The sequence below is a fragment of the Streptomyces sp. NPDC043996 genome, from assembly GCF_056435225.1.
This window is the reverse complement of record NZ_JBWKEY010000004.1, coordinates 457,356-571,113: the sequence shown is the minus strand read 5'-3', so window position 1 is coordinate 571,113 and position 113,758 is coordinate 457,356. Positions and strand designations below refer to the sequence as shown.

The following is a 113,758-nucleotide window of genomic DNA, read 5'->3' as shown; positions in this document are numbered from 1 at the left end:
GGTGGAACCACATCGCGTGGTCCAGGCTGCGCGGCCAGGCCGAGCCGCTCGACCACGACAGGCCGTGGCGCAGCGCCACCGTGTCGAGCAGCACGTCCGAGATGTACGTCAGCAGACAGGCGTGCAGCAGCGGCGGCGCGTCGTCGCCCACCGCGCCGTCCGTGCGCAGCCACAGCTCGTTGCGCGCGCTGCGCAGCGCCGGATCCCGCTCGGCCTCCACGCTCAGCGGCCCGGTGTAGCGCAGGTCGAACGGCATCCGCAGCGGCATCACCCGCTGCCCGAGGACCTTCGTCAGGCGTTCCTCGTACGTGGGCAGCGACTCGGGCGGCGGCGCCGACGGGGTGGCGTCCTGGTGCGTGAGCCCCTCCTCGTCCTGGTGGAAGGAGGCCGCCACGGTGAAGATCGGCTCCCCGCGCTGGAACGCGGTGACCCGGCGCACGCTCAGCGACCGCCCGTCGCGCACCCGCTCCACCTCATGGGTCACGGGCACGTCAGGGCCTGGCGCGCCGGGCCGCAGGAAGTACGCGTGCAGGGAGTGCGCCGCCCGCCCGCCGGGGACGGTGCGTCCGGCCGCGATCAGGGCCTGCGCGGCCACCTGGCCGCCGTACAGGTGCCGGACCCCGCCGGAGGGGCCCTGCGCCCGGAAGACGTCGGTGCCGACGCGGTCGGGCGTCAGCACGTCGATGAGCTCTTCAAGGGCGGTGCCGTCGTGGGTACTCACCGAACTCCTCGTCGTCCGTCGTCACTCCGGTTCCCTCCGGCCCGGCGGGCCCGGAGGGTTCAGCGCGGCTCGGCGAGCCGGTCCATCGTGCGGGCCCGCACCTCCCGTTCGGCGGCCGCCGCGACGAACGCCGCCGCCTGGCGCTCGCCCACCAGGTCGCGCACGGACCTGAGGGTCCCCGAGGGCATGCGCACCGCCTCCGTGGCCGCGCTGGTGCCGGAGCCGCGCCCGGTCCGCTGGTGGGCGCGCAGCCGCCGCGTCGACAACAGCCGCATGGCGCGGGCCAGTTCGGCGTCGACGATGCGCTGGGCCTGCGGGCGCAGCCTGCGCACCAGGCCGGCGGCCTCGGCGACCTCGGGTTCCGTGGGCCGGTGGGTGAGGTAGCGGTCGAAGACGTGCTCGCCGGTGAAGTCGAGGAACCGCGCGGCGATGTGCTCGACCTGGGCGCGCAGCTCCCGCAGGTGCTCGGTGATGGCGGCCAGCGGCACGCCCGCCCGGTGCAGCTCGGCCGCCACGTGCAGGCCCTGCGGGCTGGGCACGAGGAACTCGCCGGGGCGCCCGGGGCGGGGCACGAGCACCCCGAGGGCCACCGCCTCGGACACGGCCTCGTCGTCGCGCGCCCCGCCGAACAGGGCGGTGAGCTCCGCTCGGGTCAGCAGCCCCGGCTCCTCGTCGGTCCACGGCCGGTCCACCTCGGCCACCAGGCCGAGGACGGCGCCAAGGCCCCGCCCGTCGTCCCAGGCCTGCAGGAGTTCCTTGATCGACGCCAGGGTGTAGCCCCGGTCGAGCAGCTCGGCGATCTGCCGCAGCCGCGTCAGATGCCGGTCGTCGTACACGTTGGCGCGGCCCCGCCGCTCCGGCCTGGGCAGCAGCCCCCGGTCCTGGTACGCGCGGATCGCCCGCACCGTGACGCCGCCGTGCCGCGCGAGGTCCTCGATGCGGTACTCGGTCTCGGCCATGGGGCACGGCTCCTCGCGGTCACTGCCGCCCGCGGCCCCTCGCACCGCCGGCCGTCCGTCCCTGCGCGCGGGCGCTCCCGCCGTCCGGCACGCGTCCGGCACGGGCGAACTCGCCGCCTGACACTGACGAATGTGACCATTCCCGGTGGCGCCGTCAAGGCCGCGACCGGCCCCGCCGACCGCCCCCGGCCCCGCTGTCCGAACCCCGACCACCCGCCGTCCAAGGTCGGTTGACACCCCCTCACCCTCCTCCTACGCTCCGCCGCGACCGCCCGTCCCGCCCGTCCCGCGAACCGACGCAACAGGGAGGCCGCATGGCGCGCAGCGTGCTGGTGACCGGCGCGACCAGCGGGGTGGGCCTGGAGACCGCCCTGCGGCTCGCGCAGCGGGGCTACGACGTCCACGGCACCGCCTACACCCAGGACGAGGCCGAGAAGCTGCACGCCCTGACCGCCGAGCGCGGCGTGCGGGTGCGCACGGTGCTCCTGGACGTGGCGGACCCGCGCTCCTGCCAGGAGGCGTTCGACGACGTCGCCGCGCGGACCGACGGCGGGCCGTGGGCGCTGGTCAACAACGCGGGCATCCTGCGCATGGGGGCCGTGGAGGACCTCGACGACGCGACCGTCGACCATCTGCTCCAGGTCAACCTCGCGGGCCCGGCGCGCCTGGCCCGCCTCGCGCTGCCCGCCATGCGCCGCCGCGGCGAGGGCCGCGTCGTCAACAACTCCTCCCTCGCCGGGCGGGTGACCGCGCCGCTCATGGGCTGGTACTGCGCCAGCAAGGCCGCGATGGGCGCCTGGAACGACGCCCTGCGGATCGAGGCCGCACCGGCGGGCGTCGACGTCGTCCTGGTCGAGGCCACCGCGTACGGCGGCCCCATCTGGAGCCACGCCGCCGACGCCCTGAACGAACTGTCCACGGGCGCGGGGAACTCCCCGCACACCGCCACCTACCGCTCCATGGTCGCCTCGCTGCGCGAGGCCGCCCGCATGCCGGGCCCCGAGCCGCTGGTGCGCGCCCTGCTGCACGCCATCAGCGCCGCGCACCCCCGGCCCCACTACCTGGTCGGCGCCAAGGCCCACCTGTCCGCCGTCGCCGACCCCCTCGGCCCGCGCCGTCTCGCCGACCACCTCAAGCGGGTGGCGATCGATCTCGGCCACCCCCGCGCGAACTCCTTGGTCCGCAGGGCCGCACGGCGCTGGTGCGCTCCCTGGTGACCCGCCCCGCGCACGGGTCCGGCACCATGGGGCCATGCGCATCCGAACCGCCCGTGCCGCCGAACTGCCCCTGCTCCAGGACATCGAGAGGGCCGCGGGCCGCTGCTTCCACGACGTGGGCATGGCGGAGATCGCCGACGACGAGCCGCCCGCCCTGGAAGACCTCGCCCGCTACGAGCGGGCCGGGCGCGCGTGGGTGGCCGCCGACACCGCCGACCGGCCCGTGGCCTACCTCCTCGCCGACCCCGTCGACGACGCCCTGCACGTCGAGCAGGTGTCCGTGCACCCCGACCACGCGCGGCGGGGCATCGGCCGCGCCCTCATCGAGCACCTCGCCGCCGAGGCCCAGGCGCGGGCCCTGTCCGCGCTGACCCTCACCACCTTCGCGGACGTCCCCTGGAACGCGCCGTACTACGCGCGCTGCGGCTTCGAGGTCCTCGACGACGCCGCGCTCGGTCCCGGCCTGCGGGCCGTGCGCGCGAAGGAGGCCGCCCACGGCCTGGACCGGTGGCCACGGGTCTGCATGCGGCGACCGGTGTGACCCTCGGGGCATGAGGCCGGTTGTGGGCTAGGGCGCCGACGTGGTCCGGACCTAGCATCGGGGAGCATGAGGGGACGTGAGGTCCACAGCGCGCGCCGGGTGCCACGGGGCGCCGTGCTCGCGTGGATCCCCGGCCTGCTCGCTCTGCTCCTCGGCGTGATCGGCGTGTTCGCCGTCGGTACGGCCGCGGCCGCCGACCCCCCGGCGCGGGAGCGGGCCGTGTACGGACCCGCCGTCCACGGCCCGTCCGCCGCGACCCCGGGCCCCGCCGACACCGACTGCCAGGGCGGGGACGGCCGCGAGGCACCCCGCGAGGCGACGCTCGCCGGACCCGAGCAGCCCGCCGCCCCCGCTCCCCGCGCCGCCTCCGCGGAGCCGCGACCGGCCGCGCCTCCCGGGGCGCTGTGCGCCACCGCGGCCGCGGACGCCGCCGCCGTCGACCTGTACCGCACCCGGGTCATCAGAACGTAAAGGGCCTCTCCTCCCTCACGTCGACGCACCTCACGTCGGCTCCCCACGCGCCCGGCCCCGGCCGCGGCGCGGCGGGTCACCCGCGTGTGCGCGTGGCCCGTACCACCCCCACTCACCAGGAGAGTTCCCCCATGTCGTCATCCCCGTCCCCCTCGTATCCGCCCGTTCCCCCTGTTCCCCCTGTTCCCTCCGCCCCCTCCAGCGCGCCGAGCGCGCCCGTGCGGCACCGGCCGCACGCGAGCGGCCCCGCCGCCGCCCACCCCGGCACCGACATCGGCCTGCTCGCGCTGCGTCTCGCCGTGGGCCTGACCATGGCCGCCCACGGCGCGCAGAAGCTCTTCGGCTGGTTCGACGGCAACGGCCTCGACGGCACCGCCGCGAACTTCGCCGAAGACGGCTACCGGGCCGCCAAGGCGATGGCCTGGGTCGCCGCGCTCACCGAGACCCTGTGCGGCCTGGGGCTCGCCGTCGGGCTGCTCACCCCGCTCGCGGGCGCGGGCGTCCTCGGCATCATGCTCAACGCGATGGCGGTGAAATGGAACGGGGGCTTCTTCAGCCCCGAGGGCATCGAGTACGACCTGGTCCTGCTGTCCGCCGCGGCGTGCCTGGCCCTGACGGGCCCCGGCCGCCTCGCCGCCGACCACCTGCTGCCCGTCCTGCGCGACCACCGCTTCGCGCGCGGCGTCGCGGCGGTGGCCCTGGGGGCGCTGTCGGCGGCGTTCGTCCTGGTCGTGCTGCGCGACTGAGCCCGCCGCGGCGCGGTTGACGGGCGGCGGCACAGCGCCTTGGCTGGGGGCTTGCCACCGCCCGCGTCGCGAACAGGAGCCGCCATGTCCGGAGAGCCGCGCGAGGAGGAGGGGCGGGGCAGCGCCCCGATGTCGGCGGAGGAGATCGAGGCCGCCACCGTCGGCACGGCGCCGCGGCTCGACGGACCGGTCACGCTGCGCCCGTACGACCCGCGCTGGCCCGGGGCCTTCGACGCGCTGGCCGCCCGCGTGCGGGCCGGACTCGTGGGCCTGCGGCACGAGGTGGAGCACGTGGGCTCCACCTCGGTGCCCGGACTCGCGGCCAAGCCGGTCGTCGACATGGTCCTCACCGTCCCCGACTCGGGCGACGAGGACGCCTACGTCCCCGCGCTGCGACGGCTCGGCTTCCACCTCGCCATCCGGGAGCCCGCGTGGTACGAGCACCGGGTGCTCCGCACCGGCGACGTCGGCCCCGGCGCCGATTCGGCGAACCTGCACGTGTTCTCCGCCGGGTGCCCCGAGACCGGGCGCATGCTCCTGTTCCGCGACTGGCTGCGCGCCCACCCCGAGGACCGCGACCTCTACGCCCGCACCAAGGCGGAACTCGCCGCGCGGACCTGGCGGTACACGCAGAACTACGCGGACGCGAAGTCGGACGTGGTCGCGGAGATCTTCCAGCGGGCCGCGCGGGGCGCCTGACCGAGGCCGCCCCGCGCGGCCGAAGAGCCCGTCAGGGCGGGCCTCAGGCCGCCGGTGCCAGAGCCAGGGGCGCGGGCGCGGCGAGGCCGGGGGCGCCGTCCGGGACCGGCACGGCGGCGAAGATGGCGTCCTGCTGCGCCTGGAGCTCCTTCTTGCGCTCGGGGCTCGTCGTGGGCAGCCGCTGCTCCTCGTACAGCTTGTGCGTCTCCTCCTGCGCGTACTTGCTCGCCGGGGTGTGGAACTGCACCTCGAACCGCTGCTGCGAACCGGGGGCGCGCCAGCCCGAGTTCAGGCCCTTGTAGCCCTGGGCGCGGCCCCAGGTGTTGCTCCACTTGGTGGTGTCGTTGCCCCAGGCGGACAGCACTTCGGAGGCGACGGTGACACCGGTGACGTACTGGTCGTCGGGCCACTGGAGGGTGTAGCGCACCGCGTCGCTGAGCCGGGCGAGCGCCTGGTCGACAGTGTTCTCGGGGTGCTCCTTGAGGTCGGTGGCGACCTTCCGCTTGAGCGAGTCCGGCGACTTCAGCCGGTGGTCGAAGCCGATCAGCTCCGCCTGGCTCAGCCGGACGGCGGCCCGCACGTCACGGCTGATCGCCGGCTCGGCCGCGCGGGCGCGGGCGATGTAGGCGTCGACCTTGCGGTTGTCCTCGGCGTTCAGCCGCAGCCCGTCGCCCTCCCAGCCGTCGTCCCGGCCGTCCTGGGAGGACCCCGCACCGGCACGCGGCACGGAAGCGGCGGTCGCGGCGGTGTACTTGCCGGTCTTGTGGGCGGTGTCGGCGGCGTACGCGGTGAGACCGGTCGTCCCCGTGGTGAGGGCGAGGACGGCGGTCAGTACGGCGGCGCTCCGGCCGAGGTGGTGCCGTGTGGTCATGCGCTGGTGGTGTCCCTTCTGGGCGCGGGGCACCGCCCGCCTCACGCGGGTGAGGCGGGCGGTGATCGTCGTCGGGGACAACGGGGCGGACGCCGAGGAGTTATCGGGAATCTGTCCGGTCGGCGGATCTTGGCGCGAACACGCCGCTCGACGGCGGAATCACCGCGGGGAGCGGGGGCGTGCGGCGGTGGGGGAGCGTTGCGCCGGACACGTCTGCGCCCGTTCCTCCGGTGGCGCCACTCCATCGGCGCAGCGTGGAGAGCGCTATCAGTGGCCGGTGCGGTGGCCCTGGACGCCCCATCCCGCCCGGGAGGGCCACTTCCCATAGACACGCAGGTCATAGGCGTGGGAGGTGCCCCGGGCGAGGGCTTGGCGAATCGTTGACATAATGCGCAGCCGTGCACAAAGTCTTCGGAGAACGTTTTCCCGAGGTGCCGCCTCACGGTGGCACCTCAGCCGAACAAAGAGGTTCCGCTGTGGCCAGAAAGATCATCCTCGACTGCGACCCGGGGCACGACGACGCGATCGCCATGCTCCTGGCGCACGGCAACCCGGACGTCGAGCTGGTCGCGGTCACCACCGTCGTCGGCAACCAGACGCTGGCGAAGGTCACCCGCAACGCCCTGGCCGTGGCGCGCGTCGCGGGCATCACCGGCGTCCCCTTCGCCGCGGGCTGCCCCCGGCCCCTGGTGCGCGACGTCGAGGTCGCCGAGGAGATCCACGGCGAGAGCGGTCTCGACGGCCCCGAGCTGCCCGAGCCCACCCTGGAGCTCGACCGCCGCCACGCCGTCGACCTCATCATCGACACGGTCATGGCGCACGATCCCGGCGAGATCACGATCGTGCCCACGGCGGGCCTGACCAACATCGCCCTGGCCGTGCGCAAGGAGCCGCGCATCGCCGAACGCGTCCGCGAGGTCGTCCTCATGGGCGGCGGCTACCACACGGGCAACTGGAGCGCCGTCGCCGAGTTCAACATCAAGATCGACCCCGAGGCCGCGCACATCGTCTTCAACGAGCGCTGGCCCGTCACCATGGTCGGCCTCGACCTGACCCACCAGGCCCTGGCGACGCCCGAGGTGGTGGAGCGGATCGCCGCCGTCGGCACCAGGCCCGCCGCCTTCGTGGGCGAGCTCCTGGACTTCTTCGGCGCCACCTACCGCGAGGCCCAGGGCTTCGCGCACCCGCCGGTGCACGACCCGTGCGCGGTCGCGTACGTCATCGACCCGAACGTCATGACCGTGCGCAAGGCCCCCGTGGACATCGAGCTGACCGGCACCCTCACGCTCGGCATGACCGTGGCCGACTTCCGCGCGCCCGCCCCCGCCGACTGCCACACGCAGGTCGCCGTCGACCTCGACCACGGCCGGTTCTGGGACCTGGTCGTCGACGCCCTGGAGCGCATCGGCGAGGTGCCCGCGTGAACGCCTCCGTCACCGGTCCCGCCCCCGCCGCGGCGACGCCGGGCCGCCGCCCGGTCCGCGTCTGGGTGCTCGTCGTCGCCCTCCTCGCCGCGTGCTTCGCCTTCCAGCTGAACGCGAGCATGCTCAGCCCGGCCCTGCAGAACGTCGAGGACTCCCTCGACGCCACCGCCGCCGAGGTCGGTCTGACCCAGACGGCCTTCTTCACCTCCGCCGCGCTGTTCTCGCTGTTCCTGCCGCGCCTCGGCGACCTCATCGGCCGCCGCCGCGTCCTCGCCGCGATGATGGTCATGATGGCCGTGGGCTGCGTCGTGGCCGCGCTCGCGCAGAGCGTGCCGATGCTGTTCGCGGGCCGCGTCATCCAGGGCGTGTCCGGACCCACGGTCCCGCTGTGCCTGATCATGCTGCGCAACGAGGTCCACGAGCCGAAGCGGTACGGCACCCTGCTCGGCGTCATCACCGCCGTCAACGGCGGCATCGCGGGCGTCGACTCCATCGCGGGCGGCTCCCTCGCCGACCACTACGGCTTCCACGCGGTGTTCTGGGTGATGGCCGTCGTCGCCGCCCTCGCCGCCGTCCTGGTCGCCACGCTCACCCCCGAGTCGTCCGCCGCGAACGCCGCCGAGACCCGCATGGACTGGCCCGGCGTGGCCATCCTGGTGGTCTCCGTGGGCGCCGCCCTGATCGCCCTGAACGAGGCGGGCAAGCTCGGCGACGCCAACTGGCCGCTCGTGGCCGTACTCGCCGTCGTCGCCGCGGCCGCGTTCGCCCTGTTCTGGCGCGCCGAGAACGCGAGCGACCACCCCCTGATCGCGACCCGGCACCTCAGGCAGCGCTCCACCTGGGCGCTGCTCCTGACGACCGTGCTCACCATGACCGGCGTCTTCGCCGTGATGAACGGCATGATCCCCGCCTTCGCGCAGAACGCGGACGCCGGCTTCGGCATGAGCGCCGAGGAATCCGCCTGGTGGACGCTGACGCCGTACGCCCTCGCGGGCCTGGCCATGGGCCCGCTCTCCGGCCGCCTCGCCGCCACCTACGGCTACGGCAAGGTGCTGCGCTTCGGCCTCGTCGGCTCGGCCGCGATGGTCGCCCTGATGCTCGGCACGCTCCAGGCCGACTCGCGCGCGCTGCTCCTCGTGTCGTCGATCCTCATCGGCGTCACCTACGCGGGCATCGCCAACATCGTCCTGAACGGCCTCGGCATCGTCCTGTCCCCGAAGGGCAACCCCGGCGTCCTGCCCGGCCTGAACGCGGGCGCCTTCAACCTCGGCGCGGGCCTCAGCTTCGCCGTCCTGTACGCGGTGCAGACCGCCGCCGAGCCCGCGGACAAGACCTCGGTGGCGGGCTACTCGGCGGGCATGATCGCGGGAGTCGTCCTCATCGCGGCGGCGTTCGTGACCTCCTTCCTGATCCCGAAGCCGGTCGAGGCCGAGGAACACGCCTGACCCACCGCGGGCCGGGAAGGCGGCGCCTAGGCGGCCGCCTTCCCGGCACCCACCAGGCGGTCGGCCAGATAGCGCTGGAACTGCCACAGCGGGCGCTCCAGATGCGAGAACCGCCCGCCCGACGGGCCCGGCTCGGTGGCGAGGCCGCGCTGGACGCCCCGTACCGCCACCAGGTCCTCGTTCTGGATCACCTCGAACTGCGCGCGGGCGGCCTCGACGTACGCCTCGTACCCCGGTCGGCTCCGCGCCTCGGCCGGGACGAGCACGGTGATGAGCGCGTCGTGCGTGACGGGTCCGGTGGGGACCCAGCGCGCGAAGGAGACGCTGTCGGGCAGGAGCGCCATCGCCAGGTTCGGGAAGATGCCCGCGACCGTCATCCCCGACAGCTGCCGCGTGCCGAGCCCCGGGATGAGGGTGCCCAGCGCGGCTTCGGCGTCCTCGCCGAGGCCCGCGAGCGCCTCGGCCGAGAAGGGGGTGTACATGCTGAACCAGCGCCCCTCGCAGTTGTCCACGACGGTGTCCTTGCCCGGGAGGACCTGGTCCAGCGTGCCCGCGTGGGTGCCCATGTGGTGGTAGTTCTCCGAGCCGTTCTCGAACGCCACCTTCCAGTTCGCCGCGACGCCGTCCCACCGGGCCGTGTAGGCCACCACGAGCTCCGCGGTCCGGTACGGCGCGAGGACGGCGGCAAGGCCTTCGAGCTGCGGGGCGAGCGGCGCCACATCGGGGTCGGCGCTCACCATGAGCAGCCCGTTCCACTCCTCGATGCGGTACTGAGGCAGCCGGCACGCCGCGCGGTCGAAGTCGACCTTGCCCATCATCGGCGCGCCCGCCAACTGCCCGGCGTACTCGCCGTTCAGCCGGTACGTCCAGGTGTGGTACGGGCAGGTGAGGCGCTCCAGGGAGCCCTGCTCGGGGGCCGTCTCCGGCGGGAGTACGTCCATGAAGCGGTGCCTGCACACCCGGGAGAGCGCGTGCAGCGCGCCGTCCTCGTCGCGCGTGACGACCAGGGGCAGGCCGAGCGCGTCGGTCCGCAGATAGTCGCCGGGCCGGGAGACCTGGGCGACGTGCCCGACGCACGTCCAGTCGCTCCGGAACACGCGCTCCATCTCCCAGCGGTGGAAGTCCTCGTCGGTGTAGGCACCCGCGGGCAGCGTCTCACCGCGTTCGAGCGGCAGCGCGGCGATCCGGCTCAGCTCGCCGAGCAGGTGGGGGAGGTGGCTGGGCGGCGAGGGGCGGGGGGCCTCAGCGGGATCGGAAGGGCGGGAGATGGGGGAGGTGGGGGAGGTGCGGGTGGGGGTGTGGGGTCCGTCGTGGCGCATCGTCGCACCGCCTTCGTCCGGGGCTTTTACTCCATGCTCGGGGGCGCCCGGCGGCCCCACATCGTGCGGTGAGGCGAGTCGTCCGGTACATCGATGGATCTACCCGGCGCGGTGTTCCCTCCTCCCGGAGGGCCCCCGCGCGACGGCCGCAGGACCGTGCTCGCGGTAGGCCGCCGTCCTCCGCGAGGCACCCGGGCTTGACTTCAACCGCACTTGAGGTCGCAGGATCACGAGACGTCCCGCGAAACCCGCGAAGGGAGCCCCGCACATGACCGCGCACCCCGCACGGCACCGCCCGCACGGCCCGCTGCCGGAAGCCGACCCCGGCGCCGCGCCCGCCGCGCCCGAGGCGCCCGCGGGCCGCGAGGCCACGCGCAGGGGGCTCGCGCTCGTGCGCGCGTACGCCAGCGGGGACTCCGTGGCGATCGCCACCGCCCTCGACAGCGCGGACCCCGAGGTCAGGGCGCAGCTGCCGGCCGTGACCGGCGACCTGCTGCGCCTGGTCGTCGGCGTCGTCCTGTCCGGGCCGCGCACCTTCACTCCGGACGACGTGGTCCGCACCGCCGACCGGATCGCCGCCGCGGCCCCGCTCCACCACGAGCTCGCCGCCACCCAGGCCGTGCGAGCCTGGGCGCACCGCGGCGACGCACAGCCGCCCACGGCCCGGCGTGGCGCGGACGCGCACGGCACCGCGGTGCTCGCCGCGGCCCTCGCGGTGACGGCCTGGGGCGAGGGCCCGCTCCTTGGCCTGCTCGCGGCGTTCGACGACCTGGCGGGGACGCGCGGCTGAGCGGACGCCCGGCGCGCGGGGCGCGCGGGCAAACCGGCGGTCGTCCTCGTGCATGGATTCTGGGGCGGCGCCGCCCACTGGAGCAACGTCATCGTGGAGCTCGACCGGCGCGGCTCCGGCTCGTTGCACGCGGTGGAGAACCCGCTCACCTCGCTGGCCTGGCGGCCCAAGCCGTCCTGGTACCAGGTCTCCACCGAGGACCGCATGATCCACCCGGACAACGAGCGCCGCATGGCCCAGCGCGTGAACCCGCGCAAGACCGTCGAACTCGACGCCAGCCACGCGTCCCTGCCAGGGGGGGGCGGCCCGCTCCTCAGCCGGCGGGCTTGCCCAGCATCAGCAGGTGGTACTGGAAGTGGTTGCGGGAGAAGGAGCGGAAGGGGCCCATCAGGGGATCGGTGTGCAGGAGCGCCTCCTTGCCGAACCGCTCGCCGATCTCCTCCCTCCGGTCCTGGTACAGCACGCTCATCAGCTCGCCGCACAGCACCGCGTTGGCGGTCATGTCCTGCACGCGCAGGACGTGGAAGCCGCTCTCCTCGACCTCGCCGAGCAGCGTGGAGAACGTCGTGAGCGGCGGACACGCCCACAGTGCCTCGTACGCGGCGGTCTCCTCCGCGGTGGGCGTGCCGCGCAGCGTGAACTCGGTCAGCAGCAGGCGCCCGCCCGGCCTCAGGACCCGCAGCGCCTCCCGCAGGCCGCGCGGGCGGTCGGACAGGTGGGGGAAGCAGTCGATCGACCAGGCGGCGTCGAACGAGGCGTCCGCGTGGTCCAGGTCCATGGCGTTGCCGTACGCGAAGTCGACGCGCTCCGCGGCCGGGTGGTCCGCGCGCCGTCGCTGGCAGCGGTCGAGCTGGCCGCGGCTGACCGTGATGCCGGTGACGTGGCTTCCGGTGCGGTCGGCGAGCCGCAGCGCGGGCCCTCCGGTGCCGCAGCCGATGTCGAGCACCCGGGAGCCGGGCGCCGGGTCGAGCGTGTCGATGAGGAACTCGGTCTGGCGGTCCTGCGCCTGGTCGGCGAGGTCGATGAGGCCGGTGGCGGGGATGGGGGTGCCGTGGGGCACGTACAGGCCGATGTGGACGGCGCTGGCCCCGAGCGTCATGGCGATGAGATCGCCGAACTGGTCGTACATCGTCCCGACGTCGTCGGGGGTGGGAGCCGTTCCGCCGCGGGTATCCGCTGCCATGGTGCGTCTCCTTGGGTTCCTCGTGGATTGCCTGGCGTCCTCGAAGGGCGTTCCCGTGTTCCGCTCGTGCGCGCGGCGGCGACCTCCGTACGGACAAGGCCATTCCACCCGCCGCACACGCTTCCCGTGAGGGCGCAGTCGAGCCAGGAATCCCGCCCGTGCCATGGCCGGAAGTTGACGGTGCGGGCGTTCGCGGCGCCCTCTACGCCGTCCCCGCGCCCGGCCCGGGACGTTCCACGCGCACCGTCAGGTCGCCGTCCTGGACGACGTTGGCCTGGCCGTGCCCGTCGACGCGCACGTTCTGCCGGTACGTCGTCCCACCGCGCTCGGGCGGTGGCGGGAACGCGGCGATGGCCGCCTCCAACTCGGCCGCGGCGTCGGGGTGTTCCTCGAGGAGGTCCTCGAGCCGGACGTGCCAGGTGTGCCGGGCGCGCGCGAGGGCGCGCCCGCTGTCGGCGCCGGACGCCGCCGCGCGCAGCGCGTCGAGCCGCCGGGCCGCGGCGTCGCTCCGGGCGGGGTCGCCCCGGCCGAGCAGCTGGACGAAGCGGTCGCGGGTGGCCTGCCAGGCGTCGGTGGTGGCCGCGCTGACGAGGCCCGCGGCTCCGGCGGCGGACAGGGCCACCAGCCAGTCGGGAGTCACTGTCGCATCCTCCGGTGGTCGTACGGACCGTGCGGGATCACGGCGGCGGGGCGGGGCATGGACTAGGAGTCCCGCCGCGCCGTCCAGCGCCCTGAGACGTCCTGGCAGTCCGTGGTGAACGTGCCGCTCATGGTGGAGCCGTCGAGGGTGCCGGTGAAGGAGATGGGCACGGCGCTGTCGACGGTGCCGAAGGTGATGCGGTTGCCCTTCAGGGTGCCCGTGAGGTCGCCGTTCAGGTCGCAGCCGGTCTCGGAGACGGTGAGGCTGCCCGTGATGCGGTCGCTGTCGATGGCGAGGTCCGCGCTGAAGTCGCCGCTGATGAACGCGGCGCTCCACGTTCCGGCCCAGACGCCGTCGACCTGCCGAGCCGGGTCCTTCTCGCCGGACTCGCCGGGGCGCGGCGTGGCGCTTGGCGCGGACGGCACGACGCGCTGGCCGAAGGCGGAGTACCGCGCGGAGACCGCGGCGTCGCCAGGGCCCTGCCCCGCGTCGACCGCGAGCCGCACCAGGCGTCCGCGGTCGTCGATGCGGGCCCGGAAGCGGACGGGCGCCCGCCCTGTCGGCGCCGACGCGGACGGCGTGGCCGTCGCCCGGGGGACGCGCGCCGCCGTGGTCGTCGTGCGGGCCGTGTCGTCCTGAGGCCGTGCGAGGGTGCCGGTGAAGGCGCAGCCGTCGCGCTTGGCCCGGGTCACCTCGTCCAGGAGGCGGGCGGCGGCCGTGGGGTCGACGGCGTCGGTGAAGGCGCCGTCGGACCGCACCAGGCTCTTGTCCGCCCCGGCGGGCACGGCCGTGCCGGGCGGCAGGGTGACCTTGCCCCGCTTGATCGTGCCGGTCACCGTGGGCCCGTCGCCCACCCGCTGGCGGAACCACGCGTCGCGGGTGCGGGGGTCGGCCGCTCCTGTGACGTGGTGCGTGCCCCGGGTGACGGAGTACTGGAAGCTCGTCAGGCCCGTGCGCCGGGCCGCCTCCGCGAGGACGGCGGGCGGGCGACGGCCGTCGACGGCGGCGTCGCACGAGGCCTTCTCGTCCGAACGGGTCAGTACGTACGTCACCGAGGTGACGGCGACGATCACCACCGTCACCACGGTGACGATCACGGGGCCGCCGATGCTGCCGCCCCCGATGCCCACGGCGGTGGCGATCTTGGCGCCCATGGTGGCCGTGGACTTCACCGCGGCGGCGGACCCGACCCCGCCCTGCGCGGTGGTGGCCACGGTCCCGCCCTGTGCGGTGGTGGCCGCGGCCTCGGGCGGCCCGGGCGGCATCGGCGGCACGGCGTCGGCCAGCGGTCCGGGGAGCTGGCCCGCCCCGGCCTGCTCGGCGGCCTGAGAGGCGGCGTGCCGGGCCGCGGCGACTCCGGCCGCGGCCGCTCCCGTCGCGGCCGTGCCGGTGAGCGCCGCCGTCGCCACGGGGCTCATGCGCCGGGGGCGCGGGGTGTGGCCGAGGACGACCTGGTAGTAGATGTTGCCGTTCTGGACGGCGTTCACGGTGCCGTGTCCGGTGGCGGTGACCACTTGCTGGGACGCCGTGTCCGGCTCTTCGGCCGCGCCCGGGGCGAGCAGCAGCGACCGCACCTCCTCGGTGAACCTGCGGGCCCGCGCGGCGGGTTCGGGGTCGTCGTGCAGTGCCGCGGCGATGTGTTCCTGCCAGCGCGGTACGGCGCCCAGCAGATAGTCGTCGCGCTCCTCGCCGTCGCGGCGCAGGGCATCGGCCGCCCACGCCTGCACCCGCGCTGTCGCCACCTCGCGGTCACCGCCGAGCAGGTCGGCGGCCTCGGCGCTGGCCGTGGGCCACACCTCGGTGCCGATGGCCGCGGCCAGGTGCTCGGTCGCGTCGACGAGCGGATCCGCCGCCCGGCCCCCGGTGCCCCGCGTGTCTTCCGGGCCCCATGGCTCTGCTGTCTCTTCAGTCATGAACGGCGCCTCCCCCGATGTGTCACGCCGCTGACCTCGCGAAGCTAGCAGCGCGGTGGTGCGGCGCGCGGGCCTTCCGGCGAGACCGGGGCACGCACTGGCAGCACAGGCGCGCGCAACGGAGCGCACGACAACCGGAGTGCCCCGGACGAAAACATTCCGCAGTCGACGCGCTCCGGCGCACTCCACCCGACGCGCTCCGGCGCGCACGGTTGCCACGAGCTGACGCGTGCATGATCATACGGTCATGGTGAATCCGATGGGCACCCCTCGGCGTACCGTACTGACAGGCGCCGCCGCGACCGCCGCCGTCGCCGTCGCCGCGCAGGCCGACCCGGCCCTCGCGCGCGAGGGGCGCCTCGCGCCCCAGCGGCCGTCGCGCGAACTGCGCGCCCTGCTGCGCGAGATCGACCACCGCCGCATCGAGGCGACCGTGCGCCGCCTGGTCGCCTTCGGCACCCGGCACACGCTCTCGGCGCAGGACGACCCCGAGCGGGGCATCGGCGCGGCCCGCGACTGGATCCTCGCGCGGATGCGGGAGTACGCGAAGGCGTCGGGCGGCCGCATGACGGTGGAGCTGCAGTCGTACGTCCAGGAGCCGGGCCCGCGCATCCCCGCGCCCACGCGGATCTCCAACGTCGTCGCCACCCTGCGCGGCACGTCGTCCCCCGACCGCCTGTACGTGGTCTCCGGGCACTACGACTCCCGCGTCAGCGACCCCATGGACCACACCAGCGACGCGCCGGGCGCGGACGACGACGCCTCCGGCGTCGCCGTCGTCATGGAGCTGGCCCGGGTGTTCGCCGCGCGCCGCACCGGCGCGACCCTCGTGTTCGCCGCCGTCGCGGGCGAGGAGCAGGGCCTGTACGGCGCGGCCCACCTCGCGCAGGGTTACAAGGACCGCGGGGCCGATGTCCAGGGCATGTTCACCAACGACATCGTCGGCAGCTCCACCGCCGACGACGGCAGCCGCGACCCGCACACCATCCGGCTCTTCGCCGAGGGCGTGCCCACCGCCGAGACGCCCCAGGAGGCCGACGTCCGGCGCTCGGTGGGCGGCGAGAACGACTCGCCGTCCCGGCAGCTCGCCCGCTTCGTGCGGGACGTCGCCGACCCCGAAGCGACCGGCATGAAGGTCCGCGTCATCTACCGCCGCGACCGCTATCTGCGCGGCGGCGACCACATCCCGTTCCTCGAACGCGCCTATCCGGCCGCCCGGTTCACCGAACCCGCCGAGGACTACGCCCACCAGCACCAGGACGTGCGCGTGGAGGACGGCAAGCAGTACGGGGACCTGCCCGAGTTCTGCGATTTTCCCTTCACCGCGCGCGTCGCCCGCGTCAACGCCGCCGCCCTGTGGAGCCTGGCCCAGGCCCCCGGCACACCGCGCGGCGCGAAGATCCTGACCACGGCCCTGACCAACGCCACGGAACTGGTCTGGGAGCGGGGCACCGAACCGGACCTGGCGGGCTATGAGGTGGTGTGGCGTGAGACGACATCGCCGGAGTGGACCCACGCCGTCGCCGTGGGCGACGCCACCCGCCACACCGTCGACCTCTCCAAGGACAACGTCTTCTTCGGCGTCCGCGCGGTCAACCGCGCGGGCCTGCGCGGCCCGGTCGCGTTCCCGGCGCCGCGGCGCTAGCGGGCCCGGGCCGGGGCCTGCCCGGAAGCCGTCCGCTGGCACGCTGTTGAGCTGCGAGTTTCACCCCGCCGCAGATTGACTTTGCGTGCGCTTTACTGTTTTCTTCGGGCATGAACAGAAGGATCCGTACTGCCGTGTGCGCCCTCGCCGCCACCGGTCTCGCCCTGACCCTCGGCGCCTGCTCCGAGGCTGAGAAGAAGGCGGTCGACGCGGTCGACAAGGCCGTCAACGAGACGTACGAGGTGACCTACGAGGTCTCCGGCAAGAGCGTCGAGGAGATCCAGTTCGCCGCCGGTGAGGGCTCCGCGGCCAACCCGAAGCTCCAGAAGGAGTCCAAGCCCCAGCTGCCGTGGAAGAAGACGGTGACGCTGCGCGGGATCATGCCGCCCACCGTCGTCCCGGTCTCCTCCGACCCGGTGAACTCCGACCTCACCTGCAAGGTGATCTACAAGGGCGACGTCCTCAAGGAGGCCTCCGGGGACAGCGTCGTGACGGGCTGCATCGCGGTCTCGCCGATGGGCAAGTAGCCCGCTGCCGCGCCGTCGAAGGCGCGACGGAGGCGCGGGGGCGGGCGAGCGGAGCCCGCCCCCGCACCGGTGCCGGATCACGCACGGGCGTCGGACGTCCCCCGCAGCTTCACCGACGCCGTGCTCGCGTTCTTGACGGCCGTCTCGATCTGGGCCATCGACGAACCCGAGGTCAGACCGGGCACCTTCGCGGTGTCGAGGGCGTACAGCGTGAAGGTGTATGGGTGGGAGGAGCCGCCCGGGCAGGGGCCGAAGTACTTCCGCGCGTCGGCGCCGCCGCCCATCGCCTTCTGCTGGGCGCCGCCCTGGCCGGGCACGTCGAAGCCCGATCCGAGGCCCTCGGGGAGCGAGGTGCCGGTCGCGGGGACGTTCCAGATGGCCCAGTGGAGCTTGTTGCCGCCGCCCGCGACGTCGGCGAAGACGACCGCGTAGCCCTTGGCGCCGGTCGTGCCCGCGCCCCACGCCAGGGGCGGCGAGGTGTCCTGGCCCGCCGAACCGTCCCCGGCACAGGTGTACTTGGCCGGGATCTTGGCGTTGTCGGCGAAGGCGCCGCTGGTCAGCTCGAACGCGCCGGGCTGCGGGCCGCCCGCGTACACGATGTCGATGAGCAGGACCCGGTCGTTGCCCGCCGTGCCGTCCTTGTCGGTGGACGTGGTCAGCCAGATGTCGCCCTCGGCGTCGGTCTCCACGGTGCGCAGCCGGTCGTACGTCCCCTGGAAGTACGTCTTCTGCTCGACGAGGCTGGAGCCGGAGTCGATGCGGAGGCGGTACACCCGCTCGCCCTTGGTCGTGGCCACGAACACGTGGTCGTTGGCGATCGTCAGGCCGCTGGGTGAGCCGGAGGCCACCGGCCAGGTCTTCTTCGGGGCGGTGTAACCGGAACAACTGCCGCTGGTGCCCTCGCAGTTGGGCCAGCCGTAGTTGCCGCCCTTCTGGATCAGATTGACCTCGTCCATGCTGCTGTTGCCGAATTCGGCTTGCCACAGGCGGCCCTTGGAGTCGAAGTCCAGGCCCTGGGGGTTGCGGTGGCCCAGCGACCAGACGGCGTTGCCGAAGGGGTTGTCCGCGGGGATGGTGCCGTCGGGGTTGATGCGCAGGATCTTGCCGTTGAGGGAGTTCTTGTCCTGTGCCTTGGAGCCGTTCTGGGCGTCGCCCATGCCCGCGTACAGCTTGCCGTCGGGGCCGAAGCGCAGTCGGCCGCCGTTGTGGAAGCGGCTCTTGGACATGCCGTCGAGCAGCACCTTGTAGCCGCTGAGGGTGTTGTTCTCCAGGGTCATGCGGGCGATGCGGTTGCCGTCGCTGGAGGTGTGCAGGACGTACACGTAGTGGTCGCTCGCGAAGGCCGGTGAGACCTCCACGCCCATGAGGCCGCCTTCGCCGCCGGTGGTCTGGGAGTGGGGGACCTTGCCCAGGAGCGTCTTCTGGCCCGTCTTGGTCAGCCGGTAGACGTTGAAGGTGTTGCGCTCGGTGAAGACGGCGGCGCCGTCCGGCAGGAACGCCAGGCCCCAGCCCACGTCCACGCCGCTGGCGAGCGTCTTGACGGTGCCGGGGTCGGGCGTGCCGCCCGGCTGGGTGCCCGCGGTGGTGACGCTGATCTCCGTGCCGTACGCGGACTTGTTGCCCTTGGCGTCGAACGCGCGGACCTTGAACGTGTACGTGGTGTTCGCCGTCAGGCCCGCGATGGTCGTGGCGGCGCCCTCGGCGGTGCCGGCCGCGGCGCCGTCCCGCTGGATCTCGTACCCGGTGACCCCCACGTTGTCCGTCGACGGCGCCCAGGCCAGGTCGACGCTGGTCGCGGTCTTGCCCGTGGAGCGCAGGTCCTGCGGGACGCTGGGCGCCTCGTCGTCCGGCGGCGCGGGCAGCGTCGCGATGGTGACGGCGTTGCTGGCCTCGGACACGTTGGACGCCGCGTCCCGGGCGAAGACGGTCCAGTCGTAGGCGGTTCCGGGCGTCAGGCCGGTGACCGTCGTGGCCAGGGTCGCGCCGTCGACCTGCTTGACGAGCTGGCCGTGCTGGTAGACGTCGTAGCCGGTGACCTTGACGTTGTCGGTGGCGGCGGTCCAGGCGAGGGGCACGGTGGTGGCGGTCGGCGCGCCGTCGCCGCGCAGGTTCGCGGGCGGGGTGGGCCGCTCGGTGTCGGCGGGGCCGTCGGAGGTGACGGTGAGGTGGTCCAGGTTGGGCCCTTCGGGGCCGGACGTCGTGACGCGGATCTTGTTGCTGCCGGAGGCCAGCGTGGCGGTGACGGTGGCCGTCTTCCAGGTGGTCCAGGCGCCGGTGCCGGGGAAGGCGACGTCGTCCGCGGCCGCGGCGCCATTGACGGTGACGTCAAGGGGACGGTTCGCGGACGTGCCGTTGGCGTAGCGGAAGGCGAGCTTGGCGGGGCCGGGCCGCTCGGCATCGGCGGTGAACTCGACGTACGCGCCCACGACCGCGTCGAAGTTGACGAAGCCGGTGCCGGTGTGGCCCGCGTGGTTGGAGTCGACCTTGCCCCGCGCGATCGTGGCCGTCTCCGCCTCGTAGGTGGCGGCCCGGGGAAGGGCGGCGGCGTCGGCCGCGGGCAGCGCCACGCAGAGCGCCGCGACGGTGGCCGATGCGACCAGCGCGCCGAACGCCCGTGAGGGGCGCGGTCGGTGGGATGACACGGTGTCCTCCAGGGGGGTGGGGGGAGCCTGGGCGATGGGGGGTGCGCACCGGATCTGACGACTCGACAGTTAGGAAGCCTTCCTGTCGAGTGGGGGAGGACGCTAGGCGGGCACTGTGTACCTGTCAATCCATCGCGGAGTTTTCACTACTGACCCAGGGTCAGAGCAGCGGATCGATGCACCGGGCATTGCGGCGAATACCGGACCGCTCTACGCTCGCGAAGCCCTTGTTCCTGAATGGTGTTCAGGTGAATGAACTCGCACACGGCGTTCGCGATCCACGCCCACGAGGCGCCCACGCGTCGCACCCCGGGTGCCCGCGCTCCCACCGAACTGATCCATCGACTGTGCCGGACCCGTTCTGACCTGCAAAAAAGAGTGAGCGGCGCCGCCGCGCCGCTCACTCTTTTTTGCAGGACTCATTCGCGCCCGGCGCCGCCCCCGTACACGACGTCGATCAGCACGATCCGGTCGTTGCCCGGCGCGCCGTCCCGGTCGATCGACGTGGTGAGCCAGATGTCGCCGTCGGCGTCGACCTCGACGGTGCGCAGCCGGTTGTACGTGCCCTGGAAGTACGTCCTGTCCTCGACCAGGCCGGAGTTGGCGTCGATGCGCATCCGGTACACCCGCTGCCCGCGGGTGGTGGCCACGAACACGTGGTCGTTGATGATGGTCAGGCCGCTGGGTGAGCCGGAGGCCACCGGCCAGGTCTTCTTCGGGGCGGTGTAGCCGGAACAACTGCCGCTGGTGCCTTCGCAGTTGGGCCAGCCGTAGTTGCCGCCCTTCTGCACGAGGTTGACCTCGTCCATCACGTTGTTGCCGAATTCGGCTTGCCACAGGCGGCCTTTGGAGTCGAAGTCCAGGCCCTGGGGGTTGCGGTGGCCCAGTGACCAGACGGCATTGCCGAAGGGGTTGTCCGCGGGGATGGAGCCGTCGGGGTTGATGCGCAGGATCTTGCCGTTGAGGGAGTTCCTGTTCTGCGCCAGCGCGCCGTTCTGGGCGTCGCCCATGCCCGCGTACAGCTTGCCGTCGGGGCCGAAGCGCAGACGGCCGCCGTTGTGGGCGCGGTTCTTGGACATGCCCCGCAGGAGCACGGTGTAGCCGCTGAGGGTGTTGTTCTCCAGCGTCATGCGGGCGATGCGGTTGCCGTCGGTGGAGGTGTGCAGGAAGTACAGGTAGTGGTCGCTCGCGAAGGTCGGCGAGATCTCCAGGCCCATCAGGCCGCCTTCGAGCCCCGTGGTCTGGGAGAAGGGCACCTTGCCCAGGAGCGTCTTCTGGCCCGTCTTGGTCAGCCGGTAGACGTTGAAGGTGTTGCGCTCGGTGAAGACGGCGGCGCCGTCCGGCAGGAACGCCAGGCCCCAGGGGACGTCAAGGCCGCTGGCGAGGGTCGTGGTGGTGCCGGGGTCGGGGGTGCCCGGCGGGGGTTCCGCGGCCGCGTCGGCGGCGGGCAGCGCCGCGCAGAGCGCGGCGGCGGTGGCCGCGGCCACCAGCGCGCCGGACGTCCGGGACGGGACACGTCGGATGGGTAACACGGGGTCCTCCAGGGAGAGTGGGGGGAGGAGAGCGGGGGAAACGATGACCCTGGCGGTCAGGAAGGTTTCCTGTTGGGTGGGGCACGCTAGAAGTCTGTGATGTACCTGTCAACGTATGAGGTCGGCCGTTCGCGTCGCCGTGGCGGCGGCCGTGCGCGTGTGCGCGTCCTGTGTGCCGCGCCGATATGGACGATCTTGTTCCGCCCCAGAAGCCCCTCCCGTTCCTTATGATCACCGCAGGCCTCCAGGGGAGGGGCCGTTTCATTCAGGAGGGGAAACATGTCCGGAGTTTCCAGACGGTCGGTCCTTGGCTACTCGGGTTCGGCCGCGGCGGGCGCGGTGCTCGCCTCGGCCGGTTCGGCGCAGGCGGCGGACGACAAGGGGGCGAAGGCGGCGGAGTCCGCCGAGAGGACGGCGGCCGCGGTGGCGTTCACGCCGGGGACCGAGTTCAGCGGGCGTGCGCAGCACAGCAACGGCTATTCCGAGCTTTCGATGACCTTCAGCGTCCGGACGGATGAGAGCCCCGCCCAGTACGACGTCTCTCCCGCGGAGATCGCGGAGGCCCTCAACGAGGTCGCCGCCAAGCGCGGTTGGCCGCGCATCACCTTCTACGGTACGCCGCCGAAGGCACCGCTGAACTGACGCGGGCACCCGGCCGCGGGCGCCCGGCCGCGGGCGCCCGACCGCGGGCGGCCGCCGCACCGGACGCGACTCCGGTGCGGCGGCCGCCTCGTGGTGACCCCTCTAGTAGGCGCCTCCTGGCGGTGACCTCCTAGTGGTGGCCGCGCTTCTTCAGCTTGCAGACGGCGGTCGCGGCCTTGGCCGGATCGCTCTCGGAGCGGGCGCTGAGCACCACCCGGCCGTGCCGGTCGGCGTCCCGCGCCGCGCTCACCGCGACGTCGATCTCCACCGAACCGCCGGAGCGCGCGGTGGCGAGGCGGTTGGGCAGCCAGGCGGACCAGCCGCGGCCCGACGCCTTGGCGGAAAGCCGGTACACGTCGGACTTCAGATAGCGGCTCACGTCCTCCGGATGCCCGGAGTCCGCCTTCGGCGCGCGCCCGGTGTTGGCGAGGTCGAAGGAGCACACCGCCCGCCGCTCGGGGCTGCCCTTGGCGTACCCGCGGTCGAGCGCGACGCCCCGGCGCTGCGGGCCCGCGCCGTCGAGCGACTTGACGGCGATGGTGTACGACAGCACGCCGTCCGGGCCGCGTTGCAGGTCAAGGACGTAGAAGTGCAGCCTGTTGGCCTCGTCCACGTACTCGTAACTGCTGCCGGAGTCGGCGCCCGCGTGCAGCAGCGCGTCGCTGAGCTGCCGGTAGTCGCCCATGGTGATCTTCTGGAGGGTGCCGTCGGGGCGCTTGAAGTCGACCATGTCGATGTCCTCGGGGTGGGAGTCGATCACCCACGCGAACGGGGCCCGGTCCTCGTTCTTCGTCTTGGACAGCAGTACGCCGTTGTCCGGTGTGAAGGAGTCCATGCCCATGCGGTCGACGACCTCGACGGTGTAGTTGTGGTAACCGCCGCCGTCGCACAGCGGGTTGGTGTTCGTGTCGCAGGACGGCGACAGGTCGCGGCTCATGGAGATGTTCACGCCGCTGAGTCCCTTGTCCCCGGGCGGCGCGGAGCGCGCGGTCACGCGGGCCACCACCGTGCCGGAACCCTTGAGCGCGTCGCGGTCAAGGCGCAGCACGTTCTTCTCGTCGACGATGCCGAGCTTGAGCTTGTCGCGCAGGATGTGCTGGGAGCCCATCGAGCCGCCGTTGGTGGCCGGGATCTGCCAGCGGGTGTGCGGACCGCCGGGACCGTTGAAGGAGCCGCGCGAGAGCATGCTCCAGATGCCCGTGTAGGCGCGGCGCAACGGCTTGCCGTACGGGTTGTTGTAGTTGTCGCCGATGCCGAGGATGTGGCTGAGCTCGTGCGCGTACACGCCCATCCCGGAGCTCTCGGCCTGCGTGGACGAACCCGACGTCGCGTTGGGCCAGATGCGGGCCGCGGCCGCCCAGGACGTCCACGGCACATAGCGGGTGCTCGCGGAGTTGTCGCCGGTGGCGATGGGCGCGGGCGGGCCCCACGCCCCGGGCACGGCCCCGGGCGAGGCGAACTTCATCTGCCCGAACTCCTGCCACACGGACGACTCGTCCTGCCCGGCGGTGAGGAAGAAGACGAAGTCGTACTTGGCGGTCTCGCCGCCGCCCACGTCGGCGGTCCACGCGGCCTTGCCGTCGGCGCGGATGTCCTTGCCGCAGGAGCTGCCGCGCGGACAGGCCCCCGGGTTCATCTGGGGCTCGATGCCGTACTGGAAGGACTTGTACGGCATGCGGTACACGCCGAAGGAGGTCAGGTCGACGCCGATGCGGCCGCCGGAGTCCTCCATCCAGTACTCGTTGATGGTGTGGCCGCGGTTCAGTGCGCCCGGTTTGTTCAGCAAGTCGCGGTAGAACGCGGGCACGTGCGCACGCGGGATGCCGCTGGCGCTCGGCTGCGGGTTCCCGAAGAGGCTGGAACCCGCCGGTTTACTGACCGTGAACTCCTCGTCGGGGTAGTCGAGGAGCACCAGGGCGCCCTTGAAGGTGCGCTTGGTGGGCTTCAGGTCCGGGTTGGCCCAGTCGGTGCCGGGGACGGACCGGTGGTCGGCCCAGGTCATGTCGTCGGGGTTCTGCCAGCGCTGCGGGTCGATGGGCTGGGAGAGGGGAGGACGGGCCGCGGGTTCGGGGTCGGCCTGTGCGGGGCTGGTGGCGAGGGCGGGGACGAACAGGCCCAGGAGCGCCGCGGCGAGGCCGAGGCGGCGGGCTCGGGCGCCGCGCGCTCTGGCGCGGCCGGTGCGTGGACGACGGAGGAACAAGGCTCACCTCTTGCCGGAAAGGGTGGACAAGAACATGACAAGCCGGTCAGCGGTACCCTCCGCCGGATACCTTTGGGGAGTCAACAGGCTTTTGGGACGGATTCGCCTGGTGGGGCGCGAGTTGACCGGACGGGGCCGCACGCGGGCCGCTGGGCCGGGTGTGCGCCGGAGCGCGGCCGCGCCGTCTGGAACGCGGCCGCGCTGCCGGGAAGGGATCTGGGCGGCCCGGAAGGGAGCCGGGTGGCTCGGAAGGGAGCCAGGTGGCCCGGAAGGGAGCGGGGTGGCCCCGACGTCAGCCGCGCGCCCCGAAGTTCTGTGTCCACCAGGGGCCGCCGTCGCCGTCCTGGATGCCCACGCCGAGTTCGCGGAACGAGCAGTTGAGGATGTTGGCGCGGTGGCCCTCGCTGTTCATCCAGGAGTCCATCACCGAGGCGGCGGTCTGCTGGCCCCGGGCTATGTTCTCGCCGTAGGTGCTCCACTTGTAACCCGCCGCGGTGATGCGCTGGCCGGGGTCGGTGCCGTCCGGCGAGGTGTGGTCGAAGTAGTCGCGCGAGCGCATGTCCGCCGAGTGCCGCTGGGCGGCCGTGGCGAGCGCGCTGCTGTTCGTCAGCGGGCGGCAACCGGCCTTGGCGCGCTCGGTGTTCACCAGGCTGAGGACCTGCTGGGCCCGCGAACCCGACGCCGGGCGCGGCACGGACGCGGCGGTCGTGCGCGGCGGCGTGGGGGTCTTGGGCGCGGTGGGCCGCGCGGGCTTGACCGGCTTCTTGTCGCGGCCGGCGCGCGTGGGGCTCGCGGACGGCGAGGGCTTCGCGGACTTCTTCGGGGTCTTCGCGGTCTTCTTCGGGGACGGGGAGCGGGACGCCGAGGGGCTCGGGCCGTGCGTCCGCGTCGGCGCCGCGGTGGTCTCCTCCGCGCCCAGCGCCACCGACGTGCCCTTGTCGGAGGAGTCCGGGGAGTCGTCGACGAGTTGCATGACCCCGGCCAGCGTGGCGATCGCCGCGATGCCGGCGCCCGCGCCGATCACCTGACGCCGCCGCCGTACGCCGCGCCGGTCCTGCCGCAGCCGCGCCCTGGAGCCCGGGGCGCCGCTCGGGGAGATGGCCGTCACCGCATCGGCGCCCACGGCCGCCGGGTCGTGGCCCTGGGGTGCCTTGAGGGGGAGCCCGGGCTGCGCCGCGTGTGCCGTCGGGGACAGGGACGCTCCGCCGCCGGACAGCCGCCCCGACCCCGCGACCAGCAGCGGCGGCACCAGCGCCAGACCGGCGAGGAGCCCCTCGGCGGGCGTGAGGCGCGCACCGAGCCCCGCGCACACGGCGCAGTCACGCGTGTGCCGGACCAGGCGCTTGCGCCACAGCGGGGACGGATGGCCGTCCCAGGGCGCCACGGCGTCCGCGAGCAGGGGGCAGCGCGGCTCGGCCGCGAGGGCCCGTACCACCAGGCGCGCCGCCTCCAGCTGTGCCTTCATGCGCTGCACGCGGACGGCGGTGTGCTCCTGGGTGAGTTCCAGGGCCGCGGCGACCTCGCCGCGCGACAGCTCCCCCGCGGCCTCCAGCCACCACAGCGCGAGCACCTCGCGGTAGTCGTCGTCCATCCAGCGGGTGGCCTGCGCGACCTCCCTGCGCTCGCCGGACAGGCCGAGCCTGAGGATGGTCACGTCCGTGAAGTCGCCGCCGGGGTCAGGGACGTCGTACGCCTCCTGGAGTCCGCTGTCGACGGGCGAGGGCCGCTGGTGGCGGCGGGTCTCGTTCATGGTGATGGCGACCAGCCAGGACCGGAAGGAGGCCGGTTCGCGCAGCCCCGGGAGGCCCCTGAGCATGCGCATCATGACGTCCTGGACCAGGTCGTCGACGTCGGCGTGCCCGCGCAGGGCGCGGCCCGCGATGTTGTAGACGAGGGGCAGGAAGGCCGCGACCAGCTGGTCCTGCGCCCGTGGGTCACCGGCGCGCCCCGCGACGACGAGAGAGGTCAGCCCGGCGCCGTCACCCTGCTGCGGCTCCCACTGATCGTGCTGCACGACACATCTCCTGTCCTGGTTGCTGCGTGGTGCTGTGTACGCCCACTGCCTCGGAGATCCTGCGGGGCGCGAGGGGATAACAGAAACCGCGCAGAGGAGTTTGAGACCTGGCTCACGTCGGGCGGGAGCGCCCGGCTCGTGTCCGTCCGGGCGCCCCTCCGCGATCTCCCCGGTCGCCGGGAGCGGGCCCGACTCCGCTGGTCGGGCCGCGTTGCGGGGGTTGTCCCCCGCCCGCCCCACCGGCCAGCCGGATGGTGCGGGACCCCGCGCCGCCACGACCGTGGTGAGGTACGGATCACATCACTGACCGGGAGGCACCTACCGTGCGTATCGCCACCGCAACCGCCGTCGCTCTGGCCCTCGCCGCGGGGGCCGCGCCGGGCGCCGTCGCCCAGCAGCAGCCGGACGGCGGGCCGCCCGTGGACGGCCTGTGGCGCATGGACGGCTACGGCACCGTCCTCTCCTTGCGGGGCGGAACGCTCCAGGAGTACCAGACCACGGCCGTGAGCTGCCTCAAGGGCGACACCGCGCGCAGGACAGGGCCCGGGCGCTACACCACGCCGGACGGCACCGTCCTGACCGTACGGACCCGGCGGGACGGCGACGGGGCGACCCGCGCGACCCTGAGCGCCGACAGCTCCGTCGGCCACCGGGGCCTGCGGCGCGTGGCGAAGCTGCCGCGCGACTGCGCCCGCCCGGTGCCCAAGGGTCCCCGGGCCGCCTTCGATGTCTTCTGGCGGTCCTTCGAGGAGAACTACCCCTTCTTCGCCGCCAAGGGCATCGACTGGCACGCCGTACGGGACCGGTACCGCCCCCGGGTCGACGCGCACACCACGCGCGAGGAGTTGTTCGGCATCTTCGGCAAGATGGTCAGGCCGCTGTACGACGCCCATGTCGCGGTCTTCGACGGTGACCGCGTCCAGACCCAGGTGCGGCCGGGCACCGTGGCGCCCTCGAAGGCGCTGGACGCCAAGGTGAAGAAGTTCGTCGAACGGCGCGACCTGAAGGACGCCACCTACCGCGAGGACTTCGCCCAGGGCCGGATCACCTACGCCGACCTGCCCGGCGGCCAGGGCTATCTGCGGATCTCCGGGTTCGCCGGGTACGCGCCGGGCGACGCCCCGTTCGCGGCTCACCGGGCCGCACTCGACCGGGCGCTGGACGCCGTCTTCACCAAGGACCGCACCCGGCGTCTGAAGGGCCTGGTCATCGACCTGCGGATCAACGGCGGCGGCTCCGACGCCCTCGGGATCCGCCTCGCGGGCCGCCTCACCGACCGCCCCTACGTCGCCTACGCCAAGCGCGCCCGCAACGACCCGGCCGACCCGACCCGGCACACCCGCCCCGAACCGATCCGCGTCCGCCCCGCCGACGCGCCCCGCTACACCGGCCCGATCGCCGTGCTCACTGGCGGCTCCACCGTGAGCGCCGGGGAGACCTTCACCCAGGCCCTGATCGACCGGCCCGCGAAGACGGTGCGGATCGGCCAGGCCACGCAGGGCGTCTTCTCGGACGTCCTGGACCGCGCGCTGCCGGGCGGCATGCGCGTCTGGCTCCCGAACGAGGAGTTCCTCACCCGTACGGGACACACTTTCGACGGCCCCGGCATCCCGCCCCACCTGAGCGAACCGGTCTTCACCAAGGAGGAGTTCGCCAAGAACAGGGACTCGGCCTTCGACCGGGCCGTCCGCGTCCTGCGGGGGCAAGGGGCCTGAGGCGGCGGACTGTGGGCGGGCGGGCCGTGGGTCGTGGGTCGCTGGCTGTGGGGCGCGGCCCACAGCCAGCGGAGACACCTGCCGGGTCATGCGCGCCCGGAGCCAACAGCTGATCGCCTCCCACATCTTGATGGTTCGTCAGCCATCCTCTTGGATGGCGGGCACGCGCCGGTCGTGTCCAAGGCGCCCCGTCGAAGCTTGGAGGTCCCCGATGGCCCCGCGCCGCCTGGCCCTTGCCGTGCTCACCGCCGCGGCGCTGCTGGCCGGGGCGCTGACCGCCACGGCCGATGACCGGCCCGGCGACCGGCCCGGCGGCCCGGCCCGCGGCACCGGCGCGAGCGCCGCCGACTCCACGGCCCCGCGCCGGGCCGACTCCGGCGTGCCCCGCCTCACCGACCATCGCGGCCGCGTGCTCACCCTGCGCGGCTGGAACGTGGAGGACAAGACCCACCACGGCCCCGACGCGCTCAGCGCGATCACGGAACGCCACTTCAGGGACCTGCGCGCGCACGGCTTCAACTCCGCCCGCCTGCTGGTCTTCTGGGACGACCTGGAGCCCCGGCGCGGCCACTACAGCGGGCGCTACCTGCGCCGAATCGAGCGCGTCCTCGACTGGGCGCACCGCCACCGGATCCAGGTCGTCCTCGACGCCCACCAGGACGTGTTCGGCCCCGCCTTCGGCCATCGGGGCATCCCCGCCTGGGCGACGCGGACCGACGGCCTGCCGTTCACCCCGCACCCCGACGACTGGTTCGCCGAGTACTTCGAACCCGCCGTCCAGCGCGCCTTCACCCACCTCTACGAAGACCCCGATCTGCGCACCGCCCAGGCCCGCGCCTGGCGCCTGCTCGCCGACCGCTTCGGCACCCACCCCGCCCTGCTCGGCTACGACCTGATCAACGAGCCGATGGGGGAGCTGCGCGCGGGCGAGGACCTGGCGGCCGCCGCCCGGCGCATCGAGGCCACCCAGATCACCCCCATGTACCGGCGCCTGGCCAAGGCGATCCGCGCGGAGGACCGAAGGAGCTGGCTGTTCGTCGAGCCGACCCCGATCGTCGGCGAGGGCGTGCCCACCGGACTCGGCCGGATCGACGACGAACGGATCGTGTACGCCCCGCACTTCTACAACACCGCCATGGAGGCGGGCGCCGACTACGACCCGGCGGCGGGCTGGATCGAACGCTACGAGCGCGCCGTCACCGCCTATCCGCGCGCACACCAGGTGCCCGTCGTGGTGGGGGAGTGGGGCCCCCTCAACAGCCAACTGCCGCACATGCGCCGCTTCTACGACGACGCGCTCGCCTCGCTGAACCGCTACTCCTCTGGGTGGGCGGGCTACGTGTGGTGCTACGGCGGCGGCTACTGCGCGCTCGACGGCGACGGAGGGTTCCGCCCGAACAAGGAGCGCACCGCCACCCCGTACGCCCCCGCGGTCGCCGGGACCGTCCGCGAGGACGCCTTCGACGCGGCCGACGGCACCTACCGCCTGCGCTACCGGGCCGACCGGCGCTCCGGCACCAGTGAGCTGTCCCTGCCGCCGAGCACCACGGGCTGGCGCGTGGAGGTCTCCGGGCGCGGGGCCGGGGCCAGCGCGGAACACGTGCCCCCGGGGCGGGCCAAGCGCGTACGGGTGTGGGCGGCACACCGAGCCGAGGTCGTCGTACGCGTGATGCCGTCACCCGCACGCGCCGGGGACCGCTGAATCAGGGGCTCCGTCACTCCTCCCCTCGCTGTGACGCACGTCACCAACGCGACTGTCACGCCGTGCGGTTCCGCCTGGTCTACAGGGTGAGCCGACGCCACACGGACGGCCAGGAGGAAGGACCGGACATGGAAACCCTGACGGTACGACGGGTCATCGCGGCGCCGATCGAGGACGTCTTCGACTGGTGCGCGACCACCACCCACTACACACGCTCCGCGTTCGTCCTCAAGGCGCGCCTGGCCAAGCCGGGCGAGGGCGCGCCGTACGGCGTGGGGGCCGTGCGGCTGCACACCTGGCTGATCGGCTGGTTCCGCGAGCGGATCACCTCCTACAACGCGCCGTACGACTTCGAGTACGACGTCGAGCGCAGCTTCCCCCCGGCCCGGCACGAGCTCGGCCGCATGGTCTTCACCGAGGTCGAGGGGGGCACCGAGGTCGCCTGGACGACGAGCTTCCAGGTCCGGCTCCCCTTCGGGGGCGCCGTGACCCGCCGGTTCGGCAAGCCCGTCGTCGCCCATGTCTTCGGCGCCATCCTCGACGCCGCCGCGGCCGAGCTCACGGCAGAGCCCGCCCGCCGCGCTCCGCGCGCGGGCTGAGCGACGCACCCGGACGGCTCCGGCGCGGCCCGCCGCGCCGGTCGCCCCCGCGTCCGGATGTGACAGAACACCGTCATTGCGGTCGTGGGCGGCGGGCACCACGATGGACCCATGCCCAGCAGCCGCCGCGTCGTGATCGCGGTCTTCCCCGACGTCGACCTCCTCGACGTGACCGGCCCCGCCGAGGTGTTCGCGCTGGCCAACCGGGAGACCGGCGGCCGCGCGGGCTATGACGTGCGGCTCGCGGCGCCGCGAGCGGGCACCGTCACCACCTCGGCGGGCGTGCGCCTCGTCGCCGACGTGACGTTCGACGAGGTCGACGGCGTCCTGGACACGCTCCTCGTGCCCGGCGCGGTGGACCTGCGCCCCGGCGGGCCGGTCGCCCGGATCGACGAGGACGTGGTGGCCTGGCTGAAGCGCACCGCACCGCTGGCCCGGCGCGTCGCGTCGGTGTGCGTGGGCGCGCACCTGCTGGCCGCGGCCGGTCTCCTCGACGGCAAGACGGCCACCACGCACTGGTCGACGGCCGCCCAACTGGCCGCGGACCACCCGGCGGTGACGGTGGACCCCGACCCGATCTTCGTGCGCTGCGGCACGGTGTGGACCGGGGCGGGGATCAGCGCCTGCATGGACCTCGCCCTTGCCCTCGTGGCCGAGGACCTGGGCGAGGAGATCGCCCTGACGGTGGCCAGGCAACTGGTCATGTACCTCAAGCGCCAGGGCGGCCAGAGCCAGTTCTCCGTCCCGCTGAGCAGGCCCCCGGCCTCCCGCAGGGACATCGACGAGCTGCGGATGTTCATCGCCGACCACCTGGACGGCGACCTGTCCGCCGCGGCCCTCGCCGGGCGCATGTGCCTGAGCGCCCGCCATTTCGCCCGGGTCTTCCGGCAGGAGACCGGCACCACCCCGGCCGCCTACGTTGAGGCGGCCCGGGTCGAGGCGGCCCGCCGCCTCCTGGAGAGCACGGACCAGCCGCTGGAGGACATCGCGGCGGCCTGCGGCCTCGGCTCGGTGGAGACCCTCCACCGGGCGCTGCGCAAACAGATCGGCACCAGCCCGGCGGCCTACCGCCGCCGCTTCCGCACCACCCGCTGAACCTCACTCTCCGCGACCCGGGCCCGGCCACCGCCGCGCCCGCCGTCCACCCTGCCCACTACCGCCCCACTGTGCCCATAAGGAGCTGCGCCATGACCTCTTCCACCACCCTGCGTGACGTGATCGGCCTCGACAACGAGCTGCCCCGGCTCGCCGACGCCACCCTCATCCTGATCGACTACCAGCAGACCTACCGCACCGGCGTCATGGCCCTCGAAGGCGCCGAACCCGCCCTCGCGGCCGGGGCCCGGCTCCTGGCCGCCGCCCGCGCCGCGGGCACCCCGGTCATCCACGTCGTCAACGACGGAGGCGAGAACACCCCCTACGACATCCGGGCCGAGATCGGCGCCATCAGCCCCGAAGTCGCCCCCGCGGACGGCGAACCCGTGGTCGTCAAGCAGGTCCCCAACTCCTTCCACGGCACCGACCTCGAGGAGAGGCTGCGCGCCCTGGGCGCGGGCAAGGACCTGGTGCTCGCCGGTTTCATGACCCACATGTGCGTCACCTTCACCGCCCAGGGCGCCTTCAACCTCGGCTACCGCCCCACCGTCGTCGCCGAGGCCACCGCCACCCGCTCCCTGACCGCCCCCGACGGCACGTTGCTGCCCGCCGCAGCCCTGCACACGGCTGCCCTCACCACTATCGGCGACCTGTTCGGCACGATCGCCCCCACGGTCACCGCCCTCACCGCGTAACCACCCGGCCCGGCCCGGCGAAGGCACCTCTTCGCCGGGCCGGGCCACTTCACGTCCCCGCCGCGCGGCCCTATCCGGCCAGTTCGCGCAGCAGCCCCGGCAGTGCCGTCCCGATCGGCTCGCGCACCACCTCGTCGGCCCGCTCGTCGTACGGGGTGGGCTCCGCGTTGACGATGACGAGCCGCGCGCCGTAGTCGGCGGCCAGGCCCGCGAGCCCCGCCGCGGGCTGCACCTGCAGGCTCGTACCGACCGCGAGGAACACGTCGCAGGCCTTCGTGATCGCCATCGCCTCGGCGAGCACCTCCGGGTCGAGGCGTTCGCCGAACATCACCGTCGCCGACTTCAGGACGCCGCCGCACGCCCGGCACGCCGGATCCGCCTCGCCCGCCTCGACCCGGGCGAGGGCCTCCGCCATCGGCCCGCGCGCCCGGCACTCCGTGCACACCACCGTCCGTGCCGAGCCGTGCAGTTCGAGCACCTTGCGCTCCGGCATCCCGGCCAGCTGGTGCAGCCCGTCCACGTTCTGCGTGATCACCCGCACCGGCACCCCGGAGCGCTCCAGGCCCACCACCGCGTGATGCGCCGCGTTGGGGCGCGCGTGCAGCGCCCGGTTCTCGCGCCGCATCCGCCACGAGCGGCGCCTGATCTCCGGGTCGTTCATGTAGTAGTCGTACGTGACGAGCTTCTCCGCCTCCGGGTCGCGCCGCCACAGCCCGTTCGGGCCGCGGTAGTCCGGGATGCCGGAGTCCGTGGAGATTCCGGCTCCGCTCAGCAGGGCGACGAGAGGCTTGGTCATGCCGCCGAGCGTAGGACGCCCGGGCGCGCCCCGGCGAGCGGGTTTCCGCCGGACGCGGCGGCCCGCTTCCCCACCCCGCTCCGGGCCCCCACGGCGGCCGGTTCCCGCTCATCCGATGGGGTGAGCTGCGCCGATCTCCGCGCGGACACGTCCTCGGGAGGCGATCCTGAAGCGGCGGGGCCGCTCGGACGAGGGGTGGCAGAACGGCCGAAAGTGACAGAGACGGTACCCCTCGCCGTGCGATAGAACCATGGATCACGTATCCCAGGGCGCATCACTGTTCGCATTCGTGCCGGCGTCGTCGTCACGCCGCGCACCCTCACGACACCACAGGCTCGTCGGCGCGCACGCCGACGCCCTGACACACGTCTCGTCACTGTCGCGACACACCATGCCGCCCTAACGGGGTCTTCGGACCCGGCAACGGGGGAACCTCATGTCCGTGCCACCCTCACCTCAGCCCTACCGGCTGCTCCGAGCGACCGACCTGCTCGACCTCCACTTCCGCTTCCTGGGCCTGCGGCTCGACAAGCCGCTGGGCAGACCCCGGCAGCTGGTCCGCCAAGACCCCGCCAAGCCCGCCTACCTCGTGGTCACCTTCGGCCCTCAGCACGTCGCCGAACAGGCCTTCTTCGAGCTGAGCCCCGGGCTGCCCGACCTGACGCCCGACGCCGCACCACAAGGCGCGGCACCCCAAGGCAGTGAGCCGCGCAAGCCACCGCCGGTGGCCTCCCGCGTCGGCGGCCGCAGCGTCCTGGTGTTCACCGTGCCCGCCGGGGTGGGGATCGACTACACCGACACCGCGCTGCTCCTCGCCATGCGCACGCTGCCGCTGCGCGTCGTGGACGCCGCCCAGCAAGCGGCCCCGCCCGGCGCACCGCGCCTGGCCGCCGCGGCCGACGAGCCCCTCGACGTGTTCCAGGCACTGCGCCTGGCCCGCTCGGCCGCGGAACTCACCGCCCGGCACGGCCCGGACGCCCCCGTCGAGGCCGGACTCCTCGCCGCCCCCGACCAGGCCGCCGCGGCCGGAGCCCGCCCCGAGAACCCCCTGGCGGACCCCGACAACCCGAAGACCGGCATCGAACTGCCGTACCGACTGCTCCTGTCGCCGCCACACACCGCGCGCTGGACGCACACCACCGAACTGAGTGCCCCGGGCGGTCGCGTCGAGCTCTGGCACACCCGCATTCCGGCCACCGGCGCCCGCGCCATCTGGACCCGCGACGCGGGCTTCGCCCCCACCGACACGAAACCGCTGACAGCCGGGGGCAACGAGTTCCGGATGGCGATGGACCGCAACGACCGCTCGTCGGTGGTCCATCTGACGTCCAACACCCAGCTCCCGGGCGGCTTCCAGCCCGCCCCGCTGACCGGCGACAACCTCATGCTGTCCACCCTGGGCGGCTGGCTCGACTCCCAGGGCCGCTGGGACCGGATTCCCCCCGGCTTCGATGTCACCCAGTGGCGTCACCGCGCCTCGCTGGGCCGCGACCACTACGTTCGCGTGATGTACCAGGGGCGGCTCTTCCCCTTCGGGCACCGCGCCGACCTCGTCAAGGTCACCGAGCGCAAGTTCGACCGCGATCGCCCCGACCACGCGGCCTACCTGCACCAGAGGTACTTCATCATGGTGCGCGAGCCGGTACGCCGCTACGGCGCCCCCGAGGACAACGCGGACCAGAAGCGCCTGCGCCGCCTGTTCCCCTTCACCAGCGTGCGCCTGCTCACCCTCGTCACCCCCGATCTGCAAGAGCCCGTGCCGATCCTGACCGGCACCGACCCCGGCACCGAACCCAACGAAAAGCTCGTCTTCTTCCCGGCGACCGCCGAGGAGAAGCCCTGCTTCCAGTTCCGGGTCAGCATGATCGACCTCGACGGCCGCATCGTGGAGTTCCGTACGCCGATGGCCTTCGTCGGCAAGAAGGTGCACGACGTCAGAGCCGACGTGGAGCGGCTCATCACGACCTACATGGCCCAGGAGGCCGCGCCGAGCAAGGCGCCCCCCGACCTCGGCAAGCCCAACGTCCTGCGCGTCGTGGCGGACGTGCGCGGCCAGGGCGTCGCCTACGCGCCGAGCAGCAAGCCCGACGACACCACCCTCAGCACCGGGCAGCTGATCTGGGGCGCCGTGACCACCGACAGCATCCTGGACCTGAACTCCGACGACCAGCCCCGCTTCCTGCCCACCGTGCGCTGGGCGCGCACCGTCGTGCCCGCGCTCAGCCGCTTCGGCACCGGCTTCGGCGGCGGCCTGGCGCGGTCGGTGTTCTACCCCGAGCCGTATGTGCGGGACGCGTTCGCCGCGGCCAACAAGGGCGAGCTGTTCATCGAGCTCGCCGAGCCGTTCGCGCTGACCTTCAGCGACGGCGCCCAGAACGCCGGAGCCCTCGCCCAGCCGAACTTCTCCGTCGCGGGCCTGTCCCGGCTGACCGGCCCGGTCGCCGCGATCCCGCCCACCCCACCCGGCCCGACCGCCGACCCGATCGACAAATGGGCCAACCTCGTCCAGGGCCGGTTCAACCCGTCCGACTACTTCAAGCAGATCACCGACGCGCAGCTGTTCGGGATGTTCCCGCTCGCGGAGATCCTCAAAGAGGTCGGCCTGGACAACCTCAAGGCGCCGAACTTCCTCACCGCGACCGTCGACGCCGTCACCGGATTCCTCGGCGACCTGCGCGGCCTGCGCGCCCTCCTCGCCGGAGTCGAGGAACAGTTCCCCGAGATCGCCGACCGCGTCATCCGCGTCACCGACGCGGCCACGATCTTCGCGCAGACCCTCGTCGCCTACCTCACCAGCCAGCTGGAACAGGTCCCCGACCCCACCCCCATCGAGGACGTCGACAACGCCTTCCGGGACTTCTCCGACGCCCTCAGCGAGCTGCGGATCAACCTGCCCGCCGCGGTCGAGACCGGAGTGCGCCAGCTCCTCACCCGCGTCGCCGAACAGGCCGCCACCTGGGAGCAGGGCGTGGGCACGGTCCTCGCCCTGAAGGAGGCCGTCAAGCTGGCCGCGCTCGGCGCCAAACTCCCCGACGTCGTCAACTCCCGGCTCCAGTGGCAGCCCGACATCAAGGCGTGGACACCGGGCAAGGAGGAGCCCCCGCCCAAGGACGACGCCCTCTTCTACCCCGAGGGCAAGCTGACCCTGGTCGCCGACCTGCGCGGCTCGCTGCGCCCGGACGTGCCGCAGGCCGCCGACGTCACCTGCACCCTCGACAAGTTCACGCTCCGCCTGGTGCCCGGCTTCCCCGCGCTCGCCCTGAACTTCGACCGCATCCGCTTCACCATGCGCGCCGGGAAGAAACCCGACATCGAGGTGAAGTTCGGCGGCGTCGACTTCATCGGGCACCTGGAGTTCATCCAGACCCTGCGGCGCCTGATCCCCCTCGACGGGTTCAGCGACCCGCCCGCGCTCACCGTGGACAGCTCCGGCATCCGCGCCACCTACTCGATGCAGCTGCCCAACGCGGCCGTCGGCGTCTTCAGCCTGGAGAACCTCTCCCTGAACGCGTCGCTGTCCGTGCCGTTCATCGGGAACACCCCGCTCCAGGCCGGCTTCTCCTTCTGCCGCCGCGAAGCGCCCTTCCGGCTCACGGTGTCGATGCTCGGCGGTGGCGGCTACCTCGGCATCGTCCTCACCCCCCGGCACATCGCCGTCCTGGACGCCGCCCTGGAGTTCGGCGCCGCCGTATCCATGAACTTCGGCGTGGCCAGCGGCAGCCTGTCCGTGATGGCGGGCGTCTACTTCCGGCTCGAACTGGTCACGGTGACCCCCGGCCCGAACAAGCCCGAGGAGACCTACCCGAGCATCAAACTCGTCGGCTATCTGCGCGCCCGCGGCGAGGTCGACGTCCTCGGCATCGTCTCCGCCTCCATCGAGCTGTATCTGGAACTCGGCTACGAGGGCGGCTACGCCGTCGGCCGCGCCAGCCTCACCATCAGCATCGAGATCGGCTTCTTCGAGACGTCGGTGACGATCCGCTGCGAGAAGAAGTTCGCGGGCAGCGGCAAGCTCGCCGGGTTCGCGGGCGCCGCCGCACCCCCCGAACTCACCCCGCCGTCGTTCACCGACCTCATGTCGCCGTACACCGACCCGGTCACGGGCGCCCGCGTCGACCCCGTCCTCGACTACTGCACGGCCTTCGCGGAGGTGAGCTGACCATGGTGGACAGCATCCGATGGACCGTCCTGCCCGACGGCGTCGTCGAGGGCGACACCGTGCGCGTGTCCGTCCTCGTCAGCCCGACCCTCACCGGCGTCACCGAGCTCAGCCAGTCCGCGTACTTCACCGCGTGGCCCCAGCACCTCGCCACGCTGCTGTCCGGCCTCTGGCTGGAGTTCAGCACACCGGCCAGCACCTACGTCAAGCAGCACGCGCCGACCGGCCGCTACCCCGCCGCCGACCTCGGCCTCTGGCAGGCCCTGTTCACCGGCGACACGCTCGTCAAAGAGCCGCCCCCGGCGACCGCGCTCGCCGCGCAGGCGCCGCGCACCCTGCGCTCCTTCCCCGGCAAGATGGTCCACGACGAGATCACCGGCGTGTACCAGGCCGTCGCCGTGGCCACCACGCGCAGCCGCCTCGGCGGCGAGTGGGCCCGCCAGGAGCGCGGACTGTGCGAGCCGCCGCCCACCGACCACCGCGGCTGGGAGCTCCCCGCCCTGTACGAGCTGCCCGACATCGTCTCCCCGCAGGTCCTCGGCATGGGCAGGGACATCAGCACGGGGTACAAGGCGGTGTCGGACGCCTTCGACCCGCCCGCCAACGGCGGCCCGCGCACCGCGGCCGAGGACCTCGCCCCCCGCTCCGTGGACCGCAACGGCCCCCAGTACACGCGCGAGGACCGCAGACGCATGCTGCCGCTGGCCGAAGCGGCGCTGTTCTACGACCGGCGCCGCCCCACGCCCGCCGAACTCGCCGCGGCCGAGGAGGAGCACCGCGTCGACTTCCACGAGGCCTGCGGCCTCATCGGCGACTACCCCGAGCTCCAGCGCAGGTTCGGCCTCGTCGTCGACCTGAAGTTCACCCTGCCCGCGGCGGTGCCCGACCAGGCGTGCGTCCGGGTGCGCTTCGACAACGGCGTCCCCGGCTCGACCACCCTCAACACCGATAACCGGCGGCCCTGGACGAAGCTGCGCATCGTACGCGGCAGCGTCTTCGAGGCGGCCACCGGCACCTCGGGCCTGTTCACCGGCCGGCTCCTGAACCTGGGCGCCCCCGGCACCTGGCACCTGACCGAACTCGACGTCGACGGCGCGGCGCTCAAGCACCTCGACTACGCCCGCACCATCGAGCACCTGTATCCGTCGAGCCCGCACTCAATGCCCTACCAGACCGTCGGCACCGGCACCCCGGCCGCCCGCGGCGGCGGCATCACCCTGATGCACACCGACCGCGACCGGCACCTGGCCGGGCGCATCGGCGACGACCTGCTGCGCCGCACCAACGGCGAGGTGGCCACCTTCACCGCCGAGGACCTGGTGCGCGGCTACCGCGTGGACGTCGGCACCGCCGACCCCGCCACCGGCGCCGTACGGCAGTGGCGGTCCCTGCTGCGCCGCCGCGGCCGCTACACGATCCGCAGGCCCGGACAGCAGCCCGTCCCGATCCAGGTCCGCCCGGACGAAGGCCTGGTGCGCGCCAGCGCGGTGACGGCCGTGGCCAAGGGAGCCCCGGAGCTCTACGGCCACCAGGCCGTCCTCGGCTGGCACGGCTGGAGCCTCGCCGCGCCACGCCCGGGCCGCACCATCGGCCTGGACAACGAGGTGGAGGCGCCCGCCCCGCCGGTCTCCCCGGACGTGCCCCTGGAGACCCGGTTCACCGCGGAGCCGGGCTCCCTGCCCGCCCTGCGCTACGGCAGCACGTACCGCATGCGCGCCCGGGTCGTCGACCTCGCGGGCAACAGCCTCGAGCACACGGCGAGCACACCCGACGCCGTCCGCTCCGAGGCGATCACCTACGGCCGCTGGGAGCCCGTGCCGCAGCCCGTGGTCATCCCGCTGCTGCCGTTCAACGAGGGCGAGTCCACCGAACGCCTCGTCATCCGCAGCACCGTCACCGACGAGGACCGGCAGATCTCCCCGGACGAGTACGCGCTGCTGCGCTCGGACGTCCCCGACCACGGCGAGCGCTCCGGCGCCGACCGCCTTGACCGGCGCTACAAGCCGATCGCGGAACGCCACGTGGTGCCGCCGAAGACGGCGCTGCAGATGGCCGAGGAGCACGGCACGCTCGACGCCGCCTTCGGCGCGACCAAGCCCGACCGGCTGCGCGAGGAGTACGTCGCCATCGCGTCGCGCGAGTCCGGGTCCTTCCTCGACACCAAGGTCCGCGAGGCCGAGTGGCCCCACCTGGAGCACGACCTGCTCCTCGAAGGCAGCATCCACGTCGCCAAGCACGACGTGCACGACACCTCGCCGGTGACGCCGCTGCCGCTGCCCCGGCGCGGCGCCGGGCTGAAACAGGGCGAGTTCGTGGTGCACAGCGGCCACCAGCTGCTCCTGCCCTATCTGCCGGACGCGCTCGCCGATGGCGTCATGCTGCGCGGCCTGCCCGGCGACACCGAGAACCGCAAGATCCCCTTCCCGGGGCCGTGGCCGCAGGCCAAGCCGTTCAAGATCCGCATCAAGGAGGGCACGCGCGAGCCGCAGTGGGACGGCTTCATCGAGCGTGTCCTGGAGGTGTACCTGCCCAAGGGCGAGATCGCCACGGTCCGCCTGAGCTGCTATCTGGACCCGGACAAGCTGCCCCTGCTCAAGCAGTGGGGCCTGCTCACCGCGTCCACGTTCTGGCGTGACCTGCCCCAGCGGGACCGGGAGTTCCTCACCCGGGCCAGCGCGGACGGCGAGAACTGGATGCTCACGCCGTGGACGGAGATCACCCTGGTGCACGCGGTGGAGAAGCCCGTGCGGCGTCCGGCCCTGAGCGAACTCACCGCCGAACGCACGGCCGAGCAGACCGCCGCCGAGATCGGCCTGCACGTCACCGGGCACTCCGAGAGCACCGGGCACGTCGAGGTGGACGCCCGCTGGAGCGAATGGCTCGACGACGTCACCCAGCCCGCACCCACCCGCGTCGACGGCCACACCCACCTGGAGGACATCCCCCTGGAATACGCCGACGACGATGAACGGGCCCACCGCACCCACGAGTTCGGCGACACCCGGCACCGCAACGTCCGCTACACACCGACCGCCGTCACCCGCTTCCGCGAGTACTTCCACCCGACCCTCACCGAGGACCGCGCCAAGGTCACCCGCCTCGGCCCGGCGACCACGCCGCTGCCCGTGCCCAGCTCCCGCAGGCCCGAACCACCGGCCGTGGCGTACGCGGTGCCGACCCTGCGCCACGAACGCACCGTCGACCGCGCCCGGGGCGCGGTCACACGCCGCCGCCGCGCCGCCGGGCAGCGCGTCTATCTGAACCGCCCGTGGTTCTCCTCCGGCGACGACGAGATGCTCGCCGTGATCCTCGACCCCGGCGCGAGCCTGCCCGAGAACCTCGCCACCCGCTGGGGCGTCGACCCCGTCTGGTCCGACACCACCGCGCTGCCGAGCCCGGCGGCCGCCCACTTCCCGAACGCGGACAAGCGCCTCACCGGCCTGCCCCTCGCCGAGTCGACCGACGCACGGCCGCTGCTGGCCGACGGGGTGGCCTACACGCCGTCCTACGACCAGGAACGCCGCCTGTGGTACGTCGACATCGACGTGGACCTCGGCACCGGCGCGGCCACGGCCTACTTCCCCTATGTGCGCCTGGCCCTCGCCCGCTACCAGCCGTTCGCCATCGACCCGCTGCACCTGTCGAAGGTGGAGCGCGCGGAGTTCGCACAGCTCCTGCCGCCGCGCGAGATCACCGGCCGCCGCGAGGGCGAGCAGCTCACCGTCCGCCTCAGCGGCCCGGCCACGTACAACGAACTGGGCGAGATCAGCGGCACCGGGGCGGTCGCGGTGGCCGCGAGCCGCCGTGTCGTCGTCACCCTGCAGAGCCGCGCGAGCCTGGGGGAGGACGACATGGACTGGAAGCAACTCGGTGGCCCCGCCGAGCTGGTGTGCCGCGCGGAGGGCACCGCCTTCGCCTGGACCGGGGGCCTCACGCCCCCGGCCGGACAGCACCTGACCCTGTACCGGCTCCTCGTGCAGGAGTACGAGCTGTACCGCACCGACCAGGACACGGCCACGGAGACGGTCACCGTCAACGGCGCGCCCGTACCGGCGGCCCGCCGCCTGGTGCACGCCGACTACTTCGCACTGACCATGGGCCTGCTGGGCCGCATCGAATTCGAGCTGGAGGGGTGAACACCATGCTGAGCCGACGCATGCTCTCCAGCGCTCTGGCGGCCCTGCTCGTGACGCTGGTCCCGACGCCGGCCCAGGCCGCCCCGGCGAGCAGGGCCAATGACCCCCAGCCGCACCGGGGCGGCGCCGAGATCGTCACCACGGTCAGCGGCTCGGAGTTCTCCTGCACGTCCGGCTTCGCCGTACGCCGCGTGGAGGACGGCAAACGCGCGATGGTCACCGCCGGGCACTGCTCGGACGCCCGGATCGACGTGCGGGCACAGTCCGGCGAGCAGCGGTACGGCACGTTCCTCAGGTCGTTCTTCGACGACGGCGCGGACACCGGCCTGATCGGCACCACGCGCGCGAACCCGCAGACGTACGCCCCGACCATCTGGACGGACGGCGGCACACCGAGCCTGCCCGCCGCCCGCCGCGTCCTCGGCAAGGCCGATGCCCCGGTGGTCGGCCAGAAGGTGTGCGTCAGCGGCGCGGTCACCAAGCTCGTCTGCGACATCGACGTGGGCTCGCTGACGGAGGGCGTGGAGTGCGAGCCGAAACCCGCGCCGCGGCGGTGCACCCGCGGCCTGGCCCGCGCGGTCAGGGAAGGCGTGCAACTCGCCCGTGGCGGTGACTCGGGCGCCCCGGTGTTCGTACCGATCGACACGGTCATCGACGGACACCAGGTGCACGGCGCCATGCTCGTGGGCATGCTGGTCGGCAGCCAGCAGCGCATCAGCGGTCCCACCCGCCCGAACGACGTGATCGTGTTCCACACCGTCAAACAGATCGAGTGCGCCCTCAACGTCAGGGTCCTCACCACCGCCGAAGCGGACTCCGGCGACACGACACCACCGCCACCGCGAGGGGACTGCGGCACGCCCTGACCCCGCCCGGAGCAGCACGACCGGCCCGCCGCGCCCCGCGCGGCGGGCCGGTCCGCCGTCCCGGACCACCCGGCACCCGCTGCTACTCTCTGTCGCCACATGGTCATCGTGAGCAACTTGCAGAGGTGTACGTGAAGGTCGCCTGCGTCGGAGGCGGGCCCGCCGGCCTGTATCTCTCCATCCTGCTGAAGCGGCAGGACCCCACCACCGAGATCACCGTCCACGAACGCAACCCGGAGGGGTCGACCTACGGCTGGGGCGTCACCTACTGGCGCGGGCTCCTCGACAAGCTCCACACCCACGACCCCGAGTCGGCGCGCGCCGTCGAGGAGGCGTCCGTGCGCTGGCGCGACGGCGTCGCCCACGTCGGCGACAGGACGGCGCGCCACCGGGGCGACGAGGGCTTCGGCATCGGCCGCCACCGGCTCCTGGAGCTCCTGTCCGCGCGCGCCCGCGCCCTCGGCGTACGCCTGGAGTTCGGCCACGAGATCGGCGCCGCCGACCTGCCGCTCGACGCCGACCTGGTCGTGGCGGGCGACGGACTGCACAGCGCGCTGCGCGCCCAGGACGCCGACCGCTTCGGGACGCGGGTCACCGCCGGGCGCAACCAGTACATCTGGCTCGGCACCAGCAAGGTCTTCGACGCCTTCACCTTCGCCTTCGTGGAGACCGAGCACGGCTGGATCTGGGCCTACGGCTACCGGTTCAGCGACGAACGCAGCACCTGCGTCGTCGAATGCGCCCCCGAGACCTGGACCGGCCTCGGCCTGGACCGGGCGGACGAGGCCGAGGGACTCGTCCTGCTCGGCAAGCTGTTCGCCCACGTCCTGGACGGACACCCCCTCATCGGCCGCTCATCGGCCGATGGCCGCGCCCAGTGGCTGACCTTCCAGACCCTCACCAACGAGCGCTGGTACCGCGACAACGTCGTCCTCATCGGCGACGCCGCCCACACCACGCACTACTCGATCGGGGCGGGCACCACCCTCGCCCTGGAGGACGCCATCGCGCTGGCCGGTGCCCTGCGCGGGCACAGCGCGCTGCCGTCCGCCCTCGCCGCCTACCAGCGCGAGCGCGCCGCGGCCCTGCTGTCGCCGCAGAGCGCGGCCCGCCACAGCGCGCAGTGGTACGAGAACCTGCCCCGCTACATCCAGCTGCCCCCGCACCGCATGTTCGCGCTGCTCGGCCAGCGCCACTCGCCGCTGCTGCCGTACGTTCCGCCGCAGCTGTACTACGGCCTCGACAAGGCGGTCGGACAGGTCAAGGTGCTGCGCCAGTTCAAGCGCTGGCTGGGCCCGCGCCTGGCGCGGACCGCACACGGGCGCACGAGCGGCGACTGACGCCGCGCACCCGGGGGAAGCCGCCCGTGGCGGCCGGGGCCCGGGCCGGATACCGGCCCGGGCCGTCCGTGGACCGCTCAGGCCTGCGGGGGGTTGCCCTGGCCGCCGCCCTGCTCCCGGTCACCGCCCAGCTGCTCCTTGAGCTTGTCCTGGGCGGTGTCGACCTGGCTGCTGTACTTGCCCTGGGTCTTCTCGTCGACGAAGTCGCCCGCCTTGTCGATGCCCTGGCTTGCCTTGTCCTCGTGCCCCTTGAGCATCTGCTTGAGCTTGTCCATCACCGACATGGGATGCCTCCTTGGCGTACCCCCTGTCTCCAGGTTCACCGCGTGTCGCCCGATCCGCATCCCGTACGGCGGAAAACCCCGTGCGCCACCGCCGCCACGGGCACTACGGTCCACGGATGCCCCATGACGACGGACATTTCCCAGAAGACGTCGCGGCCACCTACGACGCGTCCGAGGCGGACATGTTCCGCCCGGAAGCGGTGGACCCGGTGGTCGACGTGCTCGCCGGGCTCGCGGGCGAAGGGCGGGCCCTGGAGTTCGGGATCGGCACGGGCCGCGTCGCGCTCCCGCTCGCCGCGCGCGGCGTCCCCGTCCACGGCATCGAACTGTCGCGGGCCATGGCCGACCGCCTGCGGGACAAGCCCGGCGGGGACGCCCTCGACGTGACCATCGGCGACTTCGCCACGACCGAGGTGCCGGGCGCCTTCGACGTCGTCTACCTCGTCTTCAACACCATCAACAACCTGACGACGCAGGATGCCCAGGTCGACTGCTTCCGCAACGCCGCCGCACACCTGCGGCCCGGCGGCAGCTTCGTCATCGAGGTCGGTGTGCCCGCGCTGCGCAAGCTCCCGCCGGGCCAGAGCGCCGTCCCCTTCCGCGTCCGTGCGACGCAGTGGGCCTTCGACACCTATGACACCGCCACCCAGGCGATGAGCTCGCACTACGTGACGGTCGCCGACGGGAAGGCCGAGCACTCGTCCATTCCGTTCCGATACGTGTGGCCCGCCGAACTCGACCTGATGGCTCGCCTCGCCGGGCTTTCGCCGCGCTACCGCTGGCAGGACTGGTCCCGGGCGCCCTTCACCCACGAGAGCACCAGCCATGTCTCGGTCTGGGAGAAGCCCGCCCCCTGACCCGCCCCCTGACCGGCCCCTTCAGACGGAGCCGAGGAGCGCGTCCACGGCCCGTCCGAACACCACCGGGCCGAGCCGTGCCACCAGCGGGTCGGCGCGGCGCGGCAGCCACCGCACCCGCAGCTCCTCGCGCCAGAGCACCCGCGCGCCACTGCCCTCGGGGCCCACCTCGATCTCGGCCCAGCCCGTGACGGCCGTACCGTGCTTGACCAGACGGCACACCCCGGCCCGGCCCTCCGCCGGCGGCCGCCACACCACGACCTCCATCGGGTCGTCGAACGCCAGCGGCCCCACCCCGGTGCGGGCCGTGAAGCGCGCGCCCGCACCGGCCGTCGGCGTTCCCGCGAGGCCGACGGTGACGCGGGTCAGCGGCATCACCCGGCCGTGCCGCTCCCAGTCGGTGAGCCGCCGCCAGGCCTCCTCGGGGAGCAGTGGCGTGGTGCGGTCGACGAGGAACAGGGCCATGGGGCGATCGTAGGCAGGCCGGGCTCACCCGGCCTGCCGCGCCCAGGTCGGCTTCAGATGTCGGCGGGCGGCCCCCGGCCCGCTCACTCCGGCCAGGGCGAGTCCTTGATGACCTCGACGAAGTCGCCGCGGTGGAAGCCGGGCACGAAGTGGGCCAGCACGTCCGCCTTGACGTTGCCGAACGTCGTGCCGGGGCGGTCCTTGATCCCGTCGGTGAACGCGGCCAGGATCCCGTTCTTGAAGCCGGGGCGCGGATGCGCCGCCACCACGGCGGCGCGCTCCTCGTCGGACACGGCGTGGTAGCCGACGCCCAGCACGTCGAGCTCCACGCCCCGCGTCACCAGGGCCACTTCGGGCGCCATCCGCAGGGGGATCTCCGGCGTGGTGTGCAGGGCGACGGCCGCCCAGACCCGGTCGGCCGCCTCGCCGTCGACGCCGTGGGCGCACAGGAAGCGGCGGGCCTCGTCCGCCCCGTCGATCTCGAACCGCTGGTCGGTACGGCCGTACCGCTCCGTCAGGCCCAGGTCGTGGAACATCGCGCCCACATAGAGCAGTTCCGGATCGAAGGCGAGGCCCTGCGCGCGGCCCCGCAGCGCCCCGAACAGGAACACCCGCCGGGAGTGGTCGAACACCAGGGGCGACGCGGCCTCCCGCACCAGCTCGGTCGCCTCCCGCGCCAGCGCGCTGTCCGGGATCCGCACTCCCGCGATCTCCTCGCTCATCACGTCCACCTCTCGTCGCCTCTCGCCGTCTCTTGCCGTCTGTTGCCGACTCTTGTCGTCTGTTGTCGCCGTAGGACCCCTCGGTCTCCGGTGCCTCCACTCTCGCCGGGGGGGCGTACCCTGGAGCCATGTCCTTTCTGCCGGACAACCCACGGATTCAGACATGACGCATCGCGTGGTCTTCCTCGTGTTCGACGGGGTGACCCTGCTCGACGTCAGCGGCCCCGCCGAGGTGCTGCAGCAGGCGCGCCGCCTCGGCCTGCCCTACGAGCAGGTCCTGGCCTCGCCCGGCGGCGGCACCGTCACCACCGCCTCCGGCCTCGCCCTCGCCGGGACGCTCGCGGCGGCCGACGTCGGCGACCTCGACACGCTCGTCGTCGCGGGCGCGGACGAACTGGCCGACGGCCACCCCGACGACGCGCTCCTCACCGCGGCCGCCGCCCTGGCCGGGCGCGCGGGCCGGGTCGCCGCCGTGTGCAGCGGCGCCTTCGTGCTCGCCGCGCTCGGCCTGCTCGACGGGCGGCGCGCCACCACGCACTGGCGGCACACCACCGCTCTGGCCCGCCGCCACCCACGGGTGCGCGTGGAGCCGGACGCGATCCACGTCAGCGACGGGCGGTACGTCACGTCGGCGGGCATCAGCGCGGGCATCGACCTGACCCTCGCCCTCGTGGAGCGCGACCACGGCGCGGAGCGCGCCCGGCACATCGCCCGCGAACTGGTGGTGTTCCTGCAACGCCCCGGCGGCCAGTCGCAGTTCTCCACGGCCCTCACCACGCCACCCGCACGCGGCGCCCCGCTCCGCTCCCTGCTCGACGCCGTCCTCGCCGACCCGGCGGGCGACCACAGCCTGCCCGCCATGGCCGCCTCCGCCGCCGTCAGCACCCGGCACCTGACCCGCCTGTTCCAGAGCGAACTGGACACCACACCGGCCCGCTGGGTCGAACGCGTACGCCTCGACCGGGCCCAGCAGCTCCTGCTCGACGGGCACAGCGCCACCTCGGCGGCCCGGCACAGCGGGTTCGGCAGCGACGAGACGCTCCGCCGCGCCTTCGCCCGCCACCTCGGCACCACACCGAGCGAGTACCGCAAGCGCTTCGCCAGCGCGGGCTAGGCGACCGCGCTCTCTCCATCGCGCTTTCGCCAGCCTCACGTTGTCAGTCAGTCGCGCTTTCTTACTCACCTTTGCCGCCGCTCTGCCGTCGCTGTGCGGAGCGGGCGGCACCGTCATGTCCGCACCTGCGAGACACAAGGAGTGCACATGACGTACGTGAGCACCGCCTGGCGCGTGGGCCTGGCCGCCTGCATGGTGACGCTGCTGGCATCGGCGCCGCCCATGACGGCCGCCGCGGCTCCCCGGGCGGCGAACACCGCGGCCGCACCCGTCGGGCACCGCCCGGCGTGGTGCCCGACCGTGCCGGACCACCGCGTCGACTGCGGCGCCACGAAGCGGCCACTGGTCACCGGCAGGCTGGAACTGGGCACGATCAACGTGGGGTACGCGGTCGTCCGGCACCGCGGCCCCGGCGCCGCCAAGGGCACCGTGGCCATCAACCCCGGCGGACCGGGCGAGGTCGCCGTCGAGCGGGCCCCGCGGTACGCCGTCGGCCTGCGCGGCCTGCTCCGCGACCACGACGTGCTGCTGGTCGACCCCCGGGGCACCGGCGTCTCGGAGCGCCTGCCCTGCGGGGTGACGGCCACGGAGTACCGGTTCGGCACGCGGCGACAGCAGCGGGACGCCGTGGTGCGGTGCGCGAAGACGCTCGGGCCGCGCGCGCGGGCGTACACCACGGCCGCCACCGCCGACGACATCGACGCCATCCGCGCCCGGCTCGGCGTCGACCGGCTCACGCTCTACGGCGCCTCCTACGGCACGTACTTGATGCCCGTGTACGCGAGCCGCCACCCCGACCGGGTGCGCTCCATGCTCCTGACGGGCGCCTACCCGCTGGCGTTCGATCCCCTGGTGCGGCCCAGCGCCCGAGCGGTCCCCCTGGCCCTGCGCCGGATCTGCGACCGCGACCCGAAGCGGGCCTGCGACGGCGCCACGGCCGTCAAGGACCTCAAGACCGTGGCCGCCCGGCTGCGGGCCAAGCCGCTCACCGTACGGATCACCGCGGACGGCACCAGACATCGCGTGACGTTCACCGAGGCCAAACTCGGCAACCTGCTGTACGAGTCCGCCAGCTCCGGCGTGGGCGCGTCCCCGCGGGAGCGCACCCTGCTCGGCCGCATGCCCCGCGCCCTGCGCCACTTCGTACGGAACGACCCCAAGCCGCTGGTCGAGCTGATCAAGGAGGACGGTGCCACGGCGGACGCCACCGACCAGGCGCCGTTCCTGGCCGTGGTGTGCAACGACTACCGCACGGCCTGGTCGCGGGACGCCTCCGTCGCCGAGCGGTGGCGGCAGTACCGCAAGGCCCTGGCGGGCACCGCGCCCGGCGCCTACGGGCCGTTCAGCGCCGAGGGCTTCACCCGGGCCCAGTCCGACGGCGGGGACCTCTGCGTCGGCTGGCCGCGCGCGGACACCGCCCGCCCCCAGCCGCTCCACCCCCGCCTCCCGGACGTGCCGGTCCTGGTGCTCTCCGGCGACCTCGACGCCAACACGCCCGACGCCAACGGCCGCCTGGCGGCACGGCAGTTCGAGCGGAGCCGGTTCCACTCCGTCGCCAACACCGGGCACGTGCCCGAGCTGGAGCGCAGCGGCTGCGTGACCGGCGTCGCCACCCGGTTCCTGCGCACCGGCGCCACCGGCGACACCTCCTGCCTGAGCGGACTGCCCCCGATCGCCGTCGCCGCCGTCGACCACTGACCGGGCCCGCATCCATGACCACGCCCACCACCAGCGAAGATGACCTCATGACTGAGGCATTCGAGCATCCCCGCACGGTCCTGGTCGTCGAGGACGACCCGGGCGTGCGCAGCACCCTGGACCAGCTGCTGCGCTTCGAGGGCTACCGCGTCCTGCTGGCCCCCGACGGACTGCGGGGGCTCAGCCTGATCGAGGAGGAGAGCCCCGACCTGGCGGTGGTGGACGTGGTCATGCCGGGCCTGGACGGCCTGGCCCTGTGCCGGATGCTGCGCCGTCGCGGCGACCGCCTTCCCGTCCTCGTCCTGACCGCCCGCGACCAGATCGGGGACCGCGTCGCCGGTCTGGACGCGGGGGCGGACGACTACCTCGCCAAGCCCTTCGCCACCGAGGAACTCCTCGCCCGCATCCGGGCGTTGCTGCGCCGCGTCGCCCCGCCCGACAGCGCCGCCGAGGCCCTGTCCGTCGGCGACCTCAGCCTGGACCCCGCGACCCGGAGCGCCCACCGCGGCGCCCTGCCGCTCGACCTCACCAAGACCGAGTTCGACGTACTGGAGCTGCTGCTGCGCAACCCCGGCGTCGTCCTCACCCGCACCCAGATCTACGAGCGCATATGGGGCTACGACTTCGACACCGCCTCGCGCTCCCTGGACGTCTACATCGGCTATCTGCGGCGCAAGACCGAACACGACGGGGCGCCGCGCCTCATCCACACCGTGCGCAACGTCGGCTACACCGTCCGCCCGGCATGAGAACCGCCTTGAGAACCGGCATGAGAACCAGCAGGAGTGACCGCCGCGTGCCGCGCCCTTGGAACCCACGTTCCTGGAATCCGCGCCCCTGGAACCCGCGCCCCCTGATGCTGCGCACGAAGATCACCGTGGTGGTCGTCGCCGCGGCGGTGCTCGCCATCGCCCTCAGCGCCGCCCTGTCGTACCGCAACGTCAGCGACCTCGTCGCGAACGAGCTCGAACGCGGCCTCGAGGACCGCGCCGACACGGTCGTCGCCCTGCTCGACGCGGACCGTGAGCCGCCCAAGCGCCCCGACATGACCGAGCAGGTGCTGCGCGCCGACGGCACCGTGCGGCCCCTGGCCACCGGCCGCGACCGGCTCCCGGTCTCGGCGCGGGACCGCCGTGTCGCCCGCACGGGCACCGGCACCCACCGACGGGACGTGTATGTCTCCGGCCGCGAGTACGGCGTCCTGACCAGGCCCCTGCCCGGCGGTGACGCCCTCATGGTCGGCCAGCACTACCAGGGCGCGGCCCGCGTCGACCACGCCTTCCTGTGGCGGGTCTCCCTGACCACCGCGGCCGCCACCGGCGTCTCCGCGCTGCTCAGCTGGCTGGTCCTCGGCCGTGTCCTGCGCCCCGTGCGCCGCCTGGCCCGCACCACCGGCCGCATCACCACCACACAGGACCTGTCCACGCCCCTGCCGCCCGCGGGCACCGACGAGATCGGCCAGCTGACCCGCAGCTTCGACACCATGCTCAGCGCGCTGCGCCGCTCCCGCGCCCAGCAGCAGCAACTGGTCCAGGACGCGAGCCACGAACTGCGCACCCCGCTGACCTCGGTGCGCGGCAGCGCGGAACTGCTGCAACGGGCCCGCGGCCGACTCGACCCGAAGGACGAGGAACAGATCCTCGCCACCCTGGTCACCGAGACGACCGCCCTCGACGCCCTCGTGCGCGAACTCGTCGAGCTGGCCACCGACCGCTACACCGAAGAGGAGCCCGCCGAGGTCGACCTGGCCGCCGTCGCCGAGGACGGCGCGCGCCGCTACCGCACGCGCGACGGCCGCGTCATCGACGTCATCGTCGGCGACCCGGCGTCCGTACGGGCCAGGCCCCGGGCCGTACGGCGCTGCGTCGACAACCTCCTCAGCAACGCCGTGAAGTTCAGCGAAGCCCCGGCCCCCATCACCGTCCACGTCGACGGCGGCCGCCTGAGCGTGCGCGACCACGGCCCCGGCATCGGCGCTGGCGAGCACCAGGCTGTCTTCGACCGCTTCTACCGTGGCCCGAGGACCCAGGCGATCCCCGGCTCGGGTCTCGGCCTCGCCATCGTCCACGACATCGTCACGGCCGACTCCGGGACCGTCTTCGCCACCAGCCCGGAAGGCGGCGGCGCCGAGGTCGGCTTCGAACTGCCGCGCCACCGGCCCTCGACCAGACGCTCCCCGGTGTGACCGCGTGCCTGAGGCGGTGTCACCTGTGGGTGTGCCCCGTCGGCACATGAAGTGTGCGGGGAGTACGCGTCGCCCGCCGCCCAGCGGCAGGCCCCGGCATCCAGGCCAGCGTTGGCGGCGGCGCTCTCCCGGCCGGTGGGAGCCGGGAGAAGTGAGCCGCCCGCGGGTGACCGCCGCGCGGCCGCGTCAGCCGTCCGCGGCCGCCGTGTCTTCCGGTTTCACCTGCGGCTCCTCGGGGGCGACCGCAGGCGCCGAGGAGGCGTCGGACGTGCTGTAGAACACGGAGTTCTTCTGCTTGGACCGGTGCGCGTGACCCTTGGCGACCAGGTTCTCCAACGTGGTGCGCACGACCGTGGTCTTGACCGAGCGCTCCGGGTGGTCCTGGCTGAGCACGGCGGTGACTTCCGCAGCGGAGCGCGGCTCGTCCTGCCGGCCGAGGTGGGCGCGCACCAGGTCGATGAGGGTGGGCCCGGCGGGAGCCTTGGGCGTGGCCCCGACGATGGCCTTCTTGCCCTCGCTCTTCTTGGTCTCGTTCTTCTTGCGTGCCGTCGCGGTACGCCCCGCCGCCGAGCGCGCGGACGCCGCGCGGGCGCTCTTCGCGGTGGTGCTCTTGGCGGTCGTGGTCTTCGTGCGCACCGGCTTCTTGCGCACGGCACGCTTGGCCGGGGCCTCACCGGTACGCGGCGCGGGCACCGGCGCGGCCGCCTCGGGCTCCGCCTCCGCCTGTGCCTCCGACCGCGGCGCGGTCGGCTCCAACTCCGCGGCGGACGTCGCCGACTCCGCCTCCGCTGACGGGGCTTCCTCCGTCTGCTGACCCGGGCTTGAGTCCTCAACCCCGGTGTCCAAAAGCTGCTGCATCCTCACCAGCAGCACCTGGTCGCGCCGCAAGGACAGCAACTGCTCGCGCATGCTGTCCAGTTCGGCTTCGATGCGTTCTTGGTCCGCGGCATTGCGCTTCAAGTCCGCGGCGAGTTGTGCGGCATACTGGCTTTCGAGCCCGGTTGATTCGGTCAGGGCGTCGGACATGGCGTCCACCTCTCCTGCGTACGACCGTAGTGTTGGCGGATCCTACCCACATATTTCTCGCCATGATCCCGGGATGTGCGGACTAGGGCTTGAAATGCGGAAGCACAGGCTCATATTGACCGGAGTGACTCCGTACGTGAGTTGACTGTGCCCCGGCCTGAGCGAGTGAGCAACCACGACACTCGCCGACCGCCTCCCCACCCTCCCACACCACCGCCCCCACCTGCGAAAACGACTGGACCCGAGGGGAGGGTGACACTAACCTCGGCCCGTGAACCAACGCCATCAAAAGAAGCTCTCCCGACGTCTCTTCGAGGCGATCCCGGCGGGTGATGTGACTCAAGTCAAAGCGATCCTGCGGGCCGGAGCCGACCCGGAACGACGGGACTACGAGGGTGTCACCCCGCTGTACGAGGCGTCCGTGAACGGCAAGACGGAGATCGCCCGGCTGCTCCTGGTGGCCGGAGCCCGGCCCGACACGGAGAGCCGGGGCCTCGGCGCGGACGGCACGCCCCTGTGCGCGGCCTCCTGCTGGGGGCACACCGCGACGGTGCGCACCCTCCTGGCGCACGGCGCCGATCCCAACCTGCGCGAGGAGTACGGCACGGGCAACTCCCCACTGGACTGGACGCGTTACGGCCAGCACCCCGAAACAGCCGCCGTCCTCATCGCGGCCGGAGCCACTCCCCGGGACACCGCCTGAGGCACATGGCCATGGACCCGCGTCCGCCCGGCGGCGCTACCGGCCGCGGGCGGTGAGGGACCCGGGCCCGTTCATGGGACGTGGCTGTGCGCGGGGAGGCGAGGCGCGTCCTCGGTGACCGCCTGGAGGAACTCCCGGACGAGCGGACTGTTGCTCGCGCGGGGCCAGACGGGGGCGTACTCGAAGCGGGGGAGCTGGGGGAAGGGCAGCCAGGCGATGTCGGGGCGAGCGTAGTAGCGCTCGGCTCGCGCGGACGCGAAGGTGACGCCCCTGCCGGCGCCGACCATGGCAAGGGCCTCTTGCCAGTAGCCGACCACTTGGTGGGGGATGGGCAGGCCGGAGGGGGTCTGGCGCGGGGTGTGGTGCTCCTGCCAGTACCGGGGGACGGTCTCGGAGAAGACGATGAGCGTGGTGGTGGCCAGGTCCTCCAGCGTCACCGCGGTGGCGCTGGTGAACGGATGCTGGTGGTGGACCAGGATCCTGCGGTCCTCGGCGATGAGGACGGGGCCGACGGCCATGTCGTCCTCGTCGACGGGGAGTTCGGTGATCTGCAGGTGCACCTGGCCGCTGCGGATCGGTCCCAAGGGGTCGGAGAGCTGGATCTCCTGGATCTGGACCTCCGAGCCGGGACGGCGGGCGGTGAGCTTGTCGGCGGCTTTGAGGACGAGCTCGGCCGCCATGGGGCTTGAGTAGCCCACCCTCAGCACATCGCACGTGCCCCGCGCGGCGGCCGCGGCGTCCGCGAGGGCCCGTCGCACCTGCTGATAGGCGGGGAGCAAGTCGTCGCGCAGCTGTTCGCCCACCGCGGTCAGGGCCACCTTGCGGCTCGTGCGTTCGAACAGCGGCGCCCCGATGCGGCGTTCCAGTTTCTGAATGGTCTGGCTGACCCGGCCCTGGGCCAGGCCGAGCCGCTCCGAGGTGCGGCGGAAGTGGAGTTCCTCGGCGAGCGCCAAGAAGGCCTCCATCTCATGCCGTTCCACCGTCGGTCCCCCTTGTGTTCGTTGATTGGTGAGTGTGGCGCATCGATCGTAGATGATCTTGGTCTTGATCATGAATTCGCAGACGCGGAGAGTGGATACGGGCCGCGACGACATGGCACGGGTGAGTGCCCGGCGGGAAATGTGCTCACCACGTTCCCGCAGGACGGCATGCCTATCGCGCTTCCCCTGGTCAGAAGCTTGCCGGGGGCTCGCGGCCCCGAATCCGATGACACAACCCGAGATCGGCAAGAGGAACAAAATGAATGCAAAAATTGCGAGCGCGGTGGCTTCCGTCGGCATTCTCGTAGCGGCCTCCGCGGCCACTGTCGTGACGGCCGGTTCCGCCTCGGCGGTGTCGGCCTCCTGCGTCAGGTACTTGCAGAGCAAGAACTACCAGCCCACCAACACGATCGTTGAATACTGCCGCACGGGCGGGCACTTCGACAGCGATCTGGAGAAGTCCATCAACTACCAGGCGTGCCGGTTCGGGCTTGAGGGCGCGGGCGTCAGATACGCCGACGCGGTCACGGCGTGCAACTACGCCCAGACGAACAAGTGACGCGAGCCTTCGGCCGTCACTGACATCGCAGGCGCGTCTGAGCGCCGCCCCGAGACATGTCCGGTGAGCCGCCCAAGGCCCACCGGACATGTCTCGTACGGATGCCCTTGCGCCGGCCTCGGCTCGGCGTCGGCTCACGCAACAACTACGTAAGGTCTCTGTTTTGATACGCCGTCATAGTGTGTCGAAGCGCCTGCGGACACCGCTGCTCCTCGCCACAGCCATGCTGGTGGTGAGCGGCCCCCTGGTGTCCCAGGCACTCGCCAGCGAGTCCCCACCCACACCCCCACGGTCCCCGGCCCGCGACACGGCCACGGGACGCGAGCAGTCCGCCGCACCCCGCTTGAGCCGGGTGGCGAGCCCGGACACCAAGCTCGGCAAGGGCTGGCAGAACAGCGAGGACCGGGCCGTGACCGGCGCGGCCGACGCGAACGGCTTCAGGATCCTCGTCGCCGACGAGGCGGACGCGTACGACTGGAAGGCGGTCGCGGCCCTCTCGGAGCCCGGGCTGCCCGCCGATTCGTGGATCGGCAACCAGTGCGTCATGGACGACTCCCATGTCGCGGCCGTCTACGCGCCCCGGGCGTTCACGAACAAGCCCGACCTGATGCAGGGCGGCGCGTTCACGGCGATCGTGAACACCAGGACCGGCAAGGTGACGAAGCTGCCGTTCACCGCCACCCTCGCCTACTTCGACCCCGCCTGTAACACCACCACGCACACCGCCGCCTTCACCCAGTACCGCGACATGAACGACGCGTCGAAGGTGAAGACGCGCGTCATCACGGTGAACACGGGCGGCAAGACGCTGACCACGACGGGCGAGCTGGCGGGGCAGGTGTCCTCGGCCGTCCCAGTGAAGGACGGCCTGGTCGCGGGCCTCGGCCGCGATCTCGTTCACATCGACGACAAGGGCAGGAGCCGACGCCTCGCCAAGGGCGCCAGCATCCCCTTCGACATCCGCCCCATGACGGGCGGCCGCATCGGCTTCGTGGACCGCAAGGGTACGAAGACGGCGCGGGCGCAGGTGTATGACGGCCGCGGCAAGGCGCGCACCGTCGCCACCGGACGCCTCGGTGAGCTGGAGCTCACGTCCGGTGCGCGGGGCCGTGCCTTCCTCACGGGCGACGCCAAGGGCGCGAAGACGGCGGGGAGCGGCATCACCACGATCGACGCACCCGCCGACACCGACGTCTCCTCCCACGGCCGCCTCGCCGTCAACCCCGTCCTCACCCCCGGCGTCCGGGCCGGACTGACCCGTATCAAGTCGGCCGGAAAGGGCTTCGACAAGGCGAACGAGCCCGCGGCCGGGGTGCGCGCCCGCTCCGGGCAGGCCCCCGACACTGCGGACGACGCGCCGATCACCGTCACATCGACCGCCACGGCGACGGGACGGAAGGTCGAGCAGCGGGTCACCTCGACGCGGTCGCACGGCGGCAACGGCCTCTCGCCCGCGTTGACCGGTGCCACCCGGCCGCGGGCGCTGGCCCGCGCGCTCGCGCCCGACTCCCACGACCCCCGTGACACCGACCGCTGGTGCTCGGTCTCCCGCAACGACATGAGCGCCCAGGCGCTGCAGCCGACGCCGAACCAGGTCGAGTGGGCGGTGGACATGGCCGTCCGCGGCGAACTGCGCGAGAAGTGGATCCGCCAGGGCGGCTACCGCGGCCAGGCCGGACTCGGCTCGATCGACCCGCAGGGTCTCTTTCCGCTGCCGAAGCTGAACGGAGGCGGCCGGATCCCCGCCAACGTTTTGCTCGGCATCCTGGCGCAGGAGTCCAACCTGTGGCAGGCGGAGAAGGGCGCGATCCCCGGCCAGATGGGCAACCCGCTGGCCGCCGTGGACGGCTACTACGGCCACAGCACGAAGGACAACATCCTCGGCTACTGGCGCGTCAACTGGGAGAAGTCCGACTGCGGCTACGGCGTCGGACAGGTCACCGACGGCATGCGCCTGCGGGGGCGCGAGAAGGACGGGGAGACGAGCCTCGACCCGAAGCTGCAGCAGGTCATCGCCGTCGACTACGCGACCAACATCGCCGCCTCCATGAAGATCCTCGCCGACAAGTGGAACGAGGTGCACACGGAGGGCCAGAAGATCACGGTCAACAACGACGACCCGTCCCGCGTGGAGAACTGGTTCACGGCCGCCTGGAACTACAACCTCGGCTTCAACCCGAAGTCCGACACGGCGAAGAACGGCGGCCACTGGGGCCTGGGCTGGTACAACAACCCCGCCAACCCCATGTACAAGAAGGGCGCGTGGGACCACCCCTTCATGGACGTCAGTCTCAGCCGGGACAACATCCGGGACGCGGCACACCCGCAGTACTGGCCCTACCAGGAGAAGGTGATGGGCTGGTCCGCCTGGTCCATCGACACCGGCTTCTCCTACGGCACGGACGGCCGCCAGGACTGGAAGGACGAGTCCGGGTTCTCCTCCGCCGGCTTCCGTCCCGCCTGGTGGCTCAACGTCGCCGACCGCTCCCGGGTCAGCCCGCCACTGGACACCTTCTGCAACAAGAAGAACAACTGCAACCCGTCCAACCCCGCCGACTGCCCGGACGAAGCCTGCTACCGGCAGTTCTGGTGGACGGAGGACAACGCGACGTGGAAGGCCGACTGCGCCCAGTCGTGCGGGCACGAGAACATCAAGTACGACACCTTGCGCTCCGAGCCCGGACGCGGCTACCGGCTCAAGAACGGTGAGCCGGTATGCGCCGACGCCCCGAAGGGCGCCGAGGTCGTCACCTCCATCCCCAACGGCACGGAGACGTGGTCCAGTTGCGGGAAGGCGTCGTCGAAGGGCTCGTTCGACTTCACCTTCCTCGCCGACCAGGACCAGCGCTACGAGGCGAAGGCCGACCTGCACTCGATCGGCGGCGGCCACGGCGGCCACTTCTGGTACTCCCACACGCGCAACGAGGACAACCTCGGCGGCGAGGACAACCGGATGACGATCAAGGGCAAGTGGACGCTCGGACACAAGCTCGACTGGGCGCGGGTCCTGGTGCACCTGCCCGACACCGGCGCACAGACCCGGCAGGCCGCCTACGTCGTGCACAACGCGGACACCACCAGCCCGAAGCGGCTCGTGACACAGCGCGCGGACCGGTGGGTCAGCCTCGGCGCGTTCCAGTTCACGGGAACACCGCAGGTGGAGCTGTCGAACGCGACGCAGGACGGCACCGCGGACGAGGACATCGCCTGGGGCTCGATCGCCTTCCAGCCCCTGCCCGGCAAGCCGAAGAACGCCGTCGTCGCCATGGGCGACTCCTACTCCTCGGGCGAAGGCGCCTCCGAGGCGGGAGGCAAGGACTTCTATCCGGAGAGCGACCACTACGACAAGCTCAACGAGAAGGTCACCGACAGCTGCCACCGCTCCAGGCACGCGTGGTCGCGCCAGGCGGCCCTCCCGGGCCAGACGAAGTCCATCGGGGAGCTGGCCGACGACCTCGACCCGCAACTGGACTACCACCTCGTCGCCTGCTCGGGCGCGCGCCACTACAACATCCTGAGCAAGGACCAGATGGGCGAGGGCAAACAGATCGACACCGGCTACCTCGACAACAACACCACCCTGGTCACCTTGTCGATCGGCGGTAACGACGCCCGGTTCACGGACGTGTTCAAGCAGTGCGTGTACAAGAGCCTGGACCTGTGCCAGAACTCGTCGATGGGCAACAAGGACCCGGACACCGGTTCCGGCGCGAGCGGGGAGACGGGACCGCTGAAGGACTGGGCGCCGAAGTGGCTCCACGATGAGATCCGTCCACGCATCGCCAAGACACTGAACGAGATCCACAAGCGGGCACCCCACGCGCGCATCGTCCTCATGGGCTACCCGCGGCTGCTGTCGGGGAAGGGGCAGTGCGTTCCGGGAATCGGCACCGCGGAGGCCCCGTGGCTGAACACCGTCGCGGACACCCTGAACGAAGAGATGAAGGGCGCCGCCGCGGACGTCGGGAGCGCGACCGGAGCGAACACGGTGTTCGCGGACCCCCGGGACGACTTCGAAGGCAAGACGGTGTGCGGTGACCCGGAGATGGTGCACGGCATCGTGAAGACGGGTCTGTCGAAGGCGGACCAGACGGGTGCGCTCGAAGTCGGGATGGCCTCGTTCCATCCGAAGATCGGTGGCGCGCGACTTTACGCGAACGCCCTGGAACGCGCTCTGAAGTAGCCCTTGGTGAACCTTCGGACACGGGGAATTGAGCTCCCCAGGTGATGGCGGGGCCTGAGCGTGCGCGCTCGGGCCCCGCCTGCCGTGCGGGCGGGTCTCCACCGCCACGGCTGTCACGCGGCCCGTCGGACAGACCTCTAGTACGGCAGGTAGTAGCTGAGCACGTCCGCCGTGAGCGGCGGGAACAAGGCCTGGAACAACTCGTCCCGCGTGGCGTACACGTCGGGGCGCATCCGGGAGAGGCCCTCGATGCCGTGCGGGCCGAACAGGAGCGCGGGCAGGTAGTCGGGGGCCACCCCGGCGCCGCCCACGGCTCCCGGGCCCTGCAGGGGGCCGCCGGTGACGACCTCGCCGAGGCCGTCGGCGAGGACCGGGAGGCGGTAGTGGGCGCCGAACGTGGACAGGACGATGTCGCGGTCACCCGCGTCGAGCCCGGCGGCGGTGAGGCGGCGCCAGAACAGCGGCCGCAGCCGGTCGAGGAGCGCCGCCACGTCCGGGACGCGCACGTAGTACTGCTCGGCGCCCGCGCGGGGCCCGGCGTCGAGGAACCCCTCCCAGGCGGCGGCGGTCACCGTGCCCGCCCGGTGGACGGCGCGCACCCGGCCGTCGGGGACCTGGGCCGCGACACCGCGCAGGAGATCCCGCGCCGCGGCCTCGTCGCGAGCGGCGGCCTCGGCGAGCAGCACCCCGCCGCCGTGCGGGGGAGTCGTGCGCCCGGTGGCGACGACGGCGCCGTCCTCTTCGAGCACCCACAGGCTGCTGGCCTCGTGCGCGAGCAGCCACCGGAAGCACCCCGCCGAGTGGGGCATGGCCACGTCGAACCGCTCCTGTGCCGCGTCCTGGAGGGCCGCGATGGCCGGGAGGTCGGCGGGCCGGGCGGCGCGCGGGACGGGGGTGCTCCCGCCGGGCGGCAGAGTGCGCACCGCCCGCGCCGGGGGGATGTCGATGGCGTACTCGTAGCCGAAGCGGCGGTAGAAGTACGGGATGCCGATCATGGCCTGGACGACATGGCCACGGGCGGTGGACCGTTCATGGGCCCAGCCCATGAGCGCCCGGACCAGGCCGCGCCCCTCGTACTCCTTGTCCGTGGCGACCAGCTCGACCTGACCCGCGGGCAAGCGGACGTCACCGACGCGCAGTTCCTCGTCGAGGAGCGTCGCGGTGGAGACGACCCGGTCGCCGTCGACGACCACGGCACAGGCCGCCCACCCGGCGTCGGGGTCCGTGACCACGAGGCGGTGGTCCAGGGCGTCGGCGGGTTCACCGCGCTCGGTGAGCAGCGCGCCGATCTGGTCGAGGTCGGCGGGCCGTGCCTGGCGCAGGAGAAGGCCGTCGGCGAGCGGGAGGTCCACGGGGGCGGCGGTGGGCGTCGTCATGGCCGGACTATCGCAGTGACCGAACCGCCTGTTCAACGGGTTTTCGCACGTCGTGGCGCCAGAGGGCATCGGCTAGGGCCGGTGGAACCTCACCTCCGGATACCGGGCCGACGGCCCGTCCAGCAGAGGTGTGTGCCGTCCGCGCAGATGCCGGTCGACGAACGCGGTGACATAGGCGCGAGTGAGGGTGTCACAGCGGGCGCCGTCCAGGTCCTGGCCCTTGATACCGAGCTGTTCGCCGAGCGGGGCCACATCGGTGAAGGAGCCGTGTTCGGTGCCGTCGATGCTCAACCACCGCTTCCAGCCGGTGAGCTGCCGCCATGTCCTGTCCCAGGTGGCGTCGGGCCCGCCGGGCACATGACTCGGCTTGCCGAGCATCAGCAGGGGCCGGTCCACGGGCTTGTCGTTGGGGAAGCGGAAGTTGCCGTCCATGTTGACCCCCGCCTTGACGCGCGTGTCGGACAGCAGGGCCGGGATCGTACTGAAGCCACCGGCCGAGTGCCCGACCATGGCCACGCGGCCGCCGTCGATCAGGCCGCCGTGCCGCCACGCCGGAGTCGGCCCGGTGAGCTCGTCGAGTACGAACGACATGTCCGCGGCCCGCACGGCCCCGACCCTGGGGAAGTCGTCGTCCGCACACGCCACGCACTCCGTGGTGCGGCCGTCGGGGAACGTGATGCCATGTGCCTCGTAGTTGTGGCCGACCCCCGCGACGACGTAGCCGCGGCTCGCCAGTTCCTCAGCGATGCCGGTCAGCGTGGCGCGCGGCATGCCGAAGCCGGGGGAGAGGAGGACCAAGGGGCGCTTGGTCCGCCCCCGGTCCGGTGCGGCGTCCACGGTGGAGTGGGTCACCACCGTGCTCAGCACCTCCGGCGGCAGCGCCGCCGCTTCGGCCGCACCCCCCTGCCTGCCCGGAGCACCGTGCGCGCGGCTCTCGCCGTAGGCCTCCAGATACGTCCGGGACTCCGCCGCGGTCATGTACGCCGCGCGCGTGCCCGAGGGCTTCGCCGCCGGATACCACAGCGACACCATCAACTCCCGCCGCTCGCCCGGCACCCACGGGTCGGCGCGGCCCTCGTCCTTGAGGTGAAGCGTGGTCAGGCCGATCCGATGACCACCCCCTGGCCCGGCGAGGCGCGGCGCCGCCGCGGACGCCCGCTCCGGCACCTGCTCGGCCCCCGCGGGCGCGGTGACACCGGCGCCGGCCATGACCGCGGCCACCACCGCACCCATCAGAAGTCCGCGTCTCATGAGAAACTCCCCCTCCACGTCGAGTTGGTGCGTCACGGGGACATGTCCTCGTGAGCGATCCGTCCTCCCTCACGCTAGGAACCAGACGCGGGCCCGCCCATCAGCCCCGGATGACAATCCCGGCCGGGCCCGTGCACCCCTGGGATGACATCCCCGGTCGACGTCGGCGCGGTCGCCGCGAGATGATCGCGTCATGAGTGAGATTGTCTTGATGGCGGATCCGAGGGTCGCCGCGATACCCGTCGAGGAGTGCGGCGAGCCGCTCGTCGACGTACGCGCGGGCGGCAGCCTGCTGGTCGACGAGCGGCTGCGGGACCCGGCCGACGCGTTCGCGTACCTCAGGGAAGGCGTCCACGAGCGGCTCCTGAAGGCGGACGCGCTGCTCCCGAACGGGGTGCGGCTGCTGTACGTCGAGGGCTTCAGGCCGCTCTCGCTCCAGCGCGCGTACTTCGAGGAGTACGCCGGTCAGCTGCGGGCGGCGAACGCCGACTGGTCCCCGGAGCGCGTCCACGCGGCGGCGAGCCGGTATGTGTCACCGCCGGAGATCGCACCGCACAGCGCGGGCGCGGCCGTCGACCTCACCCTCGCGGACACCGAGGGAAACGAGCTGGACCTCGGTACGCGCATGAACGCCGACCCTGAGGAGAGCGACGGCGCCTGCTACACCCACGCCCCCCACATCAGCCCCCTGGCTCGCGCGAACAGGGAACTCCTGGCCTCCGCCCTCACCGCGGTGGGCCTGGTGAACTACCCCACCGAGTGGTGGCACTGGTCCTACGGTGACCGCTACTGGGCCCTGGCCACCGGGGAGCCCGCGGCTCTCTACGGCCCGCGGGACTCCACCACACCGGCCTGACGGTCGGGTCAGGGCGTGACGATGGCGAAGTCGGGGTCCGGCTGCGTGAGGCAGCCGAAGACGGTGGCCGGGGCCGTCGGGTCATCGCCGGTGACGCTGATGTCGCCGCTCCGCCCGGCGCGCACTCTCCCGGAAAGCGGGAGCCGCCGCCGAGGGCTCCGACGTAGCATGCGCCGCGTGACGACCTTGGACGACGACACCCTCCGCCCGTTCCGCATCGACGTACCCCAAAGCGCCCTTGACGACCTGAACCAGCGCCTCGACCACACCCGCTGGCCCGACGAACTGCCCGGCGCCGACTGGTCCCACGGCGTCCCGCTCGGCTATCTCAAGGAGCTCGCGCACCACTGGCGGCACACCTACGACTGGCGGGCCGCGGAGGCCGAGCTGAACCAGTGGCCGCAGTTCACCACCACGATCGACGGAGCGAACGTCCACTTCGCGCACATCCGCTCGCCCGAGCCGGACGCGACACCGCTGCTCATGACGCACGGATGGCCGGGCTCGATCGTCGAGTTCGCCGACGTGGTCGGCCCCCTCACCCGCCCGCGGGCCCACGGAGCCGCCGGAGCGGCGGCCTTCCACCTGGTGCTCCCGACCATCCCCGGCTTCGGCTTCTCCGGCCCGACCACGAGCGCGGGCTGGGAGTTCAAGCGGGTGGCCGCCGCGTTCGCCACGCTGATGGCCCGCCTCGGCTACGCACGCTACGGAGTGCAGGGCGGCGACTGGGGTGCGGCCGTCTCCCGTGAACTCGGCCGCACCCGGCCCGAGCACGTCCTGGGCGTCCACCTGAACCTGCTGCCCCACGCGCACCAGGCCGAGGAGCCCCGCCCCGAGGACCTGGCCGCGCTCGGCCCCGAGGAGCGCGAGCGCACCCAGGCCTCTTGGGAACGCCTCCAGGCGTGGGCCCGCGACCGCCAGGGCTACGCCGACATCCAGTCCACCCGCCCCCAGACCCTGGCGTACGGCCTCACCGACTCACCCGTCGGCCAACTCGCCTGGATCACGGAGAAGTTCAAGGAGTGGACCGACTGCGAGAACCGCCCGGAAGACGCCGTCGACCGCGACCGGATGCTCACGAACGTGATGCTGTACTGGCTGACCGGCACGGCGGGCTCCTCGGCCCGCCTCTACTACGAGCGCGCCCACGCCGACTACTGGGGCGCCCCGGTCGAGCCCTCGACGACACCCACCGCCCTAGCCGTCTTCCCGCGCGACAACTTCCTTCCCCTGCGCCACATCGCGGACCGCACGAACACCATCACGCAGTGGACCGAGTACGACAGGGGCGGCCACTTCGCGGCCATGGAACAGCCGGAACTCCTCGTCGGCGACATCCGGAGGTTCTTCACAGGGCTGCGGAAGGCCGGGGCGGGCGCCTGAAGGGGGGGCACCGGGTGCCGGACGCCGTCAGGGCGTCGGGACCTTGGCGACCCCGCGGTCACCGGACGCGACCGGGGCGGTCACCGGCGTCAGGGTGTCGTCGGCGAAACGCGGGACCTCGTCGTTCTCGTCGCGGTTGCCGTTCTTCTCGTGGATCCACTTGCCCGCGAGCGCCGGAATCCAGGCGGAGAACTCGCTCTGGGTGAGGTCGGCCGGAACCTCGGCGCCACGCCGGTTGAGTTCGGCGGCCGCCAGCGGCAGGGCCGGATCGATCTGCTCGGAGGGGGTGTTCACCATGGTGGTGTCCCACACCTGGAGCGCGAAGGTGGTGCAGTTCCGCGCCGGAGTTCCGGCCCAGCCGCCGGTCAGCAGGTACTTCCAGCTGGGCAGCAGCGTGTACTTCTCGTCCACCTGCTTGCGGCGCGCGATCTCCCGTTCGAACGCGGTCTGCTGAGCCGGACTGAGCGCCTTGCAGCGGGCCGCGCGGGGAGCGTACGCGCCACCCCGGTCCTGCTTGCGGCTCGGCCGGTCCCACTCGACGAGCGGCTTGCCGGGCACGTTGATGTCATAGCCGGAGTAGTTGACGGACATGCCGTCCACCGGGCTGCCGTCGCCGTTGCGGCCGTCGGGGTCCTCGGGCTGGAAGGAGTACGTGTCATAGCGGGCGGTGGCGCCGCCCGCGAGCTTGCGCTGGAACGCGCCGTGCGAGTTGAAGTGCACCAGCCAGCTGTGGCCGAAGACATGCTGGCTGACGTTGAGTTCGTACAGGAGCTTGTTCGTCTGCTCGCCGTAGGAGAGCTTCCCGTACTTGCTCTGGAAGTCATCGGACTTCCAGAGCGCGTAGGCACGGGTGCCCACGTCCCAGACGTAGCCGCCGGTGGTCTTCTCGGTGGTCTCGGTGCTGTAGACGCACAAGGCGTTCTCGGCGGGCGCGCCAGCGGTCCGCGGGGACGGCGCCGACGGCTCCGCCGCGGCGGCGGGCCCGGTGAGGGCCGCCGAGACGAGGACGGCCGAGGTGCAGGAAGTGAGGAGGGAAACGCGTAAAGTCACACCGAAGGTATACATCGGATCAGGCGTTCATGATCATTTACATGATCGATTTCGCGCCACCCCGGCCAGCGTGATGCACCGGACGCGCCGCTCGCGAGCCCGCCTGGCAACTACGTCCACGCGACGGCCACGACGGCCGCGGCCGCGGTGAACACACCGACGGCATAGAAGGCCCACGGCTGTTTGTTGCGCATGCCCACCAGCGCTGTCGCCGCCACCAGGACGTCCAGGGCGAGTTTCACCCCCATCTTCGAGTGAACCACCGTCAGGTCCAGGGACGTTCGGGTCCAGATGAGTCCCGCGCCGGTGACCAGCTGGACGACCGCGCTGCTCAGCATGTAGCTGCCCGTCACCGGGTCCTTTCCGCGCAGCTGGAAGAAGATGCCGCCCAGGAGCGCCGCGAACCCGAAGAGGTGGAAGACGAGGAACACTTGCCGAAGGATCTCCATGGCGGTGATCGTTCCATAGAGACCGAACGAGTTGACGATTTTTCATACGGGAGCGCGACCGCGCCCAGGCTTGAGACGGGGCGCCGCGTCCGGGCAGCCGGGCGAGGGCGGAGTGATGCCCGGCCCGGTCGTGCGGGCCGGGCATCGAGACGTCCGGTACGGCGGCGAGGCCGGTCGGGTCAACCGGTCGCCGTCACATCCGCGGGCGTCCGTAATAGGTGCCCAACTGCTCGTGGTAGGCAGGGTCACCGATGTGCTTCTCCTTGTCGAACTCAGGAGAATTCTTGATCTCTTCCTTGGTGCGGTCGACGTAGATCGTCCGCTCCGGCACATCGATCCGGGTGATCGTCCCGGCAGGCAGGAGAACGTGCTTGCCGAAGATCCACACGCCGGTGTCGACGACGATGAAGGCGGCGCCGACGTCCTCGGAGTGCTTGTCGACCTTGCCGATGCCGCCGTCGCTCGCTTCGACCTTGAAACCCGTCAGTTCCGACCCGGCCCGGTAGCCGGCCGCCGGACGGTAGCCCCACATGTTCTCGTCCACGAAAGCATCCCTTCTCTAGGCCTCCCGCCCGGGAACACGACGGACGGGACCAGGGCCCGGGTCCCCCCTGCCGTGGCGTTCACCCACCGCGGCGGCGGGAATTTCCCCAGGCGTGCCGGGGACCGGCCGGGTCGTGGTTCAGCGCGCGAGGGCCGTCCGCGCGACCGCGAGGGCCTGCTCCGCGTAGCCGCGCCCGAACAGGACGGCGTGCACGAGGAGCGGGAAGAGCTGGTGCGGACCGATGCGGTCCGCCCAGCCGTCGGCGAGCGGCGCCGCGTCCTGGTAGGCGTCGAGGACGCGCTCCAGCTGCGGACAGCCGAACAGGTGCAGCATGGCCAGGTCGGTCTCGCGGTGCCCGCCGTGGGCGGCCGGGTCGATCAGCCGTACGTGGCCGTCGGCGCCCCACAGCACATTGCCGTTCCACAGGTCGCCGTGCAGCCGGGCGGGCGGCTCGGCCGGGCCCGCGAGTTCGGGCAGCCGCTCGCAGACGCGCTCCAGGACGCGTGCCTCGCCGGGCCGCAGCGTCCCGTCGTCGACCGCCCGGCGTACGTACGGCAGTACGCGGTGCTCGGCGTACCAGCGCGGCCACGGAGCGCCGGGCACATTGCGCATGGGGGCGCGTCCGATGTACGCGTCCTGGAGGCCGTCGGCGGGCGGGGCGCCGAACGCGGGCGCACCGAAGGCGTGCAGGGCGGCCAGGTCGCGCCCGAAGCGCTCGGCCGCGCGGGCCCCGGGCCTGCCCGTCGCCACCCGGTCGGTCACGAGCCAGCGCTCGTCGTACCCGTACACCCTCGGCACCCGGACCGTGCCCGCCGCGGCGAGCCAGTCCAGCCCCGTGGCCTCGGCCCGCGTCGCGCCGGGCGCCCCGTCCCGCTTGACCATCACGACCCGCCCGCTGCCCAGGGCGACTTCGGTGAGGGCCGATGACAGCGGACGCACACCTTCCACCGGCTGTCCGGTGAACCGGGCGGCGGCGTCACGCGGGTCCTCGGCGGGGGCGGCGGCCGGGGGAATGTCTCGCACAGTGCCCCATTGTGACAGCGGGGCGGGCGCGGAGCCGCGTACCAGCTCGGTGTCGCGCGGGGAGGCGTCGGCGATGACGGCAAGCCCGTCGGCCTTGGCCAGCTCCACCGCGTACCCGCCTACGCCCCCCGCCGCACCGGTGACCGCGACCACCCCGCCCCTCGGCACGGCCAACGCGTCCAAGGCCATCCGGGCGGTCGTGGCGTTCGTCAACAGGGTCGACGCCTCGGTGAAACCGGCCCCCGAGGGCGCGGGCACCACGGACGCGGCGGACACCACGATCCGCTCGATCACGCCCCCGGCGTCCATGCCGGGCTTGATTCCCGGCGAAGCCGCCCTGGACCGCCGGAGGTTGCGCGCACCCGCCACACACCCGCCGCACTCGGAGCCCCGGGGCACAATGCTGTGATGGCGGTCATCATCTGCGCGCACTGCGGCCACCCCCTCAGCGGCGAGGTCGGGGAGGTCCCGTACCCACCCACGCCCGAGGTGTTCACGGGGGAGCGTCTGGGGCTGCCGCTGCTGGCGCGGGGCACGTACGCGATCAGCCCCGTGACGCGGGCGGTCGTCCTGCACCCCGAGGACGCCCCCGGCACGGTGCCGCACACCAAGCAGGCGCGGCGCCAAGGCTGTTGCGGGCCCGACGGCCTCGACGGGCCGAACCTCCTGTGCGGCGGCTGCGGGGCCGAGGCCGCGGTGGAGCGGACCGACTGCTGGGTGGAGCACATGGTCGAGGTCGTCCCGGAGGCCGGGGCGATCAGCCAGGCGGAGCGGTAGCCGGGCGCCCGCCCCGCGACCGTACCGCTGGCGGGAACCGCGCGTTCGGCACCATCCGCACACGAACGATCACACCAGCTGAGATGATCTCTTACGACAACCGCGATGGCGAAACCGCTACGACAGACCGTTGTGGCACTCACGCCGTGGCACGACCGTTATGACAAGACCGCGCCGATGACCGGCGAATCATGGAACAAGTGAGGTAATCGAGAACCATGCCGACCGAAACGTTTGAGTTCCAGGTAGAGGCACGTCAGCTGCTCCAGCTGATGATCCACTCGATCTACTCGAACAAGGACGTCTTCCTGCGCGAGCTCGTGTCCAACGCCTCCGACGCGCTGGACAAGCTGCGCCTCGCCGCGCTGCGTGACGACACGCTCGACGCCGACGTCTCTGATCTGCACATCGAGCTGGAGATCGACAAGGAAGCCCGGACGCTCACCGTCCGGGACAACGGCATCGGAATGTCGTACGACGAGGTCGGGCAGCTCATCGGCACGATCGCGAACTCGGGCACGGCCGAATTCCTGAAGGAGCTGAAGGAGGCGAAGGACGCGGCGGGCGCGGAGGGGCTCATCGGCCAGTTCGGCGTCGGCTTCTACTCCGCCTTCATGGTGGCGGACGAGGTCACGCTGCTCACCCGGCGCGCGGCCGAGCCGAAGGGCACCCGCTGGACCTCCAAGGGCGAAGGCACGTACACCCTCGAAGAGGACGTCGACGCGCCGCAGGGCACCTCCGTCACGCTGCACCTGAAGCCCGCCGACCCCGAGAGCCAGCTGCACGACTACACCTCGGTGTGGAAGATCAAGGAGATCGTCAAGCGCTACTCGGACTTCATCACCTGGCCTGTCAAGCTGGTCGGGCAGCCGGGGGCCGAGACCGGCAAGGCCGAGGGGTCGGATGAGGCCGAAGGGTCCGACGAGGCGGCCGCGCCCGCCGAGCCGGAGACGCTGAACTCGATGAAGGCGCTGTGGGCGCGCTCGCGCGACGAGGTGTCCGAGGACGAGTACCACGAGCTGTACAAGCACATCAGCCACGACTGGCGCGACCCGCTGGAGACCGTCCCGCTGCAGGCGGAGGGGACGTTCGAGTACCAGGCCCTGCTGTTCATCCCGGCACACGCCCCGCACGACATGTTTTCGCAGAACTTCAAGCGCGGCGTGCAGCTGTATGTGAAGCGCGTGTTCATCATGGACGACTGCGAGGCGCTGCTGCCGCCGTACCTCCGCTTCGTCAAGGGCGTGGTCGACGCCCAGGACCTGTCGCTGAACGTGTCCCGCGAGATCCTCCAGCAGGACCGGCACATCAAGATGATGCAGCGGCGGCTGACCAAGAAGGTCCTGTCGTCGGTGAAGACGATGATGACGGGCGACACCGAGCGGTACGCCACGTTCTGGCGGGAGTTCGGCGCGGTCCTGAAGGAAGGTCTCGTCACCGACTCCGACAACCGCGACGCCCTCCTTGCGGTGACGTCCTTCGCGACCACGCGCGGCGAGGAGGAGACGACCACGCTGCGGCAGTACGTGGAGCGGATGGGCGAAGGCCAGGAGGCCATCTACTACATCACCGGCGAGTCCCGGCAGAGCATCGACAACTCCCCGCACATGGAGGCCTTCCGGGAGCGGGGCATCGAGGTGCTCCTGCTCACCGACCCCGTCGACGAGATGTGGGTCGACGCGGTGGGCGAGTTCGAAGGCAAGCGGCTGCAGTCGATCGCCAAGGGGGAGATCGACCTCGGCGCGGGAGAGGACGAGAAGTCCGAGGACGAGCGGGAGAAGCAGGCCGAGGAGTACGCGGGCCTGCTCGGCTGGATGAGCGAGCAGCTGGCCGACGACGTCAAGGAGGTGCGCCTGTCCGCACGCCTTACGGTGTCGCCCGCCTGCGTCGTCGGGGACGCGTACGACATGACTCCGGCGCTTGAGAACATGTACCGGGCCATGGGCCAGGAAGTGCCGCGTGCCAAGCGCATCCTGGAACTCAACCCCGGGCACCAGCTGGTGAAGGGCCTCAACGAGGCGTTCAAGGAGCGTGAGGACCGCTCAGGGCTCAGCGAGACCGCCGAACTGCTGCACTCCCTGGCCGTCCTGGCCGACGGCGGCCGCCCCGCCGACCCGGCGCGCTTCGTGAAGGTGGTGGCGGAGCGCCTGGAGCGCTCCCTGTGACGGCGCTGAGCGCCATGGCGGCGCGCTAGCCGCGAGGTGGGGAAGGGCCCGCCGTGCCCCAAGGACACGGCGGGCCTTTCACATGGGTGCCCCCCCCCCGCGCTGATGCGCTTGCCGGTGAGGACCCCCTTTTTTTGGATCGTCTATGCGAGACCCGGCTGCCCCCGCACGGCCTGGAACGTCCCCGCCGCGGTGTGCAGGACGAGGCAGTCGCACGGCCCTCGGGCTGACATGTCGGGTGGCGTGGTCAGGAGGACGCGGTTTCGGCAGTGGCGACCAGTACCGCGCGTCCGAGGGTGTGGCCGGCCATGGTGTAGCCGAGGACCGCCGGGGTGGCGTCGGCCGGGACGCCTATGGACGTGACGTCGAGGGCGTGCACCACGACGAAGTACCGGTGCGGGCCGTGTCCGGCGGGCGGGGCGGCGCCGGTGTAGCGGGCCGCGCGGGTGTCGTTGGGCAACTGGTAGGCGCCTTCCGGCAGATGTGAGCCGGCGTCGTCGCCCGCGCCCTCGGGCAGTTCGGCGCAGGTGACGGGAATGTCGGCGACCGCCCAGTGCCAGAAGCCGGACCCGGTGGGGGCGTCGGGGTCGTAGACGGTGACGGCATAGCTCTTGGTGCCGTCCGGGGCGCCGCTCCAGGACAGCTGCGGGGAGATGTCCTTCCCGCCGGGCAGGCCGGAGGCGTGCTGCCCGGGCGGCCAGGCGGAGCCGTCGGTGACGGTGGTGCTGGTGACGGTGAAGGACGCCGCCTCGGGGAGGCGGGCGAAGGGGTCGTTGACGTTCACGGTAACGCTCCTCGTCAGACGTGTGCGGGGGCGGCGGCGCGGCCGGTCGGGGGCCGCAGGCGAGACGGAACGGCACCGTCATCGATGGCGCCCCCGCTGTAAATCGACAGTAACACCAATAATCGATTATGGGCAGGATCGTCTATGCTGCCGTCATGACTGGTACGCCGCACGCCCCCGCCGCCGGGAAGCAGATGCTTTCCGAGCAGGTCTACGCACACCTGGAGGGCGCGATCATGCGCGGGGACTACGCCCCCGGTGATGCCCTCAAGCCGCAGGACCTCGCCAGGGAGCAGGGGGTGAGCCTGGCCGTCACGCGGGAGGCGCTCGTGCGCCTTGTCGGCGCGGGGCTCGCCGACCGGTTGCCCAACCGCGGATTCGCGGTCCCCTCGTTCTCCGACCGGCGCTGGCAGGAGATCACGGAAGCCCGCCGGACCATCGAGCCGGTCGTACTGCGCATGTCCATCGAGCGCGGCGACGTCGACTGGGAGGCCCGTGTGCGGGCCGCCCACCACCGCCTGGTCCGCACTCCGGCGTACGTGCCAGAGGAGGGCGAGTACTACACCGCCGCTTGGGCCGAGGCGCACAGGGTCTTCCACCGCACCTTGCTGGAGGGGTGCGGCAACCGTGCGCTGCTGGAGACCTTCGACCGGTTGTGGACCGCGAGTGAGCTGGCCCGCCGCTGGTCGGCGCACCGCAACCCTGACCGGGACGGCGCCACGGAGCACCGCGCGCTGGAGGAGGCGGCGCTGGCCCGAGACGCCGACACCGCGGCCGCGGTCCTGGTGCGGCACCTCACCCTGACCGCGGCCGCTCTGACCGACGATTCAGGTCAGGACACCTAGGCGATCGATCAGGGCCGTCGGTGCCAGGGGCTTGGCTTGCGTGAGCGTACGGGTCAGCTCGGCTGCCGCAGTCCCGCGACAAGGAGCGCCACGAGTCGGCGTGCGTCATAGCGGGGATCGCTGTCGGCGCCGATGCAGAGGTTCCCGATGCCTCGCATGAGGTGGTAGGCGTCGATGTCGGAGCGGATCTCACCGGAGTCTTCGGCGGCGTCGAGCAGTTGGGTGCACACCGGCACGAGGCGGTCGACGAAGTAGGCGTGCAGCGCCTCGAAGCTCGCGCCGTCCCCCCGCATGGCGGCCGCGAGACCGTGCTTGGTGACCAGGAAGTCGACGAAGAGGTCGACCCATCGCTCCAGGGCGGCGGAGGGAGTCGAGCAGGCCGCAAGGAAGGCGGGACCGGCCTCGGCGCAGGCGTCGACCTGGTGGCGGTAGACGGCGACGACGAGATCCGCCCGGGTGGGGAAGTGGCGGTAGATGGTGGCCACGCCGACACCGGCCTCGGCCGCGATGTCGCGCACCGGAGCCTCCACACCCGAGGCGACGAAGACCGCGGCGGCCGCGTCCAGCAGGGCTTGCTGATTGCGCCGGGCGTCCTTGCGCTGGGACCTGGCTGAGCTTCCCGGCTTCTGACCGCCGTCGTTCACCGCAGCACTCTCTCCATGGCCGAACCTGACAAAACAGAACAGCGTTTCGCATCGCATGTGGAACGAGGTTCCGTTTCGTTGATGATGGCAGACCGGCGGGCCAGTGGCCAACCCCGCCGTCATCACGCGCCACCCGGGATGGGGCAGAGCCACGCACTCATCAGCATCTGGGGCCCGCTCGGCCACCCGGACCCGTTCCTCGCCGCGCCCACCCTCATGCACGCCGTCGCCCGCGGCGCCACCCCGGACCTCTCCCGCCTGGTGGAACCGGCCTTCGCCGAGAGCGGGCTCGACCCCAGCGAGACGCCCGGGTCAGCCTCCCCACCGCAGGCGAAGCACCGCGCCTCGTCCTCGACATCGGCCGCTTGCGGGAGGACACCGGCTACCAGGCCGAGTACGACACCGAGCGAGCCACCAGCGACCACATCGCGTGGCCGCGCGCCGGCCACGCGAACTGAGCCAGGGCCCGCCGGAGCGGGCGCCCCTGCCTCGATGCCACGACCGGCGACGCCACCCGCACGGCACCTGTCCTGGCTCCAGCGGCGTCCCGACCCCGATCAGGCCTCCAGACGCGGCCAGTCGGCGAGGTCCCGCAGCAGCTGCCGGTCGTGCGTGGCGACGACGACGGCGGCGCTGGTGTCGCGGATCGCCGCGGTCATCTCGTCGACCAGGGCCGACGACAAGTGGTTGGTCGGCTCGTCAAGGAGGACGAGGGTGGGCCTGCCGGTCAGCGCCAGCGCCAGGTCGAGGCGGCGGCGCTGGCCCTCGGACATCCGCCCGACCGGCGTGCGCAGCGCCGCGGCGTCCAGCAGCCCGAGCGCCCCCAGCGGGACGGCACGCGCGTCGCTGAGCGCGCCGCGCGCCACCAGACGTCCCACGTGCCGGGCGTGCACGTCCCGGGCGGTGAGCCCGGGGTCCTGCCCGGCGGTCTCCTGGGTGACCCGGACGACGCGCGCATCCCGCGCGGTCCGCACGTACCCGTGCGTGGGTGCGAGCGCTCCGGCGAGGACCGCGAGCAGTGTGGACTTCCCGGCGCCGTTGGGTCCGGTGACGAGCAGCCGGTCGCCGCCGTCGATGACGAGGTCGACGGGCCCGCCGAGACGCCCCTCGACGGCGATGCCGTGCGCCCGCAGCTGCGGTGCGCCCCGCCGGACGCCCAGGCGCGGCCACCGCGCCACCGGGGGCGGCTGCGGCACGTCGACGCGGTGCGCCTCCAGGGCCTCCTGCTGCCGGTGCAGGGCCTGGACGACGCCCGGCGCGCGGGACTGGCGCTGGTGCTTGCCGGTCCCCTTGTCGGGGCGCCAGCCCGTGGAGAGGCGGTCACGGGCCTGCGCCACCGCGTCCCGCAGCCGCTGGTGCTCGGCCTGCTGCTCCTCGTGGTCCCGCTCCCAGCGCTCGCGCTCGCGGCGCCGGGCGTCCTGCCAGGCGTCGTACCCGCCCGCGTACAGGCGCGGCCTTCCGTCGCGGGTCGGGTCGAGGTCGAGGTAGCGGTCGGCGACGTCGCGCAGCAGCGCCCGGTCGTGGCTGACGAGGGCGAGGCCGCCGTCGTGCTCGCGCAGCGCGCGGGTGAGGAAGGCGAGGCCGTCGGCGTCGAGGTGGTTGGTGGGCTCGTCGAGCAGGAGGACGTCGTGGTGCGCGCCGAGCAGGCAGGCGAGGCGGACCCGGTAGCGCTGCCCGACGGACAGCGTTGCCAGGCGGCGCTCGCGGTCGGCGCAGGCGCCGAGGGCGTCGAGGGCGATGTCGACGCGGCGCTCGGCGTCCCAGGCGTCGAGCCGGGTGGCGGCGTCGAGGGCGGCGGCGTAGCGGTCGGCGGCGGCCGGGTCGCCCCCGGCCAGGGCGCACGCCGCCCGGTCCAGGGCCGCCAGCGCCGAGAGCGACGCGGCGAGCGCCTCGGACGTCAGCGTGCCGACGGTCTCGCCGTCCCGCGCGGACAGCTCCTGGCGGGCCAGGCCGAGCGTCCCCGCCCGGTGCACGGACCCCTCGTCAGGCGTGATCAGCCCGGCGAGGACGTGCAGCAGTGTCGTCTTGCCGCGCCCGTTCTCGCCGACGACGGCGATACGGGAGCGGGCGGATACGGTCACCGAGAGGCCGTCGATGACGCGCCGGGACCCGCGCGTGACGGTGACGCCCGCGGCGCGGACGTGCGCTCCGGCGCCCGTCTCGACGGGCAGGGTGGGGTTGGCGAGGTTCAAGGGTGCTCCGCAGCTCGCAGGGGAGCCGGGCAGCAAGAAGGCGCCGCCCGGCGGGAACCGGGACGGCGAGCGCGGATTCAGCAGAGGAAGGCGCCGCCGTCAGCGGGCGGAGCGGACCTTCTGCGACCAGATGCCTCGTGCCATATCCCCAGGGTAACGGAGCGCCGTCCCGCCGCGTCCCACACAGCACAACGTCCCCGCAGGTCACAGCGCGCGACGTCCCAGGAGCGCGTCACCTGCCCCGCGATCCGTGCGGCGGCCGTGCCGCCGTTGCGATGCTTCTCCCGTCCCGTTCAGCAGGAGTGCACCGGGCACTCGGGGGAGAGATGAGGATCGGATGCGAATCGCCGCGAAGGCAGGAGTGGGAGCCGTCCTGGCGCTGGCCGGGCTGGCCGGCGCGCTCGTCCCGGCGGGGAGTGCCCACGCCGACAGCTGCACGATCACGCGCTTCGGGCACAAGGGCAAGTACCTGTGCGGTACGAACTACCGCGCGGGCGCGGCCGACTGGAACCACGACCGCAAGGTCGACGAGTACTTCGTGATCGCGCCGAACCGTACGATCTGGCACATCTGGGCCAACTCGAGAGGCTGGAAGGAGATGCCGAACCGCGGCCGCGCCGACGACATCCAGGGCTGGGTGAAGGACGGCACCACCCGCATCGTGTACGTGAAGGTGTTCAAGCCGCGGCTGAGGTACTACCAGAGCCAGTTCTACAACGGCAGTTGGCACCGGTGGACCCAGGCGGGCTGATGGGTGCCCGCGCCCGGCGGAGCGGCCGCCGGGCGCGGGCCCGGGCGCGAGGGCGCCGGGGCCGCGCGTAAAGGAGTGGCGTACCCGTGCCTCGCGGCCGACCATGGCACGCATGAATGATCAACCCGCGCGATGGACCGAGGCGACCGTCTACCCCGACATGTGGACGGATCCGGGCGACGACCCCCGCGAATCAGGAACCAGCCCGGACGGCGAGCTCGCCACGTTGCGGGACTACTTGGTCAGCTACCGCCTGACCCTGCGCATGAAGTGCGAAGGCCTGGACGCGGAGCAGTTGGCGCGCCGCTCGGTGCCGCCGTCGACGATGTCGCTGCTCGGCCTGTTGCGCCACCTCGCCGAGGTGGAACGGGACTGGCGCAACTGGATCACGCACGACGAGCCGCTGGCCAAGCTGTACGGCGCGAAGGACGACGACTTCCACGGGGCCGTCGCCGAACAGGCCGTGGTCGACGGCGCGTACGCCGACCTGGAGCGTGAGCAGGCGGAGACCGACGCCGCACTGGCCGGGCACCCGGACCTGGGCGAGCGCCTGGGCAAGGACGGCATCTCGGTGCGGGAGCTGCTTGTGCACCGGGTCGAGGAGTACGCCCGTCACTGCGGGCACGCCGACCTGCTGCGCGAGTGCGTCGACGGCAGGGTGGGGCAGTAGCGGCCGGTGCGCGGCCGTCGCTCAGGTGTTCGGGGTGTCGTACGTGAGCTGGGCGAGCCCCGAACAGCTGACGCCGGAGTGCACGGAGATGGCGACCGCGCCCGCGGGCGCGTGATACCAGCGGAGCGACTGCCCGACGTCGATCTCCTTGCGGCCCACGGTCATGCGGCCGTTGCGGTCCCAGGGCACCAGCATCAGGAAGTTGTCGCCGGTGTTGGTGGGATTGCCCACCCCGCCGACCGTGGTGACCTCGTTGGTGAGCATGACGTACCGCTCCTCGCCTCCGGGGCAAGGGACGATCACGGTGGTCCTGTCGGGCATGTCCGGCCTCCCGTGGCACACGAAGCTGCGTTTCTCACGGTAGCGAGCACGTCAGCGCTCCTCGCGATAGTTCCCACGAACGGGTGATGGGGGGCGGTCGCGGGGACCGTGGGTGGTGCGCGGCCCGTCGGGGTGCGAGGGGCCGCGCTCCAGCCGAGGCGTCGCGCACTCCTCGGCGACGCCGGTCACGCCGCCCGGGCGAGGCCGTGGTGCGTACCGGGCCGCCCGGCCCTGCGGCCGTTGATGGACGGCACGCTGGCGTGGTCGCGGTCCGCGAGGACCGCGGCCCCGGTGTGCTTGCCCGCGTACATCGCGGCGTCGGCGGCCCGCTGCAGCAGCGACAGGTCGGCGGTGCCGACCTGGTCGGGAGTTGCGGCACCGATGGAGACGCCGACGCCGATCAGACGGCCGCCGCCGACGTCGACGGGCTGGGACAGCTCGACGGCGAGCTGGTCCAGGCACATGCGGCGGCGGTGGGGGCTGATCCGGGTGGTGAGGGCGAACTCGTCTCCTCCCAGGCGGCCCACGACGCCGTACTTGCCCGCCCAGGTGGTCAGCCGCGAGGCGGTCGCGGCCAGCACCCGGTCACCCACGGCATGCCCGAACCGGTCGTTGATCTGCTTGAAGTGATCGACGTCGACCAGGACCACGGTCGCGTCCCCGCCGCCGCGCCGCAGGACCTGCCGGGCCCTGACGGTGTAGGCGTCACGGCGCAGCAACCCCGTGAGCGGGTCCTTCTGCGCCGCGGCGAGCCGCCGGTGCAGCGCCACGGCGTGCACGGTCCAGCCGGTCAACGGCACGACGGCGGTGGTCAATAAGAGGACGCGCTGCCCGAGGTGGGACTGAACGCGCAGGATGGGGTCCATGCGGGAAACCTCCCTCTCGTCTCGTACGGGATGGATGTTCCCGGGACGGGCGTCCTGGTTCGAGCGCTTTCAACGACTGTCCGGGAGACCTCGCCATGCGGGACGCCGTGGACGCGGCCCTGCTGAGCGAGTCGTTCCAGCGCGCGTCGGCTGCGGGGGCCCGGCGGTGAGCGCCCGCCCACCGTGCGCGGCCGCGTGATCTGGCTGGAAGACGTCACAGGCGGGCGCCTGACCGGGGCGCGGCGCTCGCCCCGCTCCACCCGGGCCGATGTACTGGCGGGCAGGACAGCCCCGAGGCCGGAACTCCCCGCCGCCCGCGTCAGGATGCGCGGGGCGCACTGGGGCAGGCCCCACCCCCGATCATGCGGCGTACTCCAGTGACCGGACGCCTGTCGGTGCGCGAGGGTGGTCGGCATGACGACACGGTTACACCCCGCGAGCGCGCACAGACCTCCTCACCCCCACACCGCCCGCCGACGAGGCGGCCCCCGACACGCGGCGGCGGCCTGCACCCTGGTGGCAGCCGCCCTGACCGTCGCACTCGCCCAGCCGGGGCAGGCGGCCGAACGCCAGGCGGGCACGGCGACCGCCGCACCGACCGCGGCCGCGAGCGCGTCCGCGTACTCGTCCGCGAACGCCACCAAGGCGGATCAGCGCACCCAACTCACCGAGCTGGCCAGGAAACTGGTGGCCGCCGGGGCGCCCGGAGTGATCGTGCGGGTGGACGACGGCCGAGGCCGGCCGGTCGAGATCGCCGAACAGGCCCCCTGGGCCGCGCGGGACCACCGGCTCCGGGCGAGCGACGAGTTCCGGGTGGGCTCCAACACCAAGACCATGATGGCCGTCCTCGTGCTGCGCCTGGCCGCCGAGGGCAAGCTCGCCCTGACCGACCCGGTGGAGAAGTGGCTGCCGGGCCAGGTGCCGGGCGGCGACGCGATCACGCTGCGCATGCTCCTCAACCACACCAGCGGCCTCGCCGACTACACCGCGGACACCGAGCTCGTCCCGTCGATCCTGGGCAAGGACCGCAGGACGTGGACACCGGAGGAACTGCTGGCCGTCGGCGTGCGGAGCGATCCGCTCTTCCCGCCGGGAACCAAGTGGTCGTACAGCAACACCAACTACGCCGCGATCGGCGCGGTCCTGGAGAAGGCCACCGGAAAGAGCCTCGCCGAGCTGGTGCGCGACCGGATCGCCCGGCCGCTCGGCCTCAAGCACACCTACTACGCCGAGGACGCCACCTGGCGCGGACCGCACGCCCGCGGCTACGAAGTCGACGCGCCGCACATGCCGCCGCAGGTTCCGGCCGCGCTCAGGGAGTACGCGGGACCGCGCGGGGACGGCCATGTGGACGTCTCCGGCAACAACCCCTCGTGGGGCGGGGCGTCCGGTGCGGTGGTGTCCAGCGCCCGCGACTGGGGCCGGTTCTACCGTGCGCTGATGTCCGGCGAGCTGCTGCCCGCCGCGCAGCTCGCGCAGCTGCGCACCACCGTGCCGATCTTCCCGGACCAGCCGGAAGGGCCCGGCTACGGGCTCGGCATCCAGACCGCCGCACACGCGTGCGGCACGGTCTGGTCCCACGACGGCGGCATCCCCGGCTACCTCAGCGTCAACATCACCGACCCCACCGGCGGCCGCGCGGCCACCGTCCTCGTCGCGACGGAGGCCTTCGCCGAGTACCCGGACGCCTTCCCGAAGCTCCTCAAGGCCAGCGAGAAGCTCGTGACGGCCACGACATGCGCCATGTTCAACAAGCCGACGCCCGCCGTGGCCGACAGCGGCGGACGCGTGCAGCGTCCGTGACACCGGCGCGGCGTGGTCCGGTGTGGCCCGGACCGGATGACTCCGGTCCGGGCCGCACCGCCCTCACCCTCAGTTCGACAGGTCGGCGAACATCCCGGGTTCGTAGGAACCGCCCCGCATCCGCGTGATCACGCCGAGCCGGTTGGCGGCGTTGATCATGGCGACCAGGGAGACCAGCGCGGCGATCTCGTCGTCGTCGAAGTGCGCGCGCACCCGCTCCCAGGTCTCGTCGGACACGCCCTGGTGGGCGTCGGCGAGGCGGGTGCCCTCCTCGGCGAGCGCAAGGGCGGCCCGCTCGGCCGCGGTGAACACGGTGGACTCGCGCCAGGCGGCGACCAGGTTGATCCGCTGCGCGGACTCGCCCGCGCCCGCCGCCTCCTGGGTGTGCACGTCGACGCACCAGCCGCAGCCGTTGATCTGGCTGGCGCGCAGCTCCACCAGCTCCTGCAGGGACTTGGGCAGCGACGCCTCCTGGATCGCCAGATTGATGCCGTACATGCGCTTGCCGACCTTGGCGCCGACCGGGTTGGCCATCAGGTTGAAACGGGATTCCATAGCGTCGTCCTCACTCGCGGTTGTTTTCGGCTGACGCCCTAGAGATGCCGGCCGGCCGGGCCCTGTGACCGTTCGCGGAAGTGACGCGGGTCACCGGCTGCATGTGTCACGAGAGAGGGGGCGGCGGCATCTTGTGCGTGACACACGGTCGAGAGCGGACAGGCGGGAACCGGGTATGAACGAGCGCAGCGAGCCGACCACCGGTGCGGGCACCAGCACCGGCGCCAGCGGCACCGACACGGCCGACCCGCTCACTCCCGACAGCCGCATGGCCCTCGCCACCGAGGCGTTCGTCGGCCATCGCAATCTGCTGTTCACGGTGGCCTACGAGATGCTCGGCTCGGCGGCCGACGCCGAGGACGTCCTCCAGGAGACCTGGCTGCGCTGGTCGGGCGTCGACCTCGACACCGTACGGAACCCGCGTGCCTTCCTGGTACGGATCACCACCCGCGAAGCGCTGCTGCGGCTGCGCACGCTCAGCCGACGCAAGGAGTCCTACGTCGGCCCCTGGCTGCCCGAGCCGCTCCTGACCGCGCCCGACGTGGCCGAAGACGTGGAGCTCGCCGAGAGCGTCTCCATGGCGATGATGCTGGTCCTGGAGACGCTCGCGCCGACCGAGCGTGCGGTGTTCGTCCTGCGTGAGGTCTTCGACCTCGGGTACGACGACATCGCGGAGGCCGTCGACAAGACCCCGGCCGCCGTCCGCCAGATCGCCCACCGCGCGCGGACCCACGTCGCCGCCCGCCGACCGCGCGGGCCCGTGCCCCAGGCCGAGACCCGCGCCGCGCTCGCCGCGTTCCAGCAGGCCGTCGAGACGGGCGACATGCGGCGCCTGCTCGACGTCCTCGCGCCGGACGTGGTCCTGCTGACCGACGGCGGGGGAGTGGTGCGGGCCGCGCTCGTGCCCATCGCCGGGGCCGATCAGGTCACCCGCGTACTGAGTCGGCTCGTCGGCGTGGCGACCCTGCGGCCGACCCGGATCAACGGACACCCCGCGCTGGTCGTCCAGGTGGACGGCGAGACCGACACCGTCCTGACGGCACGCGTCGACGGCGGCCGCGTCACCGGGCTCTACGCCGTGCGCAACCCCGAGAAGCTGTCGCGGCTCGACCGCGAGACCGCGGTGAGCCGCTGAGCCCGCACGGCACCGCCGTGCGCCGAGCGGCGTACGCCGGGTGGCAGTTGGTGCGGGCCGGGGCGCGTGGCCCCGTGGCGCACCTCGGCTCTTCGGGCTCGGGCGCCGTCAGCCGTCGACGGGTGGACGGCGGGCCGGTAGGCATGACAGGGGGATCGCACGGGCTGGAGCGATCGCTACGGACAGCGAGCGAACAACTGGGGGCTACATGGCCATCATCGTCACCTTCGAAGTGCCCGGTGCCGGGCAGGATCTGTACGACGCCGTCATCAGCCGTCTGACGGACGGGGGCGAGTTCACCTCGCTCGCCGACATTCCCGCGCCCGGGCTGATCTCCCACGTGGCCGGGCCCGTCGACGGCGGGTGGCGCGTCATCGACGTGTGGGAGTCCGAGGAGGCACTCGAGAGCTTCTCGAAGATCCTCCAGCCGATCCTCGCCGACCTGGGCCACGGGGACACCGAGCCGCAGATCATCCCGGCGCACAACGTCGTCACGAGCTGACCGACGCCCGACGCCCGGGGCCCGTCCGCCGACGGCGGGCCGCAGGCCCGTGACCGTCGTGACCGCCGCAGTCATCCCGGCGGTCACGGCGGTTCTCGTCGTCAACTTCACTCCATCGAGTGGGAGACGTCCACCATCGGGCGTGGCCCTGAAACACCATGGGCACGTACCGCAGCGGTGCGGATCCGCACCGTCAGCGGACGTGAAGGAGAACCGAGTGGAGCACGACGAGGTCTACGAACCTCCCGCCATGGTGGAAGTGGGCGACTTCGCCGACCTGACCCGCGGCGAGGCCCTCGGGTCGTTCTACGAAGGCGGATTCCCGCCGTACGAGTGGTACCTCGGCCCCAACTGACCCCAGGACCAACCCCACATGACGAGTGACGTGCCATGAGCGGTGACGTGTGGTTCACGATCCTCCCGGATGGTGAATCCGGCGCGGCCGCGGCGCGGCTCCTGCGCCCCTGGGCCACCGAAACCGTCCCCCATCACTCCGGCCGGCCATGGCTGCTTGGCAGTTGGCCGGACGGGCAGCTGACGGTCGGGGCGGCGGGGGCGCGGCGAGTCGCGGTGATCGGGCGCTGCCCGGTCACCGCCGAGGAACTGTCCGCGCGGGCCGGACGGCTGCGCGGCATCGACGACGTGGAGCGGATCGCCCACGGCCTGACCGGAAGCTTCCACCTCCTCGCCTCCGTCGACGGCGCGGTCCGGGCCCGGGGCAGCGCGTCCGGGGTACGGCGGCTCTTCCACACCCGCCTTGCCGGGGTGTCCGTGGCCGCCGACCGCTCGGACCGGCTCGCCGCCGCGACCGGAGCGGCCCCCGACGAACGGCTCCTGGCCGCACACCTGCTGGCGTCCCCGCTTCCGTATCCGCTGGACGACCGCTGCGTATGGCAGGGCGTACAGGCCGTGCCGTCCTTCGACTGCCTGCTGCTCGACGCGGACGGTCGGGCCCGCACCCGGCCGTGGTGGACCCCACCGGAGCCGTCCCGCACGGCGCGGGACGGCGTGCCCGCGGTGCGCGCGGCGCTGCTCGCCGCGATGGACGCCTGCACGGCCGACGGGGGCACGGTCAGCGCGGACCTGTCGGGCGGCCTGGACTCCACCACCCTGTGCTTCCTGGCCGCCCGCGAGCGGGAGCGGAGCGGGGCGGGCGGGGCGAAGCTGGTGACGCTGCGCTGGCAGAGCCTCGACGCGGGCAACGACGACGCGGCCTGGGCCGCCCGCGCCGCCGCCCGCCTCCCCGGCGTCGACCACGTCGCGCCCGCCCCCGAGCGACGGACGCTCTGGTACAGCGACTTGGCGGCCCTCACCGGCGACGCCGTCCCCACCGACGAGCCGGGCCCCTGGGTGCGCGACGGGGCCAGGATGAGGACGCTGTGCCGCCTGATGGCCGCCCGCGGCTCCCGGCTGCACGTGATGGGCGGCGGCGGGGACGAACTGTTCAGCACGTTCCCGCCGCACCTGCACGACTACGTCCGACGGCACCCGCTGGCGGCGTACACCCGCATCCGTACGCAACGCGCCTCCCAGCACTGGCCGCTCGTGCCGCTGCTGCGCCAGCTCGCGGACCGCAGGACGTTCGGCCAGTGGCTGACCGGATGGGCGGAGAACCTGACCGCGGCGCAGCCGTCGTCACCCGCCCTGGCCCGGGGCGCCCCCTCGCTGGCCTGGGGCGTGGACCTGCGCATGCCGCCGTGGGCGACCCCGGACGCGGCCGAGGCCGTGCGGGACCTGCTCAGGGAGGCCGCGGCCACCGCCGGACCCCTCGCCCCCGAGCGCGGGCAGCACACGGCACTCGCGTGCGTACGCACCGGCGGCCGCGGACTGCGGCAGCTGGACCAGGTGACGTCGAGCGGCGGGCTCGCGCAGACCGCGCCCTACCTCGACGACCAGGTGATCGAGGCCGCCCTCGCCATCCGCGTCGCCGAGCGCGGCACGCCGGGGCGGTACAAACCGGTGCTCGCCGACGCCGTGCGCGGCATCGTGCCCGACGACGTGCTGCGCCGGGACACCAAGGGCGAGTACAGCACGGACTTCCACATCAGCCTGCGCCGCAACCGCGCCGGTCTCGTCGAGGTGTTCGACGGCTCGCACCTCGCCCGCGCCGGTCTTATCGACGACGCCGCGGCCCGCGCCGCACTGCTCGGGGTGCACCCCACCCCGGAGGCCCTGCGCCCCCTCAGCTCCAGCCTGGGCGGCGAGATCTGGCTGCGCGCCCGCGCCGCCCCCGCGAGGCCGCCGGGCCCCGCGCCCACCGAAGGAGCACCGTGAGCCTGACCCTGCGACCCGATGTGTGCGCGACCGACACGGCCGACGGCATGGTGCTGCTCGACGAAGCCACCGGCCGGTACTGGCAGCTCAACCGCACGGCGGCGCTCGTCCTGCGCGGCCTGCTCGACGGCGCCGGGTCACCGGAGGCCGCCCGCGCGCTGCGCGCCGCGTACCCGAGGCTCACCGCCGAGCGCGCCGACGCCGACACGGCCTCGCTCACGCGTGCCCTGCTGGACGCCCGCCTGGTGGTGCCCGCGTGAGCCAGTCCATGGTGCCCGCCGCCCGCGCGCGCCTGCCCCTGCGCCGCCGTCCGCCCGTCCTCATCGCCATCGGCGCGGCCCGGCTGATCGTCGCGTTCAAGCCGCACCGCATCCGCCGCGTCCTGTCCCTCGCCCGGCGCGGCGCCGCCCCCGCCACCTCCTCCCAGGCGCTGGCCGCGCGCGAGGACGTGGTGGCGGTCAGCGCGCGCTGCGCGGGGGAGGGCTGTCTGCAGCGTTCCGTGGCGACCGCGCTGCTGTGCCGGATGCGCGGCGTGTGGCCGGACTGGTGTACGGGGGTGCGCACTTCGCCGTTCCGCGCGCACGCCTGGGTGGAGGTCGACGGCCGTCCGGTGGGCGAACCGCACCGGCCGGGGGAGTACCACCGGATGATGGTGGTGGCGGTTCTGGGGCGGAACGGGCCTGAGGACACCGTGTCTTGAGCGGGCCACCCTGGTGTCGGTGTCGGTGTCGGTGTCGGTGTCGGTGACGGTGACGGTGACGGTGACGGTGCGGTTCGGCGCCTTTGGCGTTCACGCGTCCGTCGCGTCGTCCGCGGCTTGGGCCTCGACGACGCTCAGGACGGTGGGGGTGGGAACGACGCGGTTCAGACGCAGGCCCGCCTCGGCGAACAGAGCGCTGAAGTCGGCACGCGTGCGCTCGCGGCCGACCAGCGAGGCCATCATCAGCAGGTCCAGGTCCTTGGCCTGATGCGGGCGGTTGTCCGGTGCGATGACCGCGTCCACGACGAGGATCCGCCCGCCCGGGGAGAGCGCGCGACGGCAGGCGCGCAGCAGGCGGACACACTGCTCGTCCCGCCAGTCGTGCAGGATGCGCTTGAGGACGATGACGTCGCCCTTGGGGACGTCGGCGAAGAAGTCGCCCTCCGCCGTGGACCACCGTCCGGCGAGCGCCGCGTCGTCGCCGAGCCGGTGCCCGGCGAGGACATGGGCCTGGTCGTACAGCACCCCGCTCAGGCCGGGCCCCGCGCGCAGGACGGCGGCGAGGAAGCCGCCGTGGCCGCCTCCGACGTCCACGACGGTGCCGGTGCGCGGGAAATCGTAGGCTTCGGCGATCGGCCCGTTCTCCACGCCGGACATGGCGGCCATGCCGACGTGGAAGACGGCGGCGGTCTCGGCGTCCTGCGCGAAGTGGTCGAAGAACGACGTGGCGAAAATGGACTCGAAGACGGATCCGCCGGTGGTCAGGCACTGGTCCATCCGGCCCGCGGGGAGCCAGAACGTACGGTCGGTGATCATGAGGATGCCGTCCCGTACGGACCCTGGCACGTCGGACCGCAGGGCTTGCCCCGCCGCCTCGAGCCGGAACCGCCCCCGCTCGTCCTCGGCGAACAGGCCCCGGGTGGCGAGCAGCCGGAGCACTCGGGTCAGGGCCGCCGGGTCCGTCGCGGTCGCGGCGGCCAGCTCGGCGGGTGCGCGCGGCCCATCGGACAGGTGGTCCGCCACGCGCGCGAGGGCGGCCGCCCTGAGCGCGGCCGGGAACACGAAGCCGAGCGCCGCCTCGATGAGCGCGGCGCCTCCCGCGTCTCCGCTGTCCCCGCTGTCCGCGCCGTCCGTGGCCCGCTCACCGGCGGTTCCCCTGTCGCCCATCGCCCCGGCTCCTTCCGCTCCCGTGCCTGGTCGAGCACACCCGTGCCCCAGGGCACGCTCGCTCAACCCCCGTGTCCCACGCGTGGGTTACCCATGGCGCGAACTGAGCCGTCGCCGCGTCAGCCGAAGGGCACAGGGACGGTCAGTCACCGGTCCGGAGCCGAGCCGGGGGAGCGGTCAGGAGCCCGCGGCCGTGTCCGGGTGGAGGGCGTCGAGGATGAGGCCGAGGCCGAAGGCGAACTCGTCGCCGTAGTCGTAGCCGGGCTTCAGCACGTGTTCGGTGGCCAGTTCGGCGAGGTGGGGGTAGGCGTCGGCGGGCATCTCGCTGAGGATGGCGCCCGCGACCTCGTCGAGCTCCGCCGTGCCGGTGAAGGGCAGGCTCAGCTCCTGCAGGGCGAAGCCGTACAGATAGCTGTCGATCAGCGAGATGGCGTGCGCGGCCATCGCGACGGAGAATCCCCCGGCGCGCAGGGCCCCGATGACGGCGTCGTGGTGGCGCAGCGTCGCCGGTCCTGGCCGGGAGCGGGAGTCCATGAGGCCGATGGCCCAGGGGTGGGCCTTGAGGACGGTGCGGGCGGAGGCCGCGCGGTGACGCATGGCGCTCTTCCAGTCCGTGTCGCGCGGCGGCAGCTCGATCTCGCTGAACACCGTGTCCACCATGCCGTCGAGGATGTCGTCCCGGCCGGTCACGTGGTGGTACAGCGACATCGCCTCGACGCCTAGCGGTTCGGCGATGGCCCGCATGGTGAGCGCGGCCGACCCCTTCTCGTCCGCCACCGCCACGGCCGCGCGGATCACGCGCTCGCGGCTGAGCGGCGTACGCGCCGCGGTGCCACGGCGGTTCGTCCCACGAGGCTCCGCCTCGCGACGGCCCTTGGCTCGCTCGGGCACGCGCCCCTCCTCCTCGTCCGCCCCGTCTTGTTCGTCCGCTGTCCGCGCCCCTTGACCACCTTACAGCATAAGGCTAGCGTGCCTTACACCATAAGGTCCGTAACAGGTTGGCATCCTGGCGAAGGGGCTGCGCCATGAGCACGGAACCCGTGAAGAAGATCTGCGTCGTCGGCGCTTCGGGCAAGCTCGGGCAGTACATGGTCCGGCACGCGCTGGCGCGCGGATACGAGGTGGTCGGCGTGTGCCGGGAGCGCAGCGTGCCGAAGCTCGCCGCGTTCGACGGCGAGATCACCGTCGTCCCCGGGCAGACGGACGACCCGGAGGTGATCCGGCGGGCGGTCGCCGGGTGTGACGGAGTGCTGACGGTCCTGGTGCCCTGGGGCGTGCGGCAGTACGCGTCGGGCACGGCGCGGGCGGTGCTCGACCACGCGCGGCCGGGCGCGCGCCTGGTCTTCTCCTGCGGCTGGCACATCACGCGCGACGGCAAGGACACGTACTCGCGGATGTTCACCCTGGGCGTTCGGATCGCCGCCGTGCTCGGCAAGTTGGTGCGTGCCGTCGAGATCGACGACCAAGTGGAGGCCTGCCGCCGGGTGTTCGCCAGCGGCACCCGGTGGACCGTGGTGCGCGGCAGCTCCCTGGAGGAGGGCGAGAGCCAGGGCCTGCCGGTGTGGAGCCGCCGCGTGGGCGATCCGGTCCTGGCCAGCAATCGGACGCGCCGGGTGGACTTCGCGCTGTTCATGGTGGCGGCGCTCACCGACGACACACTCGTGCGGGAGGCCCCGGCGATCGTCGGCCGCCTGTCCGCGAGCGCCCTGGCCCATGCCGACGGTCCCCGCCGTCCTGCCTAGCCGTCGGCGGCTCCGAGGATTCCGCCGCCCTGGTCGGGGACCTGCCTAGCGCGTGGCGAGCCGTTCCAGCAGGGCGGCGCTCCGTGCCAGCAACGCCTGCTCCTCGGCCGTGAGTTCGGCCTCGATGGCCCGGGCGAGCCAGCCGACCCTGCGGCCGCGCTCCGCTTCGAGCGCGTCCCGACCCCTGTCCGACAGCTCGACCAGCGACTTGCGGCCGTCGGTGGGGTGCGCCCGGCGCGTGACCAGCCCCTGTTCCATGAGCAGCCCCACCGCCCGTGCCATCGACTGGGGGCGTACGCGCTGATCGGCGGCGAGGTCGCTGGTGGTCATGGCGCCGTCGCGGTCGAGTACGCCGAGCACGGCGACCTGGCCCAGCGGGATGAGGTCCTCGTGGGTGACGCGTCGGGTGAGCTTGCCCATCGCGGTGCGCAGTTCGGCGGCGATGGTGGCGGCTTCCGGGGTGGGCATAGGGCACTTTACCCCGTTGGTCAGCAAAGCTGCGCACCTGAGCTGTACAGCAATGCTGTACAGCAAAACTGTTCAGCATTGCTGTATGGTTTGCCTTGTCGGGCTCAGCGCCAGCGTTGTCGCAGCCGGGGCCGCGGCACACGACAACGGGAAGGACCTCCCATGTCCACACAGGCAGCCGAACCCGCCAAGAACACGGGCGCCGCCATCGAGAACGTCACCGCCCGCCGGATCATCGACAGCCGGGGCAACCCCACGGTCGAGGTCGACGTCGTCCTGGCGGACGGGTCCCTGGGGCGCGCGGCCGTCCCCTCCGGCGCCTCCACCGGCGCGAGGGAGGCCGTGGAACTGCGTGACGGGGACTCCGCGCGCTGGCACGGCAAGGGCGTCGACCGCGCGGTGGCCCACGTCAACGGGGAGATCGCGGCGTCCGTGCGCGGCCGGGACGCGGCGGACCAGGCGGGTCTCGACACCGCCCTCGTCGCCCTCGACGGCACCGCCACGAAGTCCCGCCTCGGCGCCAACGCGGTCCTCGGCGTCTCCCTGGCCGCGGCGAAGGCCGCAGCGGCGGCCCACCGTCAGCCCCTCTACCGCTACCTCGGCGGCGCCGACGCCCACCTCCTGCCGCTGCCGATGATGAACATCGTCAACGGCGGAGCGCACGCCGACAATCCGCTGGACTTCCAGGAGTTCATGATCGCGCCGGTGGGCGCGGACACCTTCGCCGAAGCCGTCCGCATGGGCAGCGAGGTCTTCCACACCCTGCGCCGCGACCTGCTGGCCGCCGGGCACTCCACGGGCGTCGGCGACGAGGGCGGCTTCGCGCCCGCGCTGCGCACCGCCGAGGAGGCGCTCGACTTCGTGATGGCCGCCATCGAGCGCACCGGCTACCGCCCGGGTGCGGACATCGGCCTGGTCATGGACCCGGCGTCGTCGGAGTTCTTCCGCGACGGGGTGTACGACTACGCGGGCGAGGGAGTGCGCCGTACCCCCTCCGAGCACGCCGACCACCTGGCCAAGCTCATCGACGCCTACCCGATCGTCTCCATCGAGGACCCGATGGCGGAGGACGACCTGGAGGGCTGGCGCGAGCTGACCGCCCGTGTCGGCGACCGCTGCCAGCTCACCGGCGACGACGTGTTCTGCACCAACGAGACGCTGCTGCGCGAGGGCATCCGCACCGGCGTCGCCAACTCCGTTCTGATCAAGGTCAACCAGATCGGGACGCTGACCGAGGCGCTGACCGCGGTGGCCACCGCCCACCAGGCGGGCTGGACGGCTGTCATGTCGCACCGCTCGGGCGAGACGGAGGACACCACCATCGCGGATCTGGCCGTGGCGACCGGCTGCGGTCAGATCAAGACCGGCTCGCTCTCGCGCTCCGACCGCACGGCGAAGTACAACCAACTGATCCGCATCGAAGAGGAGATGGGCGCCGCGGCCCGTTTCGCGGGCCGCTCCGCACTGCGTCGGGCGTGAACAGCGCGCGGGGATAGCGGTCACGCGGGCCCCCGATCACGATCGGGGGCCCGCGTGTGCCGTGGCGCGGAACTCAGCCGTCGTCGGACGCGGCCCTAGCCACGACGCCGAGCCCGGTGATCGTATAGAGGCCGAGTGCGACAACCCCGCCACGCGATCCCCGCCGGGAAAGGACGTTCCGCCATGCCCACCACCTCTCTGCGGATTCCCACCGCGGACGGCCACGCCGACGCGTTCGCCGCCTGGCCCGACCGCGGCGACGGGGCCCGGCACCCGGGCGTGCTCCTGTACCCGGACGCCTTCGGCGTGCGGCCCGTGCTGTGGGAGATGGCCCGCGAACTGGCCGAGCACGGCTACTACGTCCTCGTCCCCCATCTCTTCTACCGGCACGGCCCGGCCCCGGTGATCGAACTCCCCGAGCACATCGGGGCAGCGGCCAGGGACGGGCTCATCGCCCAGCTGATGCCGCTGATCGAGGAGCACAGCACCGAGCGCGTCCTGAGCGACGCCGACGCCTACCTCAGGTTCCTCGCCGCCCAGCCCGAGGTCAGCGCCGGACCGGTCGGCGTGATCGGCTACTGCGTGGGCGCGGCCCTGGCCCTGCGCACCGCGACGGCCCACCCCGACCGGGTGGCCGCCGTCGCCGGATTCCACCCCGGCTTCCTGGTCACCGACGCGCCCGACAGCCCGCACCGCCTCGTTCCCCGGCTCACCGCCCGCGTCCACATCGGCCTCGCCGAGAACGATCTGACCCCCGAAGCCCTCGGCGAACTCGACAAGGCCCTGGACGCCGCGGGCGTCGACTACACCACCGAGGTCTACCCCGGCACCGTCCACGGCTTCACCATGGCCGACACCGACGCCTTCGACGCCGCCGCGCTCCAGCGCCACTGGGACCGTCTGCTGCCCCTCCTGGACCGCGCCCTCGCCGACGGCTGAGGCCCCGGCCCGGAAGCGGACGAGCCTTGGCCCGAGGCTCCACTGGCACGACGGGGTGGCGCGGGTAATCCTGGCGTCAAGGAGGTGCACACGTATGGGCATAGAGGATTTCGGCGGCGGCCAGACCGCGCAGTCCGACGTTCTGGTCGTGACCACCAACGACGTTCCCGGGTATCAGGTGCAGCAGGTCATCGGTGAGGTCTTCGGTCTCACGGTGCGCTCGCGGCACATCGGCTCGCAGCTCGGCGCGGGGCTGAAGTCCCTGGTCGGCGGCGAGCTGAAGGGGCTGACGAAGACGTTGGTGGAGACGCGGAACCAGGCGATGGAGCGGCTCGTGGAGCAGGCCAGGTCCCGGGGTGCGAACGCGGTCCTCATGATGCGCTTCGACGTGACGGAGGCGGCGGACGTCGGTACGGAGGTGTGTGCGTACGGAACCGCCGTCGTCCTCGCCCCCAAGGGGTGAGGCGCGGTCCCCCCACCCCGGAGCCGTCCGACCGGCGCTCTTATTGCACATATATTGCAGGTACGGAATATGTGCAGAAGGAGGCGCAGTGGGCGGACCTGTGGTGCTGGGGATCGAGTCGTCGTGCGACGAGACCGGCGCGGGGATCGTGCGGGAGGGCAGACTGCTGGCGCATGTCGTGGCGTCGAGCATGGACGAGCACGCGCGGTTCGGCGGTGTGGTGCCGGAGATCGCGGCCCGCGCGCACCTGCACTCCTTCAACCCGGTCGTCCGGCAGGCCCTGGACCAGGCGGGGATGCGGCTGAGCCAGATCGACGCCGTCGCCGTCACCACCGGACCCGGCCTCTCCGGCGCGCTCCAAGTGGGCCTGGCCGGTGCCAAGAGCCTCGCCTACGCGGCCGGGGTGCCCCTCTACGGAGTGCACCACCTGGCGGGACACGTGGCCGCCGACACCCTGGAGCACGGGCCGCTGCCCGCGCCCTGCGTGGTGCTGATCGTCTCCGGCGGGCACACCTCGCTGCTCCTGGTCCGGGACCTGGTGCGCGAGCCGATCGTGCACCTGGGCGACACCCTGGACGACGCGGCGGGCGAATGCTTCGACAAGGTCGCCCGCATCCTCGGGCTGCCCTACCCCGGCGGGCCCGCCATCGACCGCGCCGCGCGCGAGGGCGATCCGGGGGCGGTGACCTTCCCCCGCCCCCTCACGCGCCCCGGCGACGACCCGTACGCCTTCTCCTTCTCGGGCCTGAAGACGGCGGCGGCCCGCTGGGTCGAGCGGCACCGCCTGCGCGGTGAGGAGCCGTCCGTGGCCGACGGGGCCGCCGCGCTGCAGGAGGCCGTCGCCGATGTGCTGACCCGCAAGGCGCTCGCGGCCTGCCGCGCGTACGACGTGCGGACGCTGATCGTCGTGGGCGGCGTCGCCGCCAACTCGCGCGTCCGCGGCCTGGCGGAGCAGCGCTGCGCCGCGGCCGGGATCGAACTGCGCGTACCGCCCATGACGCTGTGCACGGACAACGGCGCCATGATCGCCGCCGTCGGGGACCTCCTCGTACGCGCCGGAGCCGAGCCCGCGCCCCTGGACGTCTCCATCGATCCGTCCGCCCCCCTGGAGTACGCCGCCTTGACCCCGCTCCCGGCGCATGCGGCGCGAGCCGCCTGAGCAGGGGCGGACCGGCACGGCTCCGTGAGGCCTGGCGCTCAGCCGCCGTCGCCGCTCAGCCGCTCGAAGACGAGCCGCCCCCGCGGGGAGAGTCGGTAGCCGACGGCGAGGCTCTCGGTCAGGCCGTGCTCCTTGAGCGTGCGGACGTCGGCCTTGAAGCGCGGGGTCTCCCGGTTCACGAGGGCCGCCAGCTCAGCGGCGCGCGTCCCGGGGTGATCGTGGATCAGTGCCAGTACGTCGCGGGTCCACGGCCCGCGGCGGCCGCGGGCGTCGATGCCCTGAAGGACGGCGACCACCTCGTCCAGCTCCGCCGCCGACAGGGCGGTGTCCGCACGCAACCGGGTGCGCGGGTCCTCGCCGACGGCCCGGACGCCGATCCGGTACAGCCGTCGGTCCTCGCCCGCGCGCTGGTCGGCGAGGAGGGCGGCCCGGTCGGCGAAGCCCGCACGGCGCGCGTCCCGCTCGGAGACGTCCGCCCGCGCCACCTCCGTCACCTCGACGATCTCCAGGACGCCGACCTCGGTCCGCAGCCGGGTGCCCGGGCGCACACCCGGGCGGCGCCAGCTGCGGAACGCCAAGTCGACCCGTCCGGACGCGATGTTCTCCAGCACGTCCCGCTTGAACAGCAAGGTCGCCTCCATGGGGAGTCGGGGAAGACCGAGGGGGAGCCGTCGCGCACACGAGCCTGCGGCGGCCACCGGGGCGCGCGCAAATTCGTTTGCCGTCGGTTCGTTCGGTCGGATAGGAAGCTCGCATGCTAACGGGGAACAAGGTCGGGCTCAGGGCCCGGCACGAGGACGACATGCCGATCCTTCAGGCCGAGCTCTACGACGACGTGGTCAACTCCTCGCGCGCCGAGAGCGGGCCCTGGCGGCCGACGACGGTCAGCGGGAACTCGCGGCTCACGGTGGACGACAAGGAGCAGGGCCACGTCCCGTTCTCCGTCGTGGAGCTGGACGGCGGCACGCTGCTCGGCACCGCGACGCTGTGGGGCATCGACACCCACAGCCGGTCCGCGCACATCGGCCTCGGGCTGCGCCCTGCCGCCCGCGGCAAGGGCTACGGCACCGACGTGGTGGCGGTGCTGTGCCACTACGGCTTCGTCGTGCGCGGCCTGTGGCGGCTGCAGATCGAGACGCTGGCCGACAACCCCGCGATGCTGCGCTCCGCCGAGCGCAACGGCTTCGTCCGCGAGGGCGTGCTGCGCTCCTCGGCGTGGGTGATGGGCGAGTTCATCGACGAGGTGCTCCTCGGGCTCCTCGCCCCCGACTGGAAGCCGGACGCGCGGAGTTAGGGCGCCGCCGCGGTCCACCCGCCCCGGCTCCGCGCGGGGGGCTTCAGCACCGGCGCCGTCACCGGCCCGCGATGTCGCGTACGACGCGGAGCGCGGCGTCGACGTCGCCGGTGGAGTTCATGACTCCGGTGCCGATCCGCGCGTACCCGAGGCTGTCGTGGCCCAGGTACGACAGCCGGACCTTGCGTTCGGCGGCGCGCGCGACCACGGCCGCGCCGGAGTGGCCGCGCACGCTGAAGCAGGTGATGCCCGCGGACATCTCGGGCGCCGCGGGCGTGTGCACCGTCACGCCGGGGATGCGCGCGAGGCTCCGCTTGGCCCGGGCGGACAGCTCCGCGATCCGCCCGGCGACCCGGGAGCGGCCCAGGGCCTCGTGGAACGCGACGGCGACGGGCAGGGCGAAGGCGTGCTCGTACGCGAGGAACCCGCCCGGTGACAGCGGAGCCGCGCCCTCGGCGCCGATGAAGCTGAGGAACGTCGGACGCAGCTGTGCCAGCGCGTGCGGCGCCACCCACACGAGCCCGGTGCCGCGCGGCCCGAACAGCCACTTGTGCGTTCCCGCGACGAACACGTCGGCGCCCAGGCGCGCGGCATCGGCGTCGACCGCGGCAAGGCCGTGCACCCCGTCGACCACGAGCAGGCAGCGGTCGGCCTCCGCGCGCCCCTGGTTGGCCTCCCGCACCGCCTTCGCGATGGCCTGGACCGGCATCCGCACCCCGGTCCGGGACTGCACCCACGTGATGCCGAGCACTCTGGTCGTCGGACGGAGCTGCGCGCGGACCTTGCTCACCACCTCCTCGGCGGTGGCCTCCGCGGAGTCGGCGAACCACGGGGCGAGCCGCACGCGCGCCCCGTGCTTCTCGGCCGACAGCTGGGCCGCGACCTGGTGAACGGGGTGGTCGTCCTCGCTCAGCAGGAACTCCTGGCCGGGCCGGGTGATCACCCCGTTGTAGACCACGCCGAGGCCGATCGTGGTGCTCGCCGTGATCGCGAGGTGCTGGGCCTCGCCGCCCACGTACCCGGCGAGGGACTCCCGTACGCGGTCCCAGCCCGTCGGCCCGTCGGGCAGGGAAAGGCCCGTCGGCACGAGCATCGGGTCGGCGTCGAGCTGCCGGGCCAGATGGGCCACGGCCGCGCGCACCGCACGCGGCTGGGAGGCCAGATAGAACGCCGCCAGGTGGATCAAGTCTGGGTCGAGGCGGAACTGCGCCCGCACCGCGTCCCAGTCCGGCCGTCCGTCCGCCCCGAGGAGCGGCCGCGTCCCCGCATCCGTGTACGTGGCCGCCTCCGCGGTCCCCCCACCCCAGGCGGCCACCGCCGCCGATCCCATGGCGCCCGCCAGCACACTTCGCCTGCGCATCCCCGTACCCCCAGATCTCAGATGTCGGAGCGATCCCGCCCCTGCTCGCCCTCCGCGACACGGTTCTCACTCCCCGTCAGCGTATGACTGTCAACCTGGTCAAAGCGGGCTTTGGCGGTGAAGTTGGCCGATAGTGTGCCGGTGTGCGTGCTGGCGTGCGTGCCGGTGAAGTCGCCGGTGTGCTGAAGCAATGGGCGTGTGGGGTGCGGCGCCTGTCGATGCCGCAGCCAACCGGGAGGGGGCCAAGCGAGGGCGGCCTCGTGAAGCAGCTGTGAATACCCTGTGGCGGCGATGTCAGTGCGTCCGCCTATGCTGCTCCACGACGATCACGCGGACCAGGGGAGGGCGCGGCATGCTCGGCAGGCTGTTCGGCAGGGGCGGGGAGAGAGCGGCGGCGGATCCGCACGCTCTGCCACCGCAGCGGCACAAGGACGGGACGTACGCACTGCGCGCGCTCGGGGACACACGGGTGTTCGCGCTGGTGGAGGCGGCGGGAGCGGGTGACTGGGAGGCGGTCAAGGCGGCGCTCGCGCCCTTCGACATCGGCCGTGACCACGCGGTCCTCGACGAACTCGCCAGCCTGGACGGCGTGCAGGACTGGATCGGCCGGGCCGTCGAGGAGGACAAGGAGCACCGGGCCACGGCCCTGCTGATCTCCGGGGCCCGGCACGTCAGCTGGGGCTGGGAGGCCCGCACCACCGCGCGCGCCTCGCACGTCTCGCAGGAGCAGTGGCGGCTCTTCCACCAGCGGCTCCGCCGCGCGGAGGAACAGCTGCTCGAGGCCGCCGAGTTGCAGCCGCAATGGATCACGCCGTGGCGCTGTCTGCTCACCTCCGGCCGTGGCATGTCCCTGGGCAACGCCGTCAACGAGACCCGGCTGCACGCGGCCCTGCGCCGCGACCCGCTGGACCTGGAGATCCACCTCGAATGGCTGTCCCTGATGCAGCCACGGTGGGGCGGTGAACCGGGGCAGGCCCTGGCGTTCGCCCGCGACGCGCTCGCCCGCGCCCCGCGGGGGCACCGCCTCGGCTGTGTGATCGCCGCGGCGCACATCCAGGACTGGGTCGAGTCGGACCAGGGGGACTGCCTCGAAACGCCCCTGATCCAGGCCGAGTTGCGGGCCGCGGCCGACCACAGCATCCTCCACCCCGACTACGTGCGGCGCCCGGGCTGGCAGCACGACTTCAACACCTTCGCCATGGCACTGTGGCTGGCCGAGGAAGAGCACACCGTCCGACGGGTCATGAAGGCGCTCAACGGCGCCCGCACCAGCGACCCCTGGGACTATCTCTCGGACCCCGAGAAGCGGTTCGCCCGCCTCCACCGCCGGGCTTGAGAGCCATGCTCAGCCTGAACGCCGTGCCTGGCCCGAGCGCCCTGCGCGCCTGAGTGCCGCGCCCGGCCCGAGTGCCATGCGAGGCCCGAGCGCTATGCCCGGCCCGAAACCCGCGCCGGGCCCGAAACCCGCGCCGGGCCCGAAACCCGCGCCGGGCCCGAAACCCGCGCCGGGCCCGAAACCCGCGCCGGGCCCGAAACCCGCGCCCGGCCCGAGCGCCACGCCGGTCCCGGTCCCGCCCGCCATCCGTCGCCCCTCCCACCCCCTCCGGACTGCCAGATGACCCTGCCCGACACCGCCGCGAACCCGGCCGACGCCGCCGACCGCACTTTCCAAGTGGATCTGCGCGGCCTCGTCGACCTGCTCTCCCACCACCTCTACTCCAGCCCCCGCGTCTACCTGCGCGAACTCCTGCAGAACGCGGTGGACGCGCTGACCGCCCGGCACGCCGTCGAAGCTGCCGCCCCGGCTGCCGCCACCTCAGCCGTCGCCGCCCCGTCGGCTGCCTCCGCGTCCGCCGCCTTCGGCATCCGCCTGTACGCCGACGGCGCGGTGGTGCGCGTCGAGGACGACGGCGTCGGCCTCACGGAAGCCGACGTGCACGCCTTCCTCGCGACCATCGGCCGCAGCAGCAAGCGCGCCGAGCGGATCGCCGAGCAACGCGGCGATTTCATCGGCCAGTTCGGCATCGGGCTGCTCTCCTGCTTCCTGGTCGCGGACGAGATCCATGTCATCAGCCGCTCCGCCCGCACCCCCGACGCCCCCGCCGTGGAGTGGCGCGGCCGCGGCGACGGCAGCTACACGGTCCGCACCCTGCCCGCCTCCGCCCGCCCCCGCCCCGGCACCACCGTCACCCTGACGCCGCGCGCCGACGCGGGCGAGTGGACCCGGCCCGCGCGGGTGCACGCGCTCGCCCGGCACTTCGGCTCCCTGCTGCGCCACCCCGTCACCTTCCACGACGGCACGAGCGCCCCCGAGGCGCCCGTCAACGCCGAACCCGCGCCCTGGGAACGCACGTACCCCACACCGGGAGCCAGGGCCCGCGCGCTGGCCGCGTACGGCGAGGACGTCTTCGAGTTCACACCGCTGGACACCATCGAGCTAGACCTGCCCGCCGTGGGCCTCAAGGGCATCGCGTGCGTGCTGCCCGACGCGGTGCCCGCGGGACGCCGCCACGGACATCGCGTGCACGTCAAGGGCATGCTCCTGTCCGAGAAGGCCGAGGAGATCCTGCCCGAGTGGGCGTTCTTCGTCCGCTGCGTCATCGACGCCGAGAGCCTGCGCCCGACGGCGTCCCGCGAGTCCCTGTACGAGGACGACACCCTCGCCGCCGTCCGCGACGCCCTCGCCGAGCGGCTGCGCGCGTGGATCGCGCGGGCCGCCGCCAGCGACCCGGACCTGCTCGCCCGCTTCCTCCAGGCCCACCACCTGGCCGTGAAGTCGCTGGCCGTGCACGACGACGAGATGCTGCGGACGCTGCTGCCCTGGCTGCCGTTCGAGACCACCGACGGCCACACCACCCTCGACGAGTTCGCGCGCGCCCACCGCACCGTGCTCGTGACGTCGAGCGTGGAGGAGTTCCGGCAGGTCGCGTCGATCGCCTCGGCCGCGGGCCTCGGCGTCGTCAACGGCGGCTACACCTACGACCGGCAGCTCGTCCACCGGCTGCCCGAGGTCAGGCCCGAGGCCAGCGTCGCCGACCTCGACCCGGCGACCCTCACCGCCCACCTCGACCCCGTCGACCGCGAGACGGAACTGGCCGCCGCCGCCTACCTCGCCCTGGCCCGTGACGCCCTCGCCGCCTTCGACTGCGACGTCGCGCTGCGCACCTTCCAGCCCGCCTCCGCCCCCGCCCTCCTCGTCGACAGCCGCGAGGCCCGGCACGAGCGCACCCGCTCCCAGCTCGCCCGCGAGCAGGAGGGGGGCCTGTGGGGCGACATCCTCGGCGCCCTGCGCCAGGAGGCCCCGCGGGCCCAGCTCATCCTCAACCAGCTCAACCCGCTGGTGCGCACCGCCGTCGCCATCGCCGAGCCCGAGCTGGCCCGCACCAGCGCCGAAGCCCTCTACGGGCAGGCCGCGCTGTTGTCCCGGCGCCCGCTCAGGCCCGCCGAGTCGAGCCTCATCAACCGTTCCTTCCTCGACCTCCTCGCCCACGCCCTCCGCAAGGACAGCTGACGATGCCGACCGCACCCCTTCCCCAGAACGCAGCCGAGCTGTACGAGGCGCTCGCGGAGAACGACCAGCTCCCCTACGGCCGCCCCCGCACCGTCACCGCCGAGGAACTCGTCGACGCCGCCGAGCAGTTCGCGGACCCCGTCCCGCTCATCCGCGCCCTCCTCGAACTCCAGGAGGCCTACACCTACGGCTCCGAGCCCCGCAAGTCACCCGTCGTTTTCGCCCGCCTGCTCACCCTCTTCGACGAGCAGCCGGACGCCTTCGACGCCCGCCTGCGCCACCTGCTGTTCTGGCGGTTCAAGTGGGTCGCGGGCGCCTTGCGCGCGCTGCCCGAGATGCCGCTGACCAGCCTGCGCCAATGGCTCACGGAGATGCGCGGCCGGTACGAGAAAGCGGGCCTCGACCTCCAGCCCTACTACGGGCAGGCGTACCAGCTCGCCGCCCACGTAGGCGACGACACCGCCCTCGCCTACGAGCTGTGGGCGGCCCGCACCCGCACCCCGCTCAGCGACTGCGAGGCCTGCGAGATCTGCGAGCGCGCCCGCCACCACCTCGTGGCGGGCGACGACGAGCGGGCGCTGCGCGCCTGGGAGCCCGTCCTCAGCGGACAGGAGTCCTGCCAGGAGGAGCCGGCCCGCTCCATCTCGTACGCGCTGCTTCCCCTGCTGCGCACCGGCGCCGCCGACCGGGCCCGCGCACTGCACCTGGCCGGGTACCGCGAGTGCCGCCGCAACCCCTCGATGTCCGCGGACGTCGGCCGGCACCTGGAGTTCTGTGCCCTGACCGGCAACGAGGCGCGCGGCCTGGAACTGCTCGCCGAGAACCGGAACCTGTTCGACGAGGTGGACTCGCCGCTGGACCAGTTCGACTTCCTCACCGGCGTGGAGGTCCTCCTCCAGCGCGTGGAGCGGCTCGGCCACGGCGAACTGCCCGCCGCCGGATACGCGGGCCGCACCTGGACCGTGGCCGCGCTGCGCGCCGAGGTGCGCGGCCGCGCCGACGACCTCGCCACCCGCTTCGACGCCCGCAACGGCACCACGGCCCACACCGACCGCCGCCGCGACCGCCTCGGCCGGGACCCGCTCCTGGACGCCCTGGAACTGACCCTGCGCGCCCGCGTCCTCGACGACCTGGCCCCGGCGGCCGAGCCCGCCGCGCCCGCGGCCCGCGCGGCCGCCGCCGTCCCCGAGGCGCCGCGCGACCTCATCGTCCAGGCGCGGGCGTGGGACGAGCAGGGGCACCCGGACGCGGCGGCCTGCTGGGCGCGCCTGCGCACCCTCGTCGCCGCCCGCGACTACGCCCACCCCGACGACCCGGCCGTGGGCCCGCTCGCGCGGCTGCGCGCGGACCTGCTGGCCGACGAGGCGAACCGGGCGGGCGACAAGGACGAGTACGCCGTCGCCGCCGCCCTCAGCGAGGAGGCCGCGGCGCTGTACGACGACGCCGGAGAGCCGGGCCAGGCCGCGATCGCCCGCGCCTGCGCCCTGCTCGCCACCGCCGAGGACGTCGACGGAGCCGAGGCGAAGGCGGCCGCGCTGACCTCCGCCCACGCTTCCCTGGTCCAGCTGCACGAGCGGACGCCGGGTCTGTCCCCGTACCAGGAAGGCCGACTGCTGCGGCTGCGGGCGACCGCGCTCGGTCTGCGCCTGCAGGCGTCGGGCAGCGCGGAGCACGCCCCGCCCGTCTTCGCCGAGGTGGACCTGCTGCACGCGTGCGCCACCCGGCACGGCCTCGTCGGACAGATCTCCGGCGGCCTGCTGCTGCGGGCCAGCACGCACGCCCTGTCCGGGGACCTGCCCGCCGCGGTCGCCGAGACCGACGCCCTCCTCGACCAGTTGAAGGCGCACGGCCCCGCCTGGCACCTGCCCCGCACGCTCGGCCTGCGCGGACGGCTCCACCTCGCCCTCAGGGACGCGCGAGCCGCGCACGCGGACCTGACCGAAGGCCTGCGCCTGGCCGCCGACTGGCCGGCCGACGTGGTCGACACCGCCCGTCTCCACGGCGATCTGGCCGAGGTCTGCGAGCACCTGGGCCGCCCCGAAGAGGCGCTGCGGCACCTGCTGCGCGCGGCGGAGTCGGAGCAGCGCCAGGGCAGCAGGACGGACGCGTTCTGCGCCTACGGCAACGCCGCCCAGTTCAGCCTGGACATGGGCCGCGTCGAGGACTGCATCGCCTTGCTTGACTCCGTCCTCGCCGAACCGGACGTCGCCGCCGGGAAGCTGGACGACCGGCTCGTGGCCCAGCTGCGGCTGACCCGCGCCCGCGCCCTGCACGCCGGACAGGACCTGAAGGCCGCGACGGCGGAGTTCCTCGCCCTCGCGGCCGAGTCCGCGGGCTGGGACGATGACCCGGGCAGCCACGCCATGATCGCCGGGCAGACGGCCGTACTCCTCGCCGAGGCGGGCGAGTTCACCCAGGCCCGTCGCGCCGCGGACCAGGCGCTCGCCGCCCACACGCGGGCTCCGCGCTACGAGCAGGTCAGCGACTGCCTGCGTGAGATCGCCCGCCTTCAGGCCAAGGAGCAGGGGTCCGAGGGCCTGGCGGACGCCCTCGCCCACCTCGCCGACGCGGGCCGGATCGCGGACGAGGCCCGCGCCGCCGGGTACGAGGCCCACGGCCGTTCCCTGGACACCGCCCTGGCCTACGAACACGGCCGGGTCAACGCCTACGCCGGTGCGTACGAGGACGCCCTGACCGCCGTGGAACAGGCCTTCGTCCTGCTCGGCGAGCCGGGCCCGGACCGGGCCCACGCCAGCGAGTGGGCCGAGTGCGTGCGCCTGGCGGCCGCCGTGGAGGGCATCTACCTTGAACGTGCCGTGCCCGCCATCGCCCGCCTCGACGCGGCGCTCACCCGTCTGACCGCCCTCGGCCACACCGAGGAGGCCGAGCCGCTGGCCTCCCTGGCGGCCGAACTGCGCGAAGAGGAGTGATACGGCGGGCCGGTGCCGCGGGCGGGGGGCCAAGACGGGCTGTCGGGAGATCGGGGTGAGGGCGCGTGGTGACACGCCGTACGGTGATCAAGGCGGCCGGAGCGGGGACGCTGGCCAGTAGTGGGCTGACGGCGTCGGCCTTCGGCGCCTCCCGGGAGGCGGGCGACGTCCTGGCGGTGGTGGAGAAGAGCGGCCACGCGGTCAGCTTCTACGACACCGCGTCGGGGCGGCGCCTGCGGTCGGTGCCCCTGCCGGACTACCCGCATGAGATGGTCGTCGACTCGCGACGGCGCTTCGCCTACGTGGGGCACTACGGAGTGCGCATGTCGTCCTCCGTGGGCGAGGGCGGCGCCGCGGTCTTCGTCATCGACCTCGCCGAGCGGTCCCTGGCCCGGACCATCGACACCCGGCCTTTCAACCGGGTCCACGGCATGGGCATCGACCGTGCGGACCGGCTGTACGCCCTCAGTGAGGAGAAGGCGGTGCTGCTCGGCTTCGACGAGCCCTCCACCGATACGGCACCGTCCAGAGCGGTGCCCACGCACGGCGTGAAGACGCATCTGTTCACGCTCAGCCGCGACGGCGAACGCGCCTATGTCACCGGCCTGTTGTCGCACACGGTGAGTCTCGTGCGCCCCCACGACGCCGCCGCGCCACCGCGGCTGGTGACGGTCGGTCAGCAGCCCGAGAGCAGCTGTCTGAGCCGGGACGAGAAGACGCTGTTCGTCGGGGCCCGCAAGAGTTCCGCCCTGGTGGCCGTCGACGCGCGCACGATGAAGGTGCGCCGCGACCGGACGACAGGGGGAGACCCCTTGCGGCTGTACACCCTCGACGACGACCGGCTGCTGGTGACGGACATCGCCGCCAAGACCCTCACCCTCTGGAGCACCGACCTGCGGCCGCTGCGCTCACTCCAGCTCGACGGCACACCGGCCGCCGTGTCCTTCCACCCGGCCGGGCCGCTGGCGTATGTGTCCCTGCTGGACACCGACCGCGTCGCCGTCGTCGACCTGGACCGGTTCACCGTGGTCGGCGGCTTCGCCACCGGGCGGGAACCGGACTCCTCCGCGCTGCTGCCCGCCCCCTCGTAAGCCAGGGCGCTCCCCACCGGCCGTCGCGCCGCGTGTCCGCGACGGCCGGTGGGGAAGGGGGGCCGAGGATCAGGCCCCGCTCTCCTTGAGCATGTCCTCACGCTCGACGATCTTCACGCGCTCGCGGCCCTGCGGCTCTCCGAGGGCCTTCTCGGCGGCGTCGAGGCGGTACCAGCCCTCCCACGTCGTGAAGCGGACCTCGCGCTCGGCGAGGAAGGCGTCGACGGCCTCCGGGGCCGGGGACGCGGGCTCCGGCAGACGGCCGTGCGCGTGGTCGTCCAGCAGGTTGGCGACCGTCTCGTTGGCGTCGCCCTTGGTGTGCCCGATCAGACCCACGGGGCCGCGCCGGATCCAGCCCGTGACGTACGTGGACGCCAGGTGCGCCCCGGTCTCCTCGATCACCCGGCCGCCCTCGTCAGGCACCGTGCCCGACGCGACGTCCCAGGGCAGCTTGGGCAGCTTGTCGGAGAGGTAGCCCACGGCCCGGTAGACGGCGGTGACGTCCCAGTCGTGGAAGGTGCCGGTGCCTTTGACGTTGCCGGTGCCGTCGAGCTCGGTGCGCTCGGTGCGGAGGCCGACGACCCGCCCGTCCTCGCCGAGGATCTCGGTCGGCGACTCGAAGAAGTGCAGGAACAGCTTGTGCGGGCGGTCGCCGACGTCGCGGATCGCCCAGTTCTCCAGCGTCTTGGCGACCATGTCGGCCTGCTTGTTGCCGCGGCGCGTCGCGATCGAGCCGTCGTCGTAGTCGATGTCCTCGGGGTCGACGATGACCTCGATGGTGGGGGAGTGGTCCAGCTCCCGCAGCTCCATCGGGCTGAACTTGGCCTGCGCCGGACCGCGGCGGCCGAACACGTGGATCTCGCGGGCCTTGTTGGCCTTGAGGCCGTCGTGGACGTTCGGCGGGATCTCCGTCGGGAGCAGTTCCGCCGCCGTCTTGGCGAGGACGCGCGCCACGTCGAGGGCGACGTTGCCGACGCCGAGGACGGCGACCTTCTCCGCGTCGAGCGGCCAGGTCCGCGGGACGTCGGGGTGCCCGTCGTACCAGGAGACGAAGTCGGCGGCGCCGTAGGAGCCGTCGAGGTGGATGCCCGGGATGTCGAGGGCGCGGTCGGCCGTGGCGCCGGTGGAGAAGATCACCGCGTCGTAGAAGGACCGCAGGTCGTCCAGGCTGATGTCGTTCGGGTAGTCGACGTTGCCGAAGAGGCGGATCTGCGGCTTGTCGAGCACCTGGTGCAGGGCCGTGACGATGCCCTTGATCCGCGGGTGGTCGGGGGCCACGCCGTAGCGGATCAGGCCGAACGGGGCGGGCATCCGCTCGAAGAGGTCGATGGACACTCCGGGGTCGGCGGCCACGTCGGACTTCAGCAGCGCGTCGGCGGCGTAGATCCCAGCGGGTCCGGCTCCGACGATGGCTACCCGCAGGGCGCGGTGCATGATCAGGTTCCCTTCGAGCGATGACAACTGACTCGTCGGCAACCGTAAACTAAGGCTAGCCTAACTTGACAGGCGGGGTCGGTCTGTGTCCGCATTTGCCCTGATCTAAGCGTTATGGCTGGCCGGGCGCGGGCGCGGGCGTGGGGCCGCCGGGCCGGAAGCGCTCCACCCCGACGATGTGCCGCACCTTGACGGGGCGCACGACCACCGCGACCCGCCGCTCCCCGGGCATGAGCCACTCGAAGCGTTCGCTGCCGAGGTACTTGCGGGCCAGCCGGTCCATCCGCTCGCGCGCTTCCTCGCCCTCGATGAACCGGTCCACCACGCCACTGATCTGCACGCGGTCGAAGGGATCGGTGGCGTCGGCGTGCGAGAGGTAGACGCGGGGGTCCAGACGAAGGTTCTCCTCCTTCACCCGGCCCACCGAGGTGTTGAACGTCAGCTCGTTCTCCCCCTCCAGGTCCACCCACATTGGGCTGACCTGAGGTGCTCCATCGGCGAACACGGTGCCGACGTACCAGATGTGAGGGGCTCGCAGCCGGGCGCGGACGGTGTCGTTGAACGTCGCGGTCATCCCGGGAGGCTACCAACCGTGACCGGCGGGGCGGTCTGGGGGAGTCCGTGAAAAAACATCGCCACGCGATGTCGAGAACCCGCGCCCGGCTCCGTCCCCGCAGTGAACACGGCCACAATGGGCCGTACCTCACCAAGGAGTAAGTGATGGCCAAGTACCTGCTGCTCAAGCACTACCGAGGCGCGCCCGCGTCGGTCAACGACGTGCCGATGGACCAGTGGAAGCCGGAGGAGGTCGCGGCCCACGTGCGGTACATGAACGACTTCGCGGCCCAACTGGAGACGACCGGCGAGTTCGTCGACAGCCAGGCGCTCTCCCCGGAGGGCACGTTCGTCCGCTACGACGGCGAGGGGCGGCCGCCGGTCACCGACGGCCCGTTCGCGGAGACCAAGGACCTGATCGCGGGCTGGATGATCATCGACGTCGAGACCTATGAGCGCGCGCTCGAACTGGCCGGTGAGCTGTCCGCGGCTCCGGGCGCGGGCGGGAAGCCGATCCACGAGTGGCTCGAGGTGCGCCCGTTCTACGGCGTGCGGCCCACGGCCACCGAGTGAACGAGCGGCTGCTCCGGGAGCTGGTGCCCCAGGTGATCGGTGTTCTCGTCCGTCGCGGAGCCGACTTCGCGGCGGCCGAGGACGCCGTGCAGGACGCCCTGGTCGAGGCCGTGCGCGGCTGGCCGGACGGCGAGCCGCGCGACCCCAAGGGCTGGCTGGTCACGGTGGCCTGGCGCAAGTTTCTCGACGCCGTCCGCGCCGACACATCGCGGCGGCGGCGAGAGGAACTGGTCGAGGCCGAGCCCGCCCCCGAGCCGGGCGAGGCGGTGGACGACACGCTGCGGCTGTACTTCCTGTGCGCGCACCCGTCCCTGACCCCGGCCTCGGCGGTGGCGCTCACGCTGCGCGCGGTCGGCGGCCTGACCACGCGGCAGATCGCGCGGGCCTACCTCGTACCGGAAGCGACCATGGCCCAGCGGATCAGCAGGGCCAAGCGGACCGTCTCCGGTGTCCGCCTCGACCAGGCCGGTGACGTCGCCACGGTGCTGCGCGTGCTCTACCTGGTCTTCAACGAGGGCTATTCCGGCGACGTCGACCTCGCCGCCGAGGCCATCCGGCTCACGCGCCAGCTGGCGGCCAAGACCCATCACGAGGAGGTCGTGGGCCTGCTGGCGCTCATGTTGCTCCACCACGCGCGGCGCCCGGCCCGGACCGGGCCCGACGGCAGGCTCGTACCGCTCGCCGAGCAGGACCGAGGCCTGTGGAACACCCGTCTGATCGCCGAGGGCGTCTCACTGCTCCAGGCCGCCCTCGCCCGCGACCGTCTGGGCGAGTTCCAGGCCCAGGCGGCCATCGCCGCGCTCCACGCCGACGCCCGCAGCGCCGAGGAGACCGACTGGGTGCAGATCATGGAGTGGTACGACGAACTGGTGCGCCTCACCGACAGCCCGGTGGCCCGGCTCAACCGGGCCGTCGCGGTGGGCGAGGCCGACGGCCCGCGCGCCGGTCTCGCCGCCCTCGCGGACCTCGACCCGTCCCTGCCCCGGTACGCCGCCGTCGCCGCGTACCTGCACGAGCGTGACGGTGATCCGGCGACCGCGGCCCGCCTCTACGCCCAAGCCGCCCGATCGGCGCCGACCATCCCCGAACGCGACCACCTCACGCGCCAGGCCGCCCGCCTCAACACGCGACTGCGCGGCTGACCGGCGCCCCCGCGGGCGCCGAGGCGGCGCACGGCTGCGTACGAAGAAGCCTCAGCGCGCCGGGGTGTGCAGAATCCCGTTGATCAGCACATCCAGCGCCCAGGTGTGGCGGTCGCCGGGGGAGAACAGGGCCTGCCGCAGTGACGTGATCATCGGGTAGCGGTCGGCGGGCAGGGCGGCGTAGCGGCGGTCGGCGGTGCTGATGGTGCTCTCTTTGTCCGAGCCCTTGGCGTCGTACGCGCTCTGCTCGGCGGCGGCCGCGGCGGTGTGGAGCCAGAGGAGGTCGACGGCCCAGGCGGCGGTGGTGTCGTCGAGCCCGCCGTCCTTGAGCAGGGCGAGCATGCGGTCGAGGACGAGCAGGACGTTGTCGCCGGTGGGGATGGCGCCCAGGGCGACGGCGGCCAGGCCCTCGTGGCGGCTCATCGCCTCGACGGCCGCGGCGGTCAGGGCGTGGAGCCGTTCCCGCCAGGTGCCCTCCGCCGTGCCGGGCGGGACGTGGGCGAGGGCCTGGTCGAGCATGGCGGCCATGAGGTCGTCGCGGTTGGCGACGTACACGTAGAGCGACGCGGGACCGGTGTCGAGTTCCTTGGCGACGCGGCGCATGGTCAGGGCGTCCAGGCCGTCGCGGTCGAGGATGTCCAGGCCGGTGCGGACGACGACGTCGCGGCTGAGGGGGGCCTTGGCGGGCCGTGCGCGGCGGCTGACGGGCTGCGTGCTCATGGAGCCAGCCTAACCCTGACAACGAACACTGTTTGACACGAACAGCGTTCGTTCTCTACCGTCATAACGAACGACGTTCGCGACGAACGTTGGTCGCGACGAACTGTGTTCGCGCAGCTCATGAAACAGCCCACTGATCGTGGCCGCGATCACCCTGGCGTGCTGCGGCCTGGCGGCCCCGCTGTCCCGCGCCACCCAGGCCCGGCACCACTGACCACGCCGCCACCACCGACCACGCCGCCACCGAGGCCGCTGCCCCACCTCCCGCCCTCACCCCTCCGCACCACCCCGCAACCAGCAGAGAGAACCACGCTCATGTTCCTGATCACCGGAGGCCGCGGCGCGGTCGCCACCCACCTGACCGCCCTGCTCCACCGCGACCGTCTCCCCGTGCGCGTCGGCTCCGCCAGCCCCGAACGGCTCGCCACGCCCGACGGGGTCGAGACGGTCCGCCTCGACCTGACCGACCCGGCCACCTTCCCCGCCGCCCTCGACGGCGTCAGCGCCGTCTTCCTGTACGCCGCTCCCGACCGCGTCACCGACTTCACCGCCCACGCCCACCGCGCCGGAGTCACCCACGTCGTACTGCTGTCCTCCTCCAGCGTCCTCGGCCCCGATCCCGCGAGCGACCCGCTCGCCAAGTCCCACCTCGACGTGGAGAACGCGCTGCTCGCCTCGCCGCTCACCACCACCATCCTGCGGCCGGGCTCCTTCGCCTCCAACGCGGGCGCCTGGGCCTGGGCCCTCAAGGCCGGACGCCCCGTCAGCCTGCCCTTCCCAGGCGCCCACAACGACCCCATCCACGAACGCGACATCGCCGAAGCCGCCCACGCCGCCCTCACCGACACCCGCCACCACGGCGGGACGTTCACCCTCACCGGCCCCGAGTCGCTCACCTTCGCCCAGCAGATCGACCAACTCGCCACCACCATCGGCGGCCCCATAGCGGTCCGCCACGTCACCCGCGAGGAGTGGAAGCGGGAGGCGGCCGACTACGTCCCCGCCGCCTACGCCGACGCCCTGCTGAACTGGTGGCAGTCCCACGACGGCGAGCCCGTCCCGCTCACCGACACCGTCGAGCACCTCACCGGCCACCCCGCACGCCCCTTCGCCACCTGGGCCGCCGACCACGCCGCCGACTTCACCACCGCCTGAGAATCCCGCGAAAGAGCGTGGGGGTGGGGCCCGCCGGACGACGGACCCCACCCCCACGCACGTACTCAGGCGCCGAGCCGGCTCAGACCCGGTCGGCGGCGATCAGGACGTACTGGAACGAGCCGTCCTTGTACGAGTTGATGAACGCCTCCTCAATGCCGGTGACCAGGGACGACGTCGCCCGCAGCTCCCAGTAGGGCAGGGTCGCCGGAGTCAGGTCGACGACGGCCTGCGGGACCAGGCGGTTGTCCGCCATGGCGCGCAGGTACTCCCGGCGCGAGTGGATGTTGCACTCGAAGTGCGCGTTGATCTGCGACACCCACTTCGACGGCTGGCCGTAGCGAGGGTTCCAGCAGCCGGTGATGGTCACATAACGGCCGCCTGACTTCAGCACGCGGGAGTGCTCGGCCATCAGGTCCTGCAGATCGACGTACATGCTCGACTCGTTGTTCCACGAGCCCGACGCCTGTCCCGTTTCGAAGGGCATGGCGAGCATGTTGCAGACGCGGGAGCGCACGGAGTCCTCGATGCCCAGTTCCAGGGCGCGCTGGTTGCCGAACTCGGCCTGCTTCGCCGACAGGGTCACCCCCTCGACCTTGCAGCCGAACCGCTGATGGGCCATCACCATCGAGCCGCCGCGGCCGCATCCCGCGTCCACGAGCAGGTCGTCACGGGTGATGTCGCCAAGGTGGTCCATGAGGGCCGAGGCCTGCGCCGACTCCAGGCGGTGGAGTTCGGCGATCAGGCGCTTCTCGTACTCGCTGTCCTGGGGGTCGCCCAAAGCGGCGGAGTCGATGTCACCGATGCCGTAGTGGTGGTGATAGAGGCCGTCGACGTCACCGAGGCGCAGATTGACGGGGCGCGCCTCGTGGTCCCAGTAGCGGGCGATGTCGCCCTGGTAGGGCGTCGCCGGGGAGGGGATGAACACGGACGGGCTCGCGGCGGTGCTCGGGGTGGTGCCGTTGGCGGTGATATCGGTGCTGGACATGGATAAGTCCCCCTTTACCAGAAGTCGGGAAGGCTGTAGCGGTAGGTGTTGGTCATGTGCCAGTAGTGGTTGCCGTCGAGCCAGACGGCCACGCCCCTCAGGAAGCGCAGTACGCGTGGGTCGGGGCAGGCCGCGGCCAGGTCAGCGGCCTCGGCCTCGAACTCGTGCATGAGCTCGTTGTGGACCTCGACCGCCTTGAGGTAGCCCTCCTGGTCGGAGACGCCCTCCCGTTCGGCGATCACCACGGGCAGGTTGAGGTGCTTGCCCGGGCTGTCGAGCTCCTTGGTGTACGAGTACAGGTCGTTGACGAGGGTCGTGGCGTTCCCGGCGAGCGCGATGACCCGCTGCATCGCGGGCTGGGCGTGCAGGTCCGCCGGGAGTTCATAGCCGCCGACGCTGTCGGTGATGGTGGGGCATGGGCGGAAGTTGTTGAACTGGCGCATCGCCAGGTACTCCCACACCTCCGGCACGTACTCCGTCTCGGTCCACGCCGCCTCCGCGAGGTAGCCCAGGTGCAGCCGGGCCATGTCGTGCCGGAACCGGTCGGCCTGGGAGGGCGTGGCCAGTTGGACGAAGTACTCCATGGCCGAGCGGTACGCGCGCCGGGGCGCGTCCGAGTGGAGCGACGCGGCCCAGGCCGGGGCGTACTCACCGGTCGTGTGCAGCGGGTCGAGGGCGGTGTGCGCGAGGAGCAGCCTTCCGCCCAGGCCGACCGGGGAGCCGCCGTGGTCCTCGCAGTAGCAGTCGTCGACCGCGTTCTCGGCGACCATCAGCCGGGCGGCGACCATCAGGTGGTCGACGGTGGGCGCGTCCGGGTGGCAGGCGACCATGTACCGGCCGATGGAGAACCCGTCGAACTGGTCCTCCCACTCCGGGGGATACGCCTCGACCTCGTCCACGGCCCATCTCTTGATCCGGCGGCTGACCTCCTCCACGCGCACCGGGTCGGGCTCCGGCACCGGGTGGAAATAGAGGCCTGGGATCGGCCTGCCCTCAGCCGGGGACGGCCGCTCGCACGGCTCCGGCTCTGGCTCAGGTGCCGACTCGGCCGTGGTCACGGGCACGGATGTCGGTACTGGTACTGGTCGTAGTGCTGATACGGGTGCAGGTACTGATGCGGGTACGTCCGGCAGGTGCTCCGGCGGCGCGGGCGGCTCCGCGCGGCGGGCGAGGCTCAGGCTGGCCGTGCCCAGGCCGCTGGGGCCGCGCAGGACGCGCGCCAGGGTGGAACCGGAGTCGACCCGCTCGGGCGGGCTCGGCAGCAGGGGGGAAGACCCGGAGTCGGGCATCCGTGGCTCCTAGATGAGAAGGGGTGAACCATCCCGGATCACCAGATCGCCGGATCGCCAGCTCACCGGAGGCCGGGTGGGCACGGCCGGACCGGGAGGGCGTGGGCTTTCGCAGCCGCGGGGCAGGTCCATGCGGAACCTAGGCGGGCCTGCGCGTGATCTGTACGTTCTCAAGCACGCCCAGCGCGTCGGGCACCAGGATGGCGGCGGAGTAGTACGCCGTCACCAGGTAGGACGTGATGGCCTGCTCGCTGATGCCCATGAAGCGCACCGACAGGCCCGGTTCGTACTCCTCCGGCAGGCCCGTCTGCCACAGGCCGATGACGCCCTGGTTGTCCTCGCCGAGCCGCATCGCGAGGATCGAGCTGGTGTTCTCCTTCGAGATCGGGATCTTGTTGCAGGGCAGGATCGGGACCCCGCGCCAGCCCAGGAACGGCTCGCCGTCGACGTCGACGTTCTCCGGGTAGACCCCCTGGGCGCTGAACTCGCGCCCGATCGCCGCGATCGTCCTGGGGTGGGCGAGGAAGAGCTTGGTGCCCCGGCGACGGCAGAGCAGTGCGTCCATGTCGTCCGGCGTGGGCGGTCCCGAGTGGGTCTGGATCCGCTGCTTCAGGGCGGCGTTGGGCAGCAGACCGAACTCGCGGTTGTTGATCAGCTCGTGCTCCTGGCGCTCGCGCAGCGCCTCGATGGTGAGCCGGAGCTGTTCCTCCGTCTGGTTCATCGGCCCGTTGTAGAGGTCGGTGACCCTGGTGTGGACCCGCAGGACGGTCTGGGCGATGGAGAGTTCGTACTCGCGCGGCTTGAGTTCGTAGTCCACGAACGTGCCCGGGAGCGCCGGTTCGCCCGTGTGGCCCGCCGACAGGGCGATCTCGGCTTCTCCGTGGCGGTTCTGCCGCTGGTGGGACAGGCTGCTGAACTGCTCGAGGTGCGCGCGCAGCTCCGGCGCCTGGGACACGACGGCGTCGAAGTCGGCGCGGGACAGGGTGAGTACGGTGCCCGCGGTCTCGGCGGTGGCGGTGGCGTCCCAGGTGGCGTCGGCGTCCAACAGGGCGTCCTCGCCGAACTGTTCGCCGTCGCTGACCACGCCGACGTCGACCTCCTCGCCGTACTTTCCGACGGAGGTCTGCTTGATGCGGCCATGGGCGATCAGGTGGATCTGCTCGGCGGGGGCGCCGCGCTCGACCAGCACCTCTCCGGCGCGGAAGTCGCGCTGCACGCAGCGGTCGGCGATCGCGCTCAGCACGTCGTCCGCTTCGAAGCCGCGCAGCAGGGCCAGTTCGCCGAGCTCGCGGGGGATGACGCGGAAGTCCGAGCCGTCCTGGACGAACTCGATGATTCCGTCACCGACGGTGTACGTCAGGCGGCGGTTCACCCGGTAGGTGCCGCCCTTGGTCTCCACCCAGGGGAGCTTGCGCAGCAGCCAGCGGGAGGTGATCTCCTGCATCTGCGGGGCGGACTTGGTCGTGGTGGCGAGGTTGCGGGCGGCCGACGTGCTCAGGCTGGTGCGCGGCTGCGGCTCTACCCGCGCCTCCGGGTCCGCGTCAACGCTCATCGGTCAGGATCTCCTTGATAAGGGCAGCGGCCAGCACACCTGTGCATACCGGCACTTAACGGGTGAAAGAGAAAGTCTTCGCTAATAGGGAAAGTCGGCGCTAATAACGTTGAATCCGTCCAGAACTTCATGGAACAGTAACGTCCGGTGCGCCCCCTCCACCCCCGGAAGCCGGGGGATTTACCTCGATGCGGTGAGGTTGTCGGGTCAGGTGTTTGACGCACTGGATGTCGGTATTCAGCCAGCACCGATCATGCGTGCCATGGCAGGGAAACGCCCCCACCCGCCTGCGGTTTTCCCTTGTCTCCCCGTTCGCCCGCCCGGTCTCGGGTGCCCCTTCGGTCCACTGGAGAGAACAGAAGTGGCCCCGGAATCAGCTGCCTTGGTGCGGTGAGGTCCCTACGCCTTGCGCAGTCCCGCGATGACGAGGGCGACGAGGCGGCGCGCGTCGTAGCGGGGGTCGCTGTCGGCGCCGACGCAGAGGTTCCCGATGCCGCGCAGGGGCGGATAGGCGTCGAGGCCGGAGCGGATCTCGCCGGAGGCGGCGGCCGCGTCCAGGAGGGTCTGCTGATTGCGCCGGGCGTCCTTGCGCTGGGGCCTGGCTGAACTGCCGGGGGTCTGGCCGCTGTCGTTCAACGCGGCGCTCCTTCTGTGGCCGGTGGCCGGTGGCCGGTCTTGTGAAACGGAACAGTGTTCCGTATCGTCATCGTAGTCGTAACGGAACAGCGTTCCGTTTTGCTCATTCTGGCAGACCTGGAAGCAGTAACCCAGGCCACTGTCACGACCACGTGCCACACGGACGGAAGAACGCGCGCCCGTCCGCGCCCGGCGCCCCGCGGCGGCCCATTCCGCCGCCGCTACCTCACCCCAGAGTGCGAAGGCACTGAAGGGAAGACACCCTGATGTCTGACTCGAACACCGCGACCACGCCTGCGACGGCGACCACGCGGACGGCCGCGGCCGTCCTGAACAACGCGAACGCCACGGGCGCACCCGGCGTGGTGGTTTCCGCGAAGCCGGTCGTGCTGCCCGCCCCGGGCCGCGGCGAGGACCTCCAGGTCCGCGTGTCCGCGCCCGCGACCGGCGGCGATCCGTCCGGCCTGCCCGTCATCGTGTTCTCGCACGGCTTCGGCTGGTCGATGAACGGCTACGCCCCGCTGGCGGACTACTGGGCCGCCCACGGCTTCGTGGTCATCCAGCCCACGCACCTCGACTCCAGGACGCTCGCCCTGCCCGCCGAGGATCCCCGTACGCCCCGGATCTGGCGCTTCCGCGTGGAGGACCTCATCCGCGTCCTGGACGAACTCGACACCCTGGAAGCCGCCTTGCCGGGCCTCGCCGGGCGCCTGGACCGTGACCGCGTCGCCGTGGCGGGCCACTCCTGGGGAGCCCAGACGGCGAGCACGCTCCTTGGCGCGCGCGTCCTCGACGCCGACGGCGTACCCGGCGAGGACATGTCCGACTCCCGCGTCACGGCGGGTGTGCTGCTCGCCCTGCCCGGCCTGGGCGACACCCTCACCCCGTTCGCCGCCGAGCATCTCCCTTTCATGAGGCCGTCCTTCGCCACCATGACCGCGCCCGCCCTCATCGTCGCCGGGGACAACGACGACTCCGCGCTGTCCACGCGCGGACCCGACTGGTTCACCGACCCCTACACCCACAGCCCGGGAAGCAAGAGCCTGCTCACCCTGTTCGAGGCCGAGCACTCGCTCGGCGGCATCCCCGGCTACGAGGTCGCCGAGACGACCGACGAGAACCCCGCCCGTGTCACCCTGATCCAACAACTCACCACGGTGTACCTGCGCAGCACCCTCCACCCCGGGGACACCGGCTGGAAGACGGCGACCACCGTCCTGGAAGACGACAAGCACCCGCTGGGGATGGTGCGCAGCAAGTAGCAGTCGGTGCCGCCGCATGCTTTCCAGCAGCGCCCTCCGGCGGTTGTTCGACAGAACGGCCGGTCGCCTCTGACCGCATCGGCGGTGCGAGAGGAGGCGACCGCGCGCGAGACGGCCGCCACGTGATGCCGTGGAATCCTTGCCGCGGCCGCTGCCACCGACATCAAGGGCGATGTGGCGTGGACACGGGCCGACCTCACCAGCACGCCACCCCCAACGGGCGCCTTCGACCTGGTATCCATCCAGTACTTCCCACTCCGGCGCGGACCGGGCCACGCGGCGCTGCGCGGCCTGCTGGACGCTGTCGCCCCCGGCGGCACGCTGCTCTTCGCCACCCACGCCCTGCCCGACCGGGCCCCGCGCCAGGAGCAGGGCCCCGACTTCGCCGATTACTACCGGCCCGACGACATCGCCCAACTCCTCGACCCCACCTGGGACGTCCTGATCAACGAGACCCGCCCCCGCGCCGCCCCGGCCCCCGTCGGCACCCGCCACACCCACGACACGGTCCTACGCGCACTACGCCTGCCGTGAGCCACCTGCCGCGCTCCCCGTCGACGAAGTCCCGCTGACGCACCGACAACCAGATCCGGCGCGACTTCGTCGACGGGGCGCACAGCAGTAGCTCCGGCTACGCAGGCACACGGGGGGCCGGGGCGCTGCCGCACCACGGCGGCTGACAGAAGGCCGGGGAGACAGTCCGCGCTCGGGCCTGCGGCATCGTTCCGCAGGTCGGTGGCATGCAAGCGGGAGCCTCGTTGCCGCACTGTGGCGGCACGCACTCAAGCTGATCGCTGCCCTTCTCCGTTCGGTCCGCGGGTGTCTGAACCGGCCGGTTCGAAGCTTCCCACGGCAGAGCCCGAGTCGGGGCCGCGCTGGCGGTTCCCACCCCCACAGCAAGAACCGAGATCACGACCAAGCTGACGCTGGCGACGCGCTGACTGATGTGACGCATGGGGTCCTCCTCAGAACCGACGTGCTGTCTCACTCGCTCAGACGCCCCTCCTAGCGCTCGACGTTGCGCGCTGACACAGCCGTTGGCGAAGGAGAACCTGCAGATCCAGCTGGCGGTACTGGTGAGGTGAGCGGGATTTGCCAGAGTCCCTCAACTGACGCGCCCCAGGGTCCATGCTGCCGAAGAGGCGAGCGAGGGCCCTGGGGCCTTGCGTGTCCGTGGGCCGGTCAGCGGGCGAGTGTGCCGAACTCGGTGCCGGGCCAGGGGACCTGGGTGGTGGTCGGGGGCTTGATCACGCGGGTGGGGGTGGTTCCGGCGAGCTTGCCGTTCTTCGTGCCGACCGACCACACCTGCGAGGTGTTCGCCCGGACCGGCAGGGCGATCTCGGGCTGCTTGTCGCCGTTGAGGTCCGTGGTCTTGAGGACGTGGGGGATGCGGTAGACGCCGGTGGGGCGGGGCAGGCCGGGGGCGTTGTAGGCGGAGAACGCGGCCCCGGTGCCGGTCACGCCCCTGGCCGAGCCCTTGAGCACGTACAGGCTGCCCCCGCTGATGTAGCAGTGCTCGCAGGTGGCGTGGCGCTCGCCGGGGGCGCCGACGACCAGGTCCGCGTAGCCGTCCCGGTCGAGGTCGGCGGCGGTGACGTCGGAGCCGAAGCTGTCCCCGGCCTCCACGCCGCCGGGGACGCCGGTGCTGTCCTCGGTGAGCACGTTGGTGGCGCGGTTCTCGTCCACACCGCCGGAGGCGCCGTAGCTGATCTGGACGCGGCCCGCGTGGCGTTCGGAGTCCATGACGTACGCCGAGTCGCCCACCGCGATGTCGCCGTACCCGTCCTTGTCGAAGTCGGCGATCACGGCGCTGTTGCCGCCGCGGACGGTGGCCGGGGTCTGCCGCAGCCCGGAGGCGCCGCCGAGCAGCACCCGGCCCCGCCGACGCTCCTCGCCGAGCACCACGAGGTCGT

At 72.7% G+C, this 113,758-nt stretch carries 98 protein-coding genes and 1 pseudogene (2 of these 99 only partly in view); 57 read left to right on the top strand and 42 right to left on the bottom strand.

What is annotated here, in order from left to right:
• Positions 1 to 721, bottom strand: partial view of an acyl-CoA thioesterase gene (locus tag AC07A4_RS13355; RefSeq protein ID WP_478597044.1) — the 5' portion only. Its footprint begins 170 nt before the window's first position; 721 of the gene's 891 nt are visible here — the first part of the coding sequence; the start codon lies at positions 719 to 721; the stop codon falls past the left edge of the window.
• 59 nt (positions 722 to 780) lie between these two features.
• The gene (locus AC07A4_RS13350) at positions 781 to 1,680 is read right to left on the bottom strand and encodes a MerR family transcriptional regulator (protein ID WP_478597041.1); all 900 of its coding nucleotides are present in this window, start codon (positions 1,678 to 1,680) and stop codon (positions 781 to 783) included.
• 314 nt (positions 1,681 to 1,994) lie between these two features.
• On the opposite strand from AC07A4_RS13350, the gene AC07A4_RS13345 reads away from it, so the two are divergent.
• The 5 genes from AC07A4_RS13345 (at position 1,995) to AC07A4_RS13325 (ending at position 5,354) form a co-directional block, all read left to right on the top strand.
• Positions 1,995 to 2,897 carry an SDR family NAD(P)-dependent oxidoreductase gene (locus AC07A4_RS13345; RefSeq protein WP_478597038.1) on the top strand — a complete coding sequence of 301 codons (903 nt, stop codon included), beginning with the start codon at positions 1,995 to 1,997 and terminating at the stop codon, positions 2,895 to 2,897.
• Between the two features lie 34 nt (positions 2,898 to 2,931).
• Positions 2,932 to 3,438 (top strand): GNAT family N-acetyltransferase, encoded by a 507-nt coding sequence (locus AC07A4_RS13340; RefSeq protein ID WP_478597036.1) that lies wholly within the window; start codon positions 2,932 to 2,934, stop codon positions 3,436 to 3,438.
• 66 nt (positions 3,439 to 3,504) lie between these two features.
• Positions 3,505 to 3,909, top strand: coding sequence for a hypothetical protein (locus AC07A4_RS13335; RefSeq protein WP_478597034.1), 405 nt, complete (start codon positions 3,505 to 3,507; stop codon positions 3,907 to 3,909).
• Positions 3,910 to 4,040: 131 nt separating this feature from the next.
• Entirely contained in the window at positions 4,041 to 4,655 is a 615-nt protein-coding gene (locus AC07A4_RS13330; protein ID WP_478597032.1) for a DoxX family protein, read from the top strand.
• An 84-nt stretch (positions 4,656 to 4,739) separates the two neighbouring features.
• Positions 4,740 to 5,354, top strand: a complete 615-nt coding sequence (locus AC07A4_RS13325; protein WP_478597029.1) for a GrpB family protein — start codon at positions 4,740 to 4,742, stop codon at positions 5,352 to 5,354.
• 43 nt (positions 5,355 to 5,397) lie between these two features.
• On the opposite strand, the gene AC07A4_RS13320 is transcribed toward AC07A4_RS13325, so the two are convergent.
• Positions 5,398 to 6,225 (bottom strand): ATP nucleotide 3'-pyrophosphokinase, encoded by an 828-nt coding sequence (locus tag AC07A4_RS13320; RefSeq protein WP_478597026.1) that lies wholly within the window; start codon positions 6,223 to 6,225, stop codon positions 5,398 to 5,400.
• A gap of 476 nt (positions 6,226 to 6,701) precedes the next feature.
• On the opposite strand from AC07A4_RS13320, the gene uriH reads away from it, so the two are divergent.
• A complete protein-coding gene (uriH, locus tag AC07A4_RS13315) occupies positions 6,702 to 7,649 on the top strand; it encodes a uridine-preferring nucleoside hydrolase UriH (RefSeq protein WP_478597023.1) in 948 nt (315 codons plus the stop codon).
• Positions 7,646 to 9,094, top strand: a complete 1,449-nt coding sequence (gene uriT, locus AC07A4_RS13310) for a uridine transporter UriT (RefSeq protein ID WP_478597020.1) — start codon at positions 7,646 to 7,648, stop codon at positions 9,092 to 9,094. The genes uriH and uriT overlap by 4 nt, the downstream gene beginning before the upstream one ends.
• 26 nt (positions 9,095 to 9,120) lie before the next feature.
• Here the strand turns inward: uriT and AC07A4_RS13305 are convergent, their stop codons facing one another.
• Positions 9,121 to 10,413 carry an aromatic ring-hydroxylating oxygenase subunit alpha gene (locus tag AC07A4_RS13305; RefSeq protein WP_478597018.1) on the bottom strand — a complete coding sequence of 431 codons (1,293 nt, stop codon included), beginning with the start codon at positions 10,411 to 10,413 and terminating at the stop codon, positions 9,121 to 9,123.
• A gap of 268 nt (positions 10,414 to 10,681) precedes the next feature.
• On the opposite strand from AC07A4_RS13305, the gene AC07A4_RS13300 reads away from it, so the two are divergent.
• Positions 10,682 to 11,203, top strand: a complete 522-nt coding sequence (locus AC07A4_RS13300; RefSeq protein WP_478597016.1) for a hypothetical protein — start codon at positions 10,682 to 10,684, stop codon at positions 11,201 to 11,203.
• 313 nt (positions 11,204 to 11,516) lie between these two features.
• On the opposite strand, the gene AC07A4_RS13295 is transcribed toward AC07A4_RS13300, so the two are convergent.
• The 3 genes from AC07A4_RS13295 to AC07A4_RS13285 all read right to left on the bottom strand — a co-directional run bounded on the left by AC07A4_RS13295 (position 11,517) and on the right by AC07A4_RS13285 (position 14,939).
• Complete coding sequence (locus AC07A4_RS13295) at positions 11,517 to 12,386, bottom strand: SAM-dependent methyltransferase (protein ID WP_478597014.1); 870 nt, start codon at positions 12,384 to 12,386, stop codon at positions 11,517 to 11,519.
• A 202-nt stretch (positions 12,387 to 12,588) separates the two neighbouring features.
• Entirely contained in the window at positions 12,589 to 13,026 is a 438-nt protein-coding gene (locus AC07A4_RS13290; RefSeq protein ID WP_478597011.1) for a hypothetical protein, read from the bottom strand.
• Between the two features lie 62 nt (positions 13,027 to 13,088).
• Positions 13,089 to 14,939 carry a hypothetical protein gene (locus tag AC07A4_RS13285; protein ID WP_478597009.1) on the bottom strand — a complete coding sequence of 617 codons (1,851 nt, stop codon included), beginning with the start codon at positions 14,937 to 14,939 and terminating at the stop codon, positions 13,089 to 13,091.
• Positions 14,940 to 15,186: 247 nt separating this feature from the next.
• Between AC07A4_RS13285 and AC07A4_RS13280 the strand changes: the two genes are divergently transcribed.
• Positions 15,187 to 16,584, top strand: coding sequence for a M28 family metallopeptidase (locus AC07A4_RS13280; protein WP_478597007.1), 1,398 nt, complete (start codon positions 15,187 to 15,189; stop codon positions 16,582 to 16,584).
• A gap of 110 nt (positions 16,585 to 16,694) precedes the next feature.
• Positions 16,695 to 17,111, top strand: a complete 417-nt coding sequence (locus AC07A4_RS13275) for a hypothetical protein (protein WP_478597005.1) — start codon at positions 16,695 to 16,697, stop codon at positions 17,109 to 17,111.
• Positions 17,112 to 17,188: 77 nt separating this feature from the next.
• Here AC07A4_RS13275 and AC07A4_RS13270 read toward each other — a convergent pair whose 3' ends face one another.
• Entirely contained in the window at positions 17,189 to 19,753 is a 2,565-nt protein-coding gene (locus AC07A4_RS13270; RefSeq protein ID WP_478597002.1) for a YbhB/YbcL family Raf kinase inhibitor-like protein, read from the bottom strand.
• A 419-nt stretch (positions 19,754 to 20,172) separates the two neighbouring features.
• Positions 20,173 to 21,285 carry a PQQ-dependent sugar dehydrogenase gene (locus tag AC07A4_RS13265; RefSeq protein ID WP_478597000.1) on the bottom strand — a complete coding sequence of 371 codons (1,113 nt, stop codon included), beginning with the start codon at positions 21,283 to 21,285 and terminating at the stop codon, positions 20,173 to 20,175.
• A gap of 279 nt (positions 21,286 to 21,564) precedes the next feature.
• Here AC07A4_RS13265 and AC07A4_RS13260 point away from each other — a divergent pair, with 279 nt between their 5' ends.
• A complete protein-coding gene (locus tag AC07A4_RS13260; protein WP_478596998.1) occupies positions 21,565 to 21,927 on the top strand; it encodes a hypothetical protein in 363 nt (120 codons plus the stop codon).
• Between the two features lie 130 nt (positions 21,928 to 22,057).
• Here the strand turns inward: AC07A4_RS13260 and AC07A4_RS13255 are convergent, their stop codons facing one another.
• Positions 22,058 to 24,127, bottom strand: coding sequence for a M6 family metalloprotease domain-containing protein (locus tag AC07A4_RS13255; protein ID WP_478596995.1), 2,070 nt, complete (start codon positions 24,125 to 24,127; stop codon positions 22,058 to 22,060).
• 292 nt (positions 24,128 to 24,419) lie between these two features.
• Positions 24,420 to 26,141, bottom strand: coding sequence for a sigma-70 family RNA polymerase sigma factor (locus AC07A4_RS13250; protein ID WP_478596993.1), 1,722 nt, complete (start codon positions 26,139 to 26,141; stop codon positions 24,420 to 24,422).
• Positions 26,142 to 26,464: 323 nt separating this feature from the next.
• On the opposite strand from AC07A4_RS13250, the gene AC07A4_RS13245 reads away from it, so the two are divergent.
• The 5 genes from AC07A4_RS13245 to AC07A4_RS13225 all read left to right on the top strand — a co-directional run bounded on the left by AC07A4_RS13245 (position 26,465) and on the right by AC07A4_RS13225 (position 31,947).
• Positions 26,465 to 27,856 carry a S41 family peptidase gene (locus AC07A4_RS13245; RefSeq protein WP_478596990.1) on the top strand — a complete coding sequence of 464 codons (1,392 nt, stop codon included), beginning with the start codon at positions 26,465 to 26,467 and terminating at the stop codon, positions 27,854 to 27,856.
• A gap of 211 nt (positions 27,857 to 28,067) precedes the next feature.
• Positions 28,068 to 29,558 (top strand): cellulase family glycosylhydrolase, encoded by a 1,491-nt coding sequence (locus AC07A4_RS13240; RefSeq protein ID WP_478596988.1) that lies wholly within the window; start codon positions 28,068 to 28,070, stop codon positions 29,556 to 29,558.
• Between the two features lie 128 nt (positions 29,559 to 29,686).
• The gene (locus AC07A4_RS13235) at positions 29,687 to 30,157 is read left to right on the top strand and encodes an SRPBCC family protein (protein ID WP_478596985.1); all 471 of its coding nucleotides are present in this window, start codon (positions 29,687 to 29,689) and stop codon (positions 30,155 to 30,157) included.
• A 111-nt stretch (positions 30,158 to 30,268) separates the two neighbouring features.
• Positions 30,269 to 31,252, top strand: a complete 984-nt coding sequence (locus AC07A4_RS13230) for a GlxA family transcriptional regulator (protein ID WP_478596984.1) — start codon at positions 30,269 to 30,271, stop codon at positions 31,250 to 31,252.
• A 92-nt stretch (positions 31,253 to 31,344) separates the two neighbouring features.
• A complete protein-coding gene (locus AC07A4_RS13225) occupies positions 31,345 to 31,947 on the top strand; it encodes an isochorismatase family protein (RefSeq protein WP_478596981.1) in 603 nt (200 codons plus the stop codon).
• Positions 31,948 to 32,017: 70 nt separating this feature from the next.
• Here the strand turns inward: AC07A4_RS13225 and AC07A4_RS13220 are convergent, their stop codons facing one another.
• Positions 32,018 to 32,743 carry an SIR2 family NAD-dependent protein deacylase gene (locus AC07A4_RS13220; protein WP_478596979.1) on the bottom strand — a complete coding sequence of 242 codons (726 nt, stop codon included), beginning with the start codon at positions 32,741 to 32,743 and terminating at the stop codon, positions 32,018 to 32,020.
• A gap of 442 nt (positions 32,744 to 33,185) precedes the next feature.
• Here AC07A4_RS13220 and AC07A4_RS13215 point away from each other — a divergent pair, with 442 nt between their 5' ends.
• From AC07A4_RS13215 to AC07A4_RS13200, 4 genes are all read left to right on the top strand, one after another.
• A complete protein-coding gene (locus AC07A4_RS13215) occupies positions 33,186 to 36,902 on the top strand; it encodes a hypothetical protein (protein ID WP_478596977.1) in 3,717 nt (1,238 codons plus the stop codon).
• Between the two features lie 2 nt (positions 36,903 to 36,904).
• On the top strand, positions 36,905 to 41,038 hold the full coding sequence (locus AC07A4_RS13210; protein WP_478596975.1) for a hypothetical protein: 4,134 nt from the start codon (positions 36,905 to 36,907) through the stop codon (positions 41,036 to 41,038).
• A gap of 5 nt (positions 41,039 to 41,043) precedes the next feature.
• Positions 41,044 to 41,904, top strand: a complete 861-nt coding sequence (locus tag AC07A4_RS13205) for a chymotrypsin family serine protease (RefSeq protein ID WP_478596972.1) — start codon at positions 41,044 to 41,046, stop codon at positions 41,902 to 41,904.
• 125 nt (positions 41,905 to 42,029) lie between these two features.
• Positions 42,030 to 43,244 (top strand): FAD-dependent monooxygenase, encoded by a 1,215-nt coding sequence (locus AC07A4_RS13200; RefSeq protein ID WP_478596970.1) that lies wholly within the window; start codon positions 42,030 to 42,032, stop codon positions 43,242 to 43,244.
• A gap of 77 nt (positions 43,245 to 43,321) precedes the next feature.
• On the opposite strand, the gene AC07A4_RS13195 is transcribed toward AC07A4_RS13200, so the two are convergent.
• Positions 43,322 to 43,528: an antitoxin gene (locus tag AC07A4_RS13195; RefSeq protein ID WP_478596968.1), complete on the bottom strand. Its 207-nt coding sequence runs from the start codon at positions 43,526 to 43,528 to the stop codon at positions 43,322 to 43,324.
• A 116-nt stretch (positions 43,529 to 43,644) separates the two neighbouring features.
• Between AC07A4_RS13195 and AC07A4_RS13190 the strand changes: the two genes are divergently transcribed.
• Entirely contained in the window at positions 43,645 to 44,385 is a 741-nt protein-coding gene (locus AC07A4_RS13190) for a class I SAM-dependent DNA methyltransferase (RefSeq protein ID WP_478596966.1), read from the top strand.
• A gap of 21 nt (positions 44,386 to 44,406) precedes the next feature.
• Here AC07A4_RS13190 and AC07A4_RS13185 read toward each other — a convergent pair whose 3' ends face one another.
• Together AC07A4_RS13185 and AC07A4_RS13180 are read right to left on the bottom strand one after the other, a co-directional pair.
• On the bottom strand, positions 44,407 to 44,850 hold the full coding sequence (locus tag AC07A4_RS13185; RefSeq protein WP_478596964.1) for an SRPBCC family protein: 444 nt from the start codon (positions 44,848 to 44,850) through the stop codon (positions 44,407 to 44,409).
• Positions 44,851 to 44,933: 83 nt separating this feature from the next.
• The gene (locus AC07A4_RS13180; protein ID WP_478596962.1) at positions 44,934 to 45,572 is read right to left on the bottom strand and encodes an HD domain-containing protein; all 639 of its coding nucleotides are present in this window, start codon (positions 45,570 to 45,572) and stop codon (positions 44,934 to 44,936) included.
• Between the two features lie 163 nt (positions 45,573 to 45,735).
• Between AC07A4_RS13180 and AC07A4_RS13175 the strand changes: the two genes are divergently transcribed.
• The 4 genes from AC07A4_RS13175 (at position 45,736) to AC07A4_RS13160 (ending at position 50,569) form a co-directional block, all read left to right on the top strand.
• A complete protein-coding gene (locus AC07A4_RS13175) occupies positions 45,736 to 46,686 on the top strand; it encodes a GlxA family transcriptional regulator (RefSeq protein ID WP_478596960.1) in 951 nt (316 codons plus the stop codon).
• Between the two features lie 147 nt (positions 46,687 to 46,833).
• Entirely contained in the window at positions 46,834 to 48,384 is a 1,551-nt protein-coding gene (locus AC07A4_RS13170; protein WP_478596958.1) for an alpha/beta fold hydrolase, read from the top strand.
• A 47-nt stretch (positions 48,385 to 48,431) separates the two neighbouring features.
• Entirely contained in the window at positions 48,432 to 49,133 is a 702-nt protein-coding gene (locus AC07A4_RS13165; protein WP_478596956.1) for a response regulator transcription factor, read from the top strand.
• A gap of 107 nt (positions 49,134 to 49,240) precedes the next feature.
• Positions 49,241 to 50,569 carry a HAMP domain-containing sensor histidine kinase gene (locus tag AC07A4_RS13160; RefSeq protein ID WP_478596954.1) on the top strand — a complete coding sequence of 443 codons (1,329 nt, stop codon included), beginning with the start codon at positions 49,241 to 49,243 and terminating at the stop codon, positions 50,567 to 50,569.
• A gap of 186 nt (positions 50,570 to 50,755) precedes the next feature.
• Here the strand turns inward: AC07A4_RS13160 and AC07A4_RS13155 are convergent, their stop codons facing one another.
• A complete protein-coding gene (locus AC07A4_RS13155; protein ID WP_478596952.1) occupies positions 50,756 to 51,595 on the bottom strand; it encodes a hypothetical protein in 840 nt (279 codons plus the stop codon).
• 271 nt (positions 51,596 to 51,866) lie between these two features.
• Here AC07A4_RS13155 and AC07A4_RS13150 point away from each other — a divergent pair, with 271 nt between their 5' ends.
• Positions 51,867 to 52,298: an ankyrin repeat domain-containing protein gene (locus AC07A4_RS13150; protein ID WP_478596950.1), complete on the top strand. Its 432-nt coding sequence runs from the start codon at positions 51,867 to 51,869 to the stop codon at positions 52,296 to 52,298.
• A 71-nt stretch (positions 52,299 to 52,369) separates the two neighbouring features.
• On the opposite strand, the gene AC07A4_RS13145 is transcribed toward AC07A4_RS13150, so the two are convergent.
• Positions 52,370 to 53,278 carry a LysR family transcriptional regulator gene (locus tag AC07A4_RS13145; RefSeq protein WP_478596948.1) on the bottom strand — a complete coding sequence of 303 codons (909 nt, stop codon included), beginning with the start codon at positions 53,276 to 53,278 and terminating at the stop codon, positions 52,370 to 52,372.
• Between the two features lie 259 nt (positions 53,279 to 53,537).
• Between AC07A4_RS13145 and AC07A4_RS13140 the strand changes: the two genes are divergently transcribed.
• Positions 53,538 to 53,837 (top strand): hypothetical protein, encoded by a 300-nt coding sequence (locus AC07A4_RS13140; protein ID WP_478596946.1) that lies wholly within the window; start codon positions 53,538 to 53,540, stop codon positions 53,835 to 53,837.
• 181 nt (positions 53,838 to 54,018) lie between these two features.
• A complete protein-coding gene (locus AC07A4_RS13135; protein ID WP_478596944.1) occupies positions 54,019 to 58,020 on the top strand; it encodes an SGNH/GDSL hydrolase family protein in 4,002 nt (1,333 codons plus the stop codon).
• Between the two features lie 137 nt (positions 58,021 to 58,157).
• On the opposite strand, the gene AC07A4_RS13130 is transcribed toward AC07A4_RS13135, so the two are convergent.
• Together AC07A4_RS13130 and AC07A4_RS13125 are read right to left on the bottom strand one after the other, a co-directional pair.
• Positions 58,158 to 59,396, bottom strand: a complete 1,239-nt coding sequence (locus AC07A4_RS13130; RefSeq protein WP_478596942.1) for a GNAT family N-acetyltransferase — start codon at positions 59,394 to 59,396, stop codon at positions 58,158 to 58,160.
• Positions 59,397 to 59,468: 72 nt separating this feature from the next.
• Positions 59,469 to 60,647, bottom strand: coding sequence for an alpha/beta hydrolase family protein (locus tag AC07A4_RS13125; RefSeq protein ID WP_478596940.1), 1,179 nt, complete (start codon positions 60,645 to 60,647; stop codon positions 59,469 to 59,471).
• A gap of 193 nt (positions 60,648 to 60,840) precedes the next feature.
• Here AC07A4_RS13125 and AC07A4_RS13120 point away from each other — a divergent pair, with 193 nt between their 5' ends.
• The gene (locus AC07A4_RS13120) at positions 60,841 to 61,503 is read left to right on the top strand and encodes a M15 family metallopeptidase (protein ID WP_478596937.1); all 663 of its coding nucleotides are present in this window, start codon (positions 60,841 to 60,843) and stop codon (positions 61,501 to 61,503) included.
• Positions 61,504 to 61,680: 177 nt separating this feature from the next.
• Positions 61,681 to 62,886, top strand: coding sequence for an epoxide hydrolase family protein (locus AC07A4_RS13115; protein WP_478596934.1), 1,206 nt, complete (start codon positions 61,681 to 61,683; stop codon positions 62,884 to 62,886).
• A gap of 27 nt (positions 62,887 to 62,913) precedes the next feature.
• Here AC07A4_RS13115 and AC07A4_RS13110 read toward each other — a convergent pair whose 3' ends face one another.
• From AC07A4_RS13110 to AC07A4_RS13095, 4 genes are all read right to left on the bottom strand, one after another.
• Complete coding sequence (locus AC07A4_RS13110) at positions 62,914 to 63,936, bottom strand: hypothetical protein (protein ID WP_478596932.1); 1,023 nt, start codon at positions 63,934 to 63,936, stop codon at positions 62,914 to 62,916.
• Between the two features lie 110 nt (positions 63,937 to 64,046).
• Positions 64,047 to 64,385, bottom strand: coding sequence for a hypothetical protein (locus AC07A4_RS13105; RefSeq protein WP_478596930.1), 339 nt, complete (start codon positions 64,383 to 64,385; stop codon positions 64,047 to 64,049).
• A 193-nt stretch (positions 64,386 to 64,578) separates the two neighbouring features.
• Positions 64,579 to 64,929 (bottom strand): PRC-barrel domain-containing protein, encoded by a 351-nt coding sequence (locus AC07A4_RS13100; RefSeq protein ID WP_478596927.1) that lies wholly within the window; start codon positions 64,927 to 64,929, stop codon positions 64,579 to 64,581.
• Between the two features lie 138 nt (positions 64,930 to 65,067).
• Complete coding sequence (locus AC07A4_RS13095) at positions 65,068 to 65,943, bottom strand: fructosamine kinase family protein (RefSeq protein ID WP_478597508.1); 876 nt, start codon at positions 65,941 to 65,943, stop codon at positions 65,068 to 65,070.
• Between the two features lie 417 nt (positions 65,944 to 66,360).
• On the opposite strand from AC07A4_RS13095, the gene AC07A4_RS13090 reads away from it, so the two are divergent.
• Together AC07A4_RS13090 and htpG are read left to right on the top strand one after the other, a co-directional pair.
• On the top strand, positions 66,361 to 66,729 hold the full coding sequence (locus AC07A4_RS13090; protein ID WP_478596925.1) for a hypothetical protein: 369 nt from the start codon (positions 66,361 to 66,363) through the stop codon (positions 66,727 to 66,729).
• A 218-nt stretch (positions 66,730 to 66,947) separates the two neighbouring features.
• The gene (htpG, locus tag AC07A4_RS13085) at positions 66,948 to 68,894 is read left to right on the top strand and encodes a molecular chaperone HtpG (RefSeq protein ID WP_478596924.1); all 1,947 of its coding nucleotides are present in this window, start codon (positions 66,948 to 66,950) and stop codon (positions 68,892 to 68,894) included.
• Between the two features lie 247 nt (positions 68,895 to 69,141).
• Here htpG and AC07A4_RS13080 read toward each other — a convergent pair whose 3' ends face one another.
• Entirely contained in the window at positions 69,142 to 69,678 is a 537-nt protein-coding gene (locus AC07A4_RS13080) for a YbhB/YbcL family Raf kinase inhibitor-like protein (RefSeq protein ID WP_478596923.1), read from the bottom strand.
• A 155-nt stretch (positions 69,679 to 69,833) separates the two neighbouring features.
• On the opposite strand from AC07A4_RS13080, the gene AC07A4_RS13075 reads away from it, so the two are divergent.
• Positions 69,834 to 70,523, top strand: coding sequence for a GntR family transcriptional regulator (locus AC07A4_RS13075; RefSeq protein ID WP_478596921.1), 690 nt, complete (start codon positions 69,834 to 69,836; stop codon positions 70,521 to 70,523).
• Between the two features lie 53 nt (positions 70,524 to 70,576).
• Here AC07A4_RS13075 and AC07A4_RS13070 read toward each other — a convergent pair whose 3' ends face one another.
• Together AC07A4_RS13070 and AC07A4_RS13065 are read right to left on the bottom strand one after the other, a co-directional pair.
• Complete coding sequence (locus AC07A4_RS13070; RefSeq protein WP_478596919.1) at positions 70,577 to 71,167, bottom strand: TetR/AcrR family transcriptional regulator; 591 nt, start codon at positions 71,165 to 71,167, stop codon at positions 70,577 to 70,579.
• A gap of 557 nt (positions 71,168 to 71,724) precedes the next feature.
• On the bottom strand, positions 71,725 to 73,359 hold the full coding sequence (locus AC07A4_RS13065) for an ATP-binding cassette domain-containing protein (RefSeq protein WP_478596916.1): 1,635 nt from the start codon (positions 73,357 to 73,359) through the stop codon (positions 71,725 to 71,727).
• Between the two features lie 337 nt (positions 73,360 to 73,696).
• Here AC07A4_RS13065 and AC07A4_RS13060 point away from each other — a divergent pair, with 337 nt between their 5' ends.
• Positions 73,697 to 74,110: a hypothetical protein gene (locus tag AC07A4_RS13060; protein WP_478596914.1), complete on the top strand. Its 414-nt coding sequence runs from the start codon at positions 73,697 to 73,699 to the stop codon at positions 74,108 to 74,110.
• A gap of 103 nt (positions 74,111 to 74,213) precedes the next feature.
• Positions 74,214 to 74,780 carry a DinB family protein gene (locus AC07A4_RS13055; protein ID WP_478596912.1) on the top strand — a complete coding sequence of 189 codons (567 nt, stop codon included), beginning with the start codon at positions 74,214 to 74,216 and terminating at the stop codon, positions 74,778 to 74,780.
• 21 nt (positions 74,781 to 74,801) lie between these two features.
• Here AC07A4_RS13055 and AC07A4_RS13050 read toward each other — a convergent pair whose 3' ends face one another.
• Entirely contained in the window at positions 74,802 to 75,101 is a 300-nt protein-coding gene (locus AC07A4_RS13050) for a hypothetical protein (protein ID WP_478596910.1), read from the bottom strand.
• A 185-nt stretch (positions 75,102 to 75,286) separates the two neighbouring features.
• Positions 75,287 to 75,967, bottom strand: coding sequence for a GGDEF domain-containing protein (locus tag AC07A4_RS13045; RefSeq protein WP_478596907.1), 681 nt, complete (start codon positions 75,965 to 75,967; stop codon positions 75,287 to 75,289).
• A 516-nt stretch (positions 75,968 to 76,483) separates the two neighbouring features.
• Between AC07A4_RS13045 and AC07A4_RS13040 the strand changes: the two genes are divergently transcribed.
• On the top strand, positions 76,484 to 77,770 hold the full coding sequence (locus AC07A4_RS13040) for a serine hydrolase domain-containing protein (protein WP_478596905.1): 1,287 nt from the start codon (positions 76,484 to 76,486) through the stop codon (positions 77,768 to 77,770).
• Between the two features lie 69 nt (positions 77,771 to 77,839).
• On the opposite strand, the gene AC07A4_RS13035 is transcribed toward AC07A4_RS13040, so the two are convergent.
• Positions 77,840 to 78,325 (bottom strand): carboxymuconolactone decarboxylase family protein, encoded by a 486-nt coding sequence (locus AC07A4_RS13035; protein WP_478596903.1) that lies wholly within the window; start codon positions 78,323 to 78,325, stop codon positions 77,840 to 77,842.
• A gap of 175 nt (positions 78,326 to 78,500) precedes the next feature.
• Here AC07A4_RS13035 and AC07A4_RS13030 point away from each other — a divergent pair, with 175 nt between their 5' ends.
• The 6 genes from AC07A4_RS13030 to AC07A4_RS13005 all read left to right on the top strand — a co-directional run bounded on the left by AC07A4_RS13030 (position 78,501) and on the right by AC07A4_RS13005 (position 82,936).
• Positions 78,501 to 79,460: an RNA polymerase sigma-70 factor gene (locus AC07A4_RS13030; RefSeq protein WP_478596902.1), complete on the top strand. Its 960-nt coding sequence runs from the start codon at positions 78,501 to 78,503 to the stop codon at positions 79,458 to 79,460.
• Positions 79,461 to 79,668: 208 nt separating this feature from the next.
• Complete coding sequence (locus tag AC07A4_RS13025; RefSeq protein WP_478596900.1) at positions 79,669 to 79,962, top strand: hypothetical protein; 294 nt, start codon at positions 79,669 to 79,671, stop codon at positions 79,960 to 79,962.
• 202 nt (positions 79,963 to 80,164) lie between these two features.
• Positions 80,165 to 80,317, top strand: a complete 153-nt coding sequence (locus AC07A4_RS13020; RefSeq protein ID WP_478596897.1) for a lasso RiPP family leader peptide-containing protein — start codon at positions 80,165 to 80,167, stop codon at positions 80,315 to 80,317.
• Between the two features lie 35 nt (positions 80,318 to 80,352).
• Entirely contained in the window at positions 80,353 to 82,236 is a 1,884-nt protein-coding gene (locus AC07A4_RS13015; RefSeq protein WP_478596894.1) for an asparagine synthase-related protein, read from the top strand.
• Positions 82,233 to 82,496 (top strand): lasso peptide biosynthesis PqqD family chaperone, encoded by a 264-nt coding sequence (locus tag AC07A4_RS13010; protein ID WP_478596891.1) that lies wholly within the window; start codon positions 82,233 to 82,235, stop codon positions 82,494 to 82,496. Before AC07A4_RS13015 ends, AC07A4_RS13010 begins: the two co-directional genes overlap by 4 nt.
• A complete protein-coding gene (locus AC07A4_RS13005) occupies positions 82,493 to 82,936 on the top strand; it encodes a lasso peptide biosynthesis B2 protein (RefSeq protein ID WP_478596889.1) in 444 nt (147 codons plus the stop codon). Before AC07A4_RS13010 ends, AC07A4_RS13005 begins: the two co-directional genes overlap by 4 nt.
• 90 nt (positions 82,937 to 83,026) lie before the next feature.
• Here AC07A4_RS13005 and AC07A4_RS13000 read toward each other — a convergent pair whose 3' ends face one another.
• Both AC07A4_RS13000 and AC07A4_RS12995 read right to left on the bottom strand, forming a co-directional pair.
• Positions 83,027 to 84,103 (bottom strand): methyltransferase, encoded by a 1,077-nt coding sequence (locus tag AC07A4_RS13000; protein ID WP_478596886.1) that lies wholly within the window; start codon positions 84,101 to 84,103, stop codon positions 83,027 to 83,029.
• A gap of 177 nt (positions 84,104 to 84,280) precedes the next feature.
• A complete protein-coding gene (locus tag AC07A4_RS12995; RefSeq protein WP_478596883.1) occupies positions 84,281 to 84,994 on the bottom strand; it encodes a TetR/AcrR family transcriptional regulator in 714 nt (237 codons plus the stop codon).
• 134 nt (positions 84,995 to 85,128) lie between these two features.
• Between AC07A4_RS12995 and AC07A4_RS12990 the strand changes: the two genes are divergently transcribed.
• Complete coding sequence (locus AC07A4_RS12990) at positions 85,129 to 85,845, top strand: NAD(P)-dependent oxidoreductase (RefSeq protein ID WP_478596881.1); 717 nt, start codon at positions 85,129 to 85,131, stop codon at positions 85,843 to 85,845.
• Between the two features lie 45 nt (positions 85,846 to 85,890).
• Here the strand turns inward: AC07A4_RS12990 and AC07A4_RS12985 are convergent, their stop codons facing one another.
• Positions 85,891 to 86,313, bottom strand: coding sequence for a MarR family winged helix-turn-helix transcriptional regulator (locus AC07A4_RS12985; protein ID WP_478596879.1), 423 nt, complete (start codon positions 86,311 to 86,313; stop codon positions 85,891 to 85,893).
• Between the two features lie 162 nt (positions 86,314 to 86,475).
• Between AC07A4_RS12985 and eno the strand changes: the two genes are divergently transcribed.
• The 4 genes from eno (at position 86,476) to tsaD (ending at position 90,353) form a co-directional block, all read left to right on the top strand.
• Positions 86,476 to 87,792, top strand: coding sequence for a phosphopyruvate hydratase (eno, locus tag AC07A4_RS12980; protein ID WP_478596877.1), 1,317 nt, complete (start codon positions 86,476 to 86,478; stop codon positions 87,790 to 87,792).
• A 183-nt stretch (positions 87,793 to 87,975) separates the two neighbouring features.
• Positions 87,976 to 88,731, top strand: a complete 756-nt coding sequence (locus AC07A4_RS12975; protein WP_478596875.1) for a dienelactone hydrolase family protein — start codon at positions 87,976 to 87,978, stop codon at positions 88,729 to 88,731.
• Between the two features lie 94 nt (positions 88,732 to 88,825).
• On the top strand, positions 88,826 to 89,194 hold the full coding sequence (locus AC07A4_RS12970; protein ID WP_478596872.1) for a YbjQ family protein: 369 nt from the start codon (positions 88,826 to 88,828) through the stop codon (positions 89,192 to 89,194).
• A gap of 88 nt (positions 89,195 to 89,282) precedes the next feature.
• Positions 89,283 to 90,353 (top strand): tRNA (adenosine(37)-N6)-threonylcarbamoyltransferase complex transferase subunit TsaD, encoded by a 1,071-nt coding sequence (gene tsaD, locus AC07A4_RS12965; RefSeq protein WP_478596870.1) that lies wholly within the window; start codon positions 89,283 to 89,285, stop codon positions 90,351 to 90,353.
• A 38-nt stretch (positions 90,354 to 90,391) separates the two neighbouring features.
• Here tsaD and AC07A4_RS12960 read toward each other — a convergent pair whose 3' ends face one another.
• Positions 90,392 to 90,994: an ASCH domain-containing protein gene (locus tag AC07A4_RS12960; protein WP_478596868.1), complete on the bottom strand. Its 603-nt coding sequence runs from the start codon at positions 90,992 to 90,994 to the stop codon at positions 90,392 to 90,394.
• Between the two features lie 113 nt (positions 90,995 to 91,107).
• On the opposite strand from AC07A4_RS12960, the gene AC07A4_RS12955 reads away from it, so the two are divergent.
• Complete coding sequence (locus AC07A4_RS12955) at positions 91,108 to 91,647, top strand: GNAT family N-acetyltransferase (protein ID WP_478596865.1); 540 nt, start codon at positions 91,108 to 91,110, stop codon at positions 91,645 to 91,647.
• Between the two features lie 58 nt (positions 91,648 to 91,705).
• On the opposite strand, the gene AC07A4_RS12950 is transcribed toward AC07A4_RS12955, so the two are convergent.
• Positions 91,706 to 93,007 carry an aminotransferase class V-fold PLP-dependent enzyme gene (locus tag AC07A4_RS12950; RefSeq protein WP_478596862.1) on the bottom strand — a complete coding sequence of 434 codons (1,302 nt, stop codon included), beginning with the start codon at positions 93,005 to 93,007 and terminating at the stop codon, positions 91,706 to 91,708.
• A gap of 352 nt (positions 93,008 to 93,359) precedes the next feature.
• On the opposite strand from AC07A4_RS12950, the gene AC07A4_RS12945 reads away from it, so the two are divergent.
• From AC07A4_RS12945 to AC07A4_RS12930, 4 genes are all read left to right on the top strand, one after another.
• On the top strand, positions 93,360 to 94,343 hold the full coding sequence (locus AC07A4_RS12945; RefSeq protein ID WP_478596860.1) for a hypothetical protein: 984 nt from the start codon (positions 93,360 to 93,362) through the stop codon (positions 94,341 to 94,343).
• Positions 94,344 to 94,622: 279 nt separating this feature from the next.
• A complete protein-coding gene (locus tag AC07A4_RS12940; RefSeq protein WP_478596857.1) occupies positions 94,623 to 96,518 on the top strand; it encodes an HSP90 family protein in 1,896 nt (631 codons plus the stop codon).
• A gap of 2 nt (positions 96,519 to 96,520) precedes the next feature.
• Positions 96,521 to 99,448 carry a hypothetical protein gene (locus AC07A4_RS12935; protein WP_478596855.1) on the top strand — a complete coding sequence of 976 codons (2,928 nt, stop codon included), beginning with the start codon at positions 96,521 to 96,523 and terminating at the stop codon, positions 99,446 to 99,448.
• A 65-nt stretch (positions 99,449 to 99,513) separates the two neighbouring features.
• On the top strand, positions 99,514 to 100,539 hold the full coding sequence (locus tag AC07A4_RS12930; protein ID WP_478596852.1) for a YncE family protein: 1,026 nt from the start codon (positions 99,514 to 99,516) through the stop codon (positions 100,537 to 100,539).
• Positions 100,540 to 100,608: 69 nt separating this feature from the next.
• Here the strand turns inward: AC07A4_RS12930 and AC07A4_RS12925 are convergent, their stop codons facing one another.
• Together AC07A4_RS12925 and AC07A4_RS12920 are read right to left on the bottom strand one after the other, a co-directional pair.
• Positions 100,609 to 101,973 carry an FAD-dependent oxidoreductase gene (locus AC07A4_RS12925; protein WP_478596850.1) on the bottom strand — a complete coding sequence of 455 codons (1,365 nt, stop codon included), beginning with the start codon at positions 101,971 to 101,973 and terminating at the stop codon, positions 100,609 to 100,611.
• 112 nt (positions 101,974 to 102,085) lie between these two features.
• A complete protein-coding gene (locus AC07A4_RS12920) occupies positions 102,086 to 102,547 on the bottom strand; it encodes a TIGR03618 family F420-dependent PPOX class oxidoreductase (protein WP_478596848.1) in 462 nt (153 codons plus the stop codon).
• A gap of 146 nt (positions 102,548 to 102,693) precedes the next feature.
• Here AC07A4_RS12920 and AC07A4_RS12915 point away from each other — a divergent pair, with 146 nt between their 5' ends.
• Positions 102,694 to 103,101, top strand: a complete 408-nt coding sequence (locus AC07A4_RS12915) for a YciI family protein (protein WP_478596846.1) — start codon at positions 102,694 to 102,696, stop codon at positions 103,099 to 103,101.
• A complete protein-coding gene (locus AC07A4_RS12910; protein ID WP_478596844.1) occupies positions 103,098 to 104,243 on the top strand; it encodes an RNA polymerase sigma factor in 1,146 nt (381 codons plus the stop codon). The genes AC07A4_RS12915 and AC07A4_RS12910 overlap by 4 nt, the downstream gene beginning before the upstream one ends.
• Before the next feature lie 51 nt (positions 104,244 to 104,294).
• On the opposite strand, the gene AC07A4_RS12905 is transcribed toward AC07A4_RS12910, so the two are convergent.
• On the bottom strand, positions 104,295 to 104,963 hold the full coding sequence (locus tag AC07A4_RS12905) for a TetR/AcrR family transcriptional regulator (protein ID WP_478596841.1): 669 nt from the start codon (positions 104,961 to 104,963) through the stop codon (positions 104,295 to 104,297).
• A 315-nt stretch (positions 104,964 to 105,278) separates the two neighbouring features.
• Here AC07A4_RS12905 and AC07A4_RS12900 point away from each other — a divergent pair, with 315 nt between their 5' ends.
• Positions 105,279 to 106,118 (top strand): SDR family oxidoreductase, encoded by an 840-nt coding sequence (locus tag AC07A4_RS12900; RefSeq protein WP_478596839.1) that lies wholly within the window; start codon positions 105,279 to 105,281, stop codon positions 106,116 to 106,118.
• 82 nt (positions 106,119 to 106,200) lie between these two features.
• Here AC07A4_RS12900 and AC07A4_RS12895 read toward each other — a convergent pair whose 3' ends face one another.
• The 4 genes and pseudogenes from AC07A4_RS12895 to AC07A4_RS12880 form a co-directional block, all read right to left on the bottom strand.
• Complete coding sequence (locus AC07A4_RS12895; protein WP_478596836.1) at positions 106,201 to 107,106, bottom strand: geranyl diphosphate 2-C-methyltransferase; 906 nt, start codon at positions 107,104 to 107,106, stop codon at positions 106,201 to 106,203.
• A 14-nt stretch (positions 107,107 to 107,120) separates the two neighbouring features.
• Positions 107,121 to 108,395, bottom strand: coding sequence for a family 2 encapsulin nanocompartment cargo protein terpene cyclase (locus AC07A4_RS12890; RefSeq protein WP_478596833.1), 1,275 nt, complete (start codon positions 108,393 to 108,395; stop codon positions 107,121 to 107,123).
• 139 nt (positions 108,396 to 108,534) lie between these two features.
• Complete coding sequence (locus AC07A4_RS12885; protein ID WP_478596831.1) at positions 108,535 to 109,947, bottom strand: family 2B encapsulin nanocompartment shell protein; 1,413 nt, start codon at positions 109,945 to 109,947, stop codon at positions 108,535 to 108,537.
• Between the two features lie 399 nt (positions 109,948 to 110,346).
• Positions 110,347 to 110,508: pseudogene (locus AC07A4_RS12880) on the bottom strand (TetR family transcriptional regulator); the annotation flags it as partial.
• 341 nt (positions 110,509 to 110,849) lie between these two features.
• On the opposite strand from AC07A4_RS12880, the gene AC07A4_RS12875 reads away from it, so the two are divergent.
• Positions 110,850 to 111,845: an alpha/beta hydrolase family protein gene (locus tag AC07A4_RS12875; protein ID WP_478596828.1), complete on the top strand. Its 996-nt coding sequence runs from the start codon at positions 110,850 to 110,852 to the stop codon at positions 111,843 to 111,845.
• A gap of 174 nt (positions 111,846 to 112,019) precedes the next feature.
• The gene (locus tag AC07A4_RS12870; protein ID WP_478596826.1) at positions 112,020 to 112,379 is read left to right on the top strand and encodes a class I SAM-dependent methyltransferase; all 360 of its coding nucleotides are present in this window, start codon (positions 112,020 to 112,022) and stop codon (positions 112,377 to 112,379) included.
• A gap of 648 nt (positions 112,380 to 113,027) precedes the next feature.
• Here the strand turns inward: AC07A4_RS12870 and AC07A4_RS12865 are convergent.
• Positions 113,028 to 113,758, bottom strand: partial view of an FG-GAP-like repeat-containing protein gene (locus AC07A4_RS12865; protein WP_478596824.1) — the 3' portion only. 721 nt of this gene lie beyond the right edge of the window; 731 of the gene's 1,452 nt are visible here — the last part of the coding sequence; its start codon lies beyond the right edge, outside the window; its stop codon occupies positions 113,028 to 113,030.

Bases quoted from the DNA above. Each gene is read 5' to 3' on its own strand.
- AC07A4_RS13275 (WP_478597005.1), top strand. From the start codon at position 16,695: ATGAACAGAAGGATCCGTACTGCCGTGTGCGCCCTCGCCGCCACCGGT.
- AC07A4_RS13280 (WP_478597007.1), top strand. From the start codon at position 15,187: ATGGTGAATCCGATGGGCACCCCTCGGCGTACCGTACTGACAGGCGCC.
- AC07A4_RS12895 (WP_478596836.1), bottom strand. From the start codon at position 107,106: ATGTCCAGCACCGATATCACCGCCAACGGCACCACCCCGAGCACCGCC.
- AC07A4_RS13155 (WP_478596952.1), bottom strand. From the start codon at position 51,595: ATGTCCGACGCCCTGACCGAATCAACCGGGCTCGAAAGCCAGTATGCC.
- AC07A4_RS13225 (WP_478596981.1), top strand. From the start codon at position 31,345: ATGACCTCTTCCACCACCCTGCGTGACGTGATCGGCCTCGACAACGAG.
- AC07A4_RS12950 (WP_478596862.1), bottom strand. From the start codon at position 93,007: ATGCGCAGGCGAAGTGTGCTGGCGGGCGCCATGGGATCGGCGGCGGTG.
- AC07A4_RS13050 (WP_478596910.1), bottom strand. From the start codon at position 75,101: ATGCCCGACAGGACCACCGTGATCGTCCCTTGCCCCGGAGGCGAGGAG.
- AC07A4_RS13330 (WP_478597032.1), top strand. From the start codon at position 4,041: ATGTCGTCATCCCCGTCCCCCTCGTATCCGCCCGTTCCCCCTGTTCCC.
- AC07A4_RS13295 (WP_478597014.1), bottom strand. From the start codon at position 12,386: ATGGCAGCGGATACCCGCGGCGGAACGGCTCCCACCCCCGACGACGTC.
- AC07A4_RS13175 (WP_478596960.1), top strand. From the start codon at position 45,736: ATGACGCATCGCGTGGTCTTCCTCGTGTTCGACGGGGTGACCCTGCTC.
- AC07A4_RS13165 (WP_478596956.1), top strand. From the start codon at position 48,432: ATGACTGAGGCATTCGAGCATCCCCGCACGGTCCTGGTCGTCGAGGAC.
- AC07A4_RS13220 (WP_478596979.1), bottom strand. From the start codon at position 32,743: ATGACCAAGCCTCTCGTCGCCCTGCTGAGCGGAGCCGGAATCTCCACG.
- AC07A4_RS13120 (WP_478596937.1), top strand. From the start codon at position 60,841: ATGAGTGAGATTGTCTTGATGGCGGATCCGAGGGTCGCCGCGATACCC.
- AC07A4_RS13160 (WP_478596954.1), top strand. From the start codon at position 49,241: ATGCTGCGCACGAAGATCACCGTGGTGGTCGTCGCCGCGGCGGTGCTC.
- AC07A4_RS13045 (WP_478596907.1), bottom strand. From the start codon at position 75,967: ATGGACCCCATCCTGCGCGTTCAGTCCCACCTCGGGCAGCGCGTCCTC.
- AC07A4_RS12990 (WP_478596881.1), top strand. From the start codon at position 85,129: ATGAGCACGGAACCCGTGAAGAAGATCTGCGTCGTCGGCGCTTCGGGC.
- AC07A4_RS13340 (WP_478597036.1), top strand. From the start codon at position 2,932: ATGCGCATCCGAACCGCCCGTGCCGCCGAACTGCCCCTGCTCCAGGAC.
- htpG (WP_478596924.1), top strand. From the start codon at position 66,948: ATGCCGACCGAAACGTTTGAGTTCCAGGTAGAGGCACGTCAGCTGCTC.
- AC07A4_RS13320 (WP_478597026.1), bottom strand. From the start codon at position 6,225: ATGACCACACGGCACCACCTCGGCCGGAGCGCCGCCGTACTGACCGCC.
- AC07A4_RS12890 (WP_478596833.1), bottom strand. From the start codon at position 108,395: ATGCCCGACTCCGGGTCTTCCCCCCTGCTGCCGAGCCCGCCCGAGCGG.
- AC07A4_RS13140 (WP_478596946.1), top strand. From the start codon at position 53,538: ATGAATGCAAAAATTGCGAGCGCGGTGGCTTCCGTCGGCATTCTCGTA.
- AC07A4_RS13190 (WP_478596966.1), top strand. From the start codon at position 43,645: ATGCCCCATGACGACGGACATTTCCCAGAAGACGTCGCGGCCACCTAC.
- AC07A4_RS13350 (WP_478597041.1), bottom strand. From the start codon at position 1,680: ATGGCCGAGACCGAGTACCGCATCGAGGACCTCGCGCGGCACGGCGGC.
- AC07A4_RS13030 (WP_478596902.1), top strand. From the start codon at position 78,501: ATGAACGAGCGCAGCGAGCCGACCACCGGTGCGGGCACCAGCACCGGC.
- AC07A4_RS13185 (WP_478596964.1), bottom strand. From the start codon at position 44,850: ATGGCCCTGTTCCTCGTCGACCGCACCACGCCACTGCTCCCCGAGGAG.
- AC07A4_RS12970 (WP_478596872.1), top strand. From the start codon at position 88,826: ATGGGCATAGAGGATTTCGGCGGCGGCCAGACCGCGCAGTCCGACGTT.
- AC07A4_RS12945 (WP_478596860.1), top strand. From the start codon at position 93,360: ATGCTCGGCAGGCTGTTCGGCAGGGGCGGGGAGAGAGCGGCGGCGGAT.
- AC07A4_RS13055 (WP_478596912.1), top strand. From the start codon at position 74,214: ATGGCACGCATGAATGATCAACCCGCGCGATGGACCGAGGCGACCGTC.
- AC07A4_RS13000 (WP_478596886.1), bottom strand. From the start codon at position 84,103: ATGGGCGACAGGGGAACCGCCGGTGAGCGGGCCACGGACGGCGCGGAC.
- AC07A4_RS13180 (WP_478596962.1), bottom strand. From the start codon at position 45,572: ATGAGCGAGGAGATCGCGGGAGTGCGGATCCCGGACAGCGCGCTGGCG.
- AC07A4_RS13260 (WP_478596998.1), top strand. From the start codon at position 21,565: ATGTCCGGAGTTTCCAGACGGTCGGTCCTTGGCTACTCGGGTTCGGCC.
- AC07A4_RS13210 (WP_478596975.1), top strand. From the start codon at position 36,905: ATGGTGGACAGCATCCGATGGACCGTCCTGCCCGACGGCGTCGTCGAG.
- AC07A4_RS13035 (WP_478596903.1), bottom strand. From the start codon at position 78,325: ATGGAATCCCGTTTCAACCTGATGGCCAACCCGGTCGGCGCCAAGGTC.
- AC07A4_RS13230 (WP_478596984.1), top strand. From the start codon at position 30,269: ATGCCCAGCAGCCGCCGCGTCGTGATCGCGGTCTTCCCCGACGTCGAC.
- AC07A4_RS13195 (WP_478596968.1), bottom strand. From the start codon at position 43,528: ATGTCGGTGATGGACAAGCTCAAGCAGATGCTCAAGGGGCACGAGGAC.
- AC07A4_RS12915 (WP_478596846.1), top strand. From the start codon at position 102,694: ATGGCCAAGTACCTGCTGCTCAAGCACTACCGAGGCGCGCCCGCGTCG.
- AC07A4_RS12925 (WP_478596850.1), bottom strand. From the start codon at position 101,973: ATGCACCGCGCCCTGCGGGTAGCCATCGTCGGAGCCGGACCCGCTGGG.
- AC07A4_RS13205 (WP_478596972.1), top strand. From the start codon at position 41,044: ATGCTGAGCCGACGCATGCTCTCCAGCGCTCTGGCGGCCCTGCTCGTG.
- AC07A4_RS12920 (WP_478596848.1), bottom strand. From the start codon at position 102,547: ATGACCGCGACGTTCAACGACACCGTCCGCGCCCGGCTGCGAGCCCCT.
- AC07A4_RS12905 (WP_478596841.1), bottom strand. From the start codon at position 104,963: ATGAGCACGCAGCCCGTCAGCCGCCGCGCACGGCCCGCCAAGGCCCCC.
- AC07A4_RS12985 (WP_478596879.1), bottom strand. From the start codon at position 86,313: ATGCCCACCCCGGAAGCCGCCACCATCGCCGCCGAACTGCGCACCGCG.
- AC07A4_RS13125 (WP_478596940.1), bottom strand. From the start codon at position 60,647: ATGAGACGCGGACTTCTGATGGGTGCGGTGGTGGCCGCGGTCATGGCC.
- AC07A4_RS13335 (WP_478597034.1), top strand. From the start codon at position 3,505: ATGAGGGGACGTGAGGTCCACAGCGCGCGCCGGGTGCCACGGGGCGCC.
- AC07A4_RS12940 (WP_478596857.1), top strand. From the start codon at position 94,623: ATGACCCTGCCCGACACCGCCGCGAACCCGGCCGACGCCGCCGACCGC.
- AC07A4_RS12875 (WP_478596828.1), top strand. From the start codon at position 110,850: ATGTCTGACTCGAACACCGCGACCACGCCTGCGACGGCGACCACGCGG.
- AC07A4_RS13105 (WP_478596930.1), bottom strand. From the start codon at position 64,385: ATGGAGATCCTTCGGCAAGTGTTCCTCGTCTTCCACCTCTTCGGGTTC.
- AC07A4_RS13130 (WP_478596942.1), bottom strand. From the start codon at position 59,396: ATGACGACGCCCACCGCCGCCCCCGTGGACCTCCCGCTCGCCGACGGC.
- AC07A4_RS12975 (WP_478596875.1), top strand. From the start codon at position 87,976: ATGCCCACCACCTCTCTGCGGATTCCCACCGCGGACGGCCACGCCGAC.
- AC07A4_RS13170 (WP_478596958.1), top strand. From the start codon at position 46,834: ATGACGTACGTGAGCACCGCCTGGCGCGTGGGCCTGGCCGCCTGCATG.
- AC07A4_RS13025 (WP_478596900.1), top strand. From the start codon at position 79,669: ATGGCCATCATCGTCACCTTCGAAGTGCCCGGTGCCGGGCAGGATCTG.
- AC07A4_RS13345 (WP_478597038.1), top strand. From the start codon at position 1,995: ATGGCGCGCAGCGTGCTGGTGACCGGCGCGACCAGCGGGGTGGGCCTG.
- AC07A4_RS12900 (WP_478596839.1), top strand. From the start codon at position 105,279: ATGTTCCTGATCACCGGAGGCCGCGGCGCGGTCGCCACCCACCTGACC.
- AC07A4_RS12935 (WP_478596855.1), top strand. From the start codon at position 96,521: ATGCCGACCGCACCCCTTCCCCAGAACGCAGCCGAGCTGTACGAGGCG.
- AC07A4_RS13090 (WP_478596925.1), top strand. From the start codon at position 66,361: ATGGCGGTCATCATCTGCGCGCACTGCGGCCACCCCCTCAGCGGCGAG.
- AC07A4_RS13235 (WP_478596985.1), top strand. From the start codon at position 29,687: ATGGAAACCCTGACGGTACGACGGGTCATCGCGGCGCCGATCGAGGAC.
- AC07A4_RS13305 (WP_478597018.1), bottom strand. From the start codon at position 10,413: ATGCGCCACGACGGACCCCACACCCCCACCCGCACCTCCCCCACCTCC.
- AC07A4_RS13075 (WP_478596921.1), top strand. From the start codon at position 69,834: ATGACTGGTACGCCGCACGCCCCCGCCGCCGGGAAGCAGATGCTTTCC.
- AC07A4_RS13015 (WP_478596894.1), top strand. From the start codon at position 80,353: ATGAGCGGTGACGTGTGGTTCACGATCCTCCCGGATGGTGAATCCGGC.
- AC07A4_RS13300 (WP_478597016.1), top strand. From the start codon at position 10,682: ATGACCGCGCACCCCGCACGGCACCGCCCGCACGGCCCGCTGCCGGAA.
- AC07A4_RS12960 (WP_478596868.1), bottom strand. From the start codon at position 90,994: ATGGAGGCGACCTTGCTGTTCAAGCGGGACGTGCTGGAGAACATCGCG.
- AC07A4_RS13285 (WP_478597009.1), bottom strand. From the start codon at position 14,939: ATGACTGAAGAGACAGCAGAGCCATGGGGCCCGGAAGACACGCGGGGC.
- AC07A4_RS13060 (WP_478596914.1), top strand. From the start codon at position 73,697: ATGCGAATCGCCGCGAAGGCAGGAGTGGGAGCCGTCCTGGCGCTGGCC.
- AC07A4_RS12885 (WP_478596831.1), bottom strand. From the start codon at position 109,947: ATGAGCGTTGACGCGGACCCGGAGGCGCGGGTAGAGCCGCAGCCGCGC.
- AC07A4_RS12955 (WP_478596865.1), top strand. From the start codon at position 91,108: ATGCTAACGGGGAACAAGGTCGGGCTCAGGGCCCGGCACGAGGACGAC.
- AC07A4_RS13240 (WP_478596988.1), top strand. From the start codon at position 28,068: ATGGCCCCGCGCCGCCTGGCCCTTGCCGTGCTCACCGCCGCGGCGCTG.
- AC07A4_RS13325 (WP_478597029.1), top strand. From the start codon at position 4,740: ATGTCCGGAGAGCCGCGCGAGGAGGAGGGGCGGGGCAGCGCCCCGATG.
- eno (WP_478596877.1), top strand. From the start codon at position 86,476: ATGTCCACACAGGCAGCCGAACCCGCCAAGAACACGGGCGCCGCCATC.